The sequence below is a fragment of the Streptomyces sp. WAC00040 genome (assembly GCF_056835925.1).
This window is the reverse complement of the sequence record NZ_JAKQZE010000001.1, coordinates 2494259-2606701: the sequence shown is the minus strand read 5'-3', so window position 1 is coordinate 2606701 and position 112443 is coordinate 2494259. Positions and strand designations below refer to the sequence as shown.

Genomic DNA, 112443 nt, shown 5'->3' with positions numbered 1-112443 from the left:
CTCCCCGGGCCGCTATGCCACGGCGTCATCGGCAAGGACGGCGTGATCTACCTCGTCGGCCTCGGGCGCGCCAACCACGCCGGCGGCGGCGACCCCACGGTGCTCGAACAGGTCATCGCCGAAAACTACGGCACCTCGCCGACCAAGCCCACCAAGGGCAACGCCGACGGAGTCGACGGCAACGCGCGCTTCTACGGCTTCGAGTGCGAAAACCTCGGCGACGGCCGCGACCCCTGGCCGGCCAAGCAGATCGAAGCCATCGTCCGGGCCTCCGCAGCCATCAGCCGCGCCCACGGATGGGGCTCCAAGTCCACCATCGGCCATGCCGAATGGTCCGACGACAAGTCCGACCCGCGCGGGTTCACGATGGCCTCGATCCGCGAGCGCGTCGCCGAGCGGCTCAAGCACACGGCCAACTGGAACCCCACCAACCCGACCCCGCCTCCCGTATCCACCATCGAGACGAGGGTGGCCGCACTTGAAAAGCTCGTCACGTCGCAGGGCGCGCGAATCACGGCCCTGGAAAAGGAAGTTGGTAAGAAATGACCGTCTACGACGTACTGGTCTCGCTGTGGCGAACCACCGTTCCCGTCATCGTCGGATGGGTCGCGGCGCTCCTCGCTCGTGTCTATGTCGACGTCGATGAGGCGGCACTCTCCCAGACCCTCGTCGCGGCGTTCAGCGTCCTCTACTACGGCCTCTTCCGGCTCCTGGAAGCCAAGGTCTCCCCGGCGTTCGGATGGTTCCTCGGCCTTGCCAAGCCGCCCATGTACCCCACCCCGCCCACCAACACGCTCCCGTCGCACGGGAAGCCGCCCGTTTAGCGGCTACCCGGCCTATTTTCCGGGCCTCTAGGGTGACCGACGCCGGACTGCCTGCGGGAGAGCCGGGGTCGCATCCCCGTCGAAAGGCCCCTCCGTGTCCCGCCCCGTACTGCCGCACATCACCTGGCGCTCCTGCCGCATCTCCGCCGCCGCCGGAATCGTCGCCCTCACCCTCACCGCGACGCTCGGCCAGCCCGCCGAAGCCGACCCCAACCGCGACGCCCGGCCCGTCACCCAGCAGGTGCCCCGCCCGGCCCCGCAGACCGCGCCCCAGCCCCCGGTACAGTCCGCACCGCTCCACCTCCTGCTCGACAGCAGCCTGCGTCTGGCGGACGCGATCCGGCAGCAGGCCATCGCCCAGGCCGCACAGAAGCCGGTCACCCTGCCCAAGCCCGTGACTCGCAAGCCGGCCGCCGCGCCCAAGCCCGTCACCGTGGCGCCCAAGCGCCTCAAGCCCGCTTCCACGGCCCCGCAGCGCACCAAGCCCGCCCTGCGCCCCGTACAGAGCCCGAAGGCCCGCTCCGAGCAGCGCACCTCTCGCTCCTCCACCCGCAAGGCCCCGAGCACCGCCACCGCCACCGTCTCCGGCGCCCGCAGCTACGCCCGCGCACGCATGTCCTCCACCCAGTACGCGTGCCTGCGCAAGCTCGTCACCAAGGAGAGCGGCTGGAACCACCGGGCGCAGAACCCGTCCTCGGGCGCCTACGGCCTCTTCCAGGCCCTGCCCGCCTCGAAGATGCGCTCGGCCGGCTCCGACTGGCGCACCAACCCGCTCACCCAGATGCGCTGGGGCCTTTCTTACATCAAGGCCCGCTACGGAACCCCCTGCGGCGCCTGGAATTTCTGGACGCGAAATCACTGGTATTAGCGTCCATGCATGACCTCGATTCGCCTTCTTCTCTGCAAGGACTGCCGCACCACCGAAGTCCTCCCCTCCTATGAGGGAGATCCGCGCGGAGACGCGGTCCTCGAATACGCCGTCGCTAAGCACCAGTACCCGAACGGGGAAAGGCATTTCGGCCGGCTCTACCCGATCCAGGGCGTAGACGAGGACCGCTGGCATTCCTCCTCGGAAGTCCGCGACGAAATCCTCAAGCGGGTCTGGCAGGAAGAGGGCGCCACCGGGATGGAGTCCTGGGTCTACCAGGCCGTCGACACCCTCAAAGCGGACGCCATGCAGTGCTGGCGCAGCCGGCACCGGCCCGAGACCTGCTCGGACTTCCACTCGGACAAGAAACGCCTCGCACCCCCCACCGCCGCCGAGCGCAAGGCCGAAGGCCTGCCCAAGTGGGACAAGCACAACCCCAGCAGCCAGCGCTACCTCTGCGACTACTGCCCCATCCGCAGCGTCAACGAGCAGAAGGTACGCGCCAAGCTCGGGCTCTACGAATGAGCGCCCGCCGGCGGCCCGCCGACCGGGACTGGACGCGTCGGTTCTTCGACAAGGTCGACAAGGGCACCGAGTTCGACGACTGCCACATCTGGCTGGGCGCCAAGGACGACTACGGCTACGGAAAATTCCGCATGCCGAACGGCCGCACAAAAGGCACCCACATCGTCGCCTGGGAACTCGCGAACCAGAAGACCGTCCCCCCCGGCTGGCACGTTGATCACCGGTGCCGAATCCGCTCCTGCTGCAACCCCGACCACCTGGAGCCCGTGCCAGCCACAGAAAACGTCGCACGCGGAGAATCGTTCTCCGCGCGCAACGCCCGGAAAACGCACTGCCCCAAGGGCCACGAGTACACCGAAGAAAATACCCGTTGGCACTCCGGCCGCCGCGAATGCATCACTTGCATCCGCGCCCGCGACAAGGAACGGCGCCAGGCCAAGCGTGCCGAAAAGGCCGAACTCGAACCCGGCGAATTCGACTACAGCAAGTACTACTACGAAATCGACTAGGAGCCCCGCATGCCCATCGAGACCCCCGACAACACCCGGTACGTACGGACCGCCTACGTCGTCGTCCAGCACTCCGATGGCGAGTGGGAGGCCCTCACCGATCTTGGCCTGGTGGAGAACCTCGTCGTCGACCACCAGCCCACGGTGCTGGAGATGAAGTTCGGCGCGAGCGAGGTCGTCTCCGACATCGAGGCCTCCAAGCAGGCCGCCATCACCGCCCACCAGCTCATGGCCGTCACCTCGCAGATGCAGCAGGCCGCCGCCCACCAGGCCCTCGCCGGCCAGCTCAACCTCTAAGGCCGCTCCATGCTCGCCGCAGTCATGGTCATCGAAGGCATCCTTCGCACCCCCGACGGCGAGGGCCACTACGACACCGGCTGGAGCCTCTACCAGGCCCTCGCCAAAAACTCCCGCCTCTACCTGCTCTCCCACACCTGGACCGAAGAGCAGTGCGCCCTATGGCTGGCCAAGCGGCAGCTCACCGGCCACATCGGTTACCTCCACCAGACCTTGCCCGGACCGGCCGGCCGCCTCGACGCCCTCAACCGCATCCGGAGTTGGCACATCGGACTCGTCCTCGAACCCGACCCGTCATGCGCCGCCGCCGAGCTGGATGACGGCTGGAACACCGCGCTGATCACGCACGCCGCCTACACCCAACCCCAGTGGCGCCCCGACTACACCGGCACCCCACGCCCCTGGGACGACCTCTCCGAGGCCATCGAACGGCACGCCGCCCTCCGGCTCAACACGCCCCGACACCAGGAGCCCCAGTGATCATCCCCGCCCACCTCGCCCCGCGCCGCTTCAAGCTCGTACGCCGCCAGGACGTCTCCGGCGTCTCCGGCGAGGGACACGTCGCCGACGGCGTCCAGTGGCCCGACGGCACCTGTGCCCTCCGCTGGCGCACCGAGATCGCCACCACCGCCCTCTACGACTCCGTGCTCCACGTCGAGAAGATCCACGGCCACGACGGCGCCACCCTTGTGGACTTCATCGACGAGCCCCAGGACTGACCCATGGCCATGTCCCGCCGGCACTACCGGGCCTTCGCCGAGATCCTCCGTGAGGCACACGCGCAGCACCCCGAGGCCGCTGACGTCATCGACCACCTCACGAGCCAGATCGCCACCGTCTGCGCCGAGGACAACCGCAGCTTCCGCCGGCAGACCTTCTACGACGCGGCACGACCGGAGACACCGTGATCTTCTACTTCGCCGGCGCGGAGATCCCGTCCCACCGAACGCTCCTGGCCAACGAGAACGCCACCCACGTCGGGATGAGCTACATGGGCCTGCGCCGGCGCGTCAAATTCGCGCGCCCGTGGGTCATCAGCGACCACTTCTCACCCGACCAGTCCGTCTTCCTCGACAGCGGCTGCCACACCCTCAACCGGCCCGGCGTCGAAGTCACCAAGGAAGAAATCCAGGACACCGCCGACCACTACGACACCTTCGTAGAGCAGAACATCGACCGCATCCAGGCCTACACCGAGTTCGACGCCCTCACCATGGGACGCGACTGGATCGAAGCTCGCCGTCAGCACCTCGACCCCGAGAAGTCCATCGTCGTCTGGCACGAGGAATGGGGCATCGACGTCCTCCAGCGGATGGCCGACACCTACCCCTACATCGCCGTCGGCCAGGGCACCTGCGGAGACCGGGACATCATCCCCCTCCTGCGCTCCATCAGCCGCAGCATCCGCCTCCACGGCATGGGCTTCTCATCCCCCCCACTGCTGCTGTCCGCCGACTGGTACTCCGTCTCCTCCACCACGTGGTTGTCGGCCGCCCAGCACGGCGAAACGTTCATCTGGGCCGGCACCGAGCTCAAGCGGTACCCCGCCCGCTACAAGGCACAGGCCCGCAAGCGCCACCGCACCCTCATCGCGTCCGCCGGCTTCGACACCGACCTCATCGACGCCGACGACGCCAGCGAGAACCTCCGCCTCTCCCTGTGGTCCTGGCGTCGGCAGATCGACCACATTTCCCAGCGCCACGGAAACGGAGTAACTGGCACCCCCGAAACAGGCACCGCCGCAAACGCGGAAACCCCCCAGGGGGCAGTTGCGGTGACGCCCGAAAACTCCGGGAACGAAGGGGTAACTCGCGCCCCCTCCGAACGGGTGAGGAAACTCCTGCCAGGCATCGAAACCGAGGAGTTCACCCACAGGTACAACGACCCCGACACCGGGGAACGAAAAGAACGCACCGAGCGCCGCATCAACGTCATCGACCCGAACGTCAGGGTGTGCGACGGGTGCTTCCTCGCGAAAAAGTGCCCCGAGTACCAGCCCGGGGAATCGTGCGTCTACGAGATGCCGATCAAGGTGAAGACCAAGGAGCAGTACATCGCACTGCTCGACTCGATGATCACCATGCAGGCCATGCGCGTCTTCTCTATGCGCATGTCAGAGGAGGTAGAAGGCGGCTACGCCGACCCGAACCTCAGCTCGGAGATGGACCGCCTCGCCAAGTACGTCAAGATCAAGGCCGACATCGAGGAGGCCGGCTTCACCTTCTCCATGAAGATGGAGAGCAAGGGGTCCGCCGAGGTCGGCATCATCAGCCGGCTCTTCGGCCCGAAGAGCGAGGGGCCCCCCGCCCTCTCCCCCGCCGGGACAGTGTCAGCCGAGCAGGCCTTCGGCCAGATGGGAATCATGGACGCCGAAATCGTCGAGGAGCCCGCGCGAAGGGAGTAACCCCCTCGCCGGGCCCCACGAGCGGAAGCACGCCCCTACGGCAGCCCGAGCGCCTGGTCGACCGGCACCACGCCCGCCAGCCGCTGCATCTCCTCGTCCACCGGCTCCCCAAGCTGCACCATGGCCTCGATCAGGAGCGCGAACGCCCTGCGGTCGACGTCATACAGCCCACGGAGATCCGACGGCATCTCACCCTCGCACGCGACCTCCAACCGCTCCCATGCCTCGGCGAGCTGCCTCTGCACCTCCTCCTCCGGCCGGATCACCACAGCACGCGACTCACTCATCCCTGCTCCTCTCCCAGGCCCTCACGCAGCACCTTCTCCAGCGCTGCGAACTGCTCGTCCTCGACCTCGATCACCACATGCCCGAAGGCTCCCGCGCGCCGGTGTTCCTTCGCCCACATCCGAACGCCCGGCTCGGACTGCCCCGCATCACGAATCTCCGCCGACAGGCGCCGCAGGAGCGCCGCCAGATGGGGCCAGCGCTCGACGAACACCGCCTCGCCGGCTTCTGTGCGCTCCCGGTGCCGCGCAGCCTGCGCTTCCCGCTCCTCCTGCTGCTGCTCCTTGGCAGCCGCGTCGGCAGCGCGCAGGGAACTCATCAGGGCCTCCAGGCGGTCAGGCGAGAAGACCAACGTGATCCTCGTGAAGACGGGCCCAGGCATCTTCACCCCGGTCAGTCTGAAGACCCCGCGCTGGACCGAGCCGGAGAGGTACCGCACCGGCGCCTGCTCCACCTCCTCCGGCCAAGGGAAGTCGACTCGCCGGTGCGTATGCCCAACCTGCTTCAGGTGGCCGACCTCGATCGCGTCCGACAGGTACTTGCGCGCCGTCGACTCCGACAGGCCGAAGCTCTTCATGATCGCTTTGGCCGCTTGGCCGGCACTCAGCAGCTCCTGATCCCCGAGCCCTTTCTCTACCTCGCGTACCGCCTCCGCCACGCGGGCGAACCGCTCGTCCATCCATCTCCCTCCACGTCTCAAAGCTGTCTACCACCCGCGACGGCTCCGCCGGGAAAGCCCAGCAAAAAACCCCCACCCAGAAGGGCAGGGGGCTGTACCCACGCCTCACGACTGCTGCGCCGCACACGCAGCCAGGTCTATCGCAGCAGCCGCCTCCACCAGCCGCCGACCCACTCCAGGGGATGCGACCAGCTCTCGAACGAAGGCACGTTCCTCGTCGGACAGCTCCGCCCACGGGCACGGCAACTGGACCAGCACACTCTCCGGCGGTACCCACCGCTCCATAACCGACCTCCCGCCACCAGCAAGTCGACACCGCGCAATCGCACCTGCGACCGCAACAGTCAGATCCGAACCATAGCGATCCCCGTCACCGAGCACCACCACTCCGTCACCGCCGCCCGTGCCGACCTCGCGGACGCGATTGCCGCCCACCCCGAGGCTCCCAGCACATGACCCACACCAACCCCAGACCGCCCCCCGCGAAGCCCGCCCCCGCTCCGGCCCCCCGCAGCGGCGTCTCGAACAGCCACAGTAAAAACTCCACCGAACCCTCCTCCAGACATGCCAAAGGGCCCCCGCTCCCGAAGGAACGAGGGCCCTGCTACAGATCTAACGAACTATGCGCGGTTGTTGAGCTGGCGCTCGATGCTGTACTCGTGCCACCTGTTGTGGCCCACCGGGCCGAAGGTACCGGCGCCCTGGGTCGCCTTCCGGTGTCCCATCTTGAAGGCCATCAAGGCACTCGCCCCGTTACCTCCCGGAGCCCACACATCCGCCCAACCCGAAGCCGCGCCACAGATCACACAGACCACCTGCTGGAAACTCTGGCTGAACCTCTCAGGGTCAACCCGAGCGAAGAGCCCCTCCAGCTCAGCGAACGGATTGCTGCTGCGTCCGCCGTCCTCCACGTGCCTTTCGGCCGGCTCGTTGCTCATACCTTCCCCAGAATCTGATGTACGTTGCCGACCTTGTTCTCCAGGTGAACGTGCACTTCACCTGCCGCTTGCCGCAGGTACGCCAACGACTTCAGCGACTCCTCGCGCAGCGCGCGCGTGTGCTCCTCCAGCGCCCCATCCGTCGGGTCCAGCGCAGCCGCATCGACGGCCGTGCCTGCCCCAAACAGGGCCTCCAGGTGCTCCAGTTGCGTCAGGAGCCCGCCGACCCAGCCCGCGAGCGCTTCACCCTGCTGAAGGACCCGCCCCTCCGCATCCCGCCCCGCCTCGTCAGCCACGGCCGGGGCTCCGTACCTGCTTCAGGTACCGGCCGTCCAGCTCGAACGGCCACTCCCCCGCGATGACCCACACCGAATCCGGTTCGAAGCGCTGCATGTAGTCCGCAGCCTCCGCCGGGTTCGGCCGGCTCGGAAGCGACCAGACCGCGAAGAGGTCTCCCTTCCACGAACCGATCCGGTTCACCGCGTCTTCGATCTTCGAGGACACCTTGACCTCCTCGGTGATCCACAAGTCACCGGTGTCACTCTCGTGCCTCAGCTTGGAGACCACATAGAAGCTGCCACTCACGCCTTCTCACCCTTCCTCACGCCGGCCGCCGTCTTCCTCGGCTTGGCCGGCTCCATGTGCTTCTTCAGGTCGCGGTAGAAATCCCGCAGGAGTTCCTCCGCCAGGTCCATGCCGTCCTGCTCGGATGCCACCCGTACGCCGTCCCCGCCCATGGGGATTGACCCGACGCGGAAGTAGAGGTGCAGCCTGAAGTCTCCAGGCTGGTCGCCCAGCTTGTCGCCCGGTGCCAGCAGAAACATCTGGAGCTTCCCGGCCGACCCGATTTTCCGGTCACGGGCCGGCGCCGGCCCCCACTCGATCTTGCCCATCACTCCACCTTGTCCCGACGGCTGAGCTTCTCCTCGCCGCCCTCATGATTGTCCCGGAGCACGTTCAGCCCCGGGGCAGAAATGGTCCCGTTGTCCACGTCGCAGTCGCAGGTGTGCGTCATGCACGGGCACATCAGGTCGTCGCAGTACGCGTCCGGGCCGTGCACTCCGTCGCAGCGCGGCAGGTCGCACTCGACGTCCGCGCACGTCTGCCTCGCCCACGTCGGGTGCACCACGTGCTCCCGCTTGAACCCATGAGGTAGCGGCACCCCCGGGCACGGGAACTTCGCATGGCCCGCATTCTCTTTGGAAACGAAAGCGGCCCGACAACCGGTGCACTGCCACCGGCCCTCGGGCCTCCGCCGTACGATGTGCCTACCCACCGCTACCGTCGTCCTCCTCGCCAGCCAGGTACACCGGCAGGCCTTGCTCGACTACTGCGGCAGCAACCTCGGCCGGTACGTCCGTATCGCGATGCATGAAAACGGCACCGACCTCACCACGTGCCAGCGCTTCCGCAAGTTCGCGCTTCACTCGATCACTCACCGGACGCCTCCTTGTCTTCTTTCACCGCGCTCGGAGCGAGGTACGCCTGCAATAGCTCGTCCTCCGACCCCTGGGCATGGAACTGCTGGCCCCTGCACCTGTCCTCCGCCACGACCGGGTCGTTGTAGTTGTCGTAGTCGCTGAGGATGACCCAGCCGAACTCCTCACCGTTACCCGAGGTGTAAGCGTCGTAGATGACCTCGTAGGGGGTGTTCGTGGCGGCCAAGAACGACCGCGCGAACATCACCTTCGTCCGGTCGCGGCCGATCGCGTCGTAGTGCTTCCAGTGCCGGCCGGGGAGTTGCCCGGGGTTCGTCTCGTTCTGGAAGCGGTCGGCCAGCTCCTCGTCCGTCTGCTGGCCGAAGGTCTCGTCCCACTCCCCACCGTTCTCGCACATGTACATGTAATCGACGGCGGTCATGTTGACGACGATCTCAGGCATGCCGTTCCTCTCCATCTTCTGCGCCATACGGTAGGCGCTCCTACTGACAAGGCCCCCGCCCCCAAAGGAGGCGAGGGCCCGACCCGAGCACGCGGCTACTTATTCGCGAATCGGGAGCTTTTCCCTTCGGCGTAGTCGGCGCAGCCGGCCACCCAGTCATCCTGGTTCAGGTCGACGATCTCGTCGGAGGGGAACTCCCTCCACAGCTCGCGGCACCGCTCCTCGACGGTCGACCGGTCCTCGTCGCTGCTGGGCATCCCGAACAGGATGGCCTCGTACCCGGCCTCGTAGCTCGCCCTGTCCCTTTGGGTCGCGTCCTCGCATCCCGTCAGCAGCAGCGCAGCGAGCGCTACGGGGCCGAACAGGGCTCCCGCCGTACGTGTGAATCGGCCATGCAACACGCCCACCTCCCAGATGGCTCATTTCGTAAAGTAAATGCTCCACCCGTATGGGCGCTAGAGAACAGAAAAAGACCCGGGGAAAGTCAACACCATGTTGACGCATGACCGTTCCCCGGGCTCTTCCGCCCAGCGCACCGAAGAGAAGTGCTGGGCCAACTTCTGGGATGTGATCGGAGAGATCGCCCACCGCATCTGGATGGACGATCAGGCCGCGTCACGCACTAGCAGCGAGAGCGTCTTTCCGCCGGAAGGGCTGCTTGAGGACTCGCTCTGAGTCGTCGGCCCACAGCGGGACGACCCTGGCATCACTGCCCTGGGTGCACGATTCCTTCGGCGGCGTGATGCGCACATGATCGATCACTTTGGAGAGCGCCCGCCGCTTCTCTGTGGCCGTGGCGCGCTTCCACACCGCGAGAAGCCCCTGAAATACTTCCTTCTCAGGAATGCTGTTCGTCGCTGCCTCCGCCTCCATCCGACGCAGCTTCGCCTTCGTCTCAGAGATCTCGACTTTCACCATCTCCATCTTTTGCTTCGCTTCATCGAGATCCGTGAGCCCCGCTTCCCAGCCCTCGTTAATGCGAGCCCTCCGCCGCTCAAGAGCCTCTAGGGCCTTCTTCAGTTCAGGGATCTCGGAGAGAGCCTTCTGCGCCTTGGCCGCCCGCTCCATGCTGATTTGCGCGAGGTGCTCACCACCCTTGGACATGGTGATGAGCCAATCCAGCACAACCTCTTCGATGCGGTGCATTCCCATGCTGAGGAACTTGCCTCGCTCGTGAAGCTCGTCCCGCGTGCACGTGTAGTACCGGACGGTTTCCTTGCCCTTTCGGGTCTGCCCGATGATTTTCATGGCGTGCAGGCACGGTTTGCCGTCCGGCTTCAGATCCCCGCAGCGGATCAGGCCAGACAGCCCGAATTTCGGAGTGCTCTGACGCGTGTGCTCTTTCGCCTGCCGGATACGGCGCTCGACGTACGTGTCCCACAGCTCTTGCGAAATGAGTGCGTCATGGGCTCCGTCCCCCCAGATGTCGTACGTGTCGGGGCGGGTATTGGAGACGCGCTTGGATTTGTCGCTGCGGCCCCGCAGCAGGCCGGCCGCGAAGCCGCTGTCCATTACGGCCCGCCAGGCGGACTCATCCATCCTGTTTCCCCGTAGCGACACGACGCCCTTCTCCCAGGCGTCTTTCTGCACTTGGTACATAGAGGCACCGTTGGCGAACATGTCGTATCCCCGAGCAAGCTGATCGCTCCGCAGGGTTCGCGCTTCCTCGCCCTCGGCGAGGTAGTCGGGAACGAGAAGGCCGCCGCACTTCTTTCGGCATGCCCAGCGACGTACGGTGTCCTCCGGCCGGTAGCACGCCGGGCAACGCCGGTAGGCGAATCGCTCTTGCCCGCTGTGCGGAAGGCCGTCCTTGATGCGGCGCTTATGCGTGGTCTTCCAGCCGTCGGTGATCTGGTCGAGCTGGTACTCCGCAAGGCGAAGGAACTGGTCTCGCATGTAGCGGCCGGCCGGTGTGGTGGCGTCGATGTCCTGGGTGGCGGAGAGGAGTTCGCCGCCAGCGGCTTCGAGTTGCTTGATGTGGTAGAGCGAGCCGACCAGTGTGCGGCCGAAGCGGCTGTATTCCCAGACCACGATCGCGTCGGCTTCCTTGTTCCGGACGCGCTCGATGATGTCGGCAATTTTTCGCTTGGCGAATTCGGCGCCAGAAAGGTCAAGGTCATACTCGGGTTCCCCGACGCGCCTGATGTTCTTGCTGGCCAGGTAGAACTCGCAGACCGCGAGTTGCTGCTCTGGGCTTTTCATGTCCTCGCGTGCGGTGCTTACGCGGATGTAGACGATGGCGGTGCGGACGACCTTCCCTGAGGCGAGGGTGTAGGGCAGTCCGCCCATGGTCTGGTGCATCGGTCTCCTAGGCGGCCAGCGCGACGGACAAGCGGCTGACCTCCATGCTGCGGTGCTCCCGGCGGTGCTCGCATCGGCCGTACGGGTGCACTGTCTGACGTGTAGTCCGTATTGACCGTGGTCCTGAAGTGCAGCTTCCGCAGCAGCCCGATGGGGTGGGCGGCGATGGAGTCGGCGGCGCCCGTCTGCAGGTTGGAGGTGGGGCACATCTCCAGCGGGATGCGCTTGTCCCGTACGTACGAGGCGAGCCGGCCCAGCTTCACCGAGCCGTCGTCCGCCACCTCGATGTCGTCGATGATCCGCACGCCGTGCCCGAGCCGGTCGGCCCCGCACCACTGGAGCGCCTGCCAGATCGAGGGCAGCCCGAACGCCTCACCGGCGTGGATGGTGAAGTGGTTGTTCTCGCGCTTCAGGTACTCGAAGGCGTCGAGGTGGCGGGTGGGCGGGAAGCCCGCCTCCGCGCCGGCGATGTCGAACCCGACGACGCCGTTGTCGCGGTAGCGGTTGGCGAGTTCCGCGATCTCCAGCGCGCGGGCGGCGTGCCGCATCGCGGTGAGCAGCGCGCCGACCCGGATCCGGTGACCGCTCTCGCGGGCCAGCCGCTCCCCTTCACGGAAGCCCTCGTTGACCGCCTCGACGACCTCCTCGAGACTGAGGCCGCCCTCGAGGTGCTGCTCGGGGGCGTAGCGGATCTCGGCGTAGACGACACCGTCCTCCGCCAGGTCCTGTGCGCACTCCGCGGCCACGCGGAACAGTGCGTCGCGGGACTGCATCACGGCACAGGTGTGCGCGAAGGTCTCCAGGTAGCGTTCCAGCGATCCCGAGTCCGCGGCCTCGCGGAACCAGATGCCGAGCTTGTCGGGTTCGGTCTCCGGAAGGGCGTCGTACCCGGCGTCGCGGGCGAGTTCGATGATCGTGCCCGGCCGCAGACCGCCGTCCAGGTGGTCGTGGAGCAGCACCTTCGGGGCGCGGCGGATCTGGTCCGCGGTGGGCGAATTGAGGGTCTGGCTCGTCATCTGCGCACTCTAGCCCCTACGCGCGTAGAGCGCGCCCCCTCGGATCGCCTGTCGATACGTAACAGTGACCGTGCGTACGGGTGGAGTACACCTCGCCTTCTGAGACTGTTCTGCCATGGCACACCACGCACTGCCCCGGTGGTGGGGGCGTCCGGCCGCTGAGGCCGCAGCGGCGAACGCCCTCGGTGGGACGACCGTCGTACGGGCGGAACGAGGGGACCGGACACCGCGGGCGAGGCTCGGCAACCTGCCACGCCGTTCCGGCGTCCGGAACGACGGGACGGACCCGGCGGTGGCCGGGGCGGTGCTGCTGCTGCCGGACGGCGAACCGGAGTCGGCACGCAGGGCGTCCGCGTGGTCGTACGCCGCCGTGCTGCCGCTCGGCCGGACGCTCGCGAGGGCGGGACGCGACGACGGGCTGGTCGTGCACAGCGTCCGCTACCGCGGGCGCGGCTGGAACGGGGCGGACGCCCGGCTCGCCGCGGACGCGACCTGGGCGGTGGAGGAGGTCGTACGCCGCTACGGGGACGTGCCCGTGTGCCTGGCGGGCCATGGCATGGGAGGGCGGGCGGCACTGCACGCGGCCGGGCACCCCGCGGTCAACTCCGTGCTGGCGCTGGCTCCTTGGCTGCCGGACGACGACATGGCGGCGGACCCGGAGCCGGTGCGGCAGCTCGCCGGCCGCCAGGTGCTGATCGTGCACGGCACCAACGACGCGCGGACGGACCCGGAGCTCTCCTACCGGCTCGCCGAGCGCGCCAAGAAGTCCCACCGCGACATCTGCCGCTTCGAGGTCCACTCCGACGGGCACGCGCTGCGCCAGTACCAGGCAGAAGTGCATGCGCTGGCCGTGGACTTCGTCCGCGGCTCCCTTTTCACGAGGTCCTACGCCCGCCCGGTCGCCGACGCCCTCGCGGCGCCGCCGCCGCTCGGGCTGCGGATGCCGCTGGCGGCGGGTTTCGGGCGGTCCCTGCGGGCCTGACCGGCTCGACTTGAAGCTCCAAAACCCAGACTCCCCTGCGAGCCCGGCGACTTCGGGCCTGAAGGGGAGGGAGCCACCATGAAGTACCGCACCATCGGCACCGACCGGAGCACCGGGCGCAAGGTCAGCGTGCCGGGACGGTGCTGCGCGAGGTCGCGAAGGAGACCGGCGCGAGCGTGAACCAGGGGGTCCTCGCCTGGCAGATCGGCGGCCCGCTGCCGGTGATCCCGCTTGCGGGGGCGTCCTCCGTGGCCCAACTCGAGGAGAACCTGGCGGCCGTGGACCTGGACCTGACGGAGGACCAGCGCGCCAGGTTGGACGCGGCTCACTGACGTCCCGCCTCCCCGTCGAAGCCGTTCACGTCCCGGGGCTGTCGGGAGCGGCTACTGCGGCAGCAGCCGGCCGCGCCGGGACAGCAGGAAACGCTTGAACTCCGCCACCGGCGGTGTCTCCGGGTGACCGTCGAGCCAGGCGACGCCGATCTCTCGGGCCGCCCTGGGCGCCGTCACCGTCAGCTCCACGACGCCCGGGCGGGCGACGGCCGGCGGCGGCAGGAGGGCCACGCCAAGACCGGCCGCCACCAGCCCGCGCAGTGTCTCCGCCTCCTCGCCCTCGAAGGCGACGCGCGGTGTGAACCCGGCCTCGGCGCACAGGTCGTCGGTGATGCGCCGCAACCCGTAACCGGGTTCGAGGGTCACGAAGCTCTCCTCGGCCGCCTCCACGAGCCTGACGCGTTTGCGGCCGGCCAGCCGGTGGTCGTCCGGAACCACGAGCCGCAGGCGCTGTTCGTCGAGGCGGCGGGCGACGAGGTCGGGGGCGTCGGGGACGGGCGAGGTGAGACACAGGTCCAGCTCTCCCGCCCGGAGCCGTTCGATCATCGCCTCGCCGTAGTTCTGGACGAGGGTGAAGCGGATGCGCGGGTGGTCCGCGCGGAAGGCCCGGATCAGTCCGGGCACCGTCTCGGACCCCATGGTGTGCAGGAAGCCGAAGGCGACCTTGCCCGACCGTGGGTCGGTGTCGGCGCGGACGGACTCCGCGGCCCGTTCCACCTCGGCCAGCGCCCGCTCGACGGAGACGAGGAACGTCCGGCCGGCCGGGGTGAGTGAGACCGTGCGGCCTTTGCGGGCGAACAGGGTGACGCCCAGGTCCGCTTCGAGGCGGACCATCGCCCGCGACAGCGTCGACTGGGGGACGCCCATGTCCTGCGCGGCGCGCGTCACATGCTCGTGCCGGGCGACGCCCGCGAAGTACGCGAGGCGGGGAGCAAGATCCAGCGTGATGTCTTCTTCGTAACTACTGGGTGACAGGCGGGGCCCTGAGCTGCGTTCATGCACCATGGGAACGATTATCGCCGTTTCATGCATTGGACGCATGAAAAACCGGAGCCTACCTTCGACATATGCCTCCTGCCAGTACCAAGGCGCCCACCACCGTGGGCGCCGCCCCGTCGTCCCCCGATCTCCTCTCCCCCGGCGTGGCCGGCTACCGCCGCATGAGCTTCGCGCTCTTCGCTGCCGGGATGGCGACCTTCGCCCTCCTCTACTCCACGCAGGCGCTACTGCCCGCCGTCTCCGCCGACTTCGGCGTCACCGCGTCGGCCGCCAGCTGGACCGTGTCCGCCGCGACCGGCGCGCTGGCCCTGTGCGTCCTGCCGATGAGCGCGCTGTCGGAGCGCTTCGGGCGGACCGCCGTGATGAACGCGTCCCTCGCGGTCGCGGTCGTGGTGGGGCTGCTGGTGCCGTTCGCGCCGAACCTCGAGTGGCTGGTGGCGCTGCGCGCCGTGCAGGGCGCGGCGCTCGCCGGTCTGCCCGCGTCGGCGATGGCGTTCCTCGCAGAACAGGTCCGGCCGAAGGCGCTGGTCGGCGCGATCGGACTGTTCGTGGCGGGAAACAGCATCGGCGGCATGAGCGGCCGGATCCTCACGGGCTGGGTGGCACAGGCCTTCGGCTGGCGCGTCGCGCTCGCCGCGGTCGGCGTGATGGCACTGGCCTGCGCCCTGGTCTTCCGTGCGCTGCTGCCGAAGGCCCGGCACTTCACGCCCGGAACGCTCGACCCCCGCACCCTGGCGAGGACCGTCCGCGGTCACCTCGCCGATCCGCTGCTGCTTCGTCTGTACGCGATCGGCGCGCTGTTCATGACCGTCTTCGGCGCCGTGTACACGGTGATCGGCTACCGGCTGGTCGCGGAACCCTTCGGCCTCCCGCAGGGCGTGATCGGCTCGATCTTCCTGGTCTACCTGGTGGGTACGGTCTCCTCGGCCGCGGCCGGGCAGCTCGTCGCCCGTCTCGGGCGCCGGGGCGCGCTGTACCTCGCGGTCGCCACGACCGCCGCGGGTCTGCTGCTGTCCCTCTCGGACACACTGGCCCCGGTGCTCCTCGGCCTCGTCCTGATCACCGCCGGATTCTTCGCCGGTCACGCGGTGGCCTCGTCCTCCGTGAGCCGTACGGCGAAGACGGGCCGCGCCCAGGCGTCCGCGCTCTACCAGTCGGCGTACTACCTGGGCAGCAGCGCGGGCGGCACGCTCGGCGCGGTCGCCTTCCACACCGGCGGCTGGGGCGGCACGGTGCTGCTGGGACTGCTGGCGGTCCTCGGCGTCGTGTCGATCACGCTCTACGGGACGCACGCGGCGCGGGCCCGGGCACGGCTCGTGCCGGCGGGCGCGCGCCACTGAAACACTCCTGGTTCCACCCCTGACCTCTCCGTCCGGCGGTGAGTGTCGGTGGCCTGCGGTAGCTTTCGAAGCGGTGGTACCGATGGGTGACAGGGGTGGACCCGATGAGTGACCTGGCAGCGACGCAGGACCTGGATTCGCGGCTGGAGCAGCACCGAAGAGAGCTGACCGGCTACTGCTACCGGATGCTCGGCTCGTCCTTCGAGGCGGAGGACGCCGTCCAGGACACGATGGTCCGGGCGTGGCGCAGTTTCGAGAAGTTCGAGGGCCGCTCCTCCCTGCGCTCATGGCTGTACCGCATCGCGACGAATGTGTGCCTGGACATGCTGAACGCCGGTAATCGCCGCGCCCGCCCGATGGACCTGTCCGGTCCCACACCGGTCGCACAGGCCCAGCTCAACGCCCGCCCCGAGATCACCTGGCTCGAGCCGGTGCCCGACGGGCGGGTGCTGCCCTCCGTGGCGGACCCGGCGGAGACGGCCGTGGAGCGGGAGACGATCAGGCTGGCGTTCGTCGCGGCACTCCAGCATCTGCCGCCCAAACAGCGGGCGGTGCTGATCCTGCGGGAGGTGCTGGCCTGGAAGGCGAGCGAGGTCGCCGAGCTCCTCGGCACGACGGTCGCCTCGGTCAACAGCGCGCTCCAGCGGGCCCGCGCCACGCTCAAGGAGCAGGGCCCGACCGCGTCGGACGCGGCGGACCCGCTCGACGAGGAGCAGCAGCATCTGCTGGAGCGCTATGTCGCCGCCTTCGAGGGCTACGACATGAAGGCGCTGACGGCGCTGCTCCATGAGGACGCCACGATGTCCATGCCCCCTTACGACCTGTGGCTGCGCGGCCACGACGACATCGTGGGCTGGATGCTCGGCGTCGGCGACGTCTGCCGTGGCTCCCGCCTGGTGCCGACCGTGGCGAACGGCGTCCCGGCGTTCGCCCACTACCACCCGTCGGCGGACGGCGAGGGGTACGAGCCGTGGGCGCTCATCGTCCTCGAGCTGTCGGACGGCAAGATCGGCGGGATGGACTTCTTCCTGGACACCAAGCGCTGGTTCCCGCTGTTCGACCTGCCGGCGCGACTGGACAAGACGGGCGCGCCGGTCGAGGCCGAGGAGGCGGAATCCGCTTGAGGTCCTGTCCGCCCGGACAGGCCTAGGCGGCGTCGGCCAGTTCCGGCAGGCCCACCATGTCCAGCAGGGCGAGCAGTTCGGGTCCGGCGTTCATGAGCCGGAGCCGGCTCCCGTGCCGCCGCGCCGTGAGGTGCAGTCGGGCGAGGGCGTCGACAGCGGCGAGATTCACCTGGGCCAGCCCGGTGACGTCGCAGAACACCTCACGGGGAGGTCCGGCGCCTGCTCCGTCGTCACGGAGCAGGCGCCGGAGTTCCTCGCAGAGGCGCGGCACATCGCCCGGGACGATCCTCCCGGCGATGCGCATGACAGCTTGCTTCTCGGCGTCCACACCGGAAGAGACCGCCGCCGCGACGGGAAATCATCGCAGCGCCCGGACGGGACCGGTGACTTCCACCGGCCCCGGCCTCCCCCTGCGGTCGCGGGATGCCGTCGCCCCAGGTCACGCACCCTTCCGCACGGGTCAGGCGATGCGGTCCAGCACGATCGGGTTCGCCGTGAAGGCCGTACCCGGCTCCGCGATGTCGTAAGACGCGCCCAGGGACTCCAGCGCGTAGTCGAACTTCTCCGGGGTGTCCGTGTGGAGGGTCAGCAGCGGCTGGCCCGCGGTCACCGTGTCGCCCGGCTTGGCGTGGATCTCGACGCCCGCGCCGGCCTGGACCGGGTCCTCCTTGCGGGCGCGGCCGGCGCCGAGACGCCAGGCGGCGATGCCGATGTCGTAGGCGTCGAGGCGGGTCAGCACGCCGGAGGCCGACGCCGTGACGACGTGCTGCTCGCGGGCCACGGGCAGCACGGCGTCCGGGTCGCCGCCCTGGGCGGCGATCATGCGGCGCCAGACGTCCATCGCGGAGCCGTCGGCCAGGGCCTTCGCCGGGTCGGCGTCCTTGATCCCTGCGGCGTCGAGCATCTCGCGGGCGAGCGCGAGGGTCAGCTCCACGACATCGGCGGGACCGCCGCCGGCGAGGACCTCGACGGACTCGCGGACCTCGAGGGCGTTGCCGGCCGTCAGGCCGAGCGGGGTGGACATGTCGGTCAGCAGGGCAACGGTCTTCACCCCGCTGTCGGTGCCCAGCGCGACCATGGTGGAGGCCAGTTCGCGGGCGTCGTCGATGTTCTTCATGAACGCGCCGCTGCCGACCTTCACGTCGAGGACCAGCGAACCGGTGCCCTCCGCGATCTTCTTCGACATGATCGAGGACGCGATCAGCGGGATCGCCTCGACGGTTCCGGTGACGTCGCGCAGCGCGTAGAGCTTCTTGTCGGCGGGGGCGAGGCCGTCACCGGCCGCACAGATGACCGCGCCGGTGGTGTCGAGGACGTTCAGCATCTCCTCGTTGGAGAGCAGCGCGCGCCAGCCGGGGATCGACTCCAGCTTGTCGAGCGTGCCGCCGGTGTGGCCGAGGCCGCGGCCGCTCAGCTGCGGGACGGCCGCGCCGCAGGCGGCGACCAGCGGGGCGAGCGGCAGCGTGATCTTGTCGCCGACGCCGCCGGTGGAGTGCTTGTCGGCGGTCGGGCGGGAGAGCGTGTCGAAGTTCATCCGCTCGCCGGAGGCGATCATCGCGGCGGTCCACCGCGCGATCTCGGTGCGGTTCATGCCGTTCAGGAGGATGGCCATGGCCAGGGCCGACATCTGCTCGTCCGCGACCTCGCCGCGGGTGTAGGCGTCGATCACCCAGTCGATCTGCTGGGGGCTCAGTTCGCCGCGGTCCCGCTTGGTGCGGATGACGGAGATGACGTCCATGGCATTCCTCCAGGTTGGTCTCGCGCTCTACGCGCATAGAGAGAGGGTAAGGGAACGGCCCCTCCACCGAAGCGGAAGGGCCGCGGGGCGCCGGGCCGGAGCCCTGCCGGAATTCCTAGTCGAGGTGACCGGGGCCGAAGGCCTGCGGGAGCATCTCGGAGAGCGGCAGGATCCCGCCCGGGGTGTCCAGCAGCATTTCCGGGCCGCCGAACTCGTACAGCAGCTGACGGCAGCGGCCGCACGGCACCAGCAGCTCGCCCCGGCCGTCCACACAGGTGAAGTGGGTCAGCCGGCCGCCGCCCGTCGCCTGGAGCTGCGAGACGAGGCCGCACTCGGCGCACAGCCCGAGCCCGTACGAGGCGTTCTCGACATTGCAGCCGGTCACCGTGCGGCCGTCGTCGACGACGGCGGCGACTCCGACCGGGAAGCCCGAGTAAGGGGCGTACGCGTGCGACATCGCCTCACGCGCCAGCGCCCGCAGCGCCTCCCAGTCGAAGCCGGCGTCCGCGCTCACTTGCCCTGGCCCCTGAAGTACGGCTGGCCGTTGGCCTTGGGCATGCGCAGCCGCTGTGCGGACACGGCGAGCACGAGCAGCGTGGCCACGTAAGGCGCCGCGTCGACGAACTGGCTCGGAAGCGCGTCCGTCAGCGCGTACCAGGTGAACAGCAGCGCGGAGAACGCGGCCGAGATCACGGCGCCGACGTACTTCTTCCTGTACAGCTGCCAGACCACCGCGATCAGCAGCAGGATGGCGAGCAGCAGCAGCATCGCGTGGACGTTCACGGCACCGCCGCGCAGCTTGAGGCTGTCGGTGAAGCCGAACAGGCCGGCTCCCAGCGCCATACCGCCGGGCATCCAGTTACCGAAGATCATGGCGGCGAGACCGATGTAACCGCGGCCGCCGGTCTGGCCCTCCTGGTAGATGCCGGTGATGATCGCGAGGAACGCGCCACCGAGGCCGGCGAGGCCGCCGGAGACGATGACGGCGATGTACTTGTACTTGTAGACGTTGACACCGAGCGACTCGGCGGCGATCGGGTTCTCGCCGCAGGACCGCAGGCGCAGACCGAAGGACGTCCGCCACAGCAGCCACCAGGTGCCGGGCACCAGCAGCAGCGCGACGACGGTGAGCAGCGACAGGTTGGTGACCAGGCCGCCCAGCACACCGGCCAGGTCGGAGACGAAGAACCAGTGCTTGGCCTGGATGTCCCCCAGCCAGTCCGAGAGCCCGGGGATCGTGATCCGCTCGATGGCGTCGATACGCGGCGACTGCTTGGAGGACCCGCCCTCGGTCTCGGCGAAGGTGAAGTTCGACATGTAACGGGTGAGGCCGGTGGCCAGGATGGTGATGGCCACACCGGAGACGATGTGGTTGACCTTGAACGTCACCGTCATCACCGCGTGCAGCAGACCGCCGAGGGCGCCGCCCGCGATGCCGAGCAGCACACCGGTCCACGGGCCCCACTGGTACCCCGCCCAGGCGCCGAACCAGGTGCCGAGGATCATCATGCCCTCGAGGCCGATGTTGATCACACCGGCCCGCTCGGCCCACAGACCGCCGAGGCCGGCGAGACCGATCGGCACGGCCAGCTGGAGGGCGCCGGAGACCTGGCCGACGGAGGTGAGGTCGTCCGCGCCGCTGATCACCCGTACGAGGGAGAACAGCGCCAGGCCGCCCGCGACGATCAGCAGGATGACGGGCAGGGACAGCTTGCGGCGGCCGCCGCCCTTCTTGGGCGCGGTGTTCGCCATGGAGACAGTGCTCGTGGACTCGCTCATGCCGCCGCCACCTCCTTGTTCTTGCGGGCCTGGGCGGCAAGCTCCTCGCCGACCTTCTGCTGCTGGCGGCGGAGCCCGTACTGACGGACCAGCTCGTAGGACACGACGACCGCGATCACGATCAGGCCCTGCATGATCAGCGCCAGCTCCTTCGGGTAACCCTCGAGCCCGATGCCTTCGGCCGTCTTGTCGAGGAAGGCGAAGAGCAGCGAGGCGAAGAGGATGCCGATCGGGTTGTTGCGGCCGAGCAGGGCGATGCCGATCGCGGTGAAGCCGACACCGACAGGGAAGCTCAGGCTGTAGGTGTGGGTCTGGCCGAGCAGCATCGGCATACCGGCGAGGCCGGCCATGGCGCCGGAGATCAGCATGGCCGTGAGGACCATCTTCTTGGCGTCGACGCCACTCGCCTGGGCGGCGGACTCGCTGGCGCCGGTGGCACGCAGGTCGAAGCCGAAGCGGGTGCGTCCGAGGACGAACCAGTAGACGATGCCCAGCGCGAAGGCCACGAAGGTGAAGCCGTAGATGGTGCCGCCGTCCAGCGCCAGACCCGGGAACCAGCCGGACTCGGCGATCTCACCGGTCGTCAGGTCGTTGGAGCCCTCCGGCCGCACACCGAGGTTCGCGGGCAGGATCATCCAGGCGATCAGGCTGGTCGCGATGGCATTGAGCATGATCGTGGAGACGACTTCGCTGACACCGCGGGTGGTCTTGAGGACACCCGCGATACCGGCCCAGAAGGCTCCGACGGCCATGGCGACGAACACGATGAGCAGGATGTGCAGCGGGCCGGGCAGCTCCACCGCGGCACCGACGACGGCGGCGAGCATGACCGCGAGGCGGTACTGGCCGTCGACGCCGATGTTGAACAGGTTCATGCGGAAGCCGATGGCGACGGCCAGAGCTGCCAGGTAGTAGATGCCGGTCTGGTTGATGATCAGCACCTGCACATCGGTGAACTCGATCTGCTCCGCCATCAGCCGGTACGGCTCGACCGGGTTGAGGTCCGAGAGCAGCAGCACCACCGAGCTGAGCAGGAAGGCCACGACCAGGGCGAGCGCCGGGCCCGCCAGGCCGAGGATCAGCCGGTCCTTGTCGAACTTCTTCATCGGCTCTCACCGTTCTCGTCGTGCTCGAGGTGGCCGGATGCGGCACCGGTCATCGCCGAGCCCAACTCCTCCGGAGTGATCGTCGCCGGGTCGGCGTCCGCGACCAGGCGGCCGCGGTACATGACCCGCAGGGTGTCGGAGAGCCCGATGAGCTCGTCCAGGTCGGCCGAGATCAGCAGGACCGCAAGCCCATCGCGGCGCGCCTCACGGATCTGGTCCCAGATCTGCGCCTGCGCGCCGACGTCCACACCACGCGTGGGGTGGGCGGCGATCAGCAGCTTGGGGGCGTGGCTCATCTCGCGGCCGACGATCAGCTTCTGCTGGTTGCCACCGGACAGGGAGGCCGCGGTGACTTCGATCCCGGGGGTGCGCACGTCGTACTCGCGGACGATCCGCTCGGTGTCCTGACGGGCGGCCTTCAGGTCGAGCAGGCCCTTCTTGCTGTTGGGCGACTCGGTGACATGGCCGAGGATGCGGTTCTCCCACAGCGTCGACTCGAGCAGCAGCCCGTGCCGGTGCCGGTCCTCGGGGATGTAGCCGATGCCGCCCTCACGCCGCTTGCGGGTGGGCGCGTGGGAGATGTCGGCGCCGTCGAGGGTGACGACACCCCCGTCGGGGTCGCGCAGGCCGATCAGGGCCTCGATGAGCTCGGTCTGGCCGTTGCCCTCGACGCCGGCGATGCCCATGACCTCGCCCTTGTGGATGGTGAAGCCGATCCCGGCGAGGACCTCGCGGACGACGCCGTCGGGGTCGGTCACCGTGAGCCTGAGGTCGTCGACCTTCAGCATCGGGACGTCGGTCACCGTCGACTCGCGGGTCTCGGGCGACGGCAGCTCGGTGCCGACCATCAGCTCTGCGAGCTGCTTGGTCGTGGTGCTCCGCGGGTCGGCAGTGCCGACCGTCGTACCGCGGCGGATGACGGTGATCTCGTCGGCGACCGACAGCACCTCCCCCAGCTTGTGGGAGATGAAGATGACGGTCAGTCCCTCGGCCTTGAGCTCGCGGAGGTTGGCGAAGAGGGCGTCGACCTCCTGCGGGACGAGGACGGCGGTGGGCTCGTCGAGGATCAGGGTGCGGGCGCCGCGGTAGAGGACCTTGAGGATCTCCACCCGCTGGCGGTCGGCGACGCCGAGCTGCTCGACGAGGACGTCCGGGCGGACCCCCAGGCCGTACGCGTCGGAGATCTCCTGGATCTTCTTCCGGGCCTTGGCACCGATGCCGTACAGCTTCTCGCCGCCGAGAACGACGTTCTCCAGGACGGTGAGGTTGTCGGCCAGCATGAAGTGCTGGTGCACCATGCCGATGCCTCGTGCGATGGCGTCGGCGGGGCTCGAGAACGTGACCTGTTCGCCGTCGACGGTGATGGTGCCCTCGTCCGGCTTCTGCATGCCGTAGAGGATCTTCATCAGGGTCGACTTCCCGGCACCGTTCTCACCGACGAGGGCATGCACGGTGCCCTGCCGGATCGTGATGTCGATGTCGTGGTTGGCGACGACGCCGGGGAAGCGCTTGGTGATGCCGCGCAGTTCTACGGCGGCAGGAGGGCTGGACGCGTTGATGACGCACTCTCCTTGGCGGGAGGAGCAGGGAGGGCAGGCGGAAGGGGCGGGCTGTGAGTGGCAGGGGGCGGGGCGAAGTTATCGCGCCTTGGCGTCTTCTACGCGCGTAGCGCTCCCGAATACCAAAAACCCGGGGCCGGAAACGGTCCGCGGGCCATGGGGCTTGCGCCCCGGGCCCGCGGACTGCGGTTCCGGCCGCTCGGTTACGGAGCGGTCTTGACCTTGATCGTGCCGGCGGCGATGTCGGCCTTGGCCTTGTCGACCGCGGCGATGACGTCCTTCATCTCGGTGAAGGCCGGGTTCGACCGGGAGAGGGCGACACCGTCGTCCTCGAGGCCGTAACGGATCTCACCGGTCTGCGGCTTGCCGTCCTGGACCGACTTGATCAGGTTGAACACGGCACCGGAGACGTTCTTGGTGACCGAGGTCAGGATCCGGTCCTTGTAGGCGGCCAGACCCTTCTGGTTGTACTGGTCGGAGTCGACGCCGATGGCCCACTTGCCGGCCTTGGCGGTCGCCTCGATCGAGCCGGAGCCCGCGAGACCGGCGGCCGCGTAGATCACGTCGGCGCCCGCGTCGAGCTGGCCCTGCGCGGCGGCCTTGCCGAGGTCCGGCTTCGAGAAGCCACCGAAGTCCGGCGGCTGCGTCAGGTACTGGACCTTGACGTTGACGCCCTGCTTGGTGTCCTTGACGCCCTGGACGAAGCCCGCCTCGAACTTCTTGATCAGCGGGGTCTCCACACCGCCGATGAAGCCGACGGTGTTGGTCTTCGTCACCTTGGCGGCGGCGACACCGGCAAGGTACGAGCCCTGCTCCTCGTTGAAGACCAGGTTGGCGATGTTCTTGCCGGTCTTGGAAGTGTCGTCGATGAGGCCGAAGGTGGTGTCCGGGAACTTCGGGGCGACCTCGGCGATGGCGGGCGCGTAGGCGAATCCGACACCGATCACAGGGTTGTTGCCGGCGCGGGCCAGCGCGGTGAGGCGCTGGATCTTGTCCGGGTCACCCTCGCCCTCGCTGGGCTCGGCCTCGCTGCCCTGGATGTCGAGTTCCTTCTCGGCCTTCTCCAGGCCCGCGAAGGCGGCGTCGTTGAACGACTGGTCGCCACGGCCACCGATGTCGTACGCGATGGCGGCCTTGCCGCCGTTGTCGTCCGAGCCGCCCGACTCGGAAGACTTGTTGCCGCCACACGCGGTGGCAGACAGTGCGAGAGCCGCGGACGCGATGCCCACGGTGGCGATCCTGGTGATCCGGCGCACTGGGGGGCTCCTTTAAACCTGACCGAAAGCGCCACTTCCGGCGCTGGGTTCGCGGCGATCGTAACGCGCGTAGATGTCAGTTAAAGACCCGTTCATCAGTCGTTATCGGATCGTCGCGAACAGGCCACGCACCACGGTAGGCCGGGACGGCGGACGCCGCGCCCCGTCGGGGCCCGGCGTGTCGGCCCTTTCCGGTCACCGGGGACGTTCCCCCACCCCGGCCCTGCCCACAACCGGGCCCGGTCCCGGACCCCATGCGGGCCGACGCCGCCGGCCCCTCCCGGGGGCTTGGTGGGGGACGGCGCCCCCACGGCTTGGGGCGCACGCCTTCAAGGACCCGGCCCCCGGCCGGGCCGGTGTCCGTCACGGCCCGTGGGTGCCGGGGTGGCGGTAGGGCCCGTCGCGGCGCGGAGCTGCCGGCCTGGGCGCCACGTCAGGACCGCTGTCCCGCATGGAGCGACCACCGCCCCTGTCGGACGAGCAGGCCGAGAGACGTCCCTGCGGGGATCACCGGCCGGAAGGGCAGCACCGGCGTAGGGGCGGGGTCGGAGGAGGCGGGTGTCCGGAAGCAAAGCGTCGCAGCTCGTACGAGGCGCGGGGAGGGCAGCCATGCCGGACACCCCCAAGGCCCCGACACCCGCACCCACCACCGGCGCGGCACACCCGCAGGGGGCGCACCGCGCCGCACGTGGACCGACGAAGCCGGACCCTGCCGCGCACCCGGCCCGCGTCAGGGCCTGGGCACGCCCTGAGAGCACCGCCCGACCGGTAAGAGCCCGGCTCAGGGGGTCGGGCAACGCCCGAGGGACGCCACACCCCTCACTGGGCCGGGCCCAACGGCGGCCCTGTCGCGGATGTCAGAGCGCGATGCGCGCATCCAGCAGCGCCGCCGCCGTGAACAGCTCCACGCCCACCGCGATCGCCGACTCGTCCACGTCGAAGTCCCCCCGGTGCAGGTCCCGCCTGACCGTGTCGCCGGGCACCCGCACGCCCAGGCGTGCCATCGCGCCCGGAACGTGCTCCAGGTACCAGGAGAAGTCCTCGCCGCCGAGACTCTGTTCGGTGTCCTCGATCGCATACGATCCGCGCCGCGCCGTCTGCGCGTCGCGCAGCAGCTCGGTGACGACCGGGTCATTGACGACGGGCGGCACACCGCGCACGTAGTCGATCTGGGACTTGGCCCGGTGCAGCGTCGCGATCTCGTCGATCGCCGCGTGCACGAGGTCGGGGGCCTCGCGCCAGCCTTCGAGGTCGAGGCAGCGCACGGTGCCGGAGAGTTCGGCGTGCTGCGGGATGACGTTGCAGGCGTGGCCGGACTCGATGCGTCCCCATGTCACGGCGAGCCCGGACCGCGCGTCGACGCGGCGGGCGAGCAGCGCGGGGACGTCGGTGACGATCTTCGCGGCCGCCGTGACCAGGTCGGTCGTCAGGTGTGGGCGTGCGGTGTGGCCGCCGGGGCCGTCGAGGGTCACCTCGAGGCGGTCGCAGGCGGAGGTGATGGGTCCGGGCCGGAGCCCGATGATTCCGGCGTCGACCTTGGGGTCGCAGTGGACCCCGATGATCTTGTTGACGCCGTCGAGCACTCCGGATTCGATCGCGTCGGCCGCTCCCCCGGGCAGCACTTCCTCCGCGGGCTGGAAGATCAGCCGGACGGGCTGCGGCAGCAGTCCCTGCCGGTCGAGGTCGGCGAGCACGAGCCCCGCTCCGAGCGCGACGGTGGTGTGCACGTCGTGGCCGCAGGCGTGGGCGCGGTCGGGCACGGTGGAGCGGTAGGGGACGCCGGTCTTGGTGTCGGGGATGGGCAGTGCGTCGATGTCGGCGCGGATGGCGAAAAAGGGCCGTACGGCGCCCGGGGCCGGCGTACCGATGTCGCAGATCAGGCCGGTGCCGGCGGCGAGGACCCGGGGCTCTAGCCCCGCCTGCTCGAGGCGCGCCTTGATCATGGCGGTGGTACGGAACTCCTGGTTGCCGAGCTCCGGATGCATGTGCAAGTCGCGCCGGAACGCAATCAGTTCGGCACGCAGCGACTCGGGCAGCGTGCCGTGCAGTGCGACTGCGCCGGGCCGTTCGACTTCTTCGGACTCGCGGGACATCAACTGGTTCACCCAGTGAAGGGTATGCCCCTTCGCGCCTCAACTGCCGTGCGATCAACAAAACATCAGCCACACAGGGGACAGAATTCTGGTCTCACGGCGATTCGCCGCGTGCGGCAGTGGGTAAACTCACGCGGCTCGCTCTTGAGTCGATCTTTCCTTTCCGGACGGTGCTCACCCGCTCACTGCCGCTCCTCCTCGGCTCTTCAAGCCGGCGCCGGCAGCCGCTGCACACCGCGGGCCGTGCCGGTGACGCCCGCCAGGAAGCCCTGCGCGCGTGGTGAGGCGTTCTCCCTGAGCCATTCGGGTGCGATGTCGCAGACCGCCACCTTGATTCCCGTGCCCGCCAGGGCGAGGGGCAGGGTGTGGACCACGGTGGACGGAAAACTGAGAACGGTTGCTCCGATCGGGCCGCGCCGGGCGATCAGCTCGAGGGGGAGCTCCGGGCGGACCACCTCCAGCCCGGTCTCGACCGCGAGCCGGTGCAGTTTGTCCGCGCTCTCCTTGCGGTGGGCGAAGTAGCGGGTCGCGCCGTGCGTACGGGCGAGGCCGGAGACGGCGTCCAGGTACTGCCCGAGGTCGACGACGCCGGTCTCCACCAGGGATGTGCCGACCATGTCCGCGCCGCGGGTGATCGTCGGAGGGCCGAAGCGCGCACGCGTCCAGGCGAAGTCGTTGCGCGTGACCGTGATCCCCGGCGGCGGCTCCACGGGCATCGAGGTGAACACCTCGACCGACCGGGTCCGCGACGGGGCGAGCCTGCGCCGGGCCAGGAAGGTGACCGGTGCGAGCACCAGCTCACGCGGTCCGCGGCGGCTGCCGCGCCGGTGCCAGCGCACGAGCTGCTCCCCGCGGGAGACCTGGGCGACGAACTCCATGGTCGCCGTGCCGTCGTCCACCACGGTGACGTCCTTCCTGCCGACCAGGGTCAGCAGGAGCTGAACGTAGCGGGAGAACGGGTCGCCTATGACGATCCGCTCCGCGCGGCGCAGTATCGGGCCGAGCTCCCGCACGGTGCGCAGCGGGGCGCCCATTCCTCCGCGGGCCTCCTGCCAGCGGACGGTGAAGCCAGCGTCACGTGCGAGTTCCGCCATCCGGCGGAGCTGGCCGCGGGACATGGGGTCCGTGGGCGAGAGCACGACGACGGTGAGATCGCCTGGACCGGGCACGGCAGGCGTGGCGTGGGCCCACTCCAGGACGTTCAGGAGCTGGACCGGACTCTCGACGAAGGCGAGATTCACTGGTTGTCACCTCGTGATACCGGGCCGGCCTTCAGCCGGATCCGTGGCTGACCACCCCGCAGGGCGCTGATGGATTGCTGCCCGCGGCCGATGGCCACGGCGGCGGTGTCGACGTCCGGGACGGATGCACCCCGGACCGCTCCTGCCGTGGCGGCACCGGCCGACGTGGATCCGGCCCGACGCAGCCCTGCCGTGATGGATCCGGCCGGACACGGCCCTGCCATCACGGAACCGACTCGGACCGACCCCGCCCCGGATCCGGCCGGAGCAGAACCCGCCCTGCCGGAATCGCCCGGAACGGGCCCTGCCGAAACGGAACCGGCCGAAACGGGTCTCGCCGAAAGGGACCAGGCCGAAAAGCGCCCCGCGGAGGCCCGGCCAGTGGCCCCGACCGGAGCGGATCGCGCCGGGGGCACGGGCCGGCGGGCCGCCGGGGCGGGCGCACGGCGGCGTGCGCCGCCGCCTGTGCCGCGACCGGCGGGCCCGGCGGCCGTGTTTCCGGGGGCGCCCGGTGCGGCGGAAACGCGGTGTCCGCCCGCCGCGGACGCGCGGGCGCTGCCGCGCGTCGACGCCCGGTCGTCAGACCGCGGCCGGCTCACGGTCGCCCGCCTCGGCGACGACACCGGTGACCCGGCGCAGCTTCTTCATGGGCGCGAGCTCGGAGTCGTAGACCTTCTTGACGCCGTCGCCGAGCGCGGTCTCGATGGTGCGGATGTCGCGGACCAGGCGGGTGAGGCCCTGCGGCTCGACGGAGGCGGCCTGGTCGGAGCCCCACATGGCGCGGTCGAGGGTGATGTGGCGCTCGACGAACGCGGCGCCGAGGGCGACGGCGGCGAGGGTGGTCTGCAGGCCGGTCTCGTGGCCGGAGTAGCCGATCGGGACGTTCGGGTACTCGTCCCTCAGGGTGTTGATGACCCGCAGGTTGAGCTCCTCCGCCTTGGCCGGATAGGTGGAGGTGGCGTGGCAGAGCAGGATGTTGTCGCTGCCGAGGACCTCGACGGCGTGGCGGATCTGCTTCGGCGTCGACATGCCGGTGGAGAGGATGACGGTCTTGCCCGTGGCGCGCAGGGAGCGCAGCAGCTCGTCGTCGGTGAGCGACGCGGAGGCCACCTTGTGGGCGGGAACATCGAACTTTTCGAGGAAGGCGACGGCCTCGGTGTCCCACGGGGAGGCGAACCAGTCGATGCCGCGCTCCTTGCAGTGCTCGTCGATCCGGCGGTACTCGTCCTCGCCGAACTCGACGCGGTGGCGGTAGTCGATGTACGTCATCCGGCCCCAGGGGGTGTCGCGCTCGATGTCCCACTGGTCGCGCGGGGTGCAGATCTCAGGGGTGCGCTTTTGGAACTTGACGGCGTCGCAGCCGGCTTCGGCGGCGGCGTCGATCAGGGCGAAGGCGTTGTCCAGGTCGCCGTTGTGGTTGATGCCGATCTCGCCGGTGACGTAGACGGGGTGGCCGGGGCCCGCGATCTTGTTGCCGAGGGCGCGCAGACGGGACGTGCTCATGGGGGTGGTTCCTTACTTCTTGGGGGACATGGGGGCGGTTTCAGGGGTGTTGAGCGTCGGGCCGAGGAGCCAGGCGGCGATCTCGCGGATCGCCCCCTCGCCGCCGGGTGTGGCAGTGACGGCACGGGCGGCGGCACGTACGGAGTCGTGCGCACTCGCGACGGCCACGGGCCAGCCGACGAGGTGGAAGCACGGAAGGTCGTTGACGTCGTTGCCGACGTAGAGCACCCGCTCGGGTGAGAGGCCCCGTTCGTCGCACCACTGCTTGAGTGCGAGGTCCTTGCGGTCGATGCCGTGCAGGACGGGGACCTTGAGCTTGTGGGCGCGGGCGGCGACGACCGGGTTCTGTTCGGTGGAGAGGATCAGCAGTTCCAGGCCGGCCTTGCGCAGGTGGGCGACGCCGAGGCCGTCCCCGCGGTGGACGGAGACGATCTCGCGGCCGTCCGCGTCGATGAGGACCCGGTCGTCGGTCTGGGTGCCGTCGAAGTCGAGGACGACGGCGTCGACGTCCTCGCGGCCGGGTACCGCGGCGGTGTCGAGCAGTGGCGCCAGCGCCCGGGCGCGGGCGAGGTCGTGCGGGTCGTCGACCTCGAGGACCCGAGCCGGGTCGGTGCGCACCAGAGCGGTGCGGCCGAAGAACCGGTGGCCCGCCTCGCGGAACCCGGCCGCGGACATGGCGTACGCGGCTCCGGTCTCCAGGAAGTCCTGCGGGCGGTCCTGACGGCGCGGCCGGAACGAGGAGTCGTGGTTGACGCCGTATCCGGAGCCGGTGGCCGTGGCGGTGTCGACCAGCACGGCCGCCCCGCCCGCCTGTTCGGCGCTCTTCCCGGAGGGGCTCGCCGGCTCGTCGGCCTCGCGCCACACGAAGCCGTGGAAGGGCGCGACGGTCACCGCGCTGTCGGCGCCGTCCAGGGCGACCGCGCGGGCGACGCCCTCGATGTCCTCCCGGGCGACGAAGGGGCTGGTGCACTGCACGAGCAGCACCACGTCGACGGGTGCGCCGTGCACGGCCTCGTGCGCGTCCATGGCGTGCAGGACCGCCGACTCGCTGGTGGCGGTGTCCCCAGCGATGGCCGCGGGCCGCAGCACGACCTCCGCGCCGGCGCCGCGGGCGACGGCCGCGATCTCGGGGTCGTCGGTGGAGACCGCGACATGCGTGACCAGCGGGGCGTCGAGGCAGGCGCGGACGGCCCGTGCGACGAGCGGCACGCCGCCGACCGCGGCCAGGTTCTTGGCCGGGACGCCCTTCGATCCGCCTCGGGCGGGGATCACGGCGAGAACGGTCATCGGTGGCTCCTGACGCATCGGGACTGGAATCGGGAAGGGCGGGGGGTCACAGCTCACCCATCCGGCGGATCACGGGTGCGACGCGCTGCACGCCGTGGCGGTACGCGCCGCGCGCCGCCCGGCGTACGGCGTCGCGCACCACCCGCCGCAGGCCGGTGGCCTCCGCCTCGGGGGCGGCACCGGCCAGCGGTGTGCCGTCCGGGGCGAGGTGGTGGCGGGCGAGCAGACCGGGCAGGTATCCGGGCGCGGTGGCGGGCGTGTAGTACGGGGCGATCGCGGGGAGCCGCGGCGCGAGGAGCAGTTCGGCGACCCGCTTGCGGGCCTCGTCGAAGGCGCTCTCGTACGAGCCTTCCCCAACGGCGACGCCCTGCCGCGACAGCCAGTCGGCGTCCGGGGTGGGGCGGTGGCCGCCGTCGAGCCGGTCCCAGGAGGCGAGCAGCCCCGAGCCGAGGAAGTGGTGGTTGCCGAGCGCCTCGCGCACGCCGAGGTCGGTGAGCACGGCGGTGGGGATCCGGCGGTGCAGCGCCTCGAGCGCGGCGGTGGACGACACGGTGACCAGCAGGTCGGTGCGGTCCAGTACCTCGCCCATGTTCCCGTACACGGGGCGGAAGTTGGGCGGAAGGCCGCCGGGCAGCTTCTCCGCGAGCTTCTGGTACGGGATCTCTTCGAGGTGCGTGGTGTGCTCGCCCGGCTTGGAGCGGAGCTTCAGCAGCACCTCGCGGTCCGGGTGCAGCCGGGCGTGCTCGACGAGCCTGCGCAGCAGGTACGCACGGTCCGCACGGGACTCGGGCACGGACGGCTGGACGGCGAAGACGACCGTGTCGCGGCCTTCCTGCGGCCGGTACGGCGCCCCGCCGAGGAAGGGCAGCGCGGCCTCGGTGACGGAGCCGGCGTCGGCGCCCACTCCCTCGTAGACGGCGCGGAAACGCGTCGCGTCGTGGCGGGAGTTGGCCAGCACGACATCGGCGCCGTGGCGCAGCAGCAGTCCGTCGGACAGTTTCTCGTAGACGACACCGACGTAGCCGGTGACGACGACGGGCCTGCGGTCATGGCCGAGTGCGGCAAGGCCGTGCAGCATGGCCTGGACGCCGCCGCCGACGAGCGCGAGGACGAGGATGTCGTAGGACCCGTCCCTCATCGCCCGCAGGAACTCGTTGCCCGTCACCTCGCGCAACGCGTCGGCGCTGACGCCCACTTCCGCGAGCTGGCGGGCGGTGGGTGTGGCCCGGCCGCGCAGCAGGAAGCCGCTCAGCTCGACGGAGGTGCTCGGTGCGATACGGCGCGCGGTGAGCGCACCCCATTTCCACCGGGTGTCGGAGTCGGCGAGTACGGCGACCCGTACGGCCTCGCTGGTACTTGTTGGCACGTCGAGGACGTTAGAAAGGCATGTGGTTTCACGGCCCAACTCGGCAGCAACAAATGGTTAACAGAGCACCTACGGACAGCGAAGCAGGTCGGGGAACGAGTCGGTTAACAAGCTCGTCGCTCTACGTTCACCTGACATCCTCGTATGCGTCGATGCGAATGCCGAGCGCCCCCCTAACGTCACGCGGGTGGTTAAGCTCTCCGTCATCGTGCCGTTCTACAACGTGCAGACATATGCCCCCGACACACTGCGAAGCCTTCGCGCGAACACCCGCGCCGACTTCGAGTTCGTGCTCGTCGACGACTGTTCGACGGACGGGACTCCGGAGATCCTTCAGCGCGCGGAACGTGAGCTTCCGGGCGCGGTTCTGATCAGACACGAACGGAACGGTGGGCTGGCCACCGCCCGCAACACCGGTCTGGACGCCGCCGGCGGCGAATACCTCACCTTTCTCGACGGCGACGACTGGCTGGCGCCCGGCCACTTCGAGCACCTGCTGAACGCCATGGAGCACCTGGGGTGCGACTTCGTTCGCACCGACCATGTGCAGTGCACGGGACATGCCCGCTCGATCCACCGGGTGCCCGTCGGCCGGCGCGGCGAGGTGCTGCGCCCGCGGGACGCGATCCTGCCCGCGTCCCGCTCGACGGCCGTCGACTACCCGTATGCCTGGGCCGGGATGTACCACCGGCGGCTCGTGGACCGCGGACTGCTGCACTTCACGCACGGGCTGCGCACCGCGGAGGACCGGCCGTGGATATGGCGGCTGCACCGGGAGGCGGATTCGTTCGCGGTGATAAGCCACCTGGGCATTTTCTACCGGCGCGGAATCGCTTCTTCGCTCACGCAGATCGGCGACATCAGACAACTCGATTTCATCAAGGCATTCGACCAGGTGATCGAGGAAACGACGAAGGACGCCGATGCGGAAAGGCTGCTGCCCAAGGCGGTCCGCACATATTGCGCGGTCATTTCCCATCACCTGGGATCCATTGAAAGGTACGAACCGGCCGTGGCAAGGAAATTGCGCACGATGAGCGCGGCCGCGCTGAAGCGTATGCCGCAGGACGTGCTGAACGAGGCCATCGACTCCATGGACGCCGACCGCGCCTCGCGACTGCGCAAGGTGCGCCGACGGCCCGCTCCTCTCTCCGTGGAGGCGGCATCCTGATGGCCACGACCCAGATCTTCTTCGCCTCCTCCCTCTACGGAGCGGCGACGCTCGCCGCCGCGATCGACAGTGGCGGCTTCTCCACCGCGGACCGCCGGCTGCTGCTGGTCTCCAACAACGCGGCGACACCCGAGACGACACCGGCCCTCGACGAGATGGCCGGCTTCGAGCGGCTGCGGGGCCGCTTCGACGACGTGCTCTCCTGGAACGGGACCATCTCGCCCTTCCACCCCGGCGGTTGGGCACCCCGCGGCGACGACGTGCCCCTGTGGGAGCGGTATCTGCGGCAGCTGTGGGAACTGGGCGACGACCGGATCGAGCTCGCCGTCGAATCCATCCAGGTCAACCCGGCACTGGCGGTCGCACAGCTCTTCCCCGACGCCGCGCTGGACGTGTACGCGGACGGGCTGATGAGCTACGGCCCCACCCGCAACAAGATCGACCCGCTGGTCGGCGAGCGGGTACGGCGGCTGCTGCACCTCGACCTCGTGCCGGGCCTGAAGCCGCTGCTGCTCGCGGAGTTCGGCGTGGAACCGCAGCTCGTGCCGACCGAGGCCTTCGTCAAGGTCGTCGGCGAGCTCTCCGACGCCGTGCCGGACGCCTGCGCCGGCCTCCCGGAGGCGCCGGCACTGCTGCTGGGCCAGTACCTCGCCGCCCTGGGCATCCTCACGCCGGTGGAGGAGGAGGGCCTGCACGTCCGGATGCTGTCCGGCGTGGCCGCGCTCGGTCACCGCCGGGTCGTCTTCAAGCCGCATCCGACGGCGCCGGCCGCGTGGACGCGGACTCTGGAGCGCGAGGCGGCGTCCCTCGGGGTCGAACTGACCGTGCTGGAGCGGCCGGTGCTCGCCGAGGTGCTGTTCAAGCAGATGCGCCCGGCGCTGGTGGCGGGATGCTTCTCCACCGCCCTGTTCACCGCGGGCGCCTTCTACGGCATCCCCGTCGCCCGGATCGGCACGGAGCAGCTCCTCGACCGGCTCAGCCCGTACCAGAACAGCAACCGGGTGCCGTTGACGATCGCCGACGCGCTGCTGCCGGACCTGGCCGCGGGCGGGTCGGGCCCGCCCGCACCGGCGGACGGGCAGGTCGCCGGGCTGCTCTCCGCGGTGGGCTTCGCGATGCAGCCGAAGCTACGGGCGGACCTGCGTCCGGCGGCCGAACGCTATCTGCGCGGCAGCCTCGGCGCGGGCACGGCCCGCTACTTCAAGCGCCGCCGCCTGACGGTGCTCGGGCTGCCGGGGGGTGTGCCGCTGCCCCGCAACAGGGCGGTACGGCGGGTGGTGCGGGGGCGGCGGATGCGGCGTGTCCTGAAGCGGGTGACGGCGCTGGGCTGACGCGTGCGGGCCGCTGCGCGGGGCCGTCGCCGGTCTGCCTGCGGGCCGCGGGCGCGGGGGCCGTCATGGCACCGCGCGTGCGGGCCGCTGCGCGGGGCCTGGTCCCCGACCCGCCCCTCCCCGCTGTACCGATGTGCGGCTCCGCCGCGTGGCGGGGCAGGCCCGAGACCCCGAACCGCGCTCCGTGCGGTGCCCTCGATCTCCCCCTACGACCTGGTGGCCGCGGGAAGTCCCCCCAGGCGGGCTGACTGTGTCGCCCGCCGGCTGTCGAGGCGGGTGGGCCCGGGGCGGCCCCCCGAAACACCGCGCGCAGCGCGGGGCGGGTCCGGGCGGAGCCCGGTTCAGGGGAGGGGCGGGGCGGGCAAGGTCATGTGCCGCTGAGGGAGAGCTTCACCGCGAAGCCCAGGAACAGCGCTCCCGCCGCCGACGTCGCCCCCGCCGAGAGCCGCCGCCTGCGGCGGAACGCGGCCGCGAGGTGGGTGCCGGTGAAGATCAGGACGCTCAGGTAGAGGACGCTCGCCAGCTGGGCCAGCGCGCCGAGCACCGTGAAGGAGAGCGCGGGGTACGCGTAGGCCGGGTCGACGAACTGCACGAAGAAGGCGATGAAGAACAGTATCGCCTTCGGGTTGAGCAGACTGATCACGAACGCCTTGCGGAAGGGCCGCTCCGCGGCCGGAACCTCCGCGCCGTCGGCGGTCTCCGCGGCGATCCGCTCGCCGCGGGTGCGCCACATCGACCAGGCCGCGCGGAGCATCCCGATCGCCAGCCACGTCAGATAACCGGCGCCGGCGTACTTCACGATCCCGAACAGCACCGCGTTGGCCTGGAGGAGCGAGGCGACGCCCGCGGCCGACAGCACCATCAGGACGGTGTCGCCGCACCACACGCCGGCAGCGGCCTGGTAGCCCGTACGCACACCGCGGCGTGCGGCGACGGAGAGCACGTACAGAGAGTTCGGCCCCGGCAGCAGGACGATCAGGACAAGTCCTGCGAGATAGGTCGGTAGATCGGTGACACCCAGCATGGGGCGGAGTGTCGCACATCGGTACGACACCCCGCCTTTCTGTTCCGTATGTCAGAAGGCGTCAGTGGGGACGTACGTGCCCCACACCTCGCGCAGCGCGTTGCAGACCTCCCCGACGGTGGCGCGCGCCTTCAGCGCGTCCTTCATCGGGTAGAGGACGTTGTCCGTGCCTTCCGCGGCCTTCTTCAGCTCGGCGAGCGCCGCGTCGACCGCCGCCTGGTCCCGCTCCGCCCGCAGCTTCGCCAGCCGCTGCGCCTGCTGCGCCTCGATCGCGGGGTCGACCCGGAGCGGCTCGTACGGGTCCTCGGTGTCCAGCGTGTAGCGGTTGACGCCGACGACGACGCGTTCGCCGGAGTCGGTCTCCTGGGCGATGCGGTAGGCGCTGCGCTCGATCTCGTTCTTCTGGAAGCCCTGTTCGATGGCGTTGACCGCGCCGCCGAGGTCCTCGACGCGTTCCATGAGGGCGAGCGCCGCGGCTTCGACGTCGTCCGTCATCTTCTCCACGACGTACGACCCGGCGAAAGGATCGACGGTGGCGGTCACGTCCGTCTCGTAGGCCAGCACCTGCTGAGTGCGCAGCGCGAGGCGGGCGGACTTGTCCGTCGGCAGCGCGATGGCCTCGTCGAAGGAGTTGGTGTGCAGCGACTGGGTGCCGCCGAGGACCGCCGCGAGGCCCTGGACGGCGACGCGCACCAGGTTCACCTCGGGCTGCTGCGCGGTGAGCTGCACGCCCGCGGTCTGGGTGTGGAAGCGCAGCATCAGCGACTTCGGGTTCTTGGCGCCGAACTCCTCCTTCATCACCCGGGCCCAGATGCGTCGGGCCGCGCGGAACTTGGCGACCTCTTCGAGGATGGTCGTGCGGGCGACGAAGAAGAACGACAGGCGGGGCGCGAAGTCGTCGACGTCCATTCCGGCGGCCACGGCGGTACGGACGTACTCGATGCCGTCGGCGAGCGTGAACGCGATCTCCTGCGCGGGCGAGGCGCCGGCCTCCGCCATGTGGTAGCCGGAGATCGAGATCGTGTTCCACTTCGGGATCTCGGCCTTGCAGTACTTGAAGATGTCCGCGATGAGCCGCAGGGACGGCTTGGGCGGGAAGATGTACGTGCCGCGGGCGATGTACTCCTTGAGCACGTCGTTCTGGATCGTGCCCGTGAGCTTGTCCGCGGGGACACCCTGCTCCTCGCCGACGAGTTGGTAGAGGAGGAGCAGCAGGGCGGCGGGCGCGTTGATCGTCATGGACGTGGAGACCTTGTCCAGCGGGATCCCGCCGAACAGCACCCGCATGTCGTCGATCGAGTCGACGGCGACGCCTACCTTGCCGACCTCGCCGTGCGCGATGGGCGCGTCGGAGTCGTGGCCCATCTGCGTCGGCAGGTCGAAGGCGACCGACAGGCCCATCGTGCCGTTGGCGATCAGCTGCTTGTAGCGGGCGTTGGACTCGACGGCCGTGCCGAAGCCGGCGTACTGGCGCATCGTCCAGGGCCGGCCGGTGTACATCGACGGGTACACGCCGCGGGTGAAGGGGTACCCACCGGGCTCGCCCAGCTTCTCTGCCGGGTCCCAGCCCTCCAGGTCCGCCGGTCCGTACACCGGCTCGATGGGCAGTCCCGACTCGGACTCGCGCGCCATGTGACTGTGCCTCCCGCTGGCCTACTGACAGGTAACAAACGTCTGCGACGGACTGTAGCGGCGGGCGTGCGAGGGATGGAGAGCCACGCCCTGGGAGCTTGCTCACAGAGCGTACCGGCGAAGCGGCCCGTGGCCCGCCCGTCCCCGAACCGTTACCCCCATGATGCGCGGGATTGCGCAACCGGGCAGGACGGGGATTTGTCTCATCAGGCACAGACATACGTGGGGGACGAGACAAGTGGGGGGCGACATGCTCAGGAAAGCCGGGATGAGAACGCTGGCCGCCGCGGCCGCGATGGCCGTGGCCGCGGTGACGGCCGGCTGCAAGGCGGAGGCCGCGACCGACGCGCCGACCGCCGGCAGCACGTCGAGCGCGACAACGACACCGTCCGCCTCCACTCCGCCGGCTTCGCCGTCACCGTCGGCGTCGGAGTCGGCCGAGCCGTCGGAGAAGCCGTCGCCGTCGCCGTCCACCGAGCAGCCCGCACCCAAGGTCCTGATGGCGCCCGGCGCCAAGGGCGAGCAGGTGCGTGAGCTGCAGGCACGGCTGGCGCAGATCGGCTGGTTCGACGACAAGCCGACGGGTATGTACGGGCCGGTCACCACCACGGCCGTGAAGGGCTTCCAGGGCAAGCGCGGTCTTCCCGCGACGGGCAGCACGGACACCGTGACCTGGCAGCGGCTGCTCGGCATGACGACGAAGCCGACGCGTGCCGAGCTGGACGGCAAGGACGTCAAGAAGCCGCAGGCGAAGCTCGACCCGCGCTGCATGAAGGGCCGGGTGATGTGCATCAGCAAGACCACCCGCACGCTGTCGTGGATGATCGACGGCAAGGTGCTGTCCACGATGGACGTGCGCTTCGGGTCGCAGTACACGCCGACCCGCGAAGGGGTGTTCAACGTGGGCTGGAAGTCCCGTGACCACGTCTCGACCCTCTACGACACGCCCATGCCGTACGCCATGTTCTTCAGCGGCGGCCAGGCGGTGCACTACTCCTCCGACTTCGCCGCCCGCGGCTACAACGGCGCGTCGCACGGCTGCGTGAACGTCAGGGACAAGGGCGCCATCGCGGCGCTGTTCGACCAGGTGCGGACCGGCGACAAGGTCGTCGTCTACTGGTGACGCGCGGGGCGCGGAAGCGGTGAAGGAAGAAGGGCGCGGGCGGGACCGGGGGAACGTGTCCCGCCCGCGCCATTGCGCTGAGCCGTAGGTACGGGGGGAACCCCGGCTCGTTGCGCCGCCGATGACCAGTCGGCTCACTATCTACTGCGCCGCAGCCGAAGAAAACGTCACACCCCGCGCCCGGCCCTGCGAAAGCGCAGGTCAGAGAGCTCGAACGGGGGCGGGCCGCCGGCGAGTCGGATTCGGTCGCCCGCGGCGTCAGGCCGGGTCGGGGACGAGCAGGTAGGAGACCTGCGGCGTGTCGGGGAGGAGTTGCGGCGCGCCCTCGAAGCTGCCCGAGTCACCGCCGGACCCGCCGGAGTTCTTCCCGCCGTCCTTGCCGTTCCCGTCGCGGTCGTCCTCGTCGCGATCGTCGCCTTCGTTGCCGTTCTCGCCGCCCGGGCTGCCGCCGTCGCCCGTGCCGCCGCCGAGCAGTTCGTCGCAGAACCGCTCCACCCGCTCGGCGCCTTGGGCGGCCATCTCCAGCCGGCGCTTGCGGTCCGCGTCGATCCGGCCGCTGCGGTAGTCACGGCATGCCTCGACGGACCTGCGGTACAGGTCGGCCTTCGACGGGTCCTCGCCGCCCGGCGTGGCCGCACCGTCCCCGGCCGGCAGGCCGGGCGTGCTCCCGCCCGTATCGCCGGGGGCCGGGGTAGTGCTGCCCGCCACGGGCGGCAGACCCGGCGGTGTGCCGGTGGCACCCGGCGGACGGGATGCCGCGCCGGCCTTCCCGCCGCTCGGCGACGGGGACGTGAGCGGTCCCGGTGTCGTCACGGCCGACACGGAGGACGCGGGTGCGGGACGGTCGTCGCCGAAGGTCGGCAGCACGCCGCTGCCTGCGGCGACGGCGACACCGCCGATGGCGCAGCCCGCGAACGCCGCCGCGATCCCGAACCGGACGGGCCGGGCGAATCCGACGCCGCGGGCCGACCGGCCGCCGCGACGGGAACGGGTCACCCGCACGGTCCCGAGCGAAGTCCCCGCCCGTGCCGTCGACTCGGCCCTGGCCTTGCGGAACGCGGCCATCGCGGCCGCCTCACCGGGCAGTTCGCCGTCTTCGTAGCCGTAGCCGGGGTTCCCTACCGCGCTGTCGAGGGTGGCGGCGAGTCGTGCGGCCTCGGCGCGGGCGCGTTCGTCCGCGACGTCGACAGGCTCGCCACGCAGCAGTCGCTCCGCCGCGTCCCTGTCAAGCCACTTGTACCGCTCGTCGGCCATCACATGTCCTTCTGCGTCCGCGGGCGTGAATGCGTCACACCGGCGGGTGCCGTCGCACCGGGGCGGGAGCCGCGCTGGGTGGGCAGTCCGCCCAGTTCCGAAGCGCTCTCCGAGGGGTCCTCCCCGCCCCGGCGAGTCACGTCCGTGGGGGGCCGGTCCCCGCCTTCGAAGGCGGAACCGTCGGCTCCCAGGAGTTCAGCGAGCCGCTTCAGGCCGCGGTGCGCGGCCGTCCGGACGGCCCCGGGCCGCTTGCCGAGAGTCTTGGCCGCGCTCTTGGCGTCGAGGCCGACCACGACCCGCAGTACGACCGCCTCGGCCTGATCCTGCGGCAGTTGGGCGATGAGCGCCATGGTGCTGCTGGTGGAGATGGACTCCAGCGCCTCGTCGACCGTGTCGGAGTCGGCGGCCCTGCCCGTCAGTTCCGTCTCGTCACCGCCGACGGCCGGCCGGCGGCCCCGCATCCGGATGTGGTCCAGCGCACGGTTGCGGGCGATCCGTGCGGCCCAGCCACGGAACCGGTCGGCGTCCCCGCTGAACCTGTCGAGGTCCCGGGAGATCTGGAGCCACGCCTCGGAGGCGACGTCCTCCGCGTCGGCGTCGCCGACGAGCGTGCGCACATAGCCGATCAACCGCGGATGCACGGCGCGGTACACAGTCCGGAAGGCGTCCTCGTCCCCATCCTGAGCCGCGAGCACGGCGGCGGTCAGCTCCGCGTCGTCCCCCAGCACTACCTCAACCCGTCGTTCCGTACCGCAGCTGGTCACCACTGCCGCGCTGTCCTGCGCGAATCAGCACGCTACGTCCTTTTACGGTCCCACGTCCACGCCTCGTACAACCCGCAACGAGTTTGCCACTCGGAGCGGTGTGACAGAAACAGCACTCTCGGCGCTGAGGTTAGTACGGGGCGCCCTCGGGCCCCCGCCACGAACGACGACCGGGGCCTCTCCTGTGGGGGGTGGCGGCCCCGGTCGTCCTTTTGGGCCGGTGGACGTGCCCCGGCGGCCGGTTCCGCATTCACCAGGGGTGGCCGGACGGCTCCCTGGCGGACACGTCACCGCAGAAGGCCCGTTCCCTCCGCGTGCTCTCCGGACGCCGGGTCACCGCCTTGCGGGCCGGGCGGCAGCACCACGGCCGTGGTCGGCAGGTCCGGCACGTCGCGCGCGGTCAGTACACCGAACCCGGCATCGGGGAAGAACAGCTCCGCCTCCCGTTCGACGAACCGCATCCGCCGGGCCAGGGCGTCCGCCCGTACGTCGCTCATCGGCCGCCCGAGGAGCGGCACACCACCGTGGCCGACCGACGCCGGCCGCGTGAACGCGATGCGCACGACGGTGTCGTCGGCGTCGTACGTGAGCACGACCCCGGCCTCGAAGAAGTTGTCCTGGCCGGCGCCGCCGAACTCGGGGACGGACCCGATTCCGCCACCGAGCAGCCGTCGCATGTCCGCGCGCGCCGATCCGAGGCGTACCGGGCCGATGCCGCGGTGCGCGACGACCTCGGCGGGCCCGGCCGTCGCCGGGCGGGAGCCGCCCGGCGGCTCGAAGAACTCGAACGCGTCGTCGCCGACGGCGGTGGCCCGCAGCCGCACGCTCTCGAAGCCGTCCGCGTCCTGCGCCGTACCGCCGAGCACCACACCGAGGGCGGGCAGCGTCCACCCCTCCGCGTCCCCGGCGGCCTTCACCTCGTGTCCCAGGCCACGGAGTTCCGCGACCACCTCGGCCTCGGGCCGCCCGAGCAGCACGATCCCGTCCAGGGTGACGGGTGCGGGCGACGCCACCTCCACGGCGTGAAGGACACCGGCGTCGTCGTACTCGAGGAACTCGAAGAAGCCGTCACCGCGTCCTTCACCGTCCTCGTGTCCGCCCGCCGCCGTGACGTACATGTCCGTCAGGGTGGCGTCGGCGGCGCGCCGGAAGGCGGAGTCCGGCGCACCTCTGGCCGCTCGTACGGAGGCCCGTGTCTGCCCGAAGCGGGCACCGGACAGGCCGACGCGAGGAAGTATCTCCACGTACCGCCCGAATCTCCTCGATGTCCGCTCTGTTCTGTCAGCCGATCGCGATGCGCGGGTTCGCGGACGGCTTGACCCAGCCCATGAACTGCTCCATCGTCGCGCGCGGCACCGACACGCAGCCGGCGGTGGCGCCGCTGCCGTTGACGTGCAGGAAGATCCCCGCGCCCCGACCGGGAGTGGCCGGCCAGCGGTTGAAGTTGATGACCAGGGCCTTGGCGTACTGCGTCGGGTAGTTGATCAGGTGCTCGCTGCCGCGGTCGCCGGACTCGGTCAGCGGGAAGTCCGCGCCCGCCTCGGTGTGCATCGAGTTGTAGAACTTCGACTCCGGGTCCTGGACCCACCAGTGGCTGTCGTTGACCTTGGTGTACGGCATGGCGGTGCCGCTCGACTCGACGCCGAAGCCCTCGGTGATCGTGTAGGTGCCGGTGGGGGTGGTGTACGTGTTCTGCCGGCGGGTGGCGCCGTCGGTCACCCCGTTCGATCCGACGCGTCCGGCGCTCGTCGAGAACTGCGCCTTCCAGCCGGCGGAGCCCTTCTGCCAGGCGGTGACCGTGGCGTACGAGCCGCGGGCCTTGACCGTGATGACCTGGGTGGCGTTGCCGACGTTCACCGGCACGGGGAAGTCAGGGGTGGAGGGCGCGGCGGGCTCGTCACCAAGACCGCTGCCCGGGCCCGCGTTGCCGCCGCTCGTGGCCGTGGCCGTGGCCTTCGGGGCCGTGCTGCCGGAGGCCTTGGCCGAAGCGGAAGGGGAGGCCGAGCCAGAGGGTGATGCGGAGGCGGACGGGGAGGCCGAAGCGGACGCGGACGCACTGGGCGACGCCGAACCACCCGTCACCTCCTTGTCCCCCTGCGCCGCCGCACCGGCCGAGGCGGCGGCAGAGCCGGCCGGCTCCTCACCCCCACCACAGGCCGACACCAGCGACATCACGCCGACCAGGGCGAGCGCGGACGAGAACTTAACGGAGGAGCGCAGCACGGATGATCCTTGGCTCGTCGGAACAGTGGCGGCACCACGTGCCGCACCTCAAGGCTGGCCGGTTATACATCGCCGACCCGGCCGAAAACCAGGCGACAGACATACTGGACACAAGTGGCCCAGGGGGCGAACGCCGTTGTCCGTGGCCCGCGCTACTTTCCCTTCCCGTCCGTTCCGTCCTCACGGACGAAGAGTCGAGGAGCAGCCACCGTTCGCGCTCCTCTGCCCGACGGGAGTGGCGCGGGCGGCCGCGTTCCTCGGCGGGCTGCCGTTCGACGCGCTCCGGGACCGCACCGGTCGCCTTCCCCGCGCCGTTTCCCGCCCGGGACGAGGCGGACGTCAAGAACGTCTTCTCGAGCACCCACTCGGGCCTGCTCACCTTCTGTGCGAAGGCGGCGGCGAGGGGCGACGCCGGATCAAGGCGTTCTGGTACTGAGCCCGTCGCGGAGGCGCGTGGCCGGTGCGGTCGGCCGTCACAGGTCGCCGGCCCCGGTCCGGGGGCCGGCTAGCCGCGCAGATCCGCGGGGAGCTCGATCCTGCCGTCGTACGCGCCCTGGTTCTCCATGGTCACCTGCTGCTCGAAGGCCATGTCCTGCCCGTTGTACGGAATCAGGAAGCCGAAGTCGAGGCGGTGACTCTTGATCCGGTACGTCTTCGCGTCCAGGAGCAGCACCTCCTCGAGGCCGGAGAGGGTCAGCCGCGCGTCGTCCACCGGGATGCCGGCCTCGCGGAGTTGCTCGGCCGTGGGCTCGAACTCGCGCTTCGCCTTCTTGGCCCAGGCCCGCTGCTGGACGGCGCTCAGCTTCTGCTTGCCGCTCGTGACACGGAGTTCGACCGTGCCGCCGCCGTCCTTCTCGGTCACCTTGACGTCGCCGCCGACGGCCTGCGCGTACATCCGGAACTCGTGGATGACCGCGATCGGGTCGTCGGCCTTGTTCCGCATCTCCGGATCGGCGGGTGACACGGTCTTCCACTCGGCCGAGTCTTCCTTCAGATGGCCCGCGTCGCCGATGACGTACAGCTCCTCGGACTTCTTCTTGCCCTTGCTGCTGGTGCTGACGCCCTGCGAGTGCAGCGCCGCCCGTCCGACGGCACGCCTTACGGTGCCCTCGTAGGTCGCGGCGCTCTTCTGACCCTGGGACGTCAGCCCCTCCTCCCCCTTCACGGAGAAGGACCAGGCCGGCTCCTCGGCCATCGCCTTCTCGGCGAGGGCGAGGAAGTCCTCCGCCGTCTCGGGTGCCTCGGCCCGTTCGGAAGAGACGGGTGACGGGGACGACGCTGCCGCCGTCTCCCGGCTCCCGGCCGGCTCCGCCTCCTCGCCGCACGCCGTCAGCGTGAGCGCGAGCGGGAGCGGGAGGACGAACACGGCGGCACTCCGGATGGTGCGGGTTCGCATGGGCGGCTTCCTTACGTCACGACGGGGCGCGGACTGTACAACAACTCCCGCTACGTGATCACCCCGGCGGACATTCCGGGCAACCCACCTCCGAGGCCGTCACTCTTGGAGGGGCGTCACGTCAGCGCGAGCCCGCCGAACGCCTCTTGGAGAGCGGGAAGGCCGATCGCCTCCGAGGGCGCCAGGCATATGTGCCCCGAAGGATGCCCCGGCGTACCGCAGTTGAGGTCGCCCGTCCCTGGGGCGGCCACCCGGTGAACCACTGAAAGGAGTTCGTCAAGTCGGAGTGCAGGCTCTTCCCGTTCGTCCATGGCGGACATTGAAACGGACGCCGCCGACATCGGCCCGGGCGGCCGCGCCATGATGTCGCCCGTGTCGAGGGCTGCTCGCGGGGCCGACGTACGACGACACACCCACCCACCGGCGGCAGTTCTACTGGCCCAGCCGCTGCAGCCCGGACACGGACCAGGAAAGGCACATGAACTACCCCCATGTACCCGTACGGCTGCTCGCGCATGAGTCCCTGCCCGGCATCACCGAGGCACTGGGGAACCTGGACGGCTGGCTCCTGCGCGACGGCGCACACTGGCTCGTGACCCGACACGAGGGAACGATCACCACGCATAGGCTCAGCACCGATCGCTCTCAGGTGGTCGCTGCCCGCGCCACGTGGAGCGACCCCGTTCCTGACGGGCCCAGTCTGTACTGCTCACCGCTGCCCGAGGGCGCCCTGGCCATCAGCAGCCGGCAGGCCGTCACTGTCTACGAGGCCGACCGAACCGTCCGCTGGGAGCACCGCCACGGGGACTGGGAGCATTCGCCTGAGGCCTCCGGCGCGTGCACGCCCGACCCGGCCGGCCGTGTCCTTCTGGCGACCATGGCCGGACCTCTCGGAGCCGACGGGCTCTCCCCGGGCGACATCTGCCGCGCCCTCGACCTGGCCACCGGCAAGGTGCTCGCCGAGCACGTCCTGCCGTCCCGCGCCGCAGCGTACGAGTTCCAGGGGTTCCCTGACGCGCGACCCGAGGTTCTTCTCACCGCCTCCATGGGTCAGGACGGCACCCTGTGTTTCCTGGTCACCCACACGGACGGCGGGCTCGACGTGCGGGCGACCGGCACCGTCACGGAAGCCTACGTCGGCGTCGGCCCGGAGGGAGCGCTGGTCATCCAGGACATCGGCGGCGGATACCTCTGCCGGACGCAGGACGGCGCCGACGACGTGATCACCGAGGCCGGCGATGTCCTTCCGGACGAAAGGGTCTTCGTCGGCTACTCCCCGGGCTTCGTCGACGACAAGCGGATTCTGGTCGTAACGGCCGAGGAACCGTGGGCGGAGGAGGGCGCCCACCTCCTCCTCGACGCCCACACTCTCAGGCCCCTGGCCGAACTCGACTACCCGCGGACGCCGGGGGTCACTGCCGTGCCGCTCGGCGACGGCACGTGGCTCGTCCGCGAGGACGAGACGGTGCAGCGCTGGACGACCGCCTGATCCGGATCGCCCTCGATCAAGGGTTCGTGCGAATTCTGCGCCGCAGCTCCTCGCCGGGAACAACAGGCACTTCATGGCTCCCGCCCTGTCCTGGCCGGAGCCGGCCGCAGCCCCCTGACCCCCACTCCGCCAGCTCGCACCACACGGTCTTGCCGCCGGGCCCCTGCCCCACTCCCCACCGCACGGCCAGCGCGTCGAGCAGAGCGAGGCCCCGGCCCGACTCGTCGTCGGCGGCCGTCGCGCAGAGGACGGGCAGGGCACGCGGGTCGGGGTCGGTGACCTCCAGTCGCGTACGGCCGCTGCCGCACGACACCCGGACCGTCACCGGCGTTCCCTCACCGACGTGGCGGATCACGTTGGTGAGGAGCTCGGTCGCGCAGAGCTGGAGGTCGGCGCCGTAGTCGCGCAGGGCGCGGCGCACGCCGGACACGGCGGCCGGGGTCGCGAACAGTCCGAGCGTCAGGGGCGGCCGGCTCATCACGCGACTCCCCTGCGGAGGGCGGCGACCAGCGTCCGGGCGGTCAGGACGTTGCAGTTGCCGAGGGAGATCAGCGGCCGGGTCGGGTAGCGGGCGGCGAAGGTCGGCAGGTCGACGCGGAGGGACGGGAGCGTGATGCCGTGCTCGGCGAGGGCGGCACGCAGCTCCTCCACGCAGTCGTCGGCTTCGGAGTGGTCGTACATCGGCGGGTTTACACCTTCCAGTGCGCTGTGTGACGAACTGCTCACAGCGTCACGCCGGGCCGCGTAGCGTGAAAGAGGTTCGGGATCCCCGCCCTGAACTGCGCGTATGCGCGGTGCAGTTGGTACGGGCCGGGGAACACCGGGGAACGGGCGGTACACGGCACCAGGGACGGTGGGCGATGGGGCAGCGCAAGGACATCGACGGCTCGGCGAGCGTCCCGACCTTCTACGGCAGCGAGTTGCGCTGGAAACGGGAGGAGGCGGGCCTGACCCTCCAGCAACTGGTCGAGGGCAGCTTCTACGGCCCCAGCCACCTCAGCGAGATCGAACGCGGCACGCGCCGGATGCCGGCGGAACTGGCCGAGCACGTGGACACCGTGCTCGGCACGGACGGCTTCTTCAAGCGCCGCTGCGAGGACGTACGGAAGGCGAAGCGGCGGGGTCACGCGAGCTACTTCGAGCGGGTGCTGGAGGCGGAGAAGCATGCCAAGGCAATCGAGGAATGGTGCCCGACCCTGATCCCGGGCCTGCTTCAGACCGACGCTTACGCACGCGCCCTGGTGCAGGCCGCCATGCCCCTTGCGCTGGACGGGGAGGTGGAGGAGAAGGTCAGTGCCCGAATGGCACGAGCCCGCCTCTTCGAGGACAATCACAAGACCCCGATGTACTGGGCGATCCTGTCCGAGGTGCTACTGCGACAACCGGTCCTCCCGCCGGAGCAGACAGCCGAACAACTGGAGCACATCGCAGCGCTGGCGCGTCGACGCCGGATCGTTCCCCAGATCCTTCCGTGGAACTGCGGGCCGCACCCTCTCATGATGGGCATGGCGAAGGTCATGACCTTCCCCGACGCCCCGCCATTGGTCTACCTGGAGTCGCAGCACAGCGGGGACACCATCGACGATCCGGCCCTCGTGGAGGAGTACCGCAGGTCGTACGATCTGCTCAGGGCCGCCGCACTGCCACCGGAGGCGTCCCTCGCCCTGATCGAGGAAACGGCTGAGGATGTTCGAAATGGCAAGCATCGGCATTGACTTGAGCACCGCCGTCTGGCGCAAGAGCACCTACAGCAACGGCACCGGCGGAGACTGCGTGGAGGTCGCCGAGGCCTTCCCCGGCGCTGCCCAGTGGCGCAAGAGCACCTACAGCAACGGCGACGGCGGCGACTGCGTCGAGGTGTGCGACGCCCACCCCGGCGTCGTCCCCGTCCGCGACTCCAAGGTCCCGAGCGGCCCGGTCCTCACCGTCACGGGCCCGGCCTGGACCGCCTTCGTCTCGTCCCTCAAGTAGGCCGCCACCGCGTGACGCAACCGGTGGACGTCGGCCTTTCGACGCCGTCCGGCTCCGCCTGGCCTGCCCGAACCCTGCCGAGGGACCAGCACGAAACGTCACGCACCGAGGCGGATACCCTCTGCTGGCCCGCCCGGCCGTCGGGCGGCTCGAGGGAAGGGCGTTCGCGTTCATGCGGCAGCGGAGAGCGGGAAGCGGCCTGAGAACCGCCGCCTGGGTGCTCGTACCACTCGGACTGGTCCTGATGCTCGGCGGCATCGGGTACACCTGGACGAACTACGAAGGCGCCACCGTCATGAGCGAGGCGATGTCGCCCACGCACCGTCCGGGCGAGCGGCTGCTCATCGAGCGTACGGACGCGGGCGAGATACGCAGGGGCGACATCGTGCTCGTCGACGTGCCGGAGCGGTATCAGAGCAGGCCGGTCCTCCAGCGGGTCATCGGGGTCGGCGGCGATCACGTGGTGTGCTGCGACGGGGGCCGGATCGCGGTCAACGGGAAGCCGGTCGACGAACCGTATGTGATGCGCGGCGAAGTGAACGCGGGCACCGGAGAATACGACGTGACAGTGCCCGACGGGCGGCTGTTCCTTCTGGGCGACCACCGGGCCAACTCGAACGACTCGCGCTTCTTCCTCGGCGAGCAGTCGGGCAGCGTCGCGGCATCCGGAGTGCACGGGCGCGTGCAGAACGATTCCACCGTGCCGGTGGTGCTGGCAGCGCTGGGAATCCTGGGCATCGTGATGATCCTTGTCGGGACGGGCCTGGGAATCGGCGGGTACGTGGCCGGGCGCCGCGACCGGCGACCGGTCGAGGCTGCTCCACCGTGGCCGGTGGCCTGACCCCGAGTAGCTTCGGCCTGTCCCGCGTCCCGCTGTTCAGGGAACGTGCGGCGGAACGAACGGGCTCGGCACCTGCGTCCGGACGACCACGATGAGGCCCGCCTGCACGAGACACAGCATCCAGTCGCTGCGCCACCTGCGCGCCACCGCGGCCGTGGCGGCAACGGCGCGTCGGCGCGGCCGCCGTGGAGGCGCAGGCCGATCAGGGGTGCGCTGGCTTCATACACGAGAAGGGGCAGCACTTCGACACCGGTTCGGGAGGCACTGAGGTGTCGGGCCAGAACAAGATGTTCGCAAGTTCCGACAGCGCCTGGCCTCCCTGGCGGACAGAGTGCGGCCGTCGCCCCGCTCCTCCAGGTCCTTCGCCTTCACTTCGCTCGGGGCCTTCCACCTGGACCGGCGACTACCTGTAACTAGGCGACGAGGTGATCCAACCTCGCCCTGTCCTTGACGGCGGAGGCGAGCTCGGCCCCCGGGGCGTTGGGCCCAGATGCGGGCGTGACGACGGCGACAGCCGGTGTGGCGAAGGCGGCTTCGGGGGCGGGCGCAGCGACCGGGGTAGCGATTGCGGCGACGATGGCGAGGATGGCGGCAGCGCGCAGGGTCCACTTCAGCACGATGATGCTCCGATCTTGACGTGTGATGGCAATGTGCGTCGATCGTCGCCGCCGATCCGGTGTCCGGGGATCGTCCGAGGTCGCTGACCGCCTCCCCCGCACGGGGGAGGCGGCCGGCCGCGGGGGGCCTCCCGTCCTCGTGAACATCGACCCTGGGCAGATCGGGCCGCCCCCCAAACTCGTGAACAACCGCTGTCACGACTCGTGAACAAAGCCAGTGCGCCGATCCCGAGGACTTCGCCACCACACGTCCCTCGTCGGACAGCAGAGGCATGCGCAGGCCTCTGTCGCGGGCGAACTTCTCGTGTCTGTCGAGCCCTTGGGGGCTGATGCCCCACACGGTGGCACCGGCGGACCTGAGTTGGGCCGGGCCGTCGGAGTACGAGCACAGCTGTGCGGTGCACACGGGGGTGTCGTCGCCGGGGTAGAAGGCGAGGACGAGAGGCTTGCCGCGCTGCTCGCGCAGGTTGTGGTCCCGGCGGTGAAAGGTGCCGCCGTCCAGGTGCCCGCCGGGCAGGCGGAAATCACCGACGATGTCCCCGATCTTCGGGGTGCTTGCCATGAGGTACCTCGATTGCTGATCGATGCGGGGCGCCCCGGATCAGGCAGGAAGGGTCATCAGGAGCAAGGGGGCGGTGGTGGGCCGGGGGGAGCCTCCGGCGGGTTCGAGGGTGAGGCCGACGGCGCCCGCGTCGGCGGGGTTGCCGGTCAGGACGACGGTGCCGTCGCCGTGGAGGAGTCCGGCCGGGCGCATGGTGCCGTCCTGGTCCAGCCACAACTGGTAGGTCTTGCCCGCGCCGGGGGCGGGCAGGTTGGCGGCGGTGAAGACGGCCCTGTTCTGCCGCTCGGAGGCGACGACGGCCGTCAGGGCTCCGTTGGCGGCCCGTCCCTGGACGGTGCGTGCATCCGGGGCTGCCAGCACGGCACTGATCGCGTCCAGTTGCCGCTGAGCCTCGCGGGCTTGCTGCGTGAGTTCCCGCCCGTTCCCCAGCTGCCACACCGTCACGCCGCCGAGTAGGGCGGCAGCCACGCAGGCGGCCAGAGCCAGCGACAGGGCCCTGCGGCGCAGCAGGCCGCCGAGGGCGGGTGCGGCGGCGGGTCCGGGGATGCGCGGCGGCAGCTGGCGCACGCCATCGATGGCGGCCATGGCCTGTGCCTTGGCTGCAGTAGGCGGTGGCTGGGCCACCGCTGCTGCCAGGCGTGCCGCGGTCGCCTCGAACTCGGCGGCTTCCAATCGGCAGGCCTCGCACGCCTCCAGGTGGTCTTCGAAGGCTCCGCGTTCACCTGCCTCGAGTGCGCCCAGCGCGTAGGCGGCAACCAGGGTGTGGGCGTCGGTGGCGTGGTGTCTCATGTGGTCACCCCCATGCAGTCGCGGAGCCGGATCAGCCCGTCGCGCATGCGTGTCTTGATCGTGGGAAGAGGCGTGCGCAGGGCTTCGGCGACCTCACGGTAGGTCAGCCCCCGGTAGTAGGCGAGGGTCACCGCCTGGAGTTGCAGTTCGGTCAGGCCACGCAGGCAGCGGCGCACTTGCTCGGACTCCAGGCGGGTCTCGACCTGCTCGGCGACCTCGTCGAAGGCGGTGGCGTGCTCGCGGGCGGCCTGGACTTGTTCGCGGTCGGTGGCGGCCTGGGCGGAGCGGACCCGGTCCACGGCCCGCCGGTGGGCGATCGTCGCCGCCCACGTCGTCACCGTGCCGGCGTCGGGCCGATAGCGGGCGGCCTGCCGCCACAGGTCGATCATGACCTCCTGGGCGACCTCCTCGGACTGCGCCCGATCGCGTACGACCTTGACCACGATCCCGAAGACGATGGGCGCGAGCGCGTCGTAGAGGGCGGAGAAGGCCTGTTTGTCGCCGTGGGCGACCTTGTCCATGACATGGGTCAGGTCGGTGCGGTCTGCGGCCGGTCCGGGGCCGAGGGGGAGCGGCTGGTTCACCTGCGGGGCTCCGGCCGTGGAGAGAAGGCGCAGGGGCGGCCGGGAAAGGCCGCCGGTGGGCGGGGTGTCCATCGCATGCCAGTCCTTGACGTGTCTCTCAAGCGTCGGCCTGACCGCCCCGCGGGTCTGGTCCGGCCACCGCAGCAGGTGGGCGTGTCAGCAGTTCTTCGTAGCGGTCGGGCGTGCGGATGGGAGGGTGCTTCGTCGCCCGGTCAGGGCCCGGCCGTCCCGGGAGAGGACCGGAACGACAGCGGTCGCGGCCGGGCGGACGATGGCGGCAGCGTGCCGAGTCACAGCACCGCCCGTGCCGGCGCCGGCCCGCGAGAACGGCCGTATCGCTGAACCTCCCGCCGGCCGTGCTGGTGCTGTGCGGGCGGCGCGCGCTGCGGCCGCCCGCAGGAGCACGGCCGGCGACAGATGGGCCCGGCCGGCTCGTGCGCTCGAGCACCGGCCGCGCCGGGTCCGGACCGGCTGCCTCGTCCTTCTCGCCCCGGAGCGGCCTGCGCGCTTGCTTCTCAAGGCAACACCGGCGAGCGGTTTCACCCTTTAGGAGGTCGGACCAATCCGCCGGGCGGGGGCTGCCGAATGGAGGCTGTGAGCAGCTTCCGCAGCAAACTCGTCCGCGCCGCGCCGGGCGCGCCGGCCGGACTCCTGGCCGCCTTCACGGCCCTGGCCGTGGCCGAGCTGGTCGCCGGACTGGTCCGGCCCGCAGCCGGGCCCGTGACCGTGGTGGGCGGCGCGGTGATCGACCGGACGCCTGCCGCGGTGAAGGACTTCGCGATCCGCACGTTCGGAGAGAACGACAAGGCCGCCCTGCAAGTGGGGATCCTCGCGATCCTCGCCCTCATCGCTGTCGGTCTGGGCATCCTCGCCCTTGTCCATCGGCGTGCCGGTGCTGCGGGGGTTCTGCTGTTCGGGGTCGTCGGCGCCGCGGCGGCCCTCAGCCGCCCCGACTCCACCGGCACCGGTGACGCACTGCCCTCGATGGCGGGAGCGGTCGCGGGAGCCCTCGCCCTGTACGTGCTGGCGTCCAAAGCCGCACCCGTCCCTGCCCCGGCCGGTGCGGACGACCGGAGAGCCACCGGGAGGTGGAGCAGACGCGGGTTCCTCACCGCGGCCGGTGTGACCGCCGTCGCGGCGACCTCGGCCGGCGCACTGGGCCGGTACTTCACCGGTCGGCAAGGCCAGGGCGCCATCGCCTCCCGGGAGAACCTGGTCCTGCCCGAGCCTGCCTCGCCGGCCCCCGCGGTCCCCGCCGGCGTCCGGTTGAAAGTTCCGGGCATCACGGCCTTCACCACCCCCAACTCCGACTTCTACCGCGTCGACACGGCCCTGACCGTGCCCAAGGTCGACGCCGGCACCTGGCGGCTGCGCATCCACGGCAAAGGGGTCACCCGGCCGCGCGCCTACACCCTCGACCAGCTCCTCGCCCGCCCCCTGATCGAACGTGACATCACCCTCACCTGCGTCTCGAACGAGGTCGGCGGCCCCTATATCGGCAACTCCCGCTGGCTCGGCATCCCTCTCGCCGACCTCCTGGAGGAAGCCGGCGTCCGGCCGCCGTCGAAGGGCGGGCGGGCGGATCAGCTGGTGGCCCGCTCCGTGGACGGCATGACGCTCGGCTCCCCGGTGGAGGACGTGATGGACGGCCGCGACGCCATCCTGGCGGTCGGCATGAACGGCGAGCCGCTGCCCTTCGACCACGGCTTCCCCGTCCGCATGCTCGTGCCCGGCCTCTACGGCTACGTCTCGGCATGCAAGTGGGTCGAGGACATCGAGCTCACCACCTTCGACGCGTACGACCCCTACTGGGTGAAGCGGAAGTGGGCCCGCAGGGCGCCCATCAAGACCCAGTCCCGCATCGACACCCCCAAACCCTTCGCCCGCCCGGCGGCGGGCATCGTCACCATCGCCGGGGTCGCCTGGGCCCAGCGCCGTGGCATAACCCGCGTCGAGGTACGGGTCGACGACGGGCCCTGGCAGGAAGCCGACCTCGCCGCGCAGGACACGGTCGACACGTGGCGCCAGTGGTCCTACCGCTGGAAGGCCGCCCCCGGCGGCCACACGATCACCGTCCGCGCCACCGACCGCACCGGTCAGGTGCAGACCGAGCAGCGCACACGCACCGTCCCCGACGGGGCGAGCGGCTGGCAGAGCGTCTTCGTCACCGTCTCCTAGACCACCGGACCAGGCCGGCAGGCCGGCCCGGGCAGCACAACCCACCGCTGAAAACCTCTACAAACAGACCCACCAGGAGTGCAAGATCATGAACAGCATGAAGATCCGCCGTACCGCGATCGCCGTCGCCGCGGCCGCCCTGCTGCCCCTCTCCCTGGCCGCGTGCTCCGACTCCGGCGGCGACGCCAAGGCCGCCCCCAGTGCGGCCGCCGAGGACGCTGCCAAGACCGACGAGAGCACCCCGGCGGGCGACCCCATGACCGGCGATCAGCCCTTCGGCCCCGCCTGCGCCGGCGTGCCCAAGGAAGGCGCGGGCTCCTTCGACGGCATGGCCAAGGACCCGGTCGCCACTGCCGCGTCGAACAACCCGGCCCTGTCCACCCTGGTGACCGCGGTGAAGCAGGCCGGCCTGGTGGACACCCTGAACAACGCGAAGGACATCACGGTCTTCGCCCCGACGAACGACGCCTTCGCCAAGATCCCGAAGGCCGACCTCGACAAGGTCCTCGCCGACAAGGCGACCCTGACGAAGATCCTCACGTACCACGTGGTCGGGCAGAAGCTCACCCCCCAGCAGCTGGAGAACGGCAGCTTCGAGACCCTCCAGAAGGGCATGGTCACCACCAGCGGTTCCGGTGAGGCCTACAAGGTCAACGACACCGCCAACGTGGTCTGCGGCAACGTCAAGACCGCCAACGCCGACGTCTACATCATCGACACCGTCCTCATGCCGAAGTAAGGACTTCGCACGAGGTCCGCAACCCCCGTTGGCCCTGCATCCCGTCCTCCTCAAAAGGGCCCAGGGCCACCGGCTCGACCACGGCTTCCAGCAGCAGGACCGTCGGCCCGGGCGCAGCACGGTGCTGCGCCCCGGCCGACCACGGCGGGCTGTGTCTGCTTCTGGCTGATGGGCAGAGCCAGGTCGTCCAGCACCGGAGCGATCTGCTCCGGGCGGGCCCTCGCCCCGCCCGAACCGAGCCGGAAAGCGTGCACGAACCAGTTGCCCGACCTCTACGGGATCGCCGACCTCGAGAGCAGCTTCACCGCGCTCGATCATCTAATCGGCCGCCCGTGGCGATTCGCTCTCAAACGTGCAGAGGTGGGCGTCCTGCCAGCAGGACGCCCACCTCTTTCACACCTCAGCCACAGACCTCAGGAACGGAACCCTGATGTCTCGTCCCAAGGGATTCCATGCCATTCCGTCAGGGCGTAAGCCATGAGGCGGTCATTGAACACAGGATCCGTCACCCCACTGAGAATAGTGGTCAACATCAGATCCTTGCCACGGATGGCATCTTCTCCCAATACGGAACGTGCTTCCTCGAGGAAGATGTCGAGAATCTCACCCCCGACGCTCACTTGGACGTACTGCTCGAGGACCGGTTCGGCAGGGCGGGAAATGCGGACCGTGCTACTCGCCCAGCCATCTCCCTCCTTCACCTCACCGCTGGAGACATCCGCATCCTCGTCGCGTAGGTGAGCCAGAAGAACGTTCAGCGCCTCCAGTGGAGATCGCCCTCCCGACTCCCCGAGGGCGCCGCACTCGAAAGCCATTCTTCCCTCCTCCGCACATCAGTCGTCAAAAACATAGTTGATGACGATCCCGAACCTTTTCTCGAGGTACCTGTCCTTCAACGCCTGAATGGGCTTCTTCCCTGCGTTCCCGGACTTGGTCTCGATGTAGTGACTGACGTTACCGCTTCCGTCCAACAGCCCGATGTCGTACTTGCGGTCACCCCAGGGAGTGGGGAACGTCAGGCGATCCGGATGCGTCGCGTCGGTGATGACGCTCAGCCCACGCTGACGGAAGGAGTCTGCGACGTGGTCGCGGTAGGCATCGCCGACCAACTGGTTGAGCTGCGCCTGAGAAATGCCCAGAAGGCGACACAGCTCCTTGTCGTCGTTGTGGACGAGTACCGTCGTATCGCCTGCGAGGACGAAGTACGTGTGCTGGCCCTCGACGGTGAGATTATGGACACGCTGGGTCCGCTGGGACTCGTCGATCGCGGTGATCTGGGCCCAGGCGCCGGTGGAGGTCTGGAGCCGCATTCCGGGCTCGAGGTCCTCGGCATTCACCCACTTGCCGAAGTCCGGCAGCCAGAAGGGGTGCTCGTCCGTGGCCGTGATGGTCGCCGGCTTGGCTTCTCCCTTCGTGCCGTCGGGGTCGACGGTGAGGGTGATCAGGTGCTTCAGTCCGTCACCGGTGATGGTGTCGGTGACCTTGCGGGCCTGGAGTTCGCCGGTCTCCGGGTCGGAGGCCAGGACGTACTCGCCTTCCTTGACGTCCTCGATGGCCTTGGTGGACCCGTTGCCCATGAGCACCTTGGTGCCGGGAATGAAGCTGTTCTTCTTCTTCGCCTTCGGGCACTGACAGTCGCACTTCTGTTTGCCCTTGGGCGTGGACTCCTTCTTGTGCTTGGGCTTGGACTTGGGCTTTGCCTTCGTCTCGTCCTGCGGCTTCTTGTGCTTCGGCTTGGCATTGGGCGCCTTGTTGCCGCCCTTGATCGCGTCTGCGGCCTTCGCGCCCTTCTTCGCGTACTTGGCCGCCGTCGCCGCCGCGCCCACGCCGGGGATCGCCGCAGCCATCGACAGCGCCGCGTCCTCGTAGTTGCCCTCCGCCGCGTACCAGATGCCGTTCGCGACATCCGCGACCTCGCCGATCACCGGCACCATGCCCGCCACGTCCAGGGCCGCGTGGCCCACGTCCGAGAGCGAGATGTCGATGCCGAAGAGGTGGCCGTCGAGCTCCACGAAGGAGATCGGGTTGCCGCCGGCGAACGCGTAGCGGTTGCCGGTGTACGGGTCGGTGGCCAGGGACATGTCGTCCAAGGCGCCGCCGTACATGTCACGGGTCAGGAAGCGGTTCAGGCCCGGGCTGTAGTTGCGGAAGCCCATGTCGTACGTGCCCGAACCGGTGTCGTGCCGGTGCGCGTTGTACCGGTACTCGTTGTACGACTCCTTGTCCGGGTTCGCCGCGTCCGGTTTGTCCGCGCCGGTGAACTTCGACTCGTCGTCCGAGCCGTAGGCCGTGTAGCCGTATGTCGCCCGTGTGTTGCCGTCCTCCTTCGTGATCGCCTCGACGTCACCCTTCGGGTGGTAGAGGTACTGGGAGTACTCGTGCGGACCGGTGTCCTTGTGCTTGATCTGAGTCAGCTTCTGGCCCCACGGGCTGTACTGGTAGGACGTGGTCGCCTTGCCGGCAACCTCCTCCCTCAGCACCTTGGACTCCATGCCCAGGTAGGTGAAGACGGTGGTCTTCCCGCCCGTCCCGGACGTGGTCTCCTGCGCCGTGCGGTCGAACGCGTCGTACACGTACGTCGTGGACTTCGCGGCCGCGCCCGTACCCGCCGTGTGCTTGGCGATCCGGTCGAAACCGTCGTAGGTGTACTTGTCCTGCGTCGATCCGTTGGACGAGATCGTGTCCAGGCGGCCCAGCGGGTCGTAGTTGTACGTGGCCGCGACACCGCCCATCGTCATCTTCAGCAGACGGTTGCGGTCGTACGTCGAGGTTGACGTGACCCCGGCGGTCGTCTGCTCGACGATGTTGGAATTGCCGTCGTACTTGTACGTCTCCGTACCCGCACCGTCACCGGTCTTGGTGACCGTCTTGATGCGGTCCTGCGGGTCGTAGGCGAACGTCGACACGGTGTCCAGGTAGTCCGCCGCGTTGTCGGCGTTCATGACCTTGGACGTGTCCTTGGAGCGGTTCCCGTTCGGGTCGTACTCCAGGTCGTGCGAGGCGACGACGGTGCCGGTGCTCTTCTTCTCCACCTGCGACTTGACCGCGCCGTTGAGCCAGTACGCGTAGTCGACGGTGTTCCCGTTCGGCTTCGTCTGCTTCAGCGGCTGACCGCGGTCGGTATAGGTGAAGGTGCTGATCTGCTGGTTGCCCGCCGTCGGCGTGTCCGCGTTCGTGATCTTGTTGATCATGTCGCGGACGTCGTACTCGGCCTTCGACCACGTCACGTCGTGCGTGGTCTCGACCGGGTTGCCGTTGACGTCGTACGCCAGCGAGGTCGTGTTCTTGACCGTGCTGCCCAGCTTCTCCTCGACCTTCGAGAGCTGGTTGAGCTCGTCGTAGGTCATCGCGTACGCGTCGGCCTTCGCGCCCGGCGAGAGGTCCTTGACCTCGGCCAGCAGACCGTTGACGTCGTACCGGTAGGTGAAGTCCTTCTTCTCGTTGTCGGTTTCGCCCGTGTTGGAGCGGACGAGCTTCAGACCGTCGGCGACGACCGTGCCGTCGGCCAGGTCGGACAGCGTGACCTTCTGAGTGCCGGACTCCGTGAAGGAGTACGAGCCCAGCGAGACCCACTCACCGGACCGTGTGGTCTGGTTGACGGGCTTGGTGACCTCACCCGACGCGTGGGTGATCTTGAATGGTGCGTTGGTTGCCGCACCGGTCACGTCACCGTGCCGGACGAAGACCTCGTACGTGCCGTCCTGCGGGATGTTGAGCTGCCAGGTGAACGAGTCGGCGCCGGTGCCCTTGGGATGGGTGCGGACGTCGTAGCCCCACTGGCCCATGGCCTGGGAGGCGTTCCAGCTGCCCTGCGTCGCCGTGTTGTTGACGTCGGTGGAGTCGACGACCACGACATGGTTGCCGACCGGGATGCCGTCGTCGGAGCGGGCCTTCTGGTTGCCCGAGGGGTAGAAGTCCCACGTCATCGTCCGCTGCGACGAGCCGCCGGCCGAGGTCAGCGTGTTCTTCGTCTGCTGGCCGAGCGCGTTGTAGTCGTACGACGTGGTGATCTCGAACGGGTCCTTCGCGGACTTCGTCCACCCGTTGTCGTAGTAGGTGTACTGGGTGTCGTTGCGGACCGTCTGCCCCTGCGACGGCGGCGCCGAGACACGCTCCAGCTGGCCCACCGAGTCGTAGAAGAAGAAGGTCTTGTCCGGGGTGCCGTAGTCGGCGTCACCGGCGTCGAACGGGCGGAGCTGCTCCTTGACCCGATTCAGCTCGTCGTAGACCGTCTCGGAGGTGAAGTCGGTCGCGTCGTCCGTGGTCGCGACGCCGCGCGGGCTGATCTCCTTCGTCCGGTTGCCTACCTCGTCGTACTCGAAGCGGGTCGTCCGGTAGGTGATGACACCGGAGCCGTCCTTCGAGTACGGGACCTTGACCTCCTTGACCAGGCCGCGCCGGTCGAAGATGGTCTCGCTCGTGTTGCCCTCGGCGTCCGTCGCCTTCGGCGAGCGTCCGTCGAGGTCGTACTCGACCGTCGTGAACTTGCCGGCCGCGTCCGTCGTCTTCGTGACCCGGTGGTTCAGGTCGTAGGTGTACTTGGTGGTGAAGTCGGCGGTGTCCGCGGTCGCGTTCTTCTTCGGATCGATGACCGTGACCACGTTGCCGACGTTGTCGTACTCGCTGGAGACCTTGTCGCCCTTGGCGTTGACCACCGAGACGGGCTGGTAGATCTCGTCGTACGTGTAGGTCGTGGTGTAGTCGCCGACCGTGGCCGTCAGGTTGCCCTTGGGCTCGGTGACGGTCTTGACGTTGCCGACCTTGTCGTACGTCGTGGTCGTGCGCCGCTCGGGATCCGTCGTGAGGTCCTTCGGCGCGAGCGAGTCGGTGACCTGGTCGGCCGCGTCGTACACCGAGGAGGACTCGGCGCCACTCGGCGTGAAGACCTTCACCATGTTGTTGTTGGCGTCGTACTCAGGCGCCGGTGTGGTGATATAGACGCCTGCCGCCTGGTCCTTCGGCTGCTTCTGCTCCAGCGGGCGGCCGAAGTAGTCGTAGGACTGGGTGACCTTGGCGCCCTTGGCGTTGATGACCTCCTTGGTGTTGCCACGCTCGTCGTAGACGAAGTTCGTGGAGTTGTTCAGCGCGTCCGTGATCTTCGTCGGGTAGCCGTGCGGGCCGAAGCCGAAGTACGTGGTGGCGTGGCCGTTCGCGTCGGTCTGCTTGGTGGGCTGACCGTACGCGTCGTACTCGGTGGTGGCGGTGTAGTCACCGGCCGTCGCGGAGGCGACGCCCTCGGGGTCCGTCACCGACGTCTGGTTGCCGAACTGGTCGTAGCCGAACTCCCAGATGTTGCCGAGCGGCGAGGTCTTGCGCCACAGGTCGGCGGAGTAGCCGTCGACCCGCGTCGTGTACTCGAACTTCGTCGCGTTGACCGGGTAGGAAGCCGGGTTGCAGTAGTCCGTGGGGTTGAACTGCGTCCAGGACTTGGTGACTTCCGCGTCCCACATCCGCAGCGGGTAGCCCGTCTTCGGGTCGTAGCAGGACGCGGTCTTGGCGCCGTTGGCCTGCTCCATGTAGACGACGTTGTTGTCCGCGTCCCAGCTCAGCTTGTTGGTCTGGGCCTTGGCGTTCGTCATCTGCACGGGGCGGCCGAAGTCGTCCAGGACGTGATCGGTCGCGCGCAGTTCGGCGTCGGTGACCTTGGTGTCGGTGAACTTGGTGTTCAGGACATTGGGCTTGTACGCGAAGTTCGTGGCGAAGTTCCGGCGATCAGTGATCGTCTTGGTCCACCAGTGGTACTTCGGGTCGTCGCCCACCTGCGGCGCGTAGTACGCGAGGGAGGTCGCGTTGCCCCGCGGGTCGGTCGCCTTCACCAGCTTGACGTTCTTGTTGCCCTGCGTCGCGTCGTAGGTCAACTTGAAGACCTTCGGCTGCGTCGAGAGCTCACCGTCGATGATCTGGCCGAGCAGACCCTTGTCGGTGTAGTAGAAGGTGATCTTGCGGCCCGAGATGTCCGTCATGGACTTCACGTGGTCGTAGATCTTGGAGTTGGTCAGATTGGTACCGCTGACCTTCGCGCCCGTGGCGTCGATGTACTGGTAGGACGCGTCGCCCTTCTTGTAGTACTCGACGGTGAGCGACTGCCGGCCGGCCGGGTCCGTGATGTAGGTCAGGAACTTGGTCGGCTTGTTGTTGGACCTGCGCTCCTCGTACGTGAACGTCTGCGTGTTGCCGTCGTTGTCGACAGCCGACGTCATGTAGCCGTCGCAGCCGAAGAGGAACCGGGTGCCGTCAGGGCGCGTGAGCGTCCAGGCGTCCGGGACCGGGTCCGCGGTCGGCTTGCAGTCCAGGCCCGACTTCTTCGTCAGCTTGAAGTGGACGCCCGCGGGGGCCTTCCACACGCTGTTGACGCTGTCCCAGCGGAAGACGTGCGTGGTGCCGTCACCGTCGGGGAGCCGGACCTCGGTGGGGTTGGGGTTCGGGTGGAAGTCCAGCGGCGCGCCGAGGCGCGTCGGACCGGAGACCTGGGCCGACCAGCCGTGGCCGAGGACGGTGTCCGAGGTGTCCAGGCTGTTGTAGGCCAGGCGCGCGAAGGTGTTGAGGCCGCGACCGGGATTGTTGATGGCGTTGTACTGCCACACACCGTTGCCGGATGCGAGGTTGTTCATGAAGGTCGACCCGGCGCCGGTGTTCTTGCCGGCGTACGAGTAGAACTTCTCCAGGCCCAGCGTGTTCGACGTCGGGTCCTCGACCGCGACGTTCTGCTTCAGCGGCGGGATGCCGCCTGTGCCGGCGGAGAGCCAGGTGCCGTCGGCGATCTTGCGGACGTCCCAGCCGAGCACGTACTCGTTGCGCTTGTTACCGGAGTCGGAGTTGATCGGTGTGGCGACCTTGGCCTGGATCGTGGCCGACTTGCCCGGCAGCAGGGCCGGGATCGCCGTCTTGAGCTGGTTGCCGCCGGTGGTCACGTCCGTGCCGTCGGGGAGCTTCCAGGTGTAGGAGAGCTCGCGCTCACCCGCGGCCCACGCCGAGGACGTGGTGTTGGTGACCGTGAACTCCACCGTGTAGGTGGTGTTCGGCGTCATCCGCGCCGGGGTGGTGGGCGCGTAGTACGTGTCCTCCGTGGTGGAGTCGACGTAGATCACGCGCAGCAGCGGGCGCAGCTGGGGGTCGGGCGCGGCGGCGGACAGGAAGATGGAGCGTTCCTGCGGGCCTGCCGTCGTCTCGTCCTTCAGCTTGATCAGGGTGCCCTTGTTGCTGGTGGGCGTCTTGACCCAGCTCTGGGTGAGGGACGTGGCGTCCCACCAGTGACGGCCGAGGTCGGTGTTGAAGGCGGGAACGTAGTCGGAGACCACCGAGGAGTGGTCACCGCCCGCCGTGGTCCACGCGGTGGTGGAGTTGGCGTTGTTCCAGGTGGCCTGGGTCTCGGTGAAGTCCCGGGTCAGTCCGTGGAGGTTGTACTGGGCCTTGGTCGTGGTGTCACGCGAGGTGAGCGTGGACCACAGGAAGACCCGGCTCTCGAGCACCGTCGCGGTGGTCGGGATCGTGGTGGTGGGCCACTTGATCACCGAACGGGTCTTGCCGTAGGTGCCCGAGTTGTTGCCCACCGTCAGCCAGTGCTGGCCGACCGTGCCCTGCTCGATGGTGTTCAGGTTGGTCGTCGGCTTCAGCGAGGACAGCGTGGTGTCGGTGACACCGGCGCCGGCCTGGATGAGCCGCATGGTGCGGCCGGCCTTGGGGACGCCCACGACTCGGGTCGGGGAGCCCAGCACCTGGCCGTCGGCCGTCTTGACCGCGATCTGGTAGTAGTACGACTTGCCGATCTCCGCGCTGCTGGAGTCCGGGGTCGGGACCGCGGTGGTGTCCGTGTAGGTGGTCGCCGTCTTGGCGATCGGGGCGACGAGCGTCGCGGCCGAAGGCGTGAACACCTGCTGCGTGGAGCGGTGCAGCTGGTACTCGGCGATGTCCAGGCCGGTGTCGCCGGTGGTGTTCTTGTACGCCGCCCAGGACAGCTCGGGACCGGTGCCGTGCACGACGGTCGGCGAGTTCAGCGAGGTGCCGACCTTGCCGAAGGTGACCGTCAGACGCGGGATGGTGGACGTCTCGCCGCCGTAGTCGTAGTCCCCGGCCTCGTACTGCGGACCGCCGAGCGGCGCGGTGGAGGACTCGTCGACGGCCTTGATCACGAAGCCGTAGTTGGGTGAGGTGCCCGAGACCCACTTCTGGACGGTGTCGCCGACCCGGAAGTTGTGCCACTGGTTGTACTCGCCGATGTCCTTGCGGATCTGCGCCGGGTTGACCAGCCGGACGCCGTCGGCGATGGTCCGCTTGGTGGAGTCACCGGTGTCGCCGAGGGCGATCTTGCCGGTGTTGCCCTTGGCGAAGTCGATCTGCGCGGTGCCCAGCTGGCGCCAGCCGGTGGTACCGGTGGCCTGGTTCACCGTGAAGTTCGCCGTCGGCTCGGACGAAGTCACCGTGTACGGGGCGGCCGTCGCACCGTCCGTCTGCACGGGGGTGTGGACCTCGACCTTGTAGTCGGCGGCCTCGGGGACCATCGGCTGCCAGGTGTACGACTCACCGGTCGCGGTGTTCTTGTTGTACGCGTAGTCGCTCGCGTAGCCGGTGCCGCTGACCCGCGGCCACTCACCGACCGCGGCCGTACCCGTGTCACCGTCGTCCATCACGACGCTGGTCGCGGACTGCTCGCCCAGGAACGTGCTGGTCTTCTCCCACGTCGCCGTGGTCTCGTCCCAGGCACCGGTCGCCCGACGGACCTCCACGTCGACGTTGGTCGAACCGGAGGTGTGGACCTGGTCGAAGTACATCGACAGCTGCGCGGTGTCGATCTTCGAACCTGTGGGGATCTCGTCCAGCGGGAACTTGATCAGCGACCGGGCGATGCCCGTGCTGCTGGTCTTGCCCGCCGACATGTCCCACGTGCTGTTGAAGTTCGTCGTCGGCGCGTCCGAGCGGACCATGACGTCCTGCGACTCGGTCGGCGACGGCGCGATCGTGATCGTCGGGTCGATCACCACCGGGTACTGCCGCTCCGGCGCCGCCAGCCACTTCGCATCCGGCGTGACGGTCAGCCGCCACTGCTCGCCGTGCCGGGACAGCTCCTGCGACACCTTCGCGCTGTAGGACGTGCCGTACGGGGACGCCTTGTCCTTCTTGGCGTCCGTCATGAACGCCGGAGGGATCACCAGCACCGGGTTGGCCGGGTCCTCGCCGAACAGGGCGATCGAACCGTCGCCCCGCTCCTTCGGCTCCAGCTCGCCGGCGTCCAGCGTGAAGACGAACTTCACCGGTGCCTTCGGCGCCTCGGCGAGGGTGATGTTCTCCTTCACCCGGCCCGCACCCACCTGGTACGACACATCCGCACCGGACGCCAGGCCCTTGTAGGTGACCGTGTCGGCCTTCACGGACGGCGCGACACCCTTGGCCGCGCCTTCCAGACCGAGCACGACCGCCTGACCGGATTCCGTCTCGAAGCGCACCAGCTTCGACGCGTCCGAACCGAACCAGCTACGCCCGGTGTTCGTCGTGTTCGCGAAGTCGAAACCCTTCGCGTCCGAGGCACGCACCGTCGTGTCGATCGGCTTCCACGACGAGCCCGACCGGTACGACACGGGCTTCGCCGACAGCTCGGCCTCCACCCGCCCGTCCGACATCTGCCAGAACCGCGCCTGCGGTGTGCGCCGCTCCGTCAGCTCCTTGACCCGCTGCGCGGGCGGCAGCTTCTCGCCCTTCGGCAGCTTCTGACGGCTCGGTATCTCGAGCTTGCCGCCGACCGGAGGCTTCGCTTCCTTCGTGTCCTCGTCGTCGGAGAACCAGCCCGCGATGGTGTCGACGACGCCCTTGTCGTCGTCATTGCCGGGCGGGGACTGCGGGGCCGCATAAGCGACCTGCGGCAATAGCGTTCCCGCCACCGCCGCGACCACCAGACAGGAGAGATGTCTCCTGTATGGAACTTTCACGTCAATACCTTTCGGTGCGACGGGCCGGATTCCCCGCGCGGAAGGCATTTCCGCACACGGAAAAACGGCACGCCGAGTAAGCCCCACCGGAGGTTTCCGATGCAGCCTGAATCCGTGCCGCTCTTCTGCGCGCGAGCAGGCATCTGGCCAGCTCACGAGCGCGGCAGGGGATTATTGATCATCGAAGTGACGCCACGTCAAGCGCACGGACATTCAGGGCAATGCACGGGCGCACCAGTCGCTTCGCCCCTTTTGACCGGTCGCTCGCGCTGCGTACCGTCCGTGGTGTATAACCGCCCGGTTCGACGCCAACCGATTCAGCCGACTACCCGAAAGCCGAGCCCCGCTCATGTCATCCAAGGAATCCACGGAAAGCGCAGAGCCGGAGGGAAAGGCCGACGAGACGCCGGTCATGGAAACCGCTGAAGCGGAGACGACCGGCGCGGAAATGGCTCACGCGGAAGCGAATGCGGAGCGAACGCCGGACACCGGGGCGGTGGACGAGAGCCCGAAGCAGGGCGCCGGCGGCGGCCGGGCCGGAGTGGCGATCGCAGCCGTCCTGCTGCTCGCCTGCGGTGGCCTCGTCGGCTACGGCATTCTCGACACCGAGGAGAAGCCGAAGCCCCCGGCCGTGCCGACCGCCGCGGTGACGTACGAGGTCACGGGCGAGGGCCCGGTCGAGATCTCGTACCTCGCCCGCAGCGAGGACGGCACGGCGACCGTCGTCCGGGATGCCGAGCTTCCGTGGAAGAAGACCGTCCAGGTGCCCCTGGGTAAGCCGCCGACCATCGCCATCGTCCTCGGCGAGAATGGCGGCCAGGCGTCCTGCACGCTCGCGATCCGCGGCAATCACGTCCAACGCGCCACGGCCATGGGCGAGTTCGGCCGAGCCACCTGCGCGGGCGAATTGCCCGCCGCCGACAACTGACCATCGCGCACACGATGCGCGTACGAGGTTTACGAGGATGGGCATGAATCCGAGAGGGACCCGCGCGCGGCGGGCGAGAAGAGCACCGCGCACCGTCTGGCTGGCAGCCGGGGCAGTGGTCCTGGCCGGCACGGGGGTGACGGCCGTCGCCGTCACCGGCGGCTCCGAGAACACCGGCGGCGACGACAACTCCCGCCCCGTGAAGGCCCACACGCTGGCGCTTGACGGCAAGGACCCGAAGAAGCGCGAACTCGGCCGTACGGAGACGCAGTTGTTCTCCCTGGTGGGCGTTTCCTGGGAGGACGGCCTCGACGATTTCGAGGGCACGGCCCAGATACGCACACGCGCCGCGGACGGCGGAGCCTGGTCCGAGTGGCGTGATCTCGAATTCGATGTCCGGGCACCGGAGACCGGTGAGGGCAGCGCGTCCGGCGTACGCGGCGCCTCCGAACCGTTGTGGGTCGGCGCCTCGGACGCCGTCGAGGCGCGGGTCGTGGCCGGCGGCGAGGAGACCGCGGTCCCCGACGCACTGCGGCTCGACATGATCGACCCTGGCGTGGCGGGCAAGGACGCCACGCAGACCGTCAAGCCGGGGCGCGGCGTGGTGCAGCCGCAGCGGACCACCACCCGCAAGCCGACGCCGACGCCCTCGACCACTCCCGCCACCACCGAGCCAGCCACACCCGCCGCGACCCCGACCGACGGTTCCGGCGACACAAGCTCCCCGCCGCCCTCACCGAGCCTCGAGCCGACCCCGAGCTCACCGCCGGAGTCCAGCGACCCGTCGCTGCCCGGGCCGAGCACGGACCCGACCACCGCCGAGCCCGGCGACTCGTCGCCGCCGGCGCCGTCCTTTGAACCGTCGCCCCCTCCTCCGTCCCCGAGCGAGGACCCGGCCGTGCCGACGGCGAGCACGGAACCGACGCCCCCGCCGGCCGGCTCTCCCGAACCGTCGCCCACACAGACCTCCGTGGAGCCGAGCAGCGACCCGGAGCCCGGCACCAGCCCGAGTACCACCGCCACGACACCAGCCGTGCCACCGATCGTCAGCCGCGCGGCCTGGGGCGCCGACGAGTCGCTCGTCGCCGACCCTCCCTCGTACCTGAGCAAGGTCGACGCGGTCTTCGTCCACCACACCGCCGGCACGAACAACTACGACTGCGCCGAGTCGCCCGCCATCATCCGCGCGATCCTCACGTACCACGTGAAGACGAACGGCTGGAACGACATCGGCTACAACTTCTTCGTCGACAAGTGCGGAACGGTCTTCGAGGGCCGCGCGGGCGGCGTGGACAAGCCGGTGCGCGGAGCGCACACCTACGGCTTCAACGGCTACTCGTCCGGCGTCTCGCTCCTCGGCGACTACGAGAACGGCGGTACGCCGACCCCCGCGGCCAAGCAGGCCATCGCCGACATCGCCGCGTGGAAGCTCGGCCTGCACGGAGTCGACCCCGAGGCAAAGGTGACGCTCACCGCGGCCGGCGACACGGGCGTCTACAAGAACGGCGAGCAGGCCACGCTCAACACCGTCTCCGGACATCGCGACGGCTTCGCCACGCTCTGCCCGGGCGCCACGCTCTACTCGGCGCTGCCGGAGATCCGCCGCACGGCAGGTGCGTCGGTGTACGCGCCCTGATTCGATCGCCAGGTCGGCCGCTTCCCGCCCTCGGGGTGGGGGCGGCCGTTCCGCGCGCCCGGCCCCCGCCGGACGTGCCGCGCCGTCGCGCCGCCTCAGCCGGTGACGCGCGCCCGGCGCGAGACCGCCGCGCGGAGGATGCGGCGCCCTTCCGTCGACACCTCGAGCGCGTGGCGCAGGCCGTTGCCGCCGGGCGGCTCCGCGAGGATCTCCAGCACTTGGGCCTGGCGCCGCAACTCCCCCTCCACCAGGGGTCCCACACCGTCCGGCTCACCCTCGCCCTTGCGGCAGCGCTCGATGACCTCGGCCGGGCAGTCGCCCATGTCGAAACGCCGGTGCACCTCGAGGGCGGTGACGGAGCAGCCGTCGGCCCACTCGCGCAGGGACGTCACGGCCCAGTCGGAGGGGGCCGCGCCCAGCATCCCCCTCACGAGGGCGGCGTCTTCGTCTCCCGGCGGCATGACCTCCATGGCCTGCCGCGCCGCAGCCAGCGCGTCGGCCCACTCCTCCTCGCCGCCGGCGAGCCCCGCCCACAGCGGGCGCAGCGTGTCGTCCTCCACCGCGAGCAGCGGCAGGCAGCGGTCGAGGCACGCGAGCCCGGTCGCGGCCAGGACACGCTCATCCGCCTGTGCGATGAGTACCGTCAGGCTCTTGGAGGTCATGCGGGACGCCTTCCGTCGCGGACGCAGTACTAGCCCTTGTACTTGTCCCTACTGCGTCTGTTGGCGCGATTACGTCACTCCGTGGCCAGAACGTTACCGTCGGCTCGATCCGTACGGACACATCCGCATCACTCCTCTGTTACTTTCCCTCCACAGGAACAGGGCCCGCCCGCACGGCTGTTGGCCCGGCCTCGCGGACCGCGGTGTGAGCCCGCACGCCCCCGGGCGGACTCACACCGCGACTGTCCGCCCCGTCCCGTTCGATGGCTTGGTGTGCTGCATGTGCGTCAGTCTGCGGACGAAGAGGACGGCGAGCACCGCGGCAGCGATCTGCAGAGCGCTCGTCCGCGCGACGGCCGCCGTCCAGCAGTCCGCGCCGGTCAGCCCAGCTTCTGCGCCAGCGACTCGAAGGACTCCCAGCTCCGCGAGGGCTGCCGCGGGTCCCACAGCTTCTGGGCCGTCGCCTGGAGCGGGCGGCGGATGCCGGCCGCGACCTGGTCCTGCGTCTGGGAGTCGGCCAGGTCGCACCAGACCGCGAAGCGGCCGCCCAGGATCTGGTCCGAGTACTTCTCCGGTACCGGCTCCGTGCCGCGCAGCACCAACGGCGTCCACTGCTCGTAGATGCGGCGGCCCGTCGGGTAGGTGAACTGGTTGGGCTCACCGAGCACGTAGTAGAGGAACTCGTCGTTGAGGTTCACCACGCGGCGCCCCTCCGCCAGGTACTCCTGCGGCGGGCGTGCCCCGATCTCCTTGCCCGTCCAGTACTCGACCTCGATGCCCTTGTCGGCGGTGACCACGCCCCCACTGAAGAAGCCGTCGTTCCACGCCTTGGGGATCTTCTTCGCCTCGCGTACTACCGCGGCGCGGTCGTTCAGCCAGCCTTCCGCGAGGTCCTGGATGGTGGCGCCGTCGCCGTACTTCTGGCGGGCGGCCTGCGCGAGCTGCGGGTAGGAGGCCTGCGGGTTGCTCACCGTGAGGGCCTGGTACTCGTCGGCGCCGACGTGGAACCACGCCCCGGGGAAGAGCGCCGTGTACTCACGCAGCAGGTCGTCGACGATGCGGGCCGATTCGGGCTTCGAAATGTCGATGGCGCCCTGCCGAGGCACGCCCTGCGTGTTGCGCAGCTGAAGCTCGGGGTGCGCCCGCAGCACGGCGCCCAGGTGTCCCGGGGAGTCGATCTCGCCGACGACGGTGATGTGGAGACGCTGGGCGAGCGCCAGGATCCGGCGGACCTCGTCCTTGGTGAGGTGCTGCTCGGAGACCACCTCGGGGTGCGAGTCGGACTCGATGCGGAAGGCCTGGTCGTCGGAGAAGTGCAACCCGAGCTGGTTGAGCTTGAGGTCGGCCATCTCACGCAGCCGGTCCTCGATCCACCCGGCGCTGAAGTACTTGCGCGCGATGTCGAGGTTAAGTCCGCGCTGGGGGCGGTCGGGCCGGTCGCGTACGACGCCCTCGGGCATCGAGCCGCCGGAGCGCACCGACTGCTTCAGGGTCCGGGTGCCGTAGAAGACCCCGGCCTCGTCCGGCCCGGTTATCCGGACCTTTCCGCCGCTGGTGGTCAGCGTGTACGACTCGGCGGCGCCGTTCCCGGCGAGTGCCAGTTCCACGTCGCCCGGCCCGGCGGCGACGGCGCCCCGGTAGGTGAGCCTCAGCTCCTGGGCGAGCAGCCGGCCCTCGTCGGAGAGCTCCTCACTGCCCTTCGCGACGACGACCCCGCTGTCCGCGGTCCTGCTCCAGCCGGGACCGCGGGCGGCCTGGTGGCTCCGTACGGAGGGGATCGTGGCCGGTGCTTCGGAGAGCGCGTAGCTGCGCGTGGGGCTGGGCGTCGGGCTGGGGGCGGCGGCCCCGGATGTCGTCCCGGCCCGGTCGGGCGCGCTGCCGGACTCACCGGCGCCGTCGTCGGAACAGCCGGCGAGCGTCATCGAGAAGACGGCGGCCGAGGCTGCCGACACACCGGCGAGCCGGATCCTGTGAGAGAGCCACATCGTTCTGATACCTCCCATAAGTGGCGAAACCGCGCAGAAGCTCCCCCTCCTGTGTCCATTACTTATGGCCAAACTCTCCCGTCCGGGTGAAATTCGCGCATCCGTCGGACACCTTGGCGTCCACATCGATAGCGTTACGACACACCCTTCTCTCCCTTCCCTGCCGCCCCGCTGTCCCGTTCGAGGAGTCCCCGCTGTCCAGCGATTCCCACGCCGGCCTCCCGAAGCGACCGCCGACACTCCACCACACACGGGGCGCGGGCGCCCCTTCCGCCATACCGTCCCAGCCTCGCGCGGAGCCGGGACTCCGGCACTTCAACAGCGCCCCGGCCGACGAGGCGGAAGCGATCGTCCTCGCCTGCTGCGGCAGCCACCGATGGGCCCGGCGCGTGGTCGCGCACCGCCCCTACCCCGACCTCGAGTCCCTCCTCGCCGCCTGCGACGAGGCCGGATACGACCTCACGCCCGCCGATGTGCACGAGGCCCTGGCCGGCGAGTCGTCCACCGGGCTGCCGCCGAGCGCCCCGCAGGCCGCCCACACCGCGCTCGCCGCCGCGCACGCCGCCTACGAGAGCCGATTCGGACACGCGTTCGTCATCTGCCTCGACGGATACCTGCCCGACGAGTACCTCGATCAAGTACTGGCCGGTATCCGGAGCAGACTGTCCCACGAACCGGACGAGGAGCGCGCCATCTCCGCGGAGGAACTGCGCGCCCTGACCCGCTCCCGACTGGTACATGCAGTGGCCAACCACCCGGAAAGCGACGTCGCGGAAGCCTCGGAGGAGTCCGTCGCTTAGTCCGTACGAGGCTGTTTGATTGCCTGTTTGATCACACCGGTGGCCCCCGGGCGAACGAACCGACAACACGTCGCTACGATGGCCGGGGCCGGTGGACCGTACCCGGCCGGGCCAGACCGACACCCACAAGCCGGCATGGCCCCAATCCCCGCTCCCGGAGGGTTCTTCCGTGCCGGCTGGAACGCTGTACCGCGGCCGGGAAGGAATGTGGTCCTGGGTGGCTCATCGAGTCACCGGCGTCCTCATCTTCTTCTTCCTGTTCGTACACGTGCTGGACACCGCTCTCGTCCGCGTCTCCCCCGAGGCGTACGACGAGGTTGTCGCCACCTACAAGACGCCGATCGTCGCGCTTCTCGAATACGGCCTGGTCGCCGCGATTCTCTTCCACGCGCTCAACGGCCTGCGCGTCATCGCCGTGGACTTCTGGTCCAAGGGCCCGCGCTACCAGAAGCAGATGCTCTGGTCCGTCATGGCCATCTGGTTCGTGCTGATGGTGGGCGCCCTTTACCCCGTGCTCGGCCACGCCGTCCGCGAAGTCTTCGGGAGCTGAGGCCAGAAATGTCCGCTGACACCACTTCCGCCGTCGGTCCCGTCGAGGGTGACGCACCTCTGCGCCATTTCGATTCGGACAACCCGGCCCCGCTCATCGAGCCGCCCCGCAAGCGCACCAAGAAGACCCCGCGCTCGACCCGCGGCAACTTCGAGATGGCCGCATGGCTGTTCATGCGCCTGTCCGGTGTCGTCCTCGTCGTCCTGGTCATCGGCCACCTGCTGATCCAGCTGGTCCTCGACGGCGGCGTCTCCAAGATCGGCTTCGCCTTCGTGGCCGGCCGCTGGGCGTCCCCGTTCTGGCAGACCTGGGACCTGCTGATGCTGTGGCTTGCCATGCTGCACGGCGCCAACGGCCTCCGCACCGTCATCAACGACTACGCGGAGCGTCCGAACACGCGCCTGTGGCTCAAGGGCCTGCTGTACACCGCCACGGTGTTCACCATCCTTCTGGGCACGCTGGTGATCTTCACCTTCGACCCGAACATCCGCTAGGCACGGGGCTGAGGTAATCCACCCATGAAGATCCACAAGTACGACACCGTCATCGTCGGCGCCGGCGGCGCCGGCATGCGCGCCGCCATCGAGGCGACGAAGCGCAGCCGCACCGCCGTGCTCACGAAGCTCTACCCCACCCGCTCCCACACGGGCGCCGCGCAGGGCGGCATGGCCGCCGCGCTGGCCAACGTGGAAGAGGACAACTGGGAGTGGCACACCTTCGACACGGTCAAGGGCGGTGACTACCTGGTCGACCAGGATGCCGCGGAGATCCTGGCGAAGGAGGCCATCGACGCCGTCCTCGACCTGGAGAAGATGGGTCTGCCGTTCAACCGGACCCCGGACGGCACCATCGACCAGCGCCGCTTCGGCGGCCACTCCCGCAACCACGGCGAGGCCCCGGTCCGCCGGTCCTGCTACGCCGCGGACCGCACCGGTCACATGATCCTCCAGACGCTGTACCAGAACTGCGTCAAGGAGGGCGTCGAGTTCTTCAACGAGTTCTACGTCCTGGACCAGCTGATCACCGAGGTCGACGGCGTCAAGAAGTCCGCCGGTGTGGTGGCCTACGAGCTGGCTACCGGCGAGATCCACGTCTTCCAGGCGAAGGCCGTGATCTACGCGTCCGGCGGCACCGGCAAGTTCTTCAAGGTGACCTCCAACGCGCACACCCTGACCGGTGACGGCCAGGCCGCCTGCTACCGGCGCGGCCTGCCGCTGGAGGACATGGAGTTCTTCCAGTTCCACCCGACGGGCATCTGGCGCATGGGCATCCTGCTGACGGAGGGCGCCCGCGGTGAGGGCGGCATCCTCCGCAACAAGGACGGCGAGCGCTTCATGGAGAAGTACGCGCCGGTCATGAAGGACCTCGCGTCCCGTGACGTCGTCTCCCGCTCCATCTACACGGAGATCCGCGAGGGCCGCGGCTGCGGTCCCGAGGGCGACCACGTCTACCTCGACCTCACGCACCTGCCGCCGGAGCAGCTGGACGCCAAGCTCCCGGACATCACCGAGTTCGCGCGTACCTACCTCGGCATCGAGCCCTACACGGACCCGATCCCGATCCAGCCGACCGCGCACTACGCCATGGGCGGCATCCCGACCAACGTCGAGGGTGAGGTCCTGCGCGACAACACCACCGTCGTCCCGGGCCTGTACGCCGCCGGCGAGGTCGCCTGCGTGTCGGTCCACGGTGCCAACCGCCTGGGCACCAACTCGCTGCTGGACATCAACGTCTTCGGCAAGCGCGCCGGTATCGCCGCCGCCGAGTACTCCGCGAAGTCCGACTACGTCGACCTTCCGGAGGACCCCGCGTCGTTCGTCGCCGAGCAGGTCGAGCGGCTCCGCAACTCCACCGGTTCCGAGCGGGTCTCCGTGCTCCGCAAGGAGCTCCAGGAGACGATGGACGCCAACGTGATGGTGTTCCGCACCGAGCAGACGATCAAGACGGCCGTCGAGAAGATCGCCGAGCTGCGCGAGCGCTACCTCAACGTGTCCATCCAGGACAAGGGCAAGCGGTTCAACACGGACCTGCTGGAGGCCATCGAGCTGGGCAACCTGCTCGACCTGGCCGAGGTCATGGCCGTCTCCGCGCTGGCCCGCAAGGAGTCCCGCGGCGGTCACTACCGCGAGGACTTCCCGAACCGCGACGACGTCAACTTCATGCGCCACACCATGGCGTACCGCGAGGTGGGCGACGACGGCACCCAGTCGATCCGTCTCGACTACAAGCCGGTCGTCCAGACCCGCTACCAGCCGATGGAGCGTAAGTACTGATGACTGCCCCGACCCTGGAGAAGCGGGAAGCCGGCTTCGCCGACTCCCCGTACATCACCGCCACCTTCCGGATCCGCCGCTTCAACCCCGAGGTGTCGGAGCACGCGGTCTGGGAGGACTTCCAGATCGAGATCGACCCCAAGGAGCGCGTCCTCGACGCCCTCCACAAGATCAAGTGGGAGCTCGACGGCTCGCTCACCTTCCGCCGCTCGTGCGCGCACGGCATCTGCGGCTCCGACGCGATGCGGATCAACGGCAAGAACAGGCTCGCCTGCAAGACGCTGATCAAGGACATCAACCCGGAGAAGCCCATCACGGTCGAGGCCATAAAGGGCCTGACGGTCCTCAAGGACCTGGTCGTGGACATGGAGCCGTTCTTCCAGGCGTACCGCGACGTGATGCCGTTCCTGATCACGAAGGGCAACGAGCCCACGCGTGAGCGTCTGCAGTCCGCGGAGGACCGCGAGCGTTTCGACGACACCACCAAGTGCATCCTGTGCGCCGCATGCACGTCCTCGTGCCCGGTGTTCTGGAACGACGGCCAGTACTTCGGCCCGGCCGCGATCGTCAACGCGCACCGCTTCATCTTCGACTCGCGTGACGAGGCCGGAGAGCAGCGTCTGGAGATCCTCAACGACAAGGACGGCGTGTGGCGTTGCCGCACCACGTTCAACTGCACGGACGCCTGCCCGCGCGGTATCGAGGTCACCAAGGCGATCCAGGAAGTCAAGCGCGCCCTGATCACGCGCCGCTTCTGACACATCCTCACCACGCGAGGGCCCGCTCCCCCCGGGGACGCGGGCCCTGTCGTGTCCGTACGGGTACCGGCGCGGACTTCACCCCCGGGGGCCGCACCTGGCAGGATCAGGGGACGTCTGACCTGACGCAGTGGGACGGGAAGCGGGGACGAGAACATGAGCACGCCGAATCCGTACAGGGACGGGGAGCCCGAGTACCAGTGGGGGCCCAGCCAGCCGCCCGGCAGCACGCCTGCCTACGGCTACCCCAACGCCGCACCTGGGTACGGCTACCCGCAGGACCCGGCGCCGGGCTACTCGCAGACACAGCCCGCGGGAGTCCCGGTGCCGTACTCGGGCCCTCCCGCTCCGACGGGCGGCGCGCCGCTGGTGTCGATCGGGGACATCACGGTGATGGGTGACTCGATCGTCACTCCCGCCGGCACGATGCCGCTCAAGGGCTCGGTGTGGAACGCGACGGACATGTCGCGCACCGAGGAGAAGATCCCGACGCACGCGATCGTGCTCGCGATCGTCTTCTTCATCTTCTGTCTGCTGGGGCTGCTGTTCCTGCTGATGAAGGAGAAGACCACCACGGGCTTCATCCAGGTCACGGTGACCAGCGGCGGCAAGCACCACTCGACGATGATCCCGGCCCAGGGCCCGGAGACGTTCCAGATGGTGATGGGGCAGATCAACTACGCGCGCTCGCTGAGCACCATGTAGTCACGGCCGTCACGACGCGAGGGACCGCCGGAACTGACGCAGTGTCGCCGGGTGACCGACACGGTCCGCCGGCAGCGTCGGCTCCGCGCGCCCTTCGCCGCCCTCCGTGTGCAGCGAGCGCCCGAACCGCGGCTCCCACGACCGCCTTGACCGGTGGCCGTGGGGAGCGGCGGGCGCCGCGCGCAGCACCAGGGCGTGCCGGCGCTCCTCGGGCATGGCCCGCAGGCAGGCCGCCACGCCGTGCTCCGCTTCCGCAGGCGAAGGGCATCGGCGTCGTCACAGCTGGCTCAGGATGGTGGGATCGGTGATCTCCGTGTCCCGGGCCAGGAGCATCGCCTTGCTGAGGATCACGGAGATCATCCGGTCGCCCTCGAACGGCAGACGCCCCGGGTCCGCCGCAGCGGCGCCCGCCTGGGGGACGATGCACAGATAGCGCTCGTACGGGTCGACGAGGACGTTCCCGGAGCCGAGGTGGACGCGGTACTCGTGGCGGTCGCCCCGGACGCGGAGGAAGCGGCCGTCGACCGTGCAGCGGTCGGCGATCGCGAGCCTGGGCACAAGGCGGGTCAGCAGGTCCCTGCGTGTCGCGGCCGTCTCCGAGAGCTCCCCGAAGCCGTAGGACGTCCAGTAGTCGCGGTGTCGGCCGCCCGGGCCGCCGTCCTGCCAGGAAGGGTCGTTGCCGATGGATGCCACGCCCACGAACAGGTCGACGTCCCGGAGCACTTCGGAGAGGACGAGGTCCGGTATCTCCGTGAGCGGGACCGGTCCGTGCGCCTCGGCGCTGTGGGAGCGGCCGAGGTCGGGGCGGTAGTCGCCGCCTCCGGCGTGCGCGCGGTTGACCGGGGCGCCGAGCCGGTGGAAGCGCACCTGGTCGGTGGAGATCCTGGTGTACGCGCCGGCCCCCGTGAGGTCGCCGTCCTCCCGGCCGGCGACGCCTTCGACCCAGAACTCCGCGCGCAGGCCCCACTCGGGCAGTTCGCGGCAGGCGGGCGGGTAGCTGTCGTCGACGCACAGCCGGAGCCGGGCGGTCCATCCGCGCGCCGCCGCCAGGGCGTTGAACTGGTGCTGGCGCAGCACATGGCCCGCGAAGCGGTTCGAGTACGTCCCGGTGGCGCGCTCGGCGTCGGTGAGCGGGTAGACCTCGCGGTGGGCCTGTTTGAAGGGCTGCGTGACCTGCTTCGCCTCCAGCCACTCTCGCCAGGCGGCGACTTCCGCGGCAGGCCTGCCGACCGGGTGCCACAACTCCACGGGTGCGGTGCCCGTGACGCACATCGGGTCGCCGTCGAGGGTGCGCGGATCGGTGCCGTCGAAGGCGACGGGTGTGCCGCCGACCAGCCAGACGAGGCGGCGGGCGACCGTGCCGGCGAGCGGATGGTCAAGCAGTCGCTCGCGCCAGGCCTGGTAGGTCCAGCTCCTGCGGGCCAGGAACTGCCGGTCGAGCCGCTCCGAGCAGGCCGTGAGCATCTTGTCGATGTCCTTGACGGCGGCGCGCAGCGCCTTCACCTCGTCGGGGAAGTCGCGCCGCACGGCGGCCGGTGGTGACTTGAGTTCCTTGCCCGCGGCCGTCCGCCAGGTGAGCACCGCCCTGCCGCCGTGGACGCCGAGCACGGCGGTGGTGTCGCCGAGCGGCTGTTCGCCGCGGCCCACTTCGGTCAGGCCGTAGGCGGGGACGGCCAGTTCCTCGACGTCCTCGCGCCGCAGACCCGTCGCCTCCGCGCGGGCGTCGAGCGCCGCGCCGAGTTGCTTGAGCGTGCCTTTGTAGGTGACCTTGACGGAGAGTCTGGCCAGCTCCGCGAGTGCCGCCTCGCCCGTGGCCGCCGACAGGGCGGTGACGCCCGCGCCCGCGATCTTCGGAGCCCGTGGGCCGACGCCGGGGACCTTGCGCAGGGCCGTCTCCACGAGGGCGCCGAGTGCACGGGTGAGATCCGGCGAAGGCGGCAACTGCGCGGCGAGCCAGGCGGCGCCGCGGAGGGCGTCGGTGTTGCACGGGTCGAACAAGGCGTTGTGGTCGGGCCATCCCGGCCGCGTGTACAGCGTGAGGGTGCGGGGAGCGGCTGCCAGCCGGAGCCAGCCCAGCACCGCCCGCTGGAGTTCGCCGGGCCCGATCTCGTCGATCAGGGCGGCCGCGGCCCGCTGCCACTTGGCTGTCGGCCGGGCCGATGTCGCGGTACGCAGGTGTTTCAGCAGCCGTCTTCCGGCGTCCCCGAGACGCCCGGCGTCCGCGAGGGCCTGGTCCGCCCATGCCTCTCCGGGGTTGAGGAGAGGGTCCTCGATGGCCTTGAGCAGCACGGCCAGTTCGGGCGAGTGGGCGTAGGTGTCGGTCATCGTGCGCCGCAGGAGGGCGACGAACGGGCCGGGCAGGCCGCGTCCCGCGTCCAGTTCGCCCCGGGCCAGGGAGACCAGCTCGGCGTAGGTGTGCAGGGAGTAGGCGGAGCCCAGTTCTTCGATGCGCCGGAGCCGTTCGACGCTGAACTCTTCCTCGGGCAGGCCGCGGCCGGCGATCCCGGCGAGGGTCATCACCACGCCGCGCACCTGTTCGGTGTCCCCGCCCTCCTGGTGGCGGAGGACAAGGGCATCGGCGAGACGTCTGCGCCGGTCGGTGTCCAGATCGCCGATCAGCTGCGGGATCCGTGCCCGCTCGCCGTCCCAGCGGTTGCCGGCGAGGGTGCCGATCCGCACCAGGTCCCGGGCAAGCCCTGCCATGTCGCCGTCCGCGATGCGGGTCTCGACCCGGCGCACGGCGTCAAGGTCCCGTGTCGTCGTCGCCATCAGCCACCTACCAGCGGGACGAGCCGGAGGAAGGTGACCTCCGTGGAAGCGGTGAGCGCCACGCGCTCGTCGAGGTCGGTGAGCTGGCGGTCCCCGACGAGCACGAGAAAGCCGTTGCTCCCGAAGGCAGCGAGGGCGCGCTCGTACGCCTCCTGGGCGCCCTCGGCCGTCTCCTGGAAGACCCGGCGACGGATCAGCTCGCGCAGGGCCAGACGCTCTTCCGCGACGGGCAGCCCCAGGGCGCCCCGCCGGTCACCCGATGTCGTCTCGTCGACGAAGGTCACCATTGCCATGGCCGAACAGTAGGACGCCCGACTGACAGTCAGGTCCCGAGGGGTGTGTCGAGCGGGGAGACCGGACGTTCGAAGAACGTCTCCAGCGAGACCGTCGCCTGGGTGCCGCTGACGCCTTCGATCGCGTACAGCCGGCGCAGCACGTCCTGGAGTTGTTCGGTGGTGGCGGTGCGCACCTTCACCAGCACGGAGGCGTTGCCCGCGATGACGTGGGCCTCCTGGATCTCGGGGATCGCGGCGAACGCTTCCGCGGACTCGCCCATCCAGGCGGATGACTCGACCATCACGAACGCCAGGACTCCGCGGCCCAGGGCCGCCGGGTCCACCTCGACCGTGGTGCGGCGGATGACGCCGCGTTCCCGCAGTTTCCGTACGCGTTCGTGCGCGGCGCCGGCGGACAGGCCGACCGCCTTGCCGAGGGCCGCGTAGGCCGAAGTGGCGTCCTCCTGGAGGAGGGTGATGAGTTCACGGTCGACGGCGTCCATGGTTGGCGACCATAGCGCCCTCCGGCTCACCCTTGGCGGTTCGGAGTCCTCCCCTGCCGGGCTGATGACGTCCCGGCTGAGCCGGTGGCCGATCGGCGACCTCCCGGACGACCGCGGGCCCGTCGTCTGCGGCGGGCCCGCGGTCCGCGGGTCTATCGGCCGGCGTGTTCGGCGAGGAATCCGGTGATGAGAGGGGTGACCTCCGCGGGCCGTTCCAGGCTGGGCAGATGCCGGGCCCAGGGCAGTTCGACGTGGCGGGCGCCGGGGATCAGAGCCGGCAGGCCGGCCGCGATCTGCCGGAAGTCCTCCACGTCGTGCGCGCCGGAGACAGCGAGGCAGGGCGCGTCGATGCGGGAGAGGTCGGGCTCGGGCGGCTGAGCAGGTCCCGCCTCGGCCTCTCCGGCGCCTTCTGCGGGCTCCGCGTCCGCAAACTCCTTCTCGGCGGCCAGTTGTACGTCAAAGGCGTGCCGCTGCATCTTCCGCACGGCTTCGCGTGTCTCGTCGTCGGCCTCGGATCCGAGCCAGGTGGAGACGTTCAGTTCGACGGCCGCCTCGACGTCACCGGCCTCGAGCAGGGCGTCCTCCTGCCGGCCGAAGGCCCTGAGCTGCGGGCCCGGTGACCGGCCCGGCTGCCCGGCGCAGAGCAGTACGAGCGCAGCGGCCGTCTCCGGCCTGCGCGCGGCCACCTCCAGGGCGACCTCGCCACCGTAGGACGACCCGATCAGGGCGGCCCGGCGTATGCCGAGGGTGTCGAGGAGTGCGAGGACGTCGTCGGCGTCGCTGTAGGGGCCTGTTTCCGCAGGCGTTTCGCCGAATCCCCGGAAGTCGCAGCGCACCACCTCGTACCCGGTGTCCGTGAGCGACCGCCACTGGAAGTCCCACATCCGCCGGTCGCACACGCCCGAGTGCAGGAGTACGACGGTGGGGCCTTGGCCGGTCCGGTCGAAAGAGATCGTCATGGTGCCTGACCTTAAGGGTGCCGGCCGCATGCGGCTCACATTTTCCACGACGGCTTGAACATGTTCAAAAGGAGGTCTACAGTCATGACCGCCAGCTTTTGAACATGTTCAAGGGAGGGTGGGGCATGGACCTCACTGTTGTCACGTACGTCGCCTACCTGCTGATCAGCGTCGGCCTCACCGTCTGGGTCGCACGCACCCTCAGCAAGAACGGCCGGATATTCCTCGCCGACGTACTCAAGGGGAACGAGAAGCTGGCAGAGGCCGTCAACCACCTTCTGGTGGTCGGCTTCTACCTGGTGAACCTCGGCTTCGTGGCGCTCTACCTCAGGACGGCCGACGCGATCGAGGAGACCCGCGGTCTCCTGGAAGCCCTGTCCGTCAAGATCGGTGTCGTCCTGCTCGTCCTCGGTGTCATGCACCTCGGCAACGTCTACGTCCTCAACAAGATCCGCCGTCGGGGAGTGATGGAGGCCCGGCAGACGCCGCCGGTCGGCCCCCAGGGGTGGACCCAGCAGGCACCCGCGGGCCCGTGGACCCCGCCGGCCCCCGGCCGGGCCGGAGCGTGACACCGATGAGCCTCGCCGTCCGGGCACTGACCGTCCTGTACGACGCCGACTGCTCCCTCTGCGTGCACCTGCGGAGCTGGCTGCTGCGGCAGCCCCAGCTCGTGCCGCTCCGGTTCGTGCCCGCCGGGTCGAACGCGGCGCACCGCGCCTATCCGCAGCTCGACCACGCCCGCACGATGCGCGAGATCACCGTCATCGGCGACCGCGGCCAGGTCTACTCGGGCCAGGCGGCATGGATCGTGTGCCTGTGGGCACTGGCCGAGCACCGGCCCAGGGCCCACTGGCTCGCCACCCCGGCCGGCGCTCCGTTCGTGCGCGTCACGATGCTCGCGGCGGCCAAGTACCGCGAGATGACGGGGGCGGGGCCGGGCGCCGCTCCCTGCGACGACCGGTGCTCCGCACCCGGCTAGGCTCGGACACCGTGACTGAAGCGAACGATCCGGCCGACACGAGGGCCCCCAAGAGCGAGCAGACCCGGACGCTCATCCTCGAGACCGCGCTCCGGCTCTTCCAGGAGCGCGGCTACGACAAGACGACGATGCGGGCCATCGCCAAGGAGGCCGGGGTCTCGGTAGGGAACGCGTACTACTACTTCGGCTCCAAGGAACACCTCGTCCAAGGCTTCTACGACCGGATCGCCGCAGAGCACCAGGCGGCGGTCCGGCCCGTGCTGGACAAGGAGACGGATCTCGAGTCGCGGATGGCGGGAGTGCTGACCGCGTGGCTGGACATCGCCGCGCCTTACCACGAGTTCGCGGCCCAGTTCTTCAAGAACGCGGCCGACCCGGAGAGCCCGCTCAGCCCCTTCTCCCCCGAGTCGGAGCACGCCCGCGAGGCCGCCATCGACGTCCACCGGGAGGTACTGGCCGGGTCGAAGTCGAAGGTGGCGGAGGAGCTGAGGGACGTCCTGCCCGAGTTGATGTGGCTCTCCCAGATGGGACTGGTCCTGTACTGGGTCTTCGACCGTTCCGAGGGAAGCGAGCGCAGCAGGCGGTTGGCCGAGCGCGGTGCGCGGCTGACGGCCCGGGGTGTGGCCCTGGCCCGTTTCCGCGTGCTGCGCCCGCTCGTCCGCGAAGTGCACGAGCTGTTCACGGACTTCCTCCCCGGCATGGCGGAGACCGTGGCGGCGCGCAAGAAGGACTGACCCGCCCGAAGGCGGGAGTCTCCTACGCCTGACGCGACGCCAGCTCCACGACGGTGATGTCCGAGGACGCCCCGACGCGCACCGGAGGGCCCCAGGCGCCCGCACCCCGGGTCACGTACAGCTGGGTGTCGCCGTAGCGTTCCAGGCCGGCCACGGTGGGGTTGGCCAGTGCCGCCAGATGATTGCCGGGCCACAGCTGGCCGCCGTGCGTATGACCGGACAGCTGGAGGTCCACGCCCTGCTCGACGGCGTCGTGGATGACGACGGGCTGGTGGGCGAGGAGCACGGCGGCGCGGGCGCGGTCCCGGTCGCCGAGGGCCTTCACGAAGTCGGGACCCTGTCCCTCGTCCTCGCCGGCCAGGTCGTCGACGCCGGCCAGGTCGAAGCCGCCGGCGATCTCGACGCGTTCGTTGCGCAGGGGGCGCAGGCCGAGTTCCCGGACGTGGTCGACCCACTCGTCGGCCCCGGAGAAGTACTCGTGGTTGCCGGTCACGAAGAACGATCCGTGGCGGGAGCGCAGCCGGGCGAGCGGCTCGGCCGCGGTCCCGAGGTCGGCCACCGACCCGTCGACGAGATCGCCGACGACGGCGACCAGGTCGGGCTGGGTGGCGTTGATGGAGTCGACGATGCGCTGCGTGTGGGACCGGCCCAGCGTCGGCCCGAGGTGGATGTCGCTGACGACGGCGATACGGAAGCCGTGCGCCGCCCGTGGGAGCTTCGCCAGCGGAACGGTCACACGCTTGACGCGCGGTCCTCGGAGCACGCCGTAGGTGCCCTACCCGACGGTTCCGAGCGCGGCGGTGGCGGCCGCGCCGCCGACGATGCGGGACACGAACAGCCGCCGCGACACGCCCGTGGCGGGGCGTGCGTCGTCCCCGGCACCGGCGGTGGTGTCCGTGGCCCCGTGGGGTGCCGCAGGGCCGCCGCTGCCGGTGTCCGCCTCCGTGCCGGTGCCGGTGTCTGTTTCGGCTTCTGGGTCTGTTTCTGCATCTGTGGCCGACGGCTGCGCCGAAGGGGCGCTGTCGACGGCGACCGCCGCCGCGCGGCCGTGACCCGCCCCGGCCTCCTCTGCCTTCCCGCCAACAGCGGCACCGGCGCCGGCAGGACGCAGCCCGTCCCCTGCTGTCCCCGAGGCCTGTGCCGCGGCTGTGGCACCGGACGGCTCCGAGGGCTCGCCGTTCTCGTCCGGGCCGCCCGCGGCAGCGCGGTCCCGGCGGTCCAGCACCCTGGCCAGCACGGGGCGTACCGCCTCACCGGCCACCAGCGCCAGGACCAGGTACAGCAGAACCGCCAGCCAGAGGTAGCCCGGCCAGGCCAGCACCTGCTCCAGCCAGAAAGGCGCACCGACGCGCCCCGAGGTCAGGGCGGCGAAGGACAGCAAGGGCAGCACCCAGATCGCCGCCGTACCGAGCCGGCGGGCGAGCCCACCCGGAGCGGTCGTGTCGCGGACGAGCCGCCGCCACACGTACCAGTGCACCCCGGCGAGCAGGGAGACCACCAGAATGATCACGAGCACGACAACTGCCGCCACGATCAGATCCCCGTTCCCTGACCGCGCTCACGGCGCGAAGCGCGCACGCCGCGCAACCCGATGACCCCGATGACCGTCCCCAGAACAAAGGACGTAACGGCGAGCAGCAGATGGACCCAGAAGTAACCGGTGGGGTCACCCGCGTCGTCGAAGGCGAGCCCGCTGCCGTCCTTCCACAGGTTCTTGACGAAAGTGATCCAGATGAACCAGCTCCACACCCCGAATGCGAGCAGGAACCAGGAGACGGAGCGGCTGAGCTTCATAAAGCAAGTATCGCGGCCGTCCGCCGACCGGGTTGTTCGGGGTGGGCTGTCCTGGCGTCAGTTCCGGACGAACAGCGGGCCGATCTCCATATTTTCAGACCGGCCCTGTACGTTCTCGTCCGTGTCTGCTCTGAAAACCACCGCGCGAAGGACCGCGTTGACGGGCCTGGCCGCCGCCCTGATGTCCGCGATGACCGCTGCTCCGGCCTTCGCGGCCACGCAGGAAACCAATCCGGAGCGGAAGAAGCCGAAGCCGCCGGCGGTCATGTCCTCGGTCGGCGGCTCCCTGCTGGCCAAACCGGGTACACAGGTCCGGCTCGGCCCCGGCGCGCCCGTCCTCCCCAAGGACGTCAGCGGCAGGTCCTGGATCGTCGCGGACGCCGAGAGCGGGGAGGTGCTCGCATCGCACAACGCGCACTGGCGGCTGCCCCCGGCCTCGACCATGAAGATGCTCTTCGCGGACACGCTGCTGCCGCGGCTGCCGAAGACCACCGTCCACAAGGTCGCCCCCGAGGAGCTCGCCGACGTAGGCGCCGGCAGCAGCCTCGTCGGGATCAAGGAGAACCACACCTACTCGGTCCACGACCTGTGGCTCGGCGTCTTCCTGCGTTCCGGCAACGACGCCGTCCATGTCCTGTCGGCGATGAACGGGGGTGTCGGCCGCACGGTCGCGGACATGCAGGCGCACGCGGAGGAGCTCCAGGCACTCGACACCAAGGTCGTCTCACCCGACGGCTACGACGCCCCCGGACAGGTGTCGTCCGCCTACGACCTCACGCTGATCGCCCGCAGCGGCATGCAGAAGAAGGACTTCCGGGAGTACTGCTCCACGGTGAGCGCCGACTTCCCCGGCGAGCAGAAGAAGGGCAAGAAGCGCGGCACCTTCAAGATCGAGAACACCAACCGGCTGCTCACGGGAGCGAGCGGCATCAGCCCGTACAAGGGCATCGCGGGCGTGAAGAACGGAAGCACCACACACGCCGGCTCGACCTTCACCGGTGTCGCGGAGCGCAACGGCAAGGTGCTGCTCGTCACCGTCATGAACCCGGACTCGGGCGAGAGCCAGGCCGTCTACAAGGAGGCGGGCAGGCTCCTGGACTGGGGCTTCGCGGCGGCCGGCAAGGTGCAGCCGGTGGGTGAGCTGGTCCCCCCGAAGTCGGCGGAGCCTGCGGCGTCCCTCGACCCGCAGCCCGTCAAGAACGACGGGGGCAAGGACGAGGCCGCCGACCCGGTCGCCGCCTCGCAGACCGGCTCGAGCGGAATCGGCGTCGCGCTGAGCGTCGTCGGCGCCGTGCTGGCAGGTCTCGGGGCCGCGATGTTCCTGATCAAGCGCCGGTGGCCGCTGCCGGACCGGGTGCGTCGCGCGCCTCGTCCGTAGCGGGCCGGCCGGGCTCCTCCTTGCTCGGCGTCGCCGTCCAGGCGGCGCAGAACAACAGCAGCTTGGCGGTGAAGTTGATCCACAGCAGCAGGGCGATCGGCACGCCGAACGCGCCGTACATGCTCCGCGAGGCGACCCCGCTGATGTAGCCGCCGAGCAGCAGCTTGAGCAGTTCGAGACCGACCGCGCCGATCAGCGCGGCCACGAACAGACGACGGCGCGGCGGCTGGACCCTGGGCAGCAGGGTCAGCACGTAGAGAAGGATCAAGAAGGTCGCCAGCACCCCGACCGCGACGGCGGCGATCTTCAGCAGCACCCCGCCGACGCCGCCCTCGTCGAGGCCGAGCAGCTCGGCGGTCCTGCCGACGGTCATGGAAGCGAGCGCGGAGGCCGCGAACGAGGCGAGGCCGGTGCCGCCGAGACCGGCGAGCACCCCCACGTCCTTGATCTTCCGGACGACCGGGTTGCCGTCGTCCTCGTCGTCGAGCTCCCACACGGCCCGCAGGCACTCCCGCATCGAGCCGACCCAGCCCACACCCGTCAGCAGCAGCAGCGCGCCGGCGACGACCCCCACGGTGCCCGCGTTGGCCACCAGTGCCTGGATGTCGAGCTGGTCGGAGATGCCGGGCACCTGTTCGGCGATCTTGTCGTCGAGCTTGTCCAGCGCCTGCTTGTCGAGCGCGGCGGCGGTGATCGCCGCGGCGAGGGTGATCAGCGGGAAGAGCGCCAGGAAACTCAGGAAGGTGATCGCGGCGGCCAGGCGCGTCCAGTGAACCCTGTCGAGCGTCTCGTACGACCGCCAGGCATGGGTGCGCATCAGCCGCTGCGCGATCGGGCCCACGACGGGAAGCTTGATCAGCCAGTCCATGGGCTACGCCTACCCGCCGTGACGCCACGCAGGCAGGCGGCACGCCGAACCGCGTCGAACGCTACGGCGGTGACCGCCGCGCCGGGTCAGAGGGTGGTGACGTGGTCGTCGACCGGTGCGCCCTGCGGGGGCACACCGGAGATGCCCCCGCCGAAGGCGAAGGTGCTGAGCTTGCGCCACACGGCGTCCGCGCCCTGCTCGTAGAGCGCGAAGGAGGCGCAGGTCCACTCGGCGCCGTACTCGGACAGCTCCTCGTACGCCCGGTCCATCGCCTCCTCGGAGATGCCGTGCGCCACCGTGACGTGCGGGTGATAGGGGAACTGCAGTTCGCGCACCAGCGGCCCGGACGCGTCACGCACCCGCTTCTGCAGCCAGGTGCATGCGGAGCCGCCCTCGACGACCTGGACGAAGACCACGGGCGACAGCGGGCGGAAGGTGCCGGTGCCGGACAGCCGCATCGTGAAGGGCCGGCCGGCGGCGGCGACGGAAGCGAGGTGCGCCTCCACCGCGGGAAGCAGCGACGAGTCGACCTCGGTGGGCGGCAGCAGGGTGACGTGAGTCGGAATGCCGTGCGCAGCGGGATCACCGAAGCCCGCGCGCCGCTCCTGGAGCAGGCTGCCGTAGGGCTCCGGGACCGCGATCGAAACGCCGAGCGTTACGGTCCCCACGTCGTTCTCCTCAGTCCTCGGTACGGATCGGTGAATGGGTGTGCAGCCGCCAGTGTGGCGGCTGCACCCTCGCTGTGGCCAGAGTCCTTGGACACAGGTCCTCCGACTCTTTCCGGCTCAGTGCTTGGCGGGGACGAATCCCAACTTGTCGTACGTGTCGGCCAGCGTCTCCGCCGCGACCGCTCGAGCCTTCTCCGCGCCCTTGGCCAGGACCGAGTCCAGCGTCTCCGTGTCGTCCAGGTATTCCTGCGTACGGGTCCGGAACGGTGTGACGAAGTCGACCATCACCTCGGCCAGGTCCGTCTTGAGCGCACCGTAGCCCCTGCCCTCGTACTTCTGCTCGAGATCGGCGATGGCCGTACCCGTGAGGGTGGAGTAGATCGTGAGCAGGTTGCTGACCCCCGGCTTCTCCTCGGCGTCGAAGCGGATCACCGTGTCGGTGTCGGTGACCGCGCTCTTGACCTTCTTCGCCGTCGTCTTCGGCTCGTCGAGGAGATTGATCAGGCCCTTGGGGGTGGAGGCCGACTTGCTCATCTTGATCGTCGGGTCCTGGAGGTCGTAGATCTTGGCGACCTCCTTGACGATGTACGGCGCGGGGACGGTGAACGTCCGGCCGAAGCGGCTGTTGAAGCGCTCCGCGAGGTCGCGGGTGAGCTCGACGTGCTGGCGCTGGTCCTCGCCGACCGGCACCGCGTCCGCCTGGTACAGCAGGATGTCCGCGACCTGGAGGATCGGGTACGTGAAGAGACCGACCGTGGCACGGTCGGCGCCGTGCCGGGCCGACTTGTCCTTGAACTGCGTCATGCGCGAGGCCTCACCGAAGCCCGTGAGGCAGTTCATGACCCACCCGAGCTGGGCGTGCTCAGGAACATGGCTCTGCACGAACAGGGTGCAGCGCTCGGGATCGAGACCGGCCGCGAGCAGCTGGGCGGCAGCGAGCCGGGTGTTGGCACGCAGCTCCGCCGGATCCTGCGGGACGGTGATCGCATGCAGGTCCACGACCATGTAGAAGGCGTCGTGGGTCTCTTGCAGCGCGACGTACTGGCGGATGGCGCCGAGGTAGTTCCCGAGGTGGAACGAACCGGCGGTGGGCTGGATACCGGAGAGCGCGCGGGGTCGGGATGAGGCCATGCACACCATTCTCTCAGGTGCGGAACCGATCTCCGGCCGCCGGTGTATCAATGGTGTGAGGACGCGGGAGGGGACCCTCGAGCGGGGTCCGGAGGGGGGCCGCCTCGTCGATGCCGAGGGCGCGGTGATCGCCCGCGTGCGCGCCGGAGAGCCGGAGGCGTACGCGGAGCTGGTCCGCGCGCACACGGCGGTCGCGCTGCGGGCGGCGGTGGCCTTCGGAGCGGGCGCGGACGCGGAGGACGTGGTGCAGAGCGCGTTCCTCAAGGCGTATCAGGCGCTGGGTCGCTTCCGGGAAGGCGCGGCGTTCAGGCCGTGGCTGCTCCGGATCGTCGCCAATGAGACGAGGAACACAGTGCGTTCGGCGGTGCGGCTGCGGGCGGTCGCCGGCCGGGAGGCACTGCTGCTGGGACCCGAGCCACTGATACCCGAGTCGGCCGATCCGGCGCTGGCCGCCGTCGCGCGGGAGCGGCGCGGGGTGCTGCTCGCGGCCCTGGCCCAGCTTGCGGAGGAGCAGCGACAGGTCGTCACCTACCGCTACTTGCTGGAGATGGACGAGGCGGAGACGGCGGAGGCGATCGGCTGCCCGAGGGGCACGGTCAAGTCCCGGCTGAACCGCGCCCTGGCACGACTGGGGCAGCTGATAAGCGGTGAGGGAGGTGAGGGGCATGGCTGACGGGGCCGAGGAGCGACGCGAGGAGGGCGTGGGCGCCGGTGAGGACCGCGCGGAGGCACCAGGGGCGCCGGCGCACGACGGGCAGGAGCGGCGCGAGAGAAGGCATGAGGGGCACGACAGGCGCGAGCAGCCCGGGTCGGCGCACGGCGGACACGAGGAGTTGGCCGAGGAGCTGCGCGGACTGGGGCGCGATCTCCGCATCCCGGACGTGGACGGCGAGACCATGGCGGAACGGGTCCTGGCGCAGCTCCTCGCCGAGTCGGCCGCGACGCCGGCCACGCCGGAGGTGGTGGCGCTGAGCGGCCCCTTGGCCCCGGCCGTCACCCGCCGGCGGCGGGCGGTGCGGTGGCTGCGCCGGCGGTGGCGCGCGCTGTCGGTGGGCCTGTCCGGAGTGCTGGTCGTCCTGGTGCTGACCCCGCCCGTGCGGGCGGCTGTCGCCGACTGGTTCGGCTTCGGTGGGGTCGAGGTGCGCCACGACCCCACCACCCGGCCGTCGAAGGCCGCGGCCGTTCCCTGGTGCGAGGACCCGGTCGGACTGGCGGAGGCGGGCAGGCGGGCCGGGTTCACGCCCCGGGTGCCCGGCGCGCTGGGCACCCCGGAGGCGGTCTCGGTGGCCGCGGGGCCGGAGGGGCGTTCGGTGGTGAGCATGTGCTGGCGCGAGCATGGCAGAACGGTCCGACTGGACGAGTTTCCTGCGCGGCTCGACATCGGCTTCGCCAAGCAGGCCAGGCTGATGCCGCAGTGGCTGATGCTGGGCGACGACAGGACGGGGACGGGTACCCCGGAGTCGACCGGGCTGTGGTTCTCCGAACCGCACCGGCTGCGCTTCATGATGATCGACGCCCACGGCGACGACTGGGTCCAGGCCGAGCGGACGGCGGGGCCGACGCTGCTGTGGACCACGGCCGACGCCGTGACCACGCTGCGCCTGGAGGGTGTGGCGTCGGTGCGGCGGGCGGAGGAGATCGCCGAGTCGGCCCTCTGACGGCCCGCGCACGGTCGGCGAGCGCCACGGGACGGTGGTGCGGTGAACCGGTGGGCGCAATGGGCGCGTGGCCGCTCATGGCGTCGGGTGGCCGGCGAGACCGGCTCGAACGGCGAGACGGGCGAGATCCGCAATATCCGCCAAAGATTTCCGCCGCCGGGACGGAACCTGAGGCGCTCGGGCGGTGTACCAGAGATGACGCGGGTGCGGAGGGTCCGGGCCGTGCGTCGGCTGGGGGAAGTATGCGACTGCTACGACGAGTTGCCGCACTGACGGCCCTGCTCGCGCTGGCATGGGTGTTCGCGCCGGTGGCCGCGGCCGGCGGGCCGACGAGCGTGTTCCTCACCTCTCCGGAGAGCGGCGAGACGGCCTCGCTGTACTACTCCGACAAGGAGTACGGGACGCTGACCGACTTGCTCGGTCCGACCGGTTCCGACGGCACGAAGGAGAGGCCGCCGTCCCTCGACATGGCGATGGGGACACGGCAGATCACGGTCACGTGGATGGTCCACGACGTGGATCCGTGGCGGGTCGACCGGCTGTATCCCGGCGAGGCGCGCGACCCCGTGTGGATACACACCTCGACGGAGAGCGGCAGGGAGCAGGGGACCTGGCACACGGCGCAGCGGCCCGGCGAGCTGGTCGAGTTGCTCCACGAGCTGGGACTGATGGGTGAGAAGTCGCCGTCCGGGGGTGGAGCCGCGGGATACCCGGCGCGGGAGCAGGACGCCGGCGCGACGGCGGGGGCCTCGACCGAGGCACCCGCCACGCCGCCGGCCGAGGACCGGCCCCGGCCGGCGGCGGCGTCGACCGCCACGACCGGCTGGTGGTGGTCGATACCGGGCCTGGCGGCCGGCGCGACCCTCGCTCTTCTCCTCAGTCGGCTGCTGCCGTCCTTCCCGCTCCGCCGTCGCACCGGCGACCCTGGGCCGCGCCAAGAACTGCTGGACGCTTCCTAGCGAGGCGGCGGGGCGGCGCCTCGTCGGCCCGGCCGGCGCGGGTGGCCGGACCGCCCCGGGATCGCGACGGCTCAGGCAGGGAGGCCGGGTGCCGGATGCGCGGCCATCAGGTCGGCCACCTCGGCGCGAATCGTGGCGAGCTCGTCCTCGTCGCCCTTGCCGGCCGCGGTGACGCCCCGGTCGATCCACGCCGCGACGGCGGCCATGTGCTCCGTGACGAGGCCACGAGAAGTGAGGGACGGCGTGCCGATGCGGATGCCGGACGGGTCGAACGGCTTCCGCGGGTCGTAAGGGACGGTGTTGTAGTTGACGACGATCCCGGCCCGGTCGAGGGCCTTGGCCGCCACCTTGCCGGGGACGTCCTTGGAGGTGAGGTCCATCAGGATCAGGTGGTTGTCGGTCCCGCCGGACACCAGGTCGAAACCACGGGCGAGCAGCGCCTCGGCGAGTGCCTTGGCGTTGGCGACCACCTGGGCAGCGTAATCACGGAAGGAGGGCTGCGCCGCCTCATGGAGGGCGACGGCGACAGCGGCGGTGGTCTGGTTGTGCGGACCGCCCTGGAGCCCGGGGAACACCGCCTTGTCGATGGCTTTGGCGTGTTCCTCACGGGACATCAGCATCGCGCCGCGCGGCCCGCGGAGCGTCTTGTGGGTGGTGGTGGACACGACGTCGACATGCGGCACGGGCGAAGGATGGGCGCCACCCGCGATGAGACCGGCGATGTGCGCGACGTCGGCGACGAGTACGGCGCCCGCCTCCCGGGCGATGTCCGCGAAGGCGGCGAAGTCGATGGTGCGGGGCAGCGCCGTGCCGCCGCAGAAGATGACCTTGGGCCGTTCCTTGAGGGCGAGCTCGCGCACCTCGTCGAAGTCGATGAGGCCGGTGTCCTGGCGTACGCCGTACTGGACGCCACGGAACCACTTTCCGGTGGCCGAGACGCCCCAGCCGTGGGTGAGGTGGCCGCCCATGGGGAGAGCCATGCCCATCACGGTGTCACCGGGCTCGGCGAAGGCGAGATACACGGCGAGGTTGGCGGGCGAGCCGGAGTACGGCTGGACGTTGGCGTGCTCGACGCCGAAGAGCGACTTGGCGCGGGCGACGGCGAGCCGCTCGACCTGGTCGATGTTCTGCTGGCCCTCGTAGTACCGGCGGCCTGCGTAGCCCTCGCTGTACTTGTTCTGCAGCACCGTGCCGGAGGCCTCGAGCACGGCCCGGGAGACGTAGTTCTCGCTGGGGATGAGCCGCAGCGTCTCGGACTGGAGCTGCTCCTCCGCGCCCACGAGAGCGGCGAGCTCCGGGTCGGTCGTGGAGAGAGCGGGGTGGGAGAGGGGAAGGGTCATCGGAATGGTCCTCCGGGGCGATCCGTGGTCGTCGGTCGTGTTCCCGGGGTGCCCAGGCGGGGCGACACCTCGTGCGAAAGCCCGCGCACGGCTTCCTCGGGGTCGTTTCCCCGTACGCCAGTCGCCGCGCGTGCCGCCCACAGTAGCGGCCTGCCGGGCCGCCGCGCGGTGTCGTCCACACTGCGAGCCGCGGCCGGCGAGCGACGATGGAGGAGAGCGCCGGCCGCGCCGGCGCCGGAGGTCCGTCCCGACGATCGGAGACCCCGTGCCGAGCTCGACATCCGCCCTCGCCGCCGCGGAGGCGCACAGCGCGCACAACTACCACCCGTTGCCGGTCGTCGTCGCCTCGGCGGACGGCGCCTGGATGACGGATATCGAGGGACGCCGCTTCCTGGACATGCTCGCCGGATACTCGGCCCTCAACTTCGGGCACACCAACCGCCGGCTCGTCGAGGCGGCGAAGGCGCAGCTGGAACGGGTGACGCTGACCTCGCGCGCCTTCCATCACGACCGGTTCGGGGAGTTCTGCGCACAGCTCGCGCAGCTGTGCGGGATGGAGACGGTCCTGCCGATGAACACCGGTGCGGAGGCGGTGGAGACGGCCGTCAAGACCGCCCGGAAGTGGGGGTACCGGGTGAAGCGGGTGCCGGACAACATGGCCAAGATCGTGGTGGCGGCGAACAACTTCCACGGCCGGACGACCACATTGATCAGTTTCTCGACCGACCCGGTGGCGCGGGCCGACCACGGGCCCTACACACCCGGGTTCGAGATCGTCCCGTACGGGGACCTGACCGCGATGGACGCGGCGGTCACGGAGAACACGGTTGCCGTGCTGCTGGAGCCGATCCAGGGCGAGGCCGGGGTGCTGGTGCCGCCGGCCGGGTACCTGCCGGGCGTCCGTGCGCTCACCCGCGAGCGGAACGTGCTGTTCGTCGCGGACGAGATCCAGTCCGGCCTGGGCCGTACGGGCAGGACGTTCGCCTGCGAGCACGAGGGCGTGATACCGGACATGTACGTGCTCGGCAAGGCGCTGGGCGGCGGTGTGGTTCCGGTGTCGGCGGTGGTGTCCTCGGCGGAGGTGCTCGGCGTCCATCGGCCGGGTGAGCACGGTTCGACGTTCGGCGGGAACCCGCTGGCGTGCGCCGTCGCGCTGGAGGTGATGGCGATGCTGCGCACCGGGGAGTTCCAGCGGCGGGCCACCGAGCTGGGTGAGCGTCTCCACCAGGAGCTGGGCCTGCTGGTCGCCGAGGGCGCGGTGACCGCCGTGCGGGGACGCGGGCTGTGGGCCGGTTTGGACGTTGCGCCGGACCGCGGCACCGGCCGGGAGGTGTCGGAGAAGCTGATGGACCGCGGTGTGCTGGTGAAGGAGACCCAGGGCGCCACGATCCGGATCGCTCCGCCGCTGGTGATCAGCGAGGAGGACCTGGACTGGGGCCTTGCCCAGCTCCGGGTGGTACTGACGGAAGGACCCGCACGCACGTCCGCACCGACGACCTGACCGACCGGACCGCGCCGAGCCGCCGGGCCGCGCCGCCGACCCGACCGACCGGACCGCGCCGAGCCGCCGGGCCGCGCCGCCGACCTGACCGACGGGCCGGGCCGACCCCGCCCAGGCCGAGCCGCGTCGAGCCGGGCCGCGCCCGGCGGGATCCCCGGCCCGGCCCCGCGTACACGAGACCGTGACGCGCCCGGGGGCGTGGCTCACGCCAGTGAGCGGCACAGCGCGTCGAGCGCGCCCGACCACGCGCTGTCCGGCGGGGTCGCGTAGCCGACGACGAGCGCGTCGCCGCGCGGTGGGGCGTCCGGATGCCGGAAGCGGCCCATCGGCTCGACGGCCAGACCATGCCAGGCCGCGGCCCGCACGGCGGACTGCTCCGTGCCGGGCGGCAGTTCGAGAACCGCGTGCAGCCCGGCGGCGATTCCGCTCACCCGGATGCCGGGGGCGTGCTCCGCCAACTGCCGCACCAGATGGTCGCGGCGGCGCCGGTAACGCAGCCGCATACCCCGCACATGCCGGTCGTAGGCGCCGGAAGCGATGAACTCGGCCAAGGTGAGCTGGTCGAGCGAGCTCGACGTCCACTCGACGCCGCCCTTGGCCGCGAGCACGTCCCCGACCAGGTTCTGGGGCAGCACCATCCACGCGAGCCGCAGTCCGGGCGCCAGGGACTTGCTCGCCGTTCCCATGTGGACGACGCGCTCCGGGTCGAGGCCCTGAAGCGCGCCGACGGGGCGGCGGTCGTAACGGAATTCCCCGTCGTAGTCGTCCTCGAGGATCAGGCCGCCCGTCCTGCGGGCCCAGTCGACCGCCGCGGTCCGCCGGTCCGGGTGCAGCGGCATCCCGACGGGGAACTGGTGGGCGGGCGTCATCAGCACCGCTCCGACGCCCCGGAGCAGACCCTCGCCCAACCCGTCCGGTTCGGTGCCCAGTTCGTCGAAGGGGAGGGCCGGGATGCGCAGTCCCGCCTCGGTCAGCACGTCGCGGTGCTCGTCCAGTCCGTAAGACTCGACCGCCACCTCCCTGACCCGGCGCTGTCGCAGCACCTTGCCCATCAGCATGAGCCCGTGCACGAAGCCGGAGCAGATCACGATGCGTTCGGGGTCCGCGTGCACGCCGCGGGCGCGGGCCAGGTAGTCGGCCAGCACGGTCCGCAACTCGACGCGTCCGCGCGGGTCCCCGTAACCGAAGGCCTCGTGGGGAGCGGCGTCCAGCGCCCGGCGGGCCGCCTTGAGCCACTCCGCACGGGGGAAGGACGCGAGATCGGGGCTGCCGGGCAGCAGGTTGTAGGCGGGCCGGCCGCGGGCCGGGCGGTTACTCGCCGTGCCGGATGCGGTCTTGCGGGGTGCGGAGCGGCGGGCCACCCGGGTGCCGGATCCCTGCCGTGCGGTGAGCCAGCCTTCCGCGACCAGTTCCGCGTAGGCGTCGGCGACCGTGTTGCGGGCGATACCCAGGTCGGCGGCGAGCGAGCGGGACGACGGCAGCCGGGTTCCCGGTGCGAGCCTGCCGGTGCGGGCAGCCTCCCGCAGCGCGTCCGTCAGCCCCTGCCGCAGCCTCGGCCCGCGTACCTCGAGGTGGAGGTCCGTACCGGAAGTGGACCAGGATTCCGTCATGGAAGTGGACCATATCGTTGTGCCACCGGGCCTCTAGGGTCGAGCCCATGACGACCACGAACGAGATCAACGCCCCGGAGCACACCCCCCGCCTGGCCATGATGGAGCTGGCTCCCGACGTCTACAAGGCCATGGTCAAACTCGACCAGGCGGCCCGCCGGCACCTCGACCCGGTGCTGCTGGAGCTGGTGAAGATCCGCGCCTCGCAGATCAACCACTGCGCGTTCTGCCTCGACATGCACAGCAAGGACGCGCTCGCGGCCGGCGAGTCGGTGGAGCGGATCGTGCAGCTCAGCGCCTGGGACGAGTCGCGGCACTTCTACACGGAGAAGGAGATCGCGGCGATCGAGCTGACCGAGGCGGTCACCGTGCTCACCGACGGTTTCGTGCCCGACGAGGTCTTCGAGAAGGCAGCCAAGCACTTCGAGGAGACCGAACTGGCTCATCTCGTCGCGGCCATCACGGTCATCAACGCCTGGAACCGCTTCGGCGTGACCGCCCGCCTGGTTCCCGGCCACTACACGCCTGGTTCGCTGAAGCACTGAGGGGGACACGATGACCGCGACAGCGGGGGCGTTCCGCGCCCTGCACCACGGCCGGGAGGCCGGAGACCCGCTCGTACTGCCGGGACCGTGGGACGCGGCGAGCGCCCGCGCCTTCGCCGACGCCGGCTTCCCCGCACTGGCGACGCCGAGCGCGGGCGTGTCGGCGTCCCTCGGCCACGAGGACGGCGAGACGCCCGCGGACGAGATGTTCGCGGCCGTCGCCCGCATCGCACGCGCCGTCGACATCCCCGTGAGCGCCGATGTCGAGGACGGCTACGGCCTGCCGCCGAAGGAGCTGGTGGCGCGGCTCCTGGAAGCGGGCGCGGTCGGCTGCAACCTGGAGGACACGGACCGCTCGACGAAGCGGCTGAAAGACCCACGGGCGCACGCCGACTGGCTGGCCGAGGTCCGCGCGGAGGCGGGTGACGAGCTGTTCGTGAACGCCCGCGTCGACACGTTCCTGCGCGGGGTGGACGATCCCCGGCAGGCCGTGGCCCGCATCCGGCTGTATGTCGAGGCGGGTGCCGACTGCGTCTACCCGATCACCGTCCCTCCAGCGCGACTGCCGCTGCTGCGTGCCGCCACCGACGCACCGATCAACGTGTCCGCGCCCGCGTCGGACCCGCCGCGGGCCGAACTCGGCCGGCTGGGCGCGACCCGGATCACCTTCGGCCCGGGTCTGCACCGGCGGGTGCAGGCGGTGGTGGCGGACATCGCCCGCGAGTTGTACGGGCAGGGTCCGGCCAAGCTCTGAAGACGCTCAACTCCGCTTGCTCCCGGCCGTTCACGGGAGACGATCACCTCATGCTCGGACTCACGAAGAAGGAACTGTCAGTGGTGGTCCTGCGCGACGCGGAAGGCATCGAGGCCGCCCTCCACGCCGCGCTGGAGCAGGCCGCACCGGAGGAACGGCCGGGGCTGGAGCGCGCCCTGGCCGTCGTCGCGGAGGCGTCCGCGGCGACGGACGAAGAACTGCGGGCCCGCTGGGTGGGGCAGCGGATGGACGCGGCGGGGGTGCGCGGCCCGGCGGACTCGGTGGAGGCCATAAAGGCGCTGCGCGAGGCCGCTCCGGGCCTCAGCCTCCTGTCGGCGGTGCAGCTGGCGAAGTCCGCGGAGTCCGTGCGCCGGGGCGCATGAGAAGGCGTGGTGCCCCGCCGGCCGTCGGGCCGGCGGGGCACCGGACGCGGCCCGCCCGTGCGGGCGGGGCCGCGGGTGTCACTTCTTCGGCAGCCACTGCTTCCAGGTCGCCTCGTTGGCCTTGACCCACTTCTCGGCCGCCGCCTCGGGGCTCATCTTCTCCCCGGCGATCATCTGCGCGACCTCGTTCTGCTGCTCGGTCGTCCACTTGAAGTTCTTCAGGAACTCGGCCGCCTCGCCGCCGTTCTTGGCGAAGTCCGCGTTGAGGAACTTCTGCAGCGGTGTGTTCGGGTAGGCGCACGCGATCTTCTTCGGGTCGGCGTCGCAGCCCTCCTTGTACTCGGGCAGCTTCACCTCGACGAGGTCGACCTGCGCGTTCAGCCACTGCGGGGTCCACCAGTAGGTCAGGAAGGGCTTCTTCTCCTTCACGTACTTCTGGATGGCCGTGATCTGCGCCGCCTCGGAACCGGCGTAGTTGGTCTTCAGGTTCAGCCCGAGGTTCTTGATGATCGCGTCGTCGTTGGTGACGTAGTCGGGCGAACCCTCGAGGAGTTCGCCCTTGCCGCCGCTCTCCGCGGTCGCGAACTCCTTGGCGTACTTGTCGAGGTTCTTCCAATCCGTCACGTCGGGGTGCTTGTCGGCGAAGTACTTCGGCACGAACCAGCCGATGTGGCCTTCGACACCGAGGTCACCGCCCTTCACGACGGTCTTGCGGTCCTCGACGTACTGCTTCTCCTCCTTGGGGTGACCCCAGTCCTCCATGATCGCGTCGATGTCGCCCTTGGAGAGGGCGTCCCAGGCGAGCACTTCACCCATCTGCTGGGTCTTGACCTTGTAGCCGAGCTCCTCCTCCAGGATGTGGGACGCGACGGCCGTGTTGGCCTGTGCGCCGACCCAGGAGGGGACGGTCAGCTTCACGGTCTTCTCGCCGCCGGCCGCGTCCTGGCTCTTGCCGGTCTCGGCGGCGCTGCACGCGCTCAGGGAGAGGGCGCCGAGAGCGGCGGCGACGGCGACGGTGCGGAGAGTTCTGGTGCGGTTCATGGTGGTGCTCCTGCTGTGAGTGAGGGAGGTGAGTGGTACGGGGGCGGGCACAGGCGCCGGAGTGCGGCGCGGGGCCGTTCAGCCGCGCTTGCGGGCCGGTTGGGTGATCCGGTCGAGTACGAGGCCGAGGCAGACGATCGCGACTCCGGCCGTCATTCCGAGACCCATCTCGCCGCGGGAGAGGCCCTTGACGACGTCGTAGCCGAGGGCCCCGCCACCGACGAGCGCGCCGACGACGACCACGGCCAGGACCAGTACGACTCCCTGGTTGACGGCGAGCTGGAGTGCGGGACGGGCGAGCGGCAGCTGGACCCGGAGGAGTTGCTGCCGGGTGGACGCGCCGAGCGACCTGGACGCCTCCAGTGCCGCGGGGTCGACCTCGCGCAGGCCCTGGGCGGTGATGCGGACCACCGCGGGCAGCGCGTACACGACGGCCGCGACGATCGCGGAGACGCGCGCGACTCCGAAGAGGGCGACCACCGGAATGAGGTAGACGAACTGCGGCATCGTCTGCATGGCGTCGAGCACCGGCCGCAGCCAGCGTTCCAGGCGTCCCGCGCGGGCGCAGACGATGCCCGCCAGCACGCCGAGGACGAGGGTGACGACGAGCGCCGCGAGTACCTGGGAGAGCGTGTCGAGGGACTTCGTCCACACGCCGAGCACGCCGATCGCGGCCATGGCGAGCGTGGCGGTCAGTGCCGTCATCCAGGTGCCGACGAGCCAGGCCAGGGCGGCGACCAGCAGCAGCACCGCCCACCACGGCAGCGCGGTCAGGCCGTCCCTCATGGGGTTGAGGACCCACAGGGTGAAGTGCTCGGACCATGTCTCCGTGCCGCCGAGCACAGGGATGCCGGACGACAGGTTCTCGGTGATCCAGGTTTGGGCCTTGTTGACGGGCGTGGAGATGGCGAACGTCCAGCCCTCCGGCCACGCCGTCCCGGCCACGAAGCGCAGCAGCACGGCCGCGACGACTCCGCCGCCTGCCAGTGCCCAGGCGGAGCGGCCGTGCAGCAGGCCGCCATCGGGGGTGCTCCGGCCGATCCGGTCGCCGGCGGCCGCGGTCGTACGGTCGAGCCAGACGGCGATCAGCACGATGGGGATGCCGGCGGCGAGCGCCTTGCCCACGTCCACGGTGGACAGGGCCGAGTAGACCTCCTCGCCGAGGCCGCCCGCGCCGACGAGCGCGGCGATGACGACCATCGAGAGCGCCATCATGATCGTCTGGTTGAGGCCGAGGAGCATCTGCTTGCGGGCCAGCGGCAGCCGCGCAGTGCGGAGCCGCTGCCAGGAGCTCGCCCCGAGCGACGTGACGGCCTCGAGCACCGCGGGGTCGGCGCCGCGCAGACCGAGTGTGGTCAGGCGCGCCATCGGCGGGGCCGCGTAGATGACGGTGCAGAACAGGGCAGCGGGCGTGCCGGTGCCGAAGACCAGCACGAACGGCAGCAGGTAGGCGAAGGCCGGCAGCACCTGCATGGTGTCGAGCACCGGCCGCAGCAGGCGGTCGACACGATCGGAGAGCCCTGCGGCCAGTCCGATGACCACGCCCAGCAGCGCGGCGCAGGTCACCGCCACCACCATCAGGGCGATGGTGAGCAGGGTGGCGTCCCACATGCCGAGCAGCCCGCACACGGCGAACGCGCCGAAGGCCGTCGCCGCGACCTTGACACCGCCGCGGCCGAGCCCGGCCGCGCGCCAGGCGAACAGCACGCCGGCGGCGAACACACCGGTCCAGCCCATCGTGTCGAGCAGGGTGTAGACGCCGCTGACGGCATCGGTGGCGGTGTTGGACAGGTGCAGCAGGAAGTAGAGGAACAGTGGGTGGCTGTCCCGGTTGTCGACGACCCACTTGTTGGCGTCGTCGAGCGGACCGGAGATGTCGACGCTCAGCGCGCCGGGCCACGGGCCGCTGCCCCACACGACCGCCGAGAGCGGTACGAGGACGGCCGCGAGCGCGGCGAGCACCAGCAGCTTGCCCTTGACGGGATGACGCATCAGGTCCTGGAAGGACCGCCCGGTGGCGGGACGGCCGGCCTTTTCGGGCGCCTTGGTCTTCTCCGGTGCCGTGTCAGGAGTCTTGCCGGAAGCCGGCGTGGTGACGGCTGCGGTCATCGCGGCCACCGCCCCTCGGCCGCCCGGTGGTTGCGCCTACGCGTGATGCGTGTCATGCGGCCACCGCCTTGCCGCCGGGCATGCCGGCGACCACGCCGAGCAGCGCCGCGTGGTCCACCACCCCCAGGCACCTGCCGTCCTCGACGACGCGCGCGGTCTCGCCGGTGCGGGCGACGGCCTCGATGGCCTCGAAGACGGTCGCCCCGGGGGCGAGCGCCGGGCCGGCCTCCGCCTCCGCCTCCAGGGCGGGGCGCATGGCCGTCCGCACGGTCATGACCTGCTCGCGCGGCACATCGCGGACGAAGTCACGCACGTACTCGTCGGCCGGCTCGCCGACGATCTCCTCGGGGGTGCCGAGCTGGACGATCCGGCCGTCGCGCATCAGCGCGATCCGGTCGCCGATCTTGAGCGCCTCGCTGAGGTCGTGCGTGATGAAGACCATGGTGCGGCCCTCCTCGCGGTGCAGTCGCACGACCTCCTCCTGCATGTCGCGGCGGATCAGCGGGTCCAGCGCGCTGAACGGCTCGTCGAACAGCAGGACTTCGGGGTCGACCGCCAGCGCCCGCGCCAGGCCGACCCGCTGCTGCTGGCCGCCGGACAGCTGGCCCGGTCGGCGGGACTCCATGCCCTCGAGGCCGACCTTGGCGACGAACTCCGCCGCCCGTTCCCGGCGTTCCGCACGGCCGACGCCCTGGATCTCGAGTCCGTAGGCGACGTTGTCGAGCACTGAGCGGTGCGGCAGCAGCCCGAAGTGCTGGAAGACCATGGACGCGCGGTGGCGGCGCAGTTCGCGCAGCCGTCCGGCGTCCATCGACATGACGTCCTCGCCGTCGATGGAGATGGCGCCCGAGGTCGGCTCGATCAGCCGGGTGAGGCAGCGCACCAGCGTCGACTTGCCGGAGCCGGACAGGCCCATGACGACGAAGACCTCGCCCTTGCGGACGTCGAAGGAGACGTCGCGCACGGCGGCGGTGCAGCCGGTGCGCTCCCGCAGGGCGGCGGCGTCGAGGGCCCCGAGCTCGGGGTCGGCGGGCACCCGGCCCGCCTTCGGGCCGAAGACCTTCCACAGGTCGCGTACGGAGAACACAGGTGTCGGCGGCGTACTCATCAGGCATTACCTCCCAGCAGGTCCGCGCATTTCTCCCCGACCATCAAGACGGTGATCATCGGGTTGACGGCCGTCATCGTCGGGAAGACGGACGCGTCGGCGATCCGGACGCCGGTGAGGCCGCGGATCTTCAGATCGGGGTCGACGACGGCGAGCTCGTCGTCGGCCGCACCCATCCGGCAGGTACCGGCGGGGTGGTAGACGGTGTGCGCGACCTTGCGCGCGTACTCGCTGATCTCCTCGTCGGAGGTGACCTCGGGGCCCGGGCAGACCTCCCGCTTCAGCCAGCCCGCCAGCGGCTCCTGCTTCGCGATCTCACGCGCGATCCGGATGCCGTCGACGAGCGTGCGGCCGTCGTAGTCGTCCTCGTCGGTGAAGTACCGGAAGTCGAGGGCGGGTTTGACCTCGGGGTCGGCGCTGGTCAGGTACAGGCGGCCGCGGCTGCGCGGCTTGGGGATGTTGGGCGTCATCGACACGCCGTGCGCGGGGCGTTCGTAGCCGAGGCGCTCCGGGTTGTCGGTGAAGGGGATCTGGTAGAAGTGGAACATCAGGTCGGGGCCCGCGGACGCGGGGTCGCGCCGTACGAACAGCCCGGCGTCGCTGTCCATCGCGGAGTTCTCCGGGATGGGCCCGTGGGTCTCCCAGACGATGACCGACTCGGGGTGGTCGAGCAGGTTCTCGCCGACGCCCGGCAGGTCGTGGACGACGGGTATGCCGAGCCTCTCCAGGTCGGCGCGCGGCCCGATGCCGGAGTGCATCAGCAGCCGGGGCGTGTCTACGGCGCCCGCGCAGACGAGCACCTCGCGGCGGGCCCGTACGGTCCGCTCCTCGCCGTCCTTGGCGCGTACGTGCACCCCGGTGGCACGGGTGCCGTCCAGCTCCAGCCGGTACGCCCAGGTCTCCAGGGCGATGTGCAGGTTCGGACGGTCGAGGAAGGGATGCAGATAGGCGACCGACGCCGAGGAGCGCTTGTTGTTCTCGGGGTGGTAGGCCAGGTCGAAGAAGCCGACGCCCTCATGGAAGGGGTTCTCGTTGAAGCTCTCGATCCGCGGCACTTCGAGGGCGGTCCGGGCGGCGTCGACGAAGTCGCGGGCGATGGCGTTCCGGTCCGCCTCGTCGACGGGGACGATGTTGTTGCGCAGCTTGTAGAAGTACGGGTCCATGGCCGCGGCGTCCCAGCCCTTCGCACCGGCACCGGCCCACTCGTCCCAGTCGGACGGCAGCGGCTTGAAGGCGATGAGGGTGTTGTGGGAGGAGCAGCCGCCGAGCACGCGGGCGCGGCTGTGGCGGATGTGCGAGTTGCCGCGCGGCTGTTCGGTGGTCGGGTAGTCGTAGTCGAGGTCACCGCCGAGCAGGCCCATCCAGCGCCGCAGGGTCAGCACGTCGTCGCGGCCGACGTCGCTCGGGCCGCCCTCGATGACGGCGACGGTCACGCCGGGGTCCTCGGTGAGCCGGGAGGCGATCACCGAACCGGCGGTGCCGCCGCCGACGACGACATAGTCGTACTCGTGAATGTGGTCGGTCATGGTGTGTTTCCCTGCCTCAGCCCGCGAACCAGCGCACGGGGCGCGGGGCGAGGTTCTGGTAGATGTGCTTGGCCTCGCGGTACTCGGCGAGCCCCGTGGGCCCCAGCTCACGGCCGGTGCCCGACTTGCCGAAGCCGCCCCATTCCGCCTGCGGCAGATAAGGGTGGAAGTCGTTGATCCAGACGGTGCCGTGCCGCATCAGCCGCGCCATCCGGCGTGCGCGTCCGGCGTCGGACGTCCAGACGGCACCGGCGAGGCCGTATTCGGTGTCGTTGGCGAGGGCGAGGGCCTCTTCCTCCGTGCGGAAGGTCTCGACCGTCAGGACGGGGCCGAAGATCTCCTCGCGGATGACGCGCATGGAGCGGTGGCAGTGGTCGAGGACGGTGGGCCGGTAGAAGAAGCCCGGTCCCTCCGGCCGCTCGCCGCCCGCCCTCAGCACCGCGCCCTCGGCCAGGGCGGAGGCCACGAACTCCTCGGTCCTCGCGAGCTGCTGGGCGGAGACGAGGGGGCCGCACTCGACGCCGTCGTCGGTGCCGCGCCCGAGGCGGATCTTCTCGGCCCTGCGCGCGAGTTCGGCGACGAACCGCTCACGCAGCGACTCCTCGACGATGAGCCGCGAGCCCGCGGAGCAGACCTGCCCGCTGTGGATGAACGCGGCGTTGAGCGCCTGGTCGACGGCCGTGTCGAAGCCGTCGGGCGTGGCGCAGGCGTCGGCGAAGACCACGTTCGGGTTCTTGCCGCCGAGTTCGAGGGCGACCTTCTTGACGCTGTCGGCCGCGGCACGGGCGACCTTCGTGCCGCTGACGAGCCCGCCAGTGAAGGACACGAGGTCCACGTCGGGGTGTTCGGCCAGCCGGGCTCCGACGGGGTCGCCCGCGCCGGTGACGATGTTCGCGGCGCCGGGCGGCAGTCCCGCCTCGATCAGCAGCTCGATCAGGGCCACGGTGGTCAGCGGCGTGATCTCGCTGGGCTTGATCACCACGGTGTTGCCCGCCGCGAGCGCGGGGGCGATCTTCCAGCTGGCCTGGAGCAGCGGATAGTTCCAGGGGGTGATCAGCGCACAGACGCCGACGGGCTCGTGGACGACGACGCTGTGGATCTCGTCCGACCCGGCGTCGACGACACGGCCGCCGCTCTCGTTCATGACGAGGTCGGCGAAGTAGACGAAGGCGTCGCGTACGCAGTCGACGTCGACACGCCCCTCTTCGAGGGTCTTGCCCGCGTCCTGGCTCTCCAGCGCGCCGATCTTCTCCCGGTCCCGCTCGAGCAGGACCGCGACACGTCGGAGCAGCGCGGCCCGCTCCGCGACAGGGGTGCGCGGCCAGGTGCCGTCGTCGAATGCGGCCCGCGCGCAGGCGACAGCGTCATCTGTGTCGGCGACACCGCCCTCCGCCACGACGGCGAAGACGCTCCCGTCGACGGGGTCGATGATGTCCCGGGTGGCGCCGGAGAGCGCGAAACGCCACTCCCCGCCCACATGGATGGTCTGATGTACTGCCGACACGTCGCGTTATGGCCTTTCGTTCCCGTTTTGTCTTCCACCGGTCACACCCCGGCGATCTGGCCGCCTGCCCCGGGAACCAAGAACCATGCGCAATGGTTCACGGAACGTGACCCGGCTCACGGAGCACGGGTGCCGCCCGGGCGCCGGCACCGCGGCGGGATCAACACGGGCATCACAGGGCGAATGTGACCGGGGTCACCGCCCGCCCGACGCCGTGATCGGTCGGCCTCGTAGGGTCAGGTACATGACCGCGAAGTTCAGTGATCCGTTCCTCAGCCTCACCGAGCAGCACGCCGCCTGGGGCGCGGAACAACTCGAAACGTTCAACGAGTTCATGCCGGTCGGCGAGTGGAGTGCCGACCTCGGGCAGTGCCTGTACCGGCAGTCCGGCCGGGAACTGACGATCTCGCTCCTCGGGACCTTCGACGTCAACGAGCATTCATGGCTGTGGGGCTGGGCCAACCCCGGCTTCGCCGGCTCGCCGGTGGTCGCGGCGGCGGAACGGCTCCGCGCGTACGGGCAGGCTCACGGCCTGAGCGAGTTCACCGAGGAGCTCGTCCCTCTCGCCGCCCACGACGACCCCCGCCGCGCCGTCGAGACCCTCGCGTTCACGGCGATGGGAGTGCTCGGCGCCGCCGGGTACATCGGCGTACAGGCGAGCGCCGACGGCCGCGCCTACATGGTTCCGGACGATCCGCAGGTCCCCCGCGCCGAACCGGACGCCATCACCGTGCCGCGCGTCCTGCTCACCGGCGCGGGCCTCGTCGGCGGATCCGCACGCCGGGTCGTCTCCGGCTACTTCGGCCACCACGACCTTCCGCAACGCCGCACCGAGGACCGGATGAGCGCGGGTCTCCCCGACGGAGGCACGGTCGACGTCCTCTTCGACGATCTCGACCGGATAGCCTCCGTGCACGTCAACACGGGTGCGCCCGCGCCTGCTTGACGCAGACATCGCACGACGCACGATGCACGCGCACGACAACGGGGAGCATGAAAATGGGATCGATCAGCGAGCTGGCGGAGCGGCTCGTCGCCGCGGACACGGGCGGCTGGAGCACGGAGGGGCTGCGCGCCATGGCCGCCTCTCTCGGCTGGACCTGGACGGAGAGCGCCGCGGGACCCGTCCTCGGCACCGGCCCGGCGACCGGCGAGGCCCGGCCGACCCGGGCCGGCACGTACGAGGAGCGCTACACCGACGGTGAGGAGTACGTCGGGCTGGTGATCCCCGTGGGACAGCCGGAGCCGGGCGACGCGGCCCGGGCGGCCGCCTTCGCGGCCGTGCGCGAGGAGTTGACGGCGGCCCTCGGCAAGGCGCCGGTCATGGGCTCGCACGGCGAGATGGGCCCGTTCTTCACGAGCGGCCCCTTGTGGGGCAACCCGTTCCTCCGCTGGCGCGGTGAGCCGAACACGGTGGAGCTGCGCGCCGGGAAGAGCGGTCCCGAGCTCGTGCTGCAGCCCACCGGCCCGGCCGAGAACTGGTTCTGGCGGCAGGGTATCGGGGAGGAGCACTCGATCAGCGGGTACTTCGGCCACCGCCGCGACCCGGCCAACGCCGGCCTGGGCTTCCCCGGTGGCTGGTCCGCCCGCAGCTGGGAGACGGTGACCTCGTCCTTGGCCCATTTCCTCGGCCCGCTGCCCGCCGAGACGGTCGCGCTCGGCATACGCATCGGCATGCCGGTCTACGGCCGCACGGACGACGGCGCGCCGCTCCTCTTCGACATCGCCTGCGGTGAACGGCTCTCGATCGCCTGCTTCGCCGAGGACGACGCCGCTACGGCGGCCCTTGGCTGGGGCACGGTCGCCGACCATCCGGCCACCGCCGAGAGATGGGACGACGACGACCCGGTCCGGCGGGTCGACGCCGGCGGCCCCGGCGAGCCCAAGGGCCGGGCGCTTGCGGAGATGTTGGTGGCCACGGCGAAGGCGGTCGGCGTGCGGGAGCCGACAAACCTGATCGTCGGCGGTGAGGGCGCGTACGTGGGCGACTACCACGTCACGTACTACGGTCTGGGCCTGGCCACGGGCTGAGGCCGGTGGGCGGGCGACAACCCCGTGAAGCCCTCCATGCCCATGCAGGCGGCGATGGTCGCGGACACCGTGATGACGGCGGCCGCGGCGTCGGACCGAGGCCCGGCAGTCCGCCACCGGCCCCTCAGCGAACGAAATCCGTTGTCCGCCGGCCCGACACGTGGCTAACGTCTCGAACATCGACGTGTAGCTCAGCAGCAGAGCGCCGGGCTCGGGACCCGGAGGGCGCGGGGGCGGGACCCGCCACGTCGGCTTATGAACGAGAACGCTGAGAAGCAGCCACTCACCGCATCGCCGTCGTACGCGTCCGGGCAGTTGACGAAGGCCTTCACCACCGCGCTGACGCACCAGGACGCCGGAACACGCACTCGCGCGCAGGATCGGACGCGGCGCTGGCGTGACGTGCTCGACGGGATTGCCGACGGGCGGCTGCGGATCGGCTCCCGCACGCCGGTGATCGGCCTTCCCGCATGGGTGACACCCGAGGTCGTCCACGGCGGCTTCACGACCGGAAGCGCTGCCGCGGGCGGCACCCTGCTGCCGTACGAGGCAAAGGCCGCCCGTGAGGCAGGCGTGCCCGCCGACCGCAGGGCGCTGTTCGACCACTTCCTGACCGAGCCCGGCCTCGGCACCCTGTGGGACCTCCTGGACAGCGGCCGCTACTCGGTGGCAGTGCCGGAGGAGGCGGCGCTGCTGACGGTGGCGTGGCTGGTCCGCGCCGGCGAGGTGGCACGTGCACTCGAACTCGTCGGCACCCTCGCACCGTTCGCCGGCAGGCTGCGGTTCCTGCCCCGGCCGTCGGACGTCCCTGGGCCGGACACGCCGGCCGTGCACCGCCGTACCGTCGCCGACGCCGGCCAGGCACTCGCCCGCCGCGGACCGAACATGGCGGTGGAGACCCAGCGGGAGGCGCTGACCGTCTGGCTGCCGTTCGCGGACGAGCTGCTCACGCACTGGCTGAAGACGGCGGGACCGGGTGACGTCCCCGCCGACGGCGACTGGCTCGAGCGGGGCGCGGAGTTGCTGCGTCGCTACCGGCTGCTGGCACAGGAGCACACGCTCTGCGGGAAGCACCGCCGCCCCAAGGAGAACCTGGCCGTTCTGCGGGACGCCCTGGAGGAGGCCGTCGCCGGACGTCCGCTGGACGCCCGCCGGCTCGGCCTGCTGCGGCACGCCGTCACGTCCATGGTCCGCAAGCGCGGCACGCCCGGCTCCGATCGGCACACCGCCCTGCGTCACAAGCAGGCGGACCAGGCCGCGCTGCCTTCGCACCACGCGCTCGCGCAGGTTGTGCTCCGCCGTCTCTCCGGTCTGCCCCAGCATGTCGGTGCGGCGGACGTCGCTCCGCTCGTCACCCCGGTGACGCGCCAGGAGCACCAGGACACGGGCCTGCCCGCCGGTGCGGAGATCCCTCCGGCGATCCGCCAGGTTGTCGAGGCCGCGCTCAGCGCGCCGATCGGCACCCTCGTGGAACGCGGCGTGGTGCCGTCGGCCGAGGTGCTGGCCGAGCTCGTGCCGCAACTGGTCGCCGCTACCACGGCGCGGGCGTACGAGGACGAGTCGCTGCGCACACTGATGGCCGCTGCCTACCGGGCGTTCCGCAACCGGCGCTCCCTGCTGCTGCTCGACCTGGAGCGGCAGGTCCGGATCGAGGAACTGCCCTGGGTACAGGCGGTGGCGGACCGGCGCGAGACCGGGCCGGCCACCGAGGAGCCCGCTCTGACCGCGCTGCGGCAACTCGGCGAGCTGGCCGTGCAGGCGTTCCCGGGCACGTTGCTGCCCAACCCGCTCGTACGCGAACTCGGCGTGCTCGCCCGCCAGGCGGACCTGGGCGCGCCGCTGGTGGAGGAGCTGGCCGCGGACATCTTCATGGGAACCTTCGGCCCGAAGTTCCTCCGGGCGGCCAGGGATGCCGCCGAGCTGCTGCGCGGCACCATGTACGAGCGCTATTACGGGATCGACTACGCCGCCGTCCGCAACATGGCCGTCGTCGAGGCCGGTGAGGCGCTGACACGGTCGCACGGTGCGCGGACCTCCCCCCGATTCGCGAGGCTGTGCACGGAACGGGCAGGCCACGGCGGGTACGGCTCGGTGGCGGCGAACGGGAGGATCATCGAGCAGGCGCAGATCCTCACCACTCACAATCTCGCGACGCTGGTGCTGCGCGCCGGGATCCTGCCGGAACCCGGCTGGGCGGATCTGGCATGCCGCTGCTTCCGCACCGTGTGCGTGCTGACCGCTCGTGTCCACGGCAATCCTCGCCCGCTGGCGACGATCAAGGACGTGGCGTACGCCTGGCGGCAGATGCTCTTCCACCTGTCGCTGTGCACGGCGGACGAACAGCAGGTGCTCTCTCAGCTTGACGACGAAGCGGCTCGTCACCCCTGGCACGTCACCGCCCGCCTCGCCCCGGCGCTCGCGGGGCTGCGCCTTGTCGTCGCGGGCGGGAGCTTCGACGCCGACGGCACGGCGGACGGCGGACGGGCGCGGCGTCTGCTCGGTTGGAGCACCGACGGCCACTGGCTGCGGCCGGACCCGTCACCGGGCGCGGGCCTCGAGCCGGACCGCCGCTGAGCCGCCGGGCCGGACCACCGCCCGGGGGCCGGGCCCGGCAGCCGACAACGGCGCCGGCCCGGTTGCGCGGCGGCTCACGCCGCCTTTCGGCCGCCGAACGCGGCGAGGGTGCGCTCCAGCGCGGGCATCGCGCGCACAGTACGCCGGGAGCGGATCAGCATGTCCCACGCGGGCTCGAACTTCTTCCAGCCGCCCGCGTAGGCGAGGTGCCGCATCCGCTCGTGCGGGCCGGGCTGGGCGGAGGCGCCGCGCCAGATGTTGGACCAGCGGTAGAAGTCGCGGTAGGCGCGCCAGTAGCCGTCCTCCAGTTGCCGGGGGGTCATGCCCTTCGGCCGGTAGACCACATGGCGGGTGTCGTACAGATCCCAGTCGCGGTGCACGATGCGGTCCTCGGCCTCCATCTGCTTCCACAGCCCCGTGGAGGGATACGGCGTCATGATGTGGAACGTCGCCGTCTCGATGCCCTGCTCGACCGCCCATTCCACCGTGCGGTCGAAGACGTCCGGGCCGTCCTGGTCGAGGCCGAAGACGAAGCTGGCGTTGACCATGACGCCCGCGTCATGGAGGCGGCGGACCGCCGCGCCGTAGTCCTTGCCGATGTTCTGGTTCTTGCGGCGCTCCGCCAGGTTCGCGTCGTTGACGGTCTCGAAGCCGACGAACAGGCTGCGCAGGCCCGCGTCGACCGCGCGCTCCAGAAGTCCTGGCTGAAGCACGGAGTTGACAGTGCCGGCCGCCTGCCACAGGCGGCCCATGCCCGACATGCCGTCGAACAAGGCTTCCGCGAAGCGCCTGTTGCCCAGCAGGTGGTCGTCGAGGAAGTAGAGGTGGCGGCCGGGCAGCCGCTCGATCTCCGACAGGGCGTCGTCGACGCTCTGCGTGTAGAAGGACTTGCCGCCCTCGAAGAACGCGTCCTTGTAGCAGAAGTCGCAGTGGTGCGGGCAACCGCGCGAGACGACGATCGAGTTGGGCACGAGGTACAAGTGGCGCTTGATCAGGTCACGGCGCACCGGTGGGAGCCCCGCCAGGGTGCGCTGCGCCGTGGAGTCGTAGCGCCGGGCCGCCGCGCCGTCGCGGAAGTCCTTCAGGAACAGCGGCCACTGTTCCTCCCCCGGCCCGGTGAAGATGGTGTCCGCGTGCTGCGCGGCCTCGTCCGGCAATGAGGTGACGTGGAGTCCGCCCATCGCCACATGCACGCCCCGCGCCCGGAAGTGGTCGGCTATCTCGTAACTGCGGCGCGCCGATGTGATGTACGGCTGGAGCACCAGCAGGTCGGGGCTGGGCAGGGACTCGATGTCGATGCGCTCGACGTGCTCGTCGTACAGCGTCACCTCGTCCGACTCGTCGAGGTACCCCGCGAGGGTCGCGAGACCGAGCGGCGGGAACAGCGAGTACTTGATGGGACGGAAGAGCGGACTGGTCGCTTCGGTCAGGGCCGGGAGGATCATCATCACGCGCATGACAGCCGAGACTGCGGAAACCGGTCCGGCAGTTCCCGCACACACGTGCGCCCCGGCAGCACGGGGCTGCCGGGGCGTGGTGCGAGGTCCGGACGCCGCGGACGTCCGCGGCGCGGGCGTCAGATGAGGCCGAGCTCGCGGACCGCGTCGCGCTCCTCCACCAACTCCTGCACCGAGGCGTCGATGCGGGTGCGGGAGAACTCGTTGATGTCCAGGCCCTGGACGATCTCGTACTTGCCGTCCTTGCAGGTGACCGGGAAGGAGGAGATCAGACCCTCCGGGACGCCGTAGGAACCGTCGGACGGGATGCCCATGGAGGTCCAGTCGCCCTCGGCGGTGCCGTTGACCCAGGTGTGGACGTGGTCGATGGCGGCGTTCGCGGCCGAGGCGGCGGACGACGCGCCACGGGCCTCGATGATCGCGGCGCCGCGCTTGGCGACGGTCGGGATGAAGGTGTCGGCCAGCCACTTCTGGTCGTTCACGACCTCCGCGGCGTTCTTGCCGGCGATCTCCGCGTGGAAGATGTCCGGGTACTGGGTGGCGGAGTGGTTGCCCCAGATGGTGAGGCGCTTGATGTCGGAGACGGAGGCGCCGGTCTTGGCGGCCAGCTGCGAGATCGCGCGGTTGTGGTCCAGGCGGGTCATCGCGGTGAAGCGCTCGGCCGGTACGTCCGGGGCCGCGGCCTGGGCGATGAGGGCGTTGGTGTTGGCCGGGTTGCCGACGACGAGGACGCGGATGTCGTCCGCGGCGTTGTCGTTGATGGCCTTGCCCTGGGGCTTGAAGATGCCGCCGTTGGCGGACAGCAGGTCGCCGCGCTCCATGCCCTTGGTGCGGGGGCGGGCGCCGACGAGGAGGGCGACGTTGGCGCCGTCGAAACCGACGTTCGGGTCGTCGGTGATCTCGATGCCCTTGAGCAGCGGGAAGGCGCAGTCGTCGAGCTCCATGGCGGTGCCCTCGGCGGCCTTGAGGCCCTGCGGGATCTCGAGCAGGCGCAGCTTGACCGGCACATCCGCGCCGAGCAGGTGTCCGGAGGCGATGCGGAAGAGCAGCGCGTAGCCGATCTGGCCGGCCGCGCCGGTCACGGTGACGTTGACGGGAGTGCGGGTCATGGCGATCTCCGTAAGACAGCTGGCGGTGGGCAACACTGCCCCTCGTACGGGACCTCTCGTCCACGTCCGGGGTGAATCTTGACGTGAAGAGATTTCCAGCGGTCAGGCTATCCGACCCGGGCACCGCCCGATCCACGCCCCCTTGTGGCGCGTCTCACCGTCCGCGCCACAAGGCGTGGTCACGGTGCGGTCGTGCAGCCCTCCGTGCCGGTGGTGAGCGTGGCGCACGCCTTGGCGTCGGCCGGGTCGGGCGCGGCCGCCATCGGGGTGTACGCGTCCTTGTCCGCGTTGACCAGGGCGCTCTCCTGGGCCTTGCCGCCGATGGCTATTCGCACCGAGTCCCCCACGGCCGCCTTGGTGATACGTGCCCATGCCGCGCCGCACACCTGGCTGTGCCGGACCTCTATCACCGCCGTGCCGACGGTGGCCGTGGAGACGGTCTTGGCGTATTCACCGCCGCAGCCCATGATTTCCGGGTCCTGGCCCGCGCAGTCGGCGCCGTTGCACTTCACTCCGGCCGGCAACTGCGGGGCGGTGGTGGTGGGCGCGGCCGAAGGGCTTCGCGTCGCCCGGTCCTCGCGTCCGTCACCGCCGTCGCCGTTGACGAGGAACCAGCCGCCCGCGGCCACGATGAGCACGCTCACCACGGCGGCCGCGACGAACGGGCCTTTACGGGGACGCCTGCCCGGACGCCCGTCCGCGCCCCCGGGCGCGGCGCCGCCGGACGCGCCCGGGTCGACGGGTCCGGCAGGGCCGCCGTACCCGCCCGGGCGGGCCGGGTTGCCGTACGCGCCGAGCGCGCCGGTGCCGTCCTGCCCGGGCCGGCCCTGCGGCGGTGAGCCGGCGGGGCGGCCGTAGGCGCCGGCAGTGGCGGGGCCGCCGGCAGCGGGCCCTCCCGTGCGGCCGTGCGGCCCGGGGCCGTACCCGCCCGCGGGCACTGGTCCCGCCGCGTCCCCGGGCCCACCGGCGCGTCCCGCGCCGCCGGGCCGCGCGGGAGACGGCGTGGTCGCGCCCTGGCCGCCGGCACCGCCGAGCGCCTCACGCGCCTGCGAGATCCGTATCGCTTCCATCGTCATGTCGTGGCGCGCCTCGGCGCGGCTCCAGGCACGCTCCGCCAGTTCCCACATGGTGGTCACATGGCCGGTGTCGGTGCCGGTCACCTCGGCGAGCGCGACGGCCGCGCCCTTGGGCGCGAGAAGCCGTCCGTTGAGATAACGCTCCCAGGACGTCTTGCTGTAGCCGGTGCGGTCGGAGACCGCCGCGATGCTCAGTCCGCTGCGGTCGACGAGCCCGCGCAGTTGGCCGGTGAACTCGCGTACCTCCGGGTCCAGCCCCTCGGGCAATTCCTTCCAGCGAGGCATTGGTACTTCCCCCTTGTCCCCCGAATGTGCTTTGTATACCCCCCGTGCAGCCGACGGTCCTCGGATGCGGCCCCAGTGTCGCATCCGTAGCACGACGATCACACCATGGCGGAATGGTCACTTCCGTGCCACAGGCCACAGTCGTCCCTTGAACGGATTTGGCGCGTCCATGACTCTTGAACACGACGGCGCCCGTCCTCCCTCGGGGGAGAGGACGGGCGCCGTCACCCGTTCTGCCGCGCCGCTGCTCCGGCATCGGTCACGGCGCCGGGCGGTCGGCCATCTTCTTCTGCAGACCGGCGTCCAACGTGTCCAGGAACTGCTCCGTGGTCTGCCACGGCTGGTTGGGCGAGATCAGCAGGGCGAGGTCCCGGGTCATCTGGCCGCCCTCCACCGTCTCCGCGCACACCTGCTCCAGCAGCCGGGCGAACCAGGTCACCTCCGGCGTGCCGTCCAGCCGCCCCCGGTGGGCGAGTCCCCGCGTCCAGGCGTGGACGGAGGCGATGGGGTTGGTCGACGTCTCCCGGCCCTGCTGGTGCCGGCGGTAGTGGCGGGTGACCGTGCCGTGGGCGGCCTCGGCCAGGACGGTCCTGCCGTCGGCCGACATGAGGACCGAGGTCATCAGCCCCGGCGAGCCGAACCCCTGCGAGATCAGCGCCGACTGGACCTCGCCGTCGTAGTTCTTGCACGCCCAGAGGTAGCCGCCCTCCCCGCGGAGCGCGGCGGCCACCATGTCGTCGATCAGCCGGTGCTCGTACGTCAGGCCCTCTCGCGCGAACTCCGTCTTGAACTCGGCGTCGAAGACCTCCTGGAAGATGTCCTTGAACCGGCCGTCGTACCGCTTGAGCACCGTGTTCTTCGTGGAGAGCAGGACCGGGCAGCCGCGGGCCAGCCCGTAGCGGAACGAGGCGCGCGCGAAATCGCGGATCGAGTCGTCGTGGTTGTACATGCCGAGCGCCACGCCCGGCCCGGGGAAGTCGTGGACCTCCAGCTCGACCGGGTCGGAGCCGTCGCTGGGTGTGTACGTCATCGTCAGGGTGCCGGGGCCGGGGATCTTGAGATCGGTGGCCCGGTACTGGTCGCCGAAGGCGTGCCTGCCGACGACGATCGGCCTCGTCCAGCCGGCGACGGTACCGGGGACGTTCGCCATGATCACCGGCTCGCGGAAGACGACGCCGCCGAGGACCTCCCGCACCGTCCTGTTCGGCGAGCGGTACATCGCCTTGAGGTTGAACTCCTCGACCCGCGCCTCGTCGGGCGCGATCGTGGCGCACTTGATGCCGACGCCATACTTCCTGACGGCGCCGGCGGCGTCGAGCGTCACCTGGTCACCGGTGGCATCGCGCTGCTGGATGCCCAGGTCGAAGTGGATCAGCTCGACATCGAGATACGGCAGGATCAGCCTGTTCCTGATGAACTGCCAGATGATGCGGGTCATCTCGTCGCCGTCGAGCTCGACGACGGGACCGGCTACCTTGATCTTGGCCATCGGGTGAACGTCCCTCTCGCGCGTCGACCGGCCCGATGTCACGGTGAGTGACACCGGGCCATCTCGACTTCAAGCTACTCGCGTGAGAGGCCGACCCTTTGGACCCGGACGCTAACGCACCGTGAAATGAACCGCGTCCTCCAGGAACGGCACATCCAGCCACGGTTGCGGCTGCGCCACCAGGGCGAG

107 protein-coding genes, 1 tRNA gene, 3 pseudogenes and 1 riboswitch (2 of these 112 only partly in view) are annotated in these 112443 nt (G+C 70.2%); of the genes and pseudogenes, 46 read left to right on the top strand and 65 right to left on the bottom strand.

The window, feature by feature from the left end:
- From MDN94_RS12040 to MDN94_RS11995, 10 genes are all read left to right on the top strand, one after another.
- A protein-coding gene (locus tag MDN94_RS12040) for a peptidoglycan recognition protein family protein (protein WP_482725807.1) crosses the window boundary here: on the top strand, window positions 1-546 show its 3' portion. Its footprint begins 201 nt before the window's first position; 546 of the gene's 747 nt are visible here — the last part of the coding sequence; its start codon lies beyond the left edge, outside the window; the stop codon is at window positions 544-546.
- On the top strand, window positions 543-824 hold the full coding sequence (locus tag MDN94_RS12035) for a hypothetical protein (RefSeq protein WP_482725806.1): 282 nt from the start codon (window positions 543-545) through the stop codon (window positions 822-824). The genes MDN94_RS12040 and MDN94_RS12035 overlap by 4 nt, the downstream gene beginning before the upstream one ends.
- Window positions 825-918: 94 nt before the next feature.
- A complete protein-coding gene (locus MDN94_RS12030; protein WP_482725805.1) occupies window positions 919-1692 on the top strand; it encodes an aggregation-promoting factor C-terminal-like domain-containing protein in 774 nt (257 codons plus the stop codon).
- Between the two features lie 9 nt (window positions 1693-1701).
- Window positions 1702-2217 carry a hypothetical protein gene (locus MDN94_RS12025; RefSeq protein WP_482725804.1) on the top strand — a complete coding sequence of 172 codons (516 nt, stop codon included), beginning with the start codon at window positions 1702-1704 and terminating at the stop codon, window positions 2215-2217.
- A complete protein-coding gene (locus tag MDN94_RS12020) occupies window positions 2214-2726 on the top strand; it encodes an HNH endonuclease signature motif containing protein (protein WP_482725803.1) in 513 nt (170 codons plus the stop codon). Before MDN94_RS12025 ends, MDN94_RS12020 begins: the two co-directional genes overlap by 4 nt.
- A gap of 9 nt (window positions 2727-2735) precedes the next feature.
- Entirely contained in the window at window positions 2736-3023 is a 288-nt protein-coding gene (locus MDN94_RS12015; RefSeq protein WP_482725802.1) for a hypothetical protein, read from the top strand.
- A 9-nt stretch (window positions 3024-3032) separates the two neighbouring features.
- Window positions 3033-3503 (top strand): hypothetical protein, encoded by a 471-nt coding sequence (locus MDN94_RS12010; protein WP_482725801.1) that lies wholly within the window; start codon window positions 3033-3035, stop codon window positions 3501-3503.
- A complete protein-coding gene (locus MDN94_RS12005) occupies window positions 3500-3742 on the top strand; it encodes a hypothetical protein (protein WP_482725800.1) in 243 nt (80 codons plus the stop codon). The genes MDN94_RS12010 and MDN94_RS12005 overlap by 4 nt, the downstream gene beginning before the upstream one ends.
- A 3-nt stretch (window positions 3743-3745) precedes the next feature.
- Complete coding sequence (locus tag MDN94_RS12000) at window positions 3746-3931, top strand: hypothetical protein (RefSeq protein ID WP_482725799.1); 186 nt, start codon at window positions 3746-3748, stop codon at window positions 3929-3931.
- Complete coding sequence (locus MDN94_RS11995) at window positions 3928-5427, top strand: hypothetical protein (protein ID WP_482725798.1); 1500 nt, start codon at window positions 3928-3930, stop codon at window positions 5425-5427. Before MDN94_RS12000 ends, MDN94_RS11995 begins: the two co-directional genes overlap by 4 nt.
- A 35-nt stretch (window positions 5428-5462) precedes the next feature.
- On the opposite strand, the gene MDN94_RS11990 is transcribed toward MDN94_RS11995, so the two are convergent.
- The 12 genes from MDN94_RS11990 to MDN94_RS11935 form a co-directional block, all read right to left on the bottom strand.
- A complete protein-coding gene (locus MDN94_RS11990) occupies window positions 5463-5714 on the bottom strand; it encodes a hypothetical protein (protein WP_482725797.1) in 252 nt (83 codons plus the stop codon).
- Window positions 5711-6391 carry a hypothetical protein gene (locus tag MDN94_RS11985; RefSeq protein WP_482725796.1) on the bottom strand — a complete coding sequence of 227 codons (681 nt, stop codon included), beginning with the start codon at window positions 6389-6391 and terminating at the stop codon, window positions 5711-5713. Before MDN94_RS11985 ends, MDN94_RS11990 begins: the two co-directional genes overlap by 4 nt.
- 620 nt (window positions 6392-7011) lie before the next feature.
- A complete protein-coding gene (locus MDN94_RS11980) occupies window positions 7012-7329 on the bottom strand; it encodes a hypothetical protein (RefSeq protein ID WP_482725795.1) in 318 nt (105 codons plus the stop codon).
- Window positions 7326-7625, bottom strand: coding sequence for a hypothetical protein (locus MDN94_RS11975; RefSeq protein ID WP_482725794.1), 300 nt, complete (start codon window positions 7623-7625; stop codon window positions 7326-7328). The genes MDN94_RS11980 and MDN94_RS11975 overlap by 4 nt, the downstream gene beginning before the upstream one ends.
- A complete protein-coding gene (locus tag MDN94_RS11970) occupies window positions 7618-7914 on the bottom strand; it encodes a hypothetical protein (protein ID WP_482725793.1) in 297 nt (98 codons plus the stop codon). The genes MDN94_RS11975 and MDN94_RS11970 overlap by 8 nt, the downstream gene beginning before the upstream one ends.
- Window positions 7911-8222, bottom strand: coding sequence for a hypothetical protein (locus MDN94_RS11965; protein WP_482725792.1), 312 nt, complete (start codon window positions 8220-8222; stop codon window positions 7911-7913). The genes MDN94_RS11970 and MDN94_RS11965 overlap by 4 nt, the downstream gene beginning before the upstream one ends.
- Entirely contained in the window at window positions 8222-8458 is a 237-nt protein-coding gene (locus MDN94_RS11960) for a hypothetical protein (protein WP_482725791.1), read from the bottom strand. Before MDN94_RS11960 ends, MDN94_RS11965 begins: the two co-directional genes overlap by 1 nt.
- A 139-nt stretch (window positions 8459-8597) precedes the next feature.
- Window positions 8598-8768 (bottom strand): hypothetical protein, encoded by a 171-nt coding sequence (locus tag MDN94_RS11955; protein ID WP_482725790.1) that lies wholly within the window; start codon window positions 8766-8768, stop codon window positions 8598-8600.
- The gene (locus MDN94_RS11950) at window positions 8761-9237 is read right to left on the bottom strand and encodes a hypothetical protein (RefSeq protein ID WP_482725789.1); all 477 of its coding nucleotides are present in this window, start codon (window positions 9235-9237) and stop codon (window positions 8761-8763) included. Before MDN94_RS11950 ends, MDN94_RS11955 begins: the two co-directional genes overlap by 8 nt.
- Before the next feature lie 68 nt (window positions 9238-9305).
- Entirely contained in the window at window positions 9306-9611 is a 306-nt protein-coding gene (locus MDN94_RS11945) for a hypothetical protein (RefSeq protein WP_482725788.1), read from the bottom strand.
- Window positions 9612-9825: 214 nt separating this feature from the next.
- Window positions 9826-11511 carry a recombinase family protein gene (locus MDN94_RS11940; RefSeq protein WP_482725787.1) on the bottom strand — a complete coding sequence of 562 codons (1686 nt, stop codon included), beginning with the start codon at window positions 11509-11511 and terminating at the stop codon, window positions 9826-9828.
- Complete coding sequence (locus tag MDN94_RS11935; protein ID WP_482725786.1) at window positions 11430-12527, bottom strand: adenosine deaminase; 1098 nt, start codon at window positions 12525-12527, stop codon at window positions 11430-11432. The genes MDN94_RS11940 and MDN94_RS11935 overlap by 82 nt, the downstream gene beginning before the upstream one ends.
- A 115-nt stretch (window positions 12528-12642) precedes the next feature.
- Here MDN94_RS11935 and MDN94_RS11930 point away from each other — a divergent pair, with 115 nt between their 5' ends.
- Window positions 12643-13509 (top strand): alpha/beta hydrolase, encoded by an 867-nt coding sequence (locus MDN94_RS11930; protein ID WP_482725785.1) that lies wholly within the window; start codon window positions 12643-12645, stop codon window positions 13507-13509.
- Window positions 13510-13616: 107 nt separating this feature from the next.
- Window positions 13617-13841 (top strand): annotated as a pseudogene (locus MDN94_RS11925) (aldo/keto reductase); the annotation flags it as partial.
- A 51-nt stretch (window positions 13842-13892) separates the two neighbouring features.
- Here the strand turns inward: MDN94_RS11925 and MDN94_RS11920 are convergent.
- The gene (locus MDN94_RS11920) at window positions 13893-14846 is read right to left on the bottom strand and encodes a LysR family transcriptional regulator (protein ID WP_482725784.1); all 954 of its coding nucleotides are present in this window, start codon (window positions 14844-14846) and stop codon (window positions 13893-13895) included.
- Window positions 14847-14908: 62 nt separating this feature from the next.
- Here MDN94_RS11920 and MDN94_RS11915 point away from each other — a divergent pair, with 62 nt between their 5' ends.
- Window positions 14909-16180, top strand: a complete 1272-nt coding sequence (locus MDN94_RS11915) for an MFS transporter (RefSeq protein ID WP_482725783.1) — start codon at window positions 14909-14911, stop codon at window positions 16178-16180.
- 104 nt (window positions 16181-16284) lie between these two features.
- A complete protein-coding gene (locus MDN94_RS11910; protein ID WP_482725782.1) occupies window positions 16285-17304 on the top strand; it encodes a sigma-70 family RNA polymerase sigma factor in 1020 nt (339 codons plus the stop codon).
- 22 nt (window positions 17305-17326) lie between these two features.
- Here MDN94_RS11910 and MDN94_RS11905 read toward each other — a convergent pair whose 3' ends face one another.
- From MDN94_RS11905 to MDN94_RS11850, 12 genes are all read right to left on the bottom strand, one after another.
- Window positions 17327-17608 carry an STAS domain-containing protein gene (locus MDN94_RS11905; RefSeq protein ID WP_482725781.1) on the bottom strand — a complete coding sequence of 94 codons (282 nt, stop codon included), beginning with the start codon at window positions 17606-17608 and terminating at the stop codon, window positions 17327-17329.
- Window positions 17609-17764: 156 nt separating this feature from the next.
- On the bottom strand, window positions 17765-19042 hold the full coding sequence (locus MDN94_RS11900) for a thymidine phosphorylase (RefSeq protein WP_482725780.1): 1278 nt from the start codon (window positions 19040-19042) through the stop codon (window positions 17765-17767).
- A 115-nt stretch (window positions 19043-19157) separates the two neighbouring features.
- Window positions 19158-19556: a cytidine deaminase gene (locus MDN94_RS11895; protein ID WP_482725779.1), complete on the bottom strand. Its 399-nt coding sequence runs from the start codon at window positions 19554-19556 to the stop codon at window positions 19158-19160.
- A complete protein-coding gene (locus tag MDN94_RS11890) occupies window positions 19553-20821 on the bottom strand; it encodes an ABC transporter permease (protein ID WP_482725778.1) in 1269 nt (422 codons plus the stop codon). Before MDN94_RS11890 ends, MDN94_RS11895 begins: the two co-directional genes overlap by 4 nt.
- The gene (locus MDN94_RS11885) at window positions 20818-21927 is read right to left on the bottom strand and encodes an ABC transporter permease (protein ID WP_482725777.1); all 1110 of its coding nucleotides are present in this window, start codon (window positions 21925-21927) and stop codon (window positions 20818-20820) included. Before MDN94_RS11885 ends, MDN94_RS11890 begins: the two co-directional genes overlap by 4 nt.
- Entirely contained in the window at window positions 21924-23453 is a 1530-nt protein-coding gene (locus tag MDN94_RS11880) for an ABC transporter ATP-binding protein (protein ID WP_482727061.1), read from the bottom strand. The genes MDN94_RS11885 and MDN94_RS11880 overlap by 4 nt, the downstream gene beginning before the upstream one ends.
- A gap of 236 nt (window positions 23454-23689) precedes the next feature.
- The gene (locus MDN94_RS11875) at window positions 23690-24742 is read right to left on the bottom strand and encodes a BMP family lipoprotein (RefSeq protein WP_453466756.1); all 1053 of its coding nucleotides are present in this window, start codon (window positions 24740-24742) and stop codon (window positions 23690-23692) included.
- 857 nt (window positions 24743-25599) lie between these two features.
- Window positions 25600-26835 (bottom strand): amidohydrolase, encoded by a 1236-nt coding sequence (locus MDN94_RS11870; protein WP_482727060.1) that lies wholly within the window; start codon window positions 26833-26835, stop codon window positions 25600-25602.
- 206 nt (window positions 26836-27041) lie between these two features.
- Complete coding sequence (locus MDN94_RS11865; protein WP_482725776.1) at window positions 27042-28076, bottom strand: hypothetical protein; 1035 nt, start codon at window positions 28074-28076, stop codon at window positions 27042-27044.
- 579 nt (window positions 28077-28655) lie between these two features.
- A complete protein-coding gene (locus MDN94_RS11860) occupies window positions 28656-29579 on the bottom strand; it encodes an N-acetylneuraminate synthase family protein (RefSeq protein ID WP_189466592.1) in 924 nt (307 codons plus the stop codon).
- 12 nt (window positions 29580-29591) lie between these two features.
- Window positions 29592-30866, bottom strand: a complete 1275-nt coding sequence (locus MDN94_RS11855; protein ID WP_482725775.1) for a cytidylyltransferase domain-containing protein — start codon at window positions 30864-30866, stop codon at window positions 29592-29594.
- Between the two features lie 46 nt (window positions 30867-30912).
- Window positions 30913-32232: a DUF6716 putative glycosyltransferase gene (locus tag MDN94_RS11850; RefSeq protein ID WP_482725774.1), complete on the bottom strand. Its 1320-nt coding sequence runs from the start codon at window positions 32230-32232 to the stop codon at window positions 30913-30915.
- A gap of 187 nt (window positions 32233-32419) precedes the next feature.
- Here MDN94_RS11850 and MDN94_RS11845 point away from each other — a divergent pair, with 187 nt between their 5' ends.
- Together MDN94_RS11845 and MDN94_RS11840 are read left to right on the top strand one after the other, a co-directional pair.
- The gene (locus MDN94_RS11845) at window positions 32420-33403 is read left to right on the top strand and encodes a glycosyltransferase family 2 protein (protein ID WP_482725773.1); all 984 of its coding nucleotides are present in this window, start codon (window positions 32420-32422) and stop codon (window positions 33401-33403) included.
- Window positions 33403-34734, top strand: a complete 1332-nt coding sequence (locus tag MDN94_RS11840) for a polysialyltransferase family glycosyltransferase (RefSeq protein ID WP_482725772.1) — start codon at window positions 33403-33405, stop codon at window positions 34732-34734. Before MDN94_RS11845 ends, MDN94_RS11840 begins: the two co-directional genes overlap by 1 nt.
- A 367-nt stretch (window positions 34735-35101) precedes the next feature.
- Here the strand turns inward: MDN94_RS11840 and leuE are convergent, their stop codons facing one another.
- Together leuE and MDN94_RS11830 are read right to left on the bottom strand one after the other, a co-directional pair.
- Window positions 35102-35758, bottom strand: a complete 657-nt coding sequence (gene leuE / locus MDN94_RS11835) for a leucine efflux protein LeuE (protein ID WP_482725771.1) — start codon at window positions 35756-35758, stop codon at window positions 35102-35104.
- 51 nt (window positions 35759-35809) lie between these two features.
- Window positions 35810-37390, bottom strand: a complete 1581-nt coding sequence (locus MDN94_RS11830; protein ID WP_441263831.1) for an acyl-CoA mutase large subunit family protein — start codon at window positions 37388-37390, stop codon at window positions 35810-35812.
- A 268-nt stretch (window positions 37391-37658) separates the two neighbouring features.
- Here MDN94_RS11830 and MDN94_RS11825 point away from each other — a divergent pair, with 268 nt between their 5' ends.
- Complete coding sequence (locus MDN94_RS11825) at window positions 37659-38513, top strand: L,D-transpeptidase family protein (protein ID WP_482725770.1); 855 nt, start codon at window positions 37659-37661, stop codon at window positions 38511-38513.
- Between the two features lie 258 nt (window positions 38514-38771).
- Here MDN94_RS11825 and MDN94_RS11820 read toward each other — a convergent pair whose 3' ends face one another.
- The 6 genes from MDN94_RS11820 to MDN94_RS11795 all read right to left on the bottom strand — a co-directional run bounded on the left by MDN94_RS11820 (window position 38772) and on the right by MDN94_RS11795 (window position 44461).
- Window positions 38772-39767 carry a hypothetical protein gene (locus tag MDN94_RS11820; protein WP_482725769.1) on the bottom strand — a complete coding sequence of 332 codons (996 nt, stop codon included), beginning with the start codon at window positions 39765-39767 and terminating at the stop codon, window positions 38772-38774.
- A complete protein-coding gene (locus MDN94_RS11815) occupies window positions 39767-40495 on the bottom strand; it encodes an RNA polymerase sigma factor (RefSeq protein ID WP_482725768.1) in 729 nt (242 codons plus the stop codon). Before MDN94_RS11815 ends, MDN94_RS11820 begins: the two co-directional genes overlap by 1 nt.
- Window positions 40496-40818: 323 nt before the next feature.
- Window positions 40819-41775, bottom strand: coding sequence for a hypothetical protein (locus tag MDN94_RS11810; protein WP_482725767.1), 957 nt, complete (start codon window positions 41773-41775; stop codon window positions 40819-40821).
- A gap of 37 nt (window positions 41776-41812) precedes the next feature.
- The gene (locus tag MDN94_RS11805; protein ID WP_482725766.1) at window positions 41813-42754 is read right to left on the bottom strand and encodes a L,D-transpeptidase family protein; all 942 of its coding nucleotides are present in this window, start codon (window positions 42752-42754) and stop codon (window positions 41813-41815) included.
- A gap of 505 nt (window positions 42755-43259) precedes the next feature.
- On the bottom strand, window positions 43260-44150 hold the full coding sequence (locus MDN94_RS11800; protein ID WP_482725765.1) for a hypothetical protein: 891 nt from the start codon (window positions 44148-44150) through the stop codon (window positions 43260-43262).
- Window positions 44151-44266: 116 nt separating this feature from the next.
- Window positions 44267-44461 (bottom strand): hypothetical protein, encoded by a 195-nt coding sequence (locus MDN94_RS11795; RefSeq protein ID WP_482725764.1) that lies wholly within the window; start codon window positions 44459-44461, stop codon window positions 44267-44269.
- A 167-nt stretch (window positions 44462-44628) separates the two neighbouring features.
- On the opposite strand from MDN94_RS11795, the gene MDN94_RS11790 reads away from it, so the two are divergent.
- A complete protein-coding gene (locus MDN94_RS11790; RefSeq protein ID WP_482725763.1) occupies window positions 44629-45639 on the top strand; it encodes a hypothetical protein in 1011 nt (336 codons plus the stop codon).
- Window positions 45640-45655: 16 nt separating this feature from the next.
- Here the strand turns inward: MDN94_RS11790 and MDN94_RS11785 are convergent, their stop codons facing one another.
- Together MDN94_RS11785 and MDN94_RS11780 are read right to left on the bottom strand one after the other, a co-directional pair.
- On the bottom strand, window positions 45656-46117 hold the full coding sequence (locus MDN94_RS11785) for an ATP-binding protein (protein ID WP_482725762.1): 462 nt from the start codon (window positions 46115-46117) through the stop codon (window positions 45656-45658).
- A complete protein-coding gene (locus tag MDN94_RS11780; protein WP_482725761.1) occupies window positions 46117-46320 on the bottom strand; it encodes a hypothetical protein in 204 nt (67 codons plus the stop codon). Before MDN94_RS11780 ends, MDN94_RS11785 begins: the two co-directional genes overlap by 1 nt.
- 179 nt (window positions 46321-46499) lie before the next feature.
- Between MDN94_RS11780 and MDN94_RS11775 the strand changes: the two genes are divergently transcribed.
- From MDN94_RS11775 to lepB, 3 genes are all read left to right on the top strand, one after another.
- Window positions 46500-47354, top strand: coding sequence for a helix-turn-helix domain-containing protein (locus MDN94_RS11775; RefSeq protein ID WP_482725760.1), 855 nt, complete (start codon window positions 46500-46502; stop codon window positions 47352-47354).
- Entirely contained in the window at window positions 47335-47610 is a 276-nt protein-coding gene (locus MDN94_RS11770; RefSeq protein ID WP_482725759.1) for a DUF397 domain-containing protein, read from the top strand. The genes MDN94_RS11775 and MDN94_RS11770 overlap by 20 nt, the downstream gene beginning before the upstream one ends.
- 172 nt (window positions 47611-47782) lie before the next feature.
- Window positions 47783-48451 (top strand): signal peptidase I, encoded by a 669-nt coding sequence (gene lepB / locus MDN94_RS11765; RefSeq protein WP_482725758.1) that lies wholly within the window; start codon window positions 47783-47785, stop codon window positions 48449-48451.
- Between the two features lie 413 nt (window positions 48452-48864).
- Here lepB and MDN94_RS11760 read toward each other — a convergent pair whose 3' ends face one another.
- From MDN94_RS11760 to sigK, 4 genes and pseudogenes are all read right to left on the bottom strand, one after another.
- Entirely contained in the window at window positions 48865-49068 is a 204-nt protein-coding gene (locus MDN94_RS11760) for a hypothetical protein (RefSeq protein ID WP_482727123.1), read from the bottom strand.
- A gap of 232 nt (window positions 49069-49300) precedes the next feature.
- A pseudogene (locus MDN94_RS11755) lies at window positions 49301-49630 on the bottom strand (peroxiredoxin); the annotation flags it as partial.
- Window positions 49631-49669: 39 nt separating this feature from the next.
- Window positions 49670-50419: an anti-sigma factor gene (locus MDN94_RS11750; RefSeq protein ID WP_482725757.1), complete on the bottom strand. Its 750-nt coding sequence runs from the start codon at window positions 50417-50419 to the stop codon at window positions 49670-49672.
- Window positions 50416-51003, bottom strand: coding sequence for an ECF RNA polymerase sigma factor SigK (gene sigK / locus MDN94_RS11745; protein ID WP_482727059.1), 588 nt, complete (start codon window positions 51001-51003; stop codon window positions 50416-50418). The genes MDN94_RS11750 and sigK overlap by 4 nt, the downstream gene beginning before the upstream one ends.
- Before the next feature lie 585 nt (window positions 51004-51588).
- On the opposite strand from sigK, the gene MDN94_RS11740 reads away from it, so the two are divergent.
- Window positions 51589-53181 (top strand): molybdopterin-dependent oxidoreductase, encoded by a 1593-nt coding sequence (locus tag MDN94_RS11740; protein ID WP_482725756.1) that lies wholly within the window; start codon window positions 51589-51591, stop codon window positions 53179-53181.
- Window positions 53182-53269: 88 nt separating this feature from the next.
- The gene (locus tag MDN94_RS11735; protein WP_482725755.1) at window positions 53270-53920 is read left to right on the top strand and encodes a fasciclin domain-containing protein; all 651 of its coding nucleotides are present in this window, start codon (window positions 53270-53272) and stop codon (window positions 53918-53920) included.
- Between the two features lie 413 nt (window positions 53921-54333).
- Here the strand turns inward: MDN94_RS11735 and MDN94_RS11730 are convergent, their stop codons facing one another.
- Together MDN94_RS11730 and MDN94_RS11725 are read right to left on the bottom strand one after the other, a co-directional pair.
- Window positions 54334-54735 carry a hypothetical protein gene (locus tag MDN94_RS11730; RefSeq protein WP_482725754.1) on the bottom strand — a complete coding sequence of 134 codons (402 nt, stop codon included), beginning with the start codon at window positions 54733-54735 and terminating at the stop codon, window positions 54334-54336.
- Window positions 54736-54753: 18 nt separating this feature from the next.
- Window positions 54754-63888, bottom strand: coding sequence for a golvesin C-terminal-like domain-containing protein (locus MDN94_RS11725; protein WP_482725753.1), 9135 nt, complete (start codon window positions 63886-63888; stop codon window positions 54754-54756).
- A 364-nt stretch (window positions 63889-64252) separates the two neighbouring features.
- Between MDN94_RS11725 and MDN94_RS11720 the strand changes: the two genes are divergently transcribed.
- The gene (locus MDN94_RS11720) at window positions 64253-64768 is read left to right on the top strand and encodes a hypothetical protein (RefSeq protein ID WP_482725752.1); all 516 of its coding nucleotides are present in this window, start codon (window positions 64253-64255) and stop codon (window positions 64766-64768) included.
- 43 nt (window positions 64769-64811) lie between these two features.
- Window positions 64812-66404, top strand: coding sequence for a peptidoglycan recognition protein family protein (locus MDN94_RS11715; RefSeq protein WP_482725751.1), 1593 nt, complete (start codon window positions 64812-64814; stop codon window positions 66402-66404).
- 95 nt (window positions 66405-66499) lie between these two features.
- On the opposite strand, the gene MDN94_RS11710 is transcribed toward MDN94_RS11715, so the two are convergent.
- Window positions 66500-67066: a hypothetical protein gene (locus MDN94_RS11710; RefSeq protein WP_482725750.1), complete on the bottom strand. Its 567-nt coding sequence runs from the start codon at window positions 67064-67066 to the stop codon at window positions 66500-66502.
- A gap of 380 nt (window positions 67067-67446) precedes the next feature.
- On the bottom strand, window positions 67447-69051 hold the full coding sequence (locus MDN94_RS11705; RefSeq protein ID WP_482725749.1) for a beta-N-acetylhexosaminidase: 1605 nt from the start codon (window positions 69049-69051) through the stop codon (window positions 67447-67449).
- A gap of 194 nt (window positions 69052-69245) precedes the next feature.
- Here MDN94_RS11705 and MDN94_RS11700 point away from each other — a divergent pair, with 194 nt between their 5' ends.
- The 6 genes from MDN94_RS11700 (at window position 69246) to MDN94_RS11675 (ending at window position 74137) form a co-directional block, all read left to right on the top strand.
- Complete coding sequence (locus MDN94_RS11700) at window positions 69246-69851, top strand: 2-oxo-4-hydroxy-4-carboxy-5-ureidoimidazoline decarboxylase (RefSeq protein ID WP_482727058.1); 606 nt, start codon at window positions 69246-69248, stop codon at window positions 69849-69851.
- A gap of 169 nt (window positions 69852-70020) precedes the next feature.
- A complete protein-coding gene (gene sdhC / locus MDN94_RS11695) occupies window positions 70021-70401 on the top strand; it encodes a succinate dehydrogenase, cytochrome b556 subunit (RefSeq protein ID WP_005313117.1) in 381 nt (126 codons plus the stop codon).
- A gap of 8 nt (window positions 70402-70409) precedes the next feature.
- Window positions 70410-70895 carry a succinate dehydrogenase hydrophobic membrane anchor subunit gene (locus tag MDN94_RS11690; RefSeq protein WP_453457103.1) on the top strand — a complete coding sequence of 162 codons (486 nt, stop codon included), beginning with the start codon at window positions 70410-70412 and terminating at the stop codon, window positions 70893-70895.
- Between the two features lie 24 nt (window positions 70896-70919).
- On the top strand, window positions 70920-72674 hold the full coding sequence (gene sdhA, locus MDN94_RS11685) for a succinate dehydrogenase flavoprotein subunit (RefSeq protein WP_482725748.1): 1755 nt from the start codon (window positions 70920-70922) through the stop codon (window positions 72672-72674).
- A complete protein-coding gene (locus tag MDN94_RS11680; RefSeq protein WP_441263805.1) occupies window positions 72674-73432 on the top strand; it encodes a succinate dehydrogenase iron-sulfur subunit in 759 nt (252 codons plus the stop codon). Before sdhA ends, MDN94_RS11680 begins: the two co-directional genes overlap by 1 nt.
- A 156-nt stretch (window positions 73433-73588) precedes the next feature.
- Window positions 73589-74137, top strand: coding sequence for a hypothetical protein (locus MDN94_RS11675; RefSeq protein ID WP_482725747.1), 549 nt, complete (start codon window positions 73589-73591; stop codon window positions 74135-74137).
- A gap of 9 nt (window positions 74138-74146) precedes the next feature.
- Here the strand turns inward: MDN94_RS11675 and MDN94_RS11670 are convergent, their stop codons facing one another.
- The 5 genes from MDN94_RS11670 to MDN94_RS11650 form a co-directional block, all read right to left on the bottom strand.
- Window positions 74147-74374 carry a hypothetical protein gene (locus MDN94_RS11670; RefSeq protein WP_482725746.1) on the bottom strand — a complete coding sequence of 76 codons (228 nt, stop codon included), beginning with the start codon at window positions 74372-74374 and terminating at the stop codon, window positions 74147-74149.
- A gap of 39 nt (window positions 74375-74413) precedes the next feature.
- The gene (locus MDN94_RS11665) at window positions 74414-76906 is read right to left on the bottom strand and encodes a DUF4132 domain-containing protein (protein ID WP_482725745.1); all 2493 of its coding nucleotides are present in this window, start codon (window positions 76904-76906) and stop codon (window positions 74414-74416) included.
- Window positions 76906-77199, bottom strand: coding sequence for a hypothetical protein (locus MDN94_RS11660; RefSeq protein ID WP_482725744.1), 294 nt, complete (start codon window positions 77197-77199; stop codon window positions 76906-76908). Before MDN94_RS11660 ends, MDN94_RS11665 begins: the two co-directional genes overlap by 1 nt.
- 29 nt (window positions 77200-77228) lie before the next feature.
- A complete protein-coding gene (locus tag MDN94_RS11655) occupies window positions 77229-77684 on the bottom strand; it encodes an Lrp/AsnC family transcriptional regulator (protein WP_482725743.1) in 456 nt (151 codons plus the stop codon).
- A 152-nt stretch (window positions 77685-77836) separates the two neighbouring features.
- Complete coding sequence (locus MDN94_RS11650) at window positions 77837-78643, bottom strand: alpha/beta fold hydrolase (protein ID WP_482725742.1); 807 nt, start codon at window positions 78641-78643, stop codon at window positions 77837-77839.
- 125 nt (window positions 78644-78768) lie between these two features.
- Here MDN94_RS11650 and MDN94_RS11645 point away from each other — a divergent pair, with 125 nt between their 5' ends.
- The 3 genes from MDN94_RS11645 to MDN94_RS11635 are packed head-to-tail and all read left to right on the top strand — an operon-like array spanning window position 78769 to window position 80356.
- Window positions 78769-79212, top strand: coding sequence for a hypothetical protein (locus MDN94_RS11645; protein WP_482725741.1), 444 nt, complete (start codon window positions 78769-78771; stop codon window positions 79210-79212).
- 5 nt (window positions 79213-79217) lie between these two features.
- Window positions 79218-79622, top strand: coding sequence for a thiol-disulfide oxidoreductase DCC family protein (locus MDN94_RS11640; RefSeq protein WP_482725740.1), 405 nt, complete (start codon window positions 79218-79220; stop codon window positions 79620-79622).
- Between the two features lie 11 nt (window positions 79623-79633).
- Entirely contained in the window at window positions 79634-80356 is a 723-nt protein-coding gene (locus tag MDN94_RS11635; RefSeq protein ID WP_189466671.1) for a TetR/AcrR family transcriptional regulator, read from the top strand.
- A gap of 22 nt (window positions 80357-80378) precedes the next feature.
- Here the strand turns inward: MDN94_RS11635 and MDN94_RS11630 are convergent.
- Window positions 80379-81887: pseudogene (locus MDN94_RS11630) on the bottom strand (metallophosphoesterase).
- Window positions 81888-81889: 2 nt separating this feature from the next.
- On the bottom strand, window positions 81890-82150 hold the full coding sequence (locus MDN94_RS11625) for an SCO4848 family membrane protein (protein ID WP_482725739.1): 261 nt from the start codon (window positions 82148-82150) through the stop codon (window positions 81890-81892).
- A gap of 181 nt (window positions 82151-82331) precedes the next feature.
- On the opposite strand from MDN94_RS11625, the gene MDN94_RS11620 reads away from it, so the two are divergent.
- Window positions 82332-83528, top strand: coding sequence for a D-alanyl-D-alanine carboxypeptidase family protein (locus MDN94_RS11620; RefSeq protein WP_482727057.1), 1197 nt, complete (start codon window positions 82332-82334; stop codon window positions 83526-83528).
- On the opposite strand, the gene MDN94_RS11615 is transcribed toward MDN94_RS11620, so the two are convergent.
- From MDN94_RS11615 to trpS, 3 genes are all read right to left on the bottom strand, one after another.
- On the bottom strand, window positions 83476-84396 hold the full coding sequence (locus MDN94_RS11615; protein ID WP_482725738.1) for a YihY/virulence factor BrkB family protein: 921 nt from the start codon (window positions 84394-84396) through the stop codon (window positions 83476-83478). The two genes, MDN94_RS11620 and MDN94_RS11615, sit on opposite strands and share 53 nt — an antisense overlap.
- An 86-nt stretch (window positions 84397-84482) precedes the next feature.
- Window positions 84483-85064, bottom strand: coding sequence for a 2'-5' RNA ligase family protein (locus MDN94_RS11610; RefSeq protein ID WP_307707890.1), 582 nt, complete (start codon window positions 85062-85064; stop codon window positions 84483-84485).
- 117 nt (window positions 85065-85181) lie between these two features.
- On the bottom strand, window positions 85182-86195 hold the full coding sequence (gene trpS, locus MDN94_RS11605) for a tryptophan--tRNA ligase (RefSeq protein WP_482725737.1): 1014 nt from the start codon (window positions 86193-86195) through the stop codon (window positions 85182-85184).
- Between trpS and MDN94_RS11600 the strand changes: the two genes are divergently transcribed.
- The 3 genes from MDN94_RS11600 to MDN94_RS11590 all read left to right on the top strand — a co-directional run bounded on the left by MDN94_RS11600 (window position 86194) and on the right by MDN94_RS11590 (window position 88812).
- Window positions 86194-86868 (top strand): RNA polymerase sigma factor, encoded by a 675-nt coding sequence (locus tag MDN94_RS11600; RefSeq protein ID WP_482725736.1) that lies wholly within the window; start codon window positions 86194-86196, stop codon window positions 86866-86868. The genes trpS and MDN94_RS11600 overlap by 2 nt on opposite strands.
- A complete protein-coding gene (locus MDN94_RS11595; RefSeq protein ID WP_482725735.1) occupies window positions 86861-87853 on the top strand; it encodes a hypothetical protein in 993 nt (330 codons plus the stop codon). The genes MDN94_RS11600 and MDN94_RS11595 overlap by 8 nt, the downstream gene beginning before the upstream one ends.
- Window positions 87854-88095: 242 nt before the next feature.
- Window positions 88096-88812, top strand: coding sequence for a hypothetical protein (locus tag MDN94_RS11590; protein ID WP_482725734.1), 717 nt, complete (start codon window positions 88096-88098; stop codon window positions 88810-88812).
- A gap of 71 nt (window positions 88813-88883) precedes the next feature.
- On the opposite strand, the gene MDN94_RS11585 is transcribed toward MDN94_RS11590, so the two are convergent.
- Window positions 88884-90152: a serine hydroxymethyltransferase gene (locus MDN94_RS11585; RefSeq protein WP_482725733.1), complete on the bottom strand. Its 1269-nt coding sequence runs from the start codon at window positions 90150-90152 to the stop codon at window positions 88884-88886.
- Window positions 90153-90195: 43 nt separating this feature from the next.
- Window positions 90196-90287, bottom strand: a riboswitch (ZMP/ZTP riboswitch).
- Between the two features lie 130 nt (window positions 90288-90417).
- Here MDN94_RS11585 and rocD point away from each other — a divergent pair.
- Window positions 90418-91653: an ornithine--oxo-acid transaminase gene (gene rocD / locus MDN94_RS11580; RefSeq protein WP_482725732.1), complete on the top strand. Its 1236-nt coding sequence runs from the start codon at window positions 90418-90420 to the stop codon at window positions 91651-91653.
- A 203-nt stretch (window positions 91654-91856) separates the two neighbouring features.
- Here the strand turns inward: rocD and pdxR are convergent, their stop codons facing one another.
- Complete coding sequence (gene pdxR / locus MDN94_RS11575) at window positions 91857-93263, bottom strand: MocR-like pyridoxine biosynthesis transcription factor PdxR (RefSeq protein ID WP_482725731.1); 1407 nt, start codon at window positions 93261-93263, stop codon at window positions 91857-91859.
- A 47-nt stretch (window positions 93264-93310) separates the two neighbouring features.
- On the opposite strand from pdxR, the gene MDN94_RS11570 reads away from it, so the two are divergent.
- The 3 genes from MDN94_RS11570 to MDN94_RS11560 are packed head-to-tail and all read left to right on the top strand — an operon-like array spanning window position 93311 to window position 94945.
- Entirely contained in the window at window positions 93311-93808 is a 498-nt protein-coding gene (locus MDN94_RS11570; RefSeq protein ID WP_441263787.1) for a carboxymuconolactone decarboxylase family protein, read from the top strand.
- Window positions 93809-93818: 10 nt separating this feature from the next.
- The gene (locus MDN94_RS11565) at window positions 93819-94562 is read left to right on the top strand and encodes an isocitrate lyase/PEP mutase family protein (RefSeq protein ID WP_482725730.1); all 744 of its coding nucleotides are present in this window, start codon (window positions 93819-93821) and stop codon (window positions 94560-94562) included.
- Window positions 94563-94612: 50 nt separating this feature from the next.
- Window positions 94613-94945: a hypothetical protein gene (locus MDN94_RS11560; RefSeq protein WP_453457047.1), complete on the top strand. Its 333-nt coding sequence runs from the start codon at window positions 94613-94615 to the stop codon at window positions 94943-94945.
- 78 nt (window positions 94946-95023) lie between these two features.
- On the opposite strand, the gene MDN94_RS11555 is transcribed toward MDN94_RS11560, so the two are convergent.
- From MDN94_RS11555 to MDN94_RS11535, 5 genes are all read right to left on the bottom strand, one after another.
- Window positions 95024-95986, bottom strand: a complete 963-nt coding sequence (locus tag MDN94_RS11555) for an ABC transporter substrate-binding protein (protein ID WP_453462407.1) — start codon at window positions 95984-95986, stop codon at window positions 95024-95026.
- A gap of 78 nt (window positions 95987-96064) precedes the next feature.
- The gene (locus MDN94_RS11550; protein ID WP_482725729.1) at window positions 96065-98095 is read right to left on the bottom strand and encodes an ABC transporter permease; all 2031 of its coding nucleotides are present in this window, start codon (window positions 98093-98095) and stop codon (window positions 96065-96067) included.
- A gap of 52 nt (window positions 98096-98147) precedes the next feature.
- Window positions 98148-99203: a quaternary amine ABC transporter ATP-binding protein gene (locus MDN94_RS11545; RefSeq protein WP_482725728.1), complete on the bottom strand. Its 1056-nt coding sequence runs from the start codon at window positions 99201-99203 to the stop codon at window positions 98148-98150.
- Window positions 99203-100729 carry a GMC family oxidoreductase gene (locus MDN94_RS11540; protein WP_482725727.1) on the bottom strand — a complete coding sequence of 509 codons (1527 nt, stop codon included), beginning with the start codon at window positions 100727-100729 and terminating at the stop codon, window positions 99203-99205. Before MDN94_RS11540 ends, MDN94_RS11545 begins: the two co-directional genes overlap by 1 nt.
- 16 nt (window positions 100730-100745) lie before the next feature.
- On the bottom strand, window positions 100746-102233 hold the full coding sequence (locus MDN94_RS11535) for an aldehyde dehydrogenase family protein (protein WP_482725726.1): 1488 nt from the start codon (window positions 102231-102233) through the stop codon (window positions 100746-100748).
- Window positions 102234-102477: 244 nt separating this feature from the next.
- Between MDN94_RS11535 and MDN94_RS11530 the strand changes: the two genes are divergently transcribed.
- The 4 genes from MDN94_RS11530 (at window position 102478) to MDN94_RS11515 (ending at window position 106838) form a co-directional block, all read left to right on the top strand.
- The gene (locus tag MDN94_RS11530; protein ID WP_482725725.1) at window positions 102478-103179 is read left to right on the top strand and encodes a DUF6882 domain-containing protein; all 702 of its coding nucleotides are present in this window, start codon (window positions 102478-102480) and stop codon (window positions 103177-103179) included.
- A gap of 53 nt (window positions 103180-103232) precedes the next feature.
- Window positions 103233-104264, top strand: coding sequence for a hypothetical protein (locus MDN94_RS11525; RefSeq protein WP_482725724.1), 1032 nt, complete (start codon window positions 103233-103235; stop codon window positions 104262-104264).
- A gap of 180 nt (window positions 104265-104444) precedes the next feature.
- Window positions 104445-104516, top strand: a tRNA-Pro gene (locus tag MDN94_RS11520).
- A gap of 3 nt (window positions 104517-104519) precedes the next feature.
- Window positions 104520-106838 carry a hypothetical protein gene (locus MDN94_RS11515; protein WP_482725723.1) on the top strand — a complete coding sequence of 773 codons (2319 nt, stop codon included), beginning with the start codon at window positions 104520-104522 and terminating at the stop codon, window positions 106836-106838.
- A 74-nt stretch (window positions 106839-106912) separates the two neighbouring features.
- Here the strand turns inward: MDN94_RS11515 and MDN94_RS11510 are convergent, their stop codons facing one another.
- From MDN94_RS11510 to MDN94_RS11490, 5 genes are all read right to left on the bottom strand, one after another.
- Window positions 106913-108295 carry a B12-binding domain-containing radical SAM protein gene (locus MDN94_RS11510; protein WP_482725722.1) on the bottom strand — a complete coding sequence of 461 codons (1383 nt, stop codon included), beginning with the start codon at window positions 108293-108295 and terminating at the stop codon, window positions 106913-106915.
- Between the two features lie 119 nt (window positions 108296-108414).
- Window positions 108415-109404 (bottom strand): malate dehydrogenase, encoded by a 990-nt coding sequence (locus MDN94_RS11505; protein WP_482725721.1) that lies wholly within the window; start codon window positions 109402-109404, stop codon window positions 108415-108417.
- Window positions 109405-109583: 179 nt separating this feature from the next.
- Window positions 109584-110765, bottom strand: coding sequence for a helix-turn-helix domain-containing protein (locus MDN94_RS11500; protein WP_482725720.1), 1182 nt, complete (start codon window positions 110763-110765; stop codon window positions 109584-109586).
- A gap of 259 nt (window positions 110766-111024) precedes the next feature.
- Window positions 111025-112254 carry an NADP-dependent isocitrate dehydrogenase gene (locus MDN94_RS11495; RefSeq protein WP_482725719.1) on the bottom strand — a complete coding sequence of 410 codons (1230 nt, stop codon included), beginning with the start codon at window positions 112252-112254 and terminating at the stop codon, window positions 111025-111027.
- Window positions 112255-112365: 111 nt separating this feature from the next.
- A protein-coding gene (locus MDN94_RS11490) for a DUF3017 domain-containing protein (protein ID WP_482725718.1) crosses the window boundary here: on the bottom strand, window positions 112366-112443 show its final stretch. Its footprint extends 642 nt past the window's final position; only the last 78 of its 720 coding nucleotides appear in the window; the start codon falls outside the window, past its right edge — the gene reads right to left on this strand; it ends in the stop codon at window positions 112366-112368.

Coding starts and splice junctions, on each gene's coding strand:
- MDN94_RS12035 (WP_482725806.1), top strand. CDS start 543: ATGACCGTCTACGACGTACTGGTCTCGCTGTGGCGAACCACCGTTCCC.
- MDN94_RS12025 (WP_482725804.1), top strand. CDS start 1,702: ATGACCTCGATTCGCCTTCTTCTCTGCAAGGACTGCCGCACCACCGAA.
- MDN94_RS12020 (WP_482725803.1), top strand. CDS start 2,214: ATGAGCGCCCGCCGGCGGCCCGCCGACCGGGACTGGACGCGTCGGTTC.
- MDN94_RS12015 (WP_482725802.1), top strand. CDS start 2,736: ATGCCCATCGAGACCCCCGACAACACCCGGTACGTACGGACCGCCTAC.
- MDN94_RS12010 (WP_482725801.1), top strand. CDS start 3,033: ATGCTCGCCGCAGTCATGGTCATCGAAGGCATCCTTCGCACCCCCGAC.
- MDN94_RS12000 (WP_482725799.1), top strand. CDS start 3,746: ATGGCCATGTCCCGCCGGCACTACCGGGCCTTCGCCGAGATCCTCCGT.
- MDN94_RS11990 (WP_482725797.1), bottom strand. CDS start 5,714: ATGAGTGAGTCGCGTGCTGTGGTGATCCGGCCGGAGGAGGAGGTGCAG.
- MDN94_RS11985 (WP_482725796.1), bottom strand. CDS start 6,391: ATGGACGAGCGGTTCGCCCGCGTGGCGGAGGCGGTACGCGAGGTAGAG.
- MDN94_RS11980 (WP_482725795.1), bottom strand. CDS start 7,329: ATGAGCAACGAGCCGGCCGAAAGGCACGTGGAGGACGGCGGACGCAGC.
- MDN94_RS11965 (WP_482725792.1), bottom strand. CDS start 8,222: ATGGGCAAGATCGAGTGGGGGCCGGCGCCGGCCCGTGACCGGAAAATC.
- MDN94_RS11950 (WP_482725789.1), bottom strand. CDS start 9,237: ATGGCGCAGAAGATGGAGAGGAACGGCATGCCTGAGATCGTCGTCAAC.
- MDN94_RS11940 (WP_482725787.1), bottom strand. CDS start 11,511: ATGCACCAGACCATGGGCGGACTGCCCTACACCCTCGCCTCAGGGAAG.
- MDN94_RS11935 (WP_482725786.1), bottom strand. CDS start 12,527: ATGACGAGCCAGACCCTCAATTCGCCCACCGCGGACCAGATCCGCCGC.
- MDN94_RS11930 (WP_482725785.1), top strand. CDS start 12,643: ATGGCACACCACGCACTGCCCCGGTGGTGGGGGCGTCCGGCCGCTGAG.
- MDN94_RS11920 (WP_482725784.1), bottom strand. CDS start 14,846: ATGGTGCATGAACGCAGCTCAGGGCCCCGCCTGTCACCCAGTAGTTAC.
- MDN94_RS11915 (WP_482725783.1), top strand. CDS start 14,909: ATGCCTCCTGCCAGTACCAAGGCGCCCACCACCGTGGGCGCCGCCCCG.
- MDN94_RS11910 (WP_482725782.1), top strand. CDS start 16,285: ATGAGTGACCTGGCAGCGACGCAGGACCTGGATTCGCGGCTGGAGCAG.
- MDN94_RS11905 (WP_482725781.1), bottom strand. CDS start 17,608: ATGCGCATCGCCGGGAGGATCGTCCCGGGCGATGTGCCGCGCCTCTGC.
- MDN94_RS11900 (WP_482725780.1), bottom strand. CDS start 19,042: ATGGACGTCATCTCCGTCATCCGCACCAAGCGGGACCGCGGCGAACTG.
- MDN94_RS11890 (WP_482725778.1), bottom strand. CDS start 20,821: ATGAGCGAGTCCACGAGCACTGTCTCCATGGCGAACACCGCGCCCAAG.
- MDN94_RS11885 (WP_482725777.1), bottom strand. CDS start 21,927: ATGAAGAAGTTCGACAAGGACCGGCTGATCCTCGGCCTGGCGGGCCCG.
- MDN94_RS11870 (WP_482727060.1), bottom strand. CDS start 26,835: ATGTCCCGCGAGTCCGAAGAAGTCGAACGGCCCGGCGCAGTCGCACTG.
- MDN94_RS11860 (WP_189466592.1), bottom strand. CDS start 29,579: ATGAGCACGTCCCGTCTGCGCGCCCTCGGCAACAAGATCGCGGGCCCC.
- MDN94_RS11855 (WP_482725775.1), bottom strand. CDS start 30,866: ATGACCGTTCTCGCCGTGATCCCCGCCCGAGGCGGATCGAAGGGCGTC.
- MDN94_RS11840 (WP_482725772.1), top strand. CDS start 33,403: ATGGCCACGACCCAGATCTTCTTCGCCTCCTCCCTCTACGGAGCGGCG.
- leuE (WP_482725771.1), bottom strand. CDS start 35,758: ATGCTGGGTGTCACCGATCTACCGACCTATCTCGCAGGACTTGTCCTG.
- MDN94_RS11830 (WP_441263831.1), bottom strand. CDS start 37,390: ATGGCGCGCGAGTCCGAGTCGGGACTGCCCATCGAGCCGGTGTACGGA.
- MDN94_RS11825 (WP_482725770.1), top strand. CDS start 37,659: ATGAGAACGCTGGCCGCCGCGGCCGCGATGGCCGTGGCCGCGGTGACG.
- MDN94_RS11820 (WP_482725769.1), bottom strand. CDS start 39,767: ATGGCCGACGAGCGGTACAAGTGGCTTGACAGGGACGCGGCGGAGCGA.
- MDN94_RS11800 (WP_482725765.1), bottom strand. CDS start 44,150: ATGCGAACCCGCACCATCCGGAGTGCCGCCGTGTTCGTCCTCCCGCTC.
- MDN94_RS11795 (WP_482725764.1), bottom strand. CDS start 44,461: ATGGACGAACGGGAAGAGCCTGCACTCCGACTTGACGAACTCCTTTCA.
- MDN94_RS11790 (WP_482725763.1), top strand. CDS start 44,629: ATGAACTACCCCCATGTACCCGTACGGCTGCTCGCGCATGAGTCCCTG.
- MDN94_RS11785 (WP_482725762.1), bottom strand. CDS start 46,117: ATGAGCCGGCCGCCCCTGACGCTCGGACTGTTCGCGACCCCGGCCGCC.
- MDN94_RS11780 (WP_482725761.1), bottom strand. CDS start 46,320: ATGTACGACCACTCCGAAGCCGACGACTGCGTGGAGGAGCTGCGTGCC.
- MDN94_RS11775 (WP_482725760.1), top strand. CDS start 46,500: ATGGGGCAGCGCAAGGACATCGACGGCTCGGCGAGCGTCCCGACCTTC.
- MDN94_RS11770 (WP_482725759.1), top strand. CDS start 47,335: ATGGCAAGCATCGGCATTGACTTGAGCACCGCCGTCTGGCGCAAGAGC.
- lepB (WP_482725758.1), top strand. CDS start 47,783: ATGCGGCAGCGGAGAGCGGGAAGCGGCCTGAGAACCGCCGCCTGGGTG.
- MDN94_RS11750 (WP_482725757.1), bottom strand. CDS start 50,419: ATGAGACACCACGCCACCGACGCCCACACCCTGGTTGCCGCCTACGCG.
- MDN94_RS11740 (WP_482725756.1), top strand. CDS start 51,589: ATGGAGGCTGTGAGCAGCTTCCGCAGCAAACTCGTCCGCGCCGCGCCG.
- MDN94_RS11735 (WP_482725755.1), top strand. CDS start 53,270: ATGAACAGCATGAAGATCCGCCGTACCGCGATCGCCGTCGCCGCGGCC.
- MDN94_RS11730 (WP_482725754.1), bottom strand. CDS start 54,735: ATGGCTTTCGAGTGCGGCGCCCTCGGGGAGTCGGGAGGGCGATCTCCA.
- MDN94_RS11725 (WP_482725753.1), bottom strand. CDS start 63,888: ATGCCTTCCGCGCGGGGAATCCGGCCCGTCGCACCGAAAGGTATTGAC.
- MDN94_RS11720 (WP_482725752.1), top strand. CDS start 64,253: ATGGAAACCGCTGAAGCGGAGACGACCGGCGCGGAAATGGCTCACGCG.
- MDN94_RS11715 (WP_482725751.1), top strand. CDS start 64,812: ATGAATCCGAGAGGGACCCGCGCGCGGCGGGCGAGAAGAGCACCGCGC.
- MDN94_RS11710 (WP_482725750.1), bottom strand. CDS start 67,066: ATGACCTCCAAGAGCCTGACGGTACTCATCGCACAGGCGGATGAGCGT.
- MDN94_RS11705 (WP_482725749.1), bottom strand. CDS start 69,051: ATGTGGCTCTCTCACAGGATCCGGCTCGCCGGTGTGTCGGCAGCCTCG.
- MDN94_RS11690 (WP_453457103.1), top strand. CDS start 70,410: ATGTCCGCTGACACCACTTCCGCCGTCGGTCCCGTCGAGGGTGACGCA.
- sdhA (WP_482725748.1), top strand. CDS start 70,920: ATGAAGATCCACAAGTACGACACCGTCATCGTCGGCGCCGGCGGCGCC.
- MDN94_RS11680 (WP_441263805.1), top strand. CDS start 72,674: ATGACTGCCCCGACCCTGGAGAAGCGGGAAGCCGGCTTCGCCGACTCC.
- MDN94_RS11675 (WP_482725747.1), top strand. CDS start 73,589: ATGAGCACGCCGAATCCGTACAGGGACGGGGAGCCCGAGTACCAGTGG.
- MDN94_RS11665 (WP_482725745.1), bottom strand. CDS start 76,906: ATGGCGACGACGACACGGGACCTTGACGCCGTGCGCCGGGTCGAGACC.
- MDN94_RS11660 (WP_482725744.1), bottom strand. CDS start 77,199: ATGGCAATGGTGACCTTCGTCGACGAGACGACATCGGGTGACCGGCGG.
- MDN94_RS11655 (WP_482725743.1), bottom strand. CDS start 77,684: ATGGACGCCGTCGACCGTGAACTCATCACCCTCCTCCAGGAGGACGCC.
- MDN94_RS11650 (WP_482725742.1), bottom strand. CDS start 78,643: ATGACGATCTCTTTCGACCGGACCGGCCAAGGCCCCACCGTCGTACTC.
- MDN94_RS11645 (WP_482725741.1), top strand. CDS start 78,769: ATGGACCTCACTGTTGTCACGTACGTCGCCTACCTGCTGATCAGCGTC.
- MDN94_RS11640 (WP_482725740.1), top strand. CDS start 79,218: ATGAGCCTCGCCGTCCGGGCACTGACCGTCCTGTACGACGCCGACTGC.
- MDN94_RS11625 (WP_482725739.1), bottom strand. CDS start 82,150: ATGAAGCTCAGCCGCTCCGTCTCCTGGTTCCTGCTCGCATTCGGGGTG.
- MDN94_RS11620 (WP_482727057.1), top strand. CDS start 82,332: ATGTCCGCGATGACCGCTGCTCCGGCCTTCGCGGCCACGCAGGAAACC.
- MDN94_RS11615 (WP_482725738.1), bottom strand. CDS start 84,396: ATGGACTGGCTGATCAAGCTTCCCGTCGTGGGCCCGATCGCGCAGCGG.
- MDN94_RS11600 (WP_482725736.1), top strand. CDS start 86,194: ATGCACACCATTCTCTCAGGTGCGGAACCGATCTCCGGCCGCCGGTGT.
- trpS (WP_482725737.1), bottom strand. CDS start 86,195: ATGGCCTCATCCCGACCCCGCGCGCTCTCCGGTATCCAGCCCACCGCC.
- MDN94_RS11595 (WP_482725735.1), top strand. CDS start 86,861: ATGGCTGACGGGGCCGAGGAGCGACGCGAGGAGGGCGTGGGCGCCGGT.
- MDN94_RS11590 (WP_482725734.1), top strand. CDS start 88,096: ATGCGACTGCTACGACGAGTTGCCGCACTGACGGCCCTGCTCGCGCTG.
- MDN94_RS11585 (WP_482725733.1), bottom strand. CDS start 90,152: ATGACCCTTCCCCTCTCCCACCCCGCTCTCTCCACGACCGACCCGGAG.
- pdxR (WP_482725731.1), bottom strand. CDS start 93,263: ATGACGGAATCCTGGTCCACTTCCGGTACGGACCTCCACCTCGAGGTA.
- MDN94_RS11570 (WP_441263787.1), top strand. CDS start 93,311: ATGACGACCACGAACGAGATCAACGCCCCGGAGCACACCCCCCGCCTG.
- MDN94_RS11565 (WP_482725730.1), top strand. CDS start 93,819: ATGACCGCGACAGCGGGGGCGTTCCGCGCCCTGCACCACGGCCGGGAG.
- MDN94_RS11560 (WP_453457047.1), top strand. CDS start 94,613: ATGCTCGGACTCACGAAGAAGGAACTGTCAGTGGTGGTCCTGCGCGAC.
- MDN94_RS11555 (WP_453462407.1), bottom strand. CDS start 95,986: ATGAACCGCACCAGAACTCTCCGCACCGTCGCCGTCGCCGCCGCTCTC.
- MDN94_RS11550 (WP_482725729.1), bottom strand. CDS start 98,095: ATGACCGCAGCCGTCACCACGCCGGCTTCCGGCAAGACTCCTGACACG.
- MDN94_RS11545 (WP_482725728.1), bottom strand. CDS start 99,203: ATGAGTACGCCGCCGACACCTGTGTTCTCCGTACGCGACCTGTGGAAG.
- MDN94_RS11540 (WP_482725727.1), bottom strand. CDS start 100,729: ATGACCGACCACATTCACGAGTACGACTATGTCGTCGTCGGCGGCGGC.
- MDN94_RS11530 (WP_482725725.1), top strand. CDS start 102,478: ATGACCGCGAAGTTCAGTGATCCGTTCCTCAGCCTCACCGAGCAGCAC.
- MDN94_RS11525 (WP_482725724.1), top strand. CDS start 103,233: ATGGGATCGATCAGCGAGCTGGCGGAGCGGCTCGTCGCCGCGGACACG.
- MDN94_RS11515 (WP_482725723.1), top strand. CDS start 104,520: ATGAACGAGAACGCTGAGAAGCAGCCACTCACCGCATCGCCGTCGTAC.
- MDN94_RS11510 (WP_482725722.1), bottom strand. CDS start 108,295: ATGCGCGTGATGATGATCCTCCCGGCCCTGACCGAAGCGACCAGTCCG.
- MDN94_RS11505 (WP_482725721.1), bottom strand. CDS start 109,404: ATGACCCGCACTCCCGTCAACGTCACCGTGACCGGCGCGGCCGGCCAG.
- MDN94_RS11500 (WP_482725720.1), bottom strand. CDS start 110,765: ATGCCTCGCTGGAAGGAATTGCCCGAGGGGCTGGACCCGGAGGTACGC.
- MDN94_RS11495 (WP_482725719.1), bottom strand. CDS start 112,254: ATGGCCAAGATCAAGGTAGCCGGTCCCGTCGTCGAGCTCGACGGCGAC.